The organism is Sulfoacidibacillus thermotolerans (genome assembly GCF_003144315.1).
In the GTDB taxonomy this organism is placed as follows: Bacteria; Bacillota; Bacilli; order Alicyclobacillales; family SLC66; genus Sulfoacidibacillus; species Sulfoacidibacillus thermotolerans.
On sequence record NZ_MPDK01000008.1, the window covers coordinates 1 to 115,343 of the forward strand.

97 protein-coding genes, 1 other RNA gene, 2 pseudogenes and 2 riboswitches (1 of these 102 running past the window's edge) are annotated in these 115,343 nt (G+C 45.4%); of the genes and pseudogenes, 30 read left to right on the forward strand and 70 right to left on the reverse strand.

All coding sequences use genetic code 11. The features are described 5' to 3' along the window. Positions 1-112: 112 nt before the first annotated feature. From BM613_RS06285 to BM613_RS06300, 4 genes are all read right to left on the reverse strand, one after another. The gene (locus BM613_RS06285) at positions 113-739 is read right to left on the reverse strand and encodes a SpoIID/LytB domain-containing protein (RefSeq protein ID WP_109430325.1); all 627 of its coding nucleotides are present in this window, start codon (positions 737-739) and stop codon (positions 113-115) included. 71 nt (positions 740-810) lie between these two features. After that, a complete protein-coding gene (locus BM613_RS06290; protein WP_109430326.1) occupies positions 811-1,371 on the reverse strand; it encodes a hypothetical protein in 561 nt (186 codons plus the stop codon). Positions 1,372-1,595: 224 nt separating this feature from the next. Next, a complete protein-coding gene (locus tag BM613_RS06295; protein WP_109430327.1) occupies positions 1,596-1,868 on the reverse strand; it encodes a metal-sensitive transcriptional regulator in 273 nt (90 codons plus the stop codon). A 98-nt stretch (positions 1,869-1,966) separates the two neighbouring features. Beyond that, on the reverse strand, positions 1,967-4,144 hold the full coding sequence (locus BM613_RS06300) for a sensor domain-containing protein (protein WP_109430328.1): 2,178 nt from the start codon (positions 4,142-4,144) through the stop codon (positions 1,967-1,969). Positions 4,145-4,487: 343 nt separating this feature from the next. Between BM613_RS06300 and BM613_RS06305 the strand changes: the two genes are divergently transcribed. The 3 genes from BM613_RS06305 (at position 4,488) to aceB (ending at position 8,049) form a co-directional block, all read left to right on the forward strand. After that, positions 4,488-4,925: a MarR family winged helix-turn-helix transcriptional regulator gene (locus BM613_RS06305; RefSeq protein ID WP_109430329.1), complete on the forward strand. Its 438-nt coding sequence runs from the start codon at positions 4,488-4,490 to the stop codon at positions 4,923-4,925. Continuing rightward, positions 4,922-6,232 carry an MFS transporter gene (locus tag BM613_RS06310; protein ID WP_109430330.1) on the forward strand — a complete coding sequence of 437 codons (1,311 nt, stop codon included), beginning with the start codon at positions 4,922-4,924 and terminating at the stop codon, positions 6,230-6,232. Before BM613_RS06305 ends, BM613_RS06310 begins: the two co-directional genes overlap by 4 nt. Before the next feature lie 215 nt (positions 6,233-6,447). Then, entirely contained in the window at positions 6,448-8,049 is a 1,602-nt protein-coding gene (gene aceB, locus BM613_RS06315) for a malate synthase A (RefSeq protein WP_109430331.1), read from the forward strand. A gap of 51 nt (positions 8,050-8,100) precedes the next feature. Here the strand turns inward: aceB and BM613_RS06320 are convergent, their stop codons facing one another. The 9 genes from BM613_RS06320 to BM613_RS06355 all read right to left on the reverse strand — a co-directional run bounded on the left by BM613_RS06320 (position 8,101) and on the right by BM613_RS06355 (position 19,212). Continuing rightward, positions 8,101-9,594: an FAD-linked oxidase C-terminal domain-containing protein gene (locus BM613_RS06320; protein WP_109430332.1), complete on the reverse strand. Its 1,494-nt coding sequence runs from the start codon at positions 9,592-9,594 to the stop codon at positions 8,101-8,103. Continuing rightward, positions 9,591-10,901: a (Fe-S)-binding protein gene (locus BM613_RS06325; protein ID WP_109430414.1), complete on the reverse strand. Its 1,311-nt coding sequence runs from the start codon at positions 10,899-10,901 to the stop codon at positions 9,591-9,593. Before BM613_RS06325 ends, BM613_RS06320 begins: the two co-directional genes overlap by 4 nt. A gap of 59 nt (positions 10,902-10,960) precedes the next feature. Then, entirely contained in the window at positions 10,961-12,259 is a 1,299-nt protein-coding gene (locus tag BM613_RS06330) for an FAD-binding oxidoreductase (RefSeq protein ID WP_109430333.1), read from the reverse strand. 30 nt (positions 12,260-12,289) lie between these two features. Next, positions 12,290-13,939, reverse strand: a complete 1,650-nt coding sequence (locus BM613_RS06335) for an L-lactate permease (RefSeq protein WP_245926281.1) — start codon at positions 13,937-13,939, stop codon at positions 12,290-12,292. A 253-nt stretch (positions 13,940-14,192) separates the two neighbouring features. Beyond that, a complete protein-coding gene (locus tag BM613_RS06340; protein WP_109430335.1) occupies positions 14,193-15,881 on the reverse strand; it encodes an ABC1 kinase family protein in 1,689 nt (562 codons plus the stop codon). 18 nt (positions 15,882-15,899) lie between these two features. Then, positions 15,900-16,100 carry a hypothetical protein gene (locus BM613_RS06345; RefSeq protein ID WP_109430336.1) on the reverse strand — a complete coding sequence of 67 codons (201 nt, stop codon included), beginning with the start codon at positions 16,098-16,100 and terminating at the stop codon, positions 15,900-15,902. A 150-nt stretch (positions 16,101-16,250) separates the two neighbouring features. Then, the gene (locus BM613_RS15515) at positions 16,251-17,408 is read right to left on the reverse strand and encodes a VIT1/CCC1 transporter family protein (protein WP_245926282.1); all 1,158 of its coding nucleotides are present in this window, start codon (positions 17,406-17,408) and stop codon (positions 16,251-16,253) included. Positions 17,409-17,660: 252 nt separating this feature from the next. Continuing rightward, complete coding sequence (locus tag BM613_RS14990) at positions 17,661-17,834, reverse strand: hypothetical protein (protein ID WP_181362923.1); 174 nt, start codon at positions 17,832-17,834, stop codon at positions 17,661-17,663. Between the two features lie 16 nt (positions 17,835-17,850). Then, positions 17,851-19,212 (reverse strand): NRAMP family divalent metal transporter, encoded by a 1,362-nt coding sequence (locus BM613_RS06355; RefSeq protein ID WP_245926283.1) that lies wholly within the window; start codon positions 19,210-19,212, stop codon positions 17,851-17,853. A gap of 224 nt (positions 19,213-19,436) precedes the next feature. Continuing rightward, positions 19,437-19,601, reverse strand: a riboswitch (M-box (ykoK) riboswitch). A gap of 346 nt (positions 19,602-19,947) precedes the next feature. On the opposite strand from BM613_RS06355, the gene BM613_RS06360 reads away from it, so the two are divergent. The 7 genes from BM613_RS06360 (at position 19,948) to BM613_RS06390 (ending at position 27,644) form a co-directional block, all read left to right on the forward strand. Next, complete coding sequence (locus tag BM613_RS06360; RefSeq protein WP_109430337.1) at positions 19,948-21,651, forward strand: sensor domain-containing diguanylate cyclase; 1,704 nt, start codon at positions 19,948-19,950, stop codon at positions 21,649-21,651. A 50-nt stretch (positions 21,652-21,701) separates the two neighbouring features. Beyond that, positions 21,702-21,783, forward strand: a riboswitch (ZMP/ZTP riboswitch). Between the two features lie 50 nt (positions 21,784-21,833). After that, positions 21,834-23,012: a formate-dependent phosphoribosylglycinamide formyltransferase gene (gene purT, locus BM613_RS06365; RefSeq protein ID WP_109430338.1), complete on the forward strand. Its 1,179-nt coding sequence runs from the start codon at positions 21,834-21,836 to the stop codon at positions 23,010-23,012. Between the two features lie 77 nt (positions 23,013-23,089). Beyond that, positions 23,090-24,334, forward strand: coding sequence for an ABC transporter substrate-binding protein (locus BM613_RS06370; protein WP_219930648.1), 1,245 nt, complete (start codon positions 23,090-23,092; stop codon positions 24,332-24,334). 91 nt (positions 24,335-24,425) lie between these two features. Continuing rightward, the gene (locus tag BM613_RS06375; protein ID WP_109430339.1) at positions 24,426-25,298 is read left to right on the forward strand and encodes a branched-chain amino acid ABC transporter permease; all 873 of its coding nucleotides are present in this window, start codon (positions 24,426-24,428) and stop codon (positions 25,296-25,298) included. Then, positions 25,291-26,211 carry a branched-chain amino acid ABC transporter permease gene (locus BM613_RS06380; protein WP_109430340.1) on the forward strand — a complete coding sequence of 307 codons (921 nt, stop codon included), beginning with the start codon at positions 25,291-25,293 and terminating at the stop codon, positions 26,209-26,211. Before BM613_RS06375 ends, BM613_RS06380 begins: the two co-directional genes overlap by 8 nt. Then, a complete protein-coding gene (locus BM613_RS06385; RefSeq protein ID WP_109430341.1) occupies positions 26,201-26,902 on the forward strand; it encodes an ABC transporter ATP-binding protein in 702 nt (233 codons plus the stop codon). Before BM613_RS06380 ends, BM613_RS06385 begins: the two co-directional genes overlap by 11 nt. Positions 26,903-26,924: 22 nt before the next feature. Further along, positions 26,925-27,644, forward strand: a complete 720-nt coding sequence (locus BM613_RS06390) for an ABC transporter ATP-binding protein (RefSeq protein WP_109430342.1) — start codon at positions 26,925-26,927, stop codon at positions 27,642-27,644. 73 nt (positions 27,645-27,717) lie between these two features. Here the strand turns inward: BM613_RS06390 and BM613_RS06395 are convergent, their stop codons facing one another. Continuing rightward, positions 27,718-28,341 (reverse strand): class I SAM-dependent methyltransferase, encoded by a 624-nt coding sequence (locus BM613_RS06395; protein WP_109430343.1) that lies wholly within the window; start codon positions 28,339-28,341, stop codon positions 27,718-27,720. A gap of 132 nt (positions 28,342-28,473) precedes the next feature. Here BM613_RS06395 and pcrA point away from each other — a divergent pair, with 132 nt between their 5' ends. Continuing rightward, positions 28,474-30,618: a DNA helicase PcrA gene (pcrA, locus tag BM613_RS06400; protein ID WP_109430344.1), complete on the forward strand. Its 2,145-nt coding sequence runs from the start codon at positions 28,474-28,476 to the stop codon at positions 30,616-30,618. A gap of 47 nt (positions 30,619-30,665) precedes the next feature. On the opposite strand, the gene BM613_RS06405 is transcribed toward pcrA, so the two are convergent. The 14 genes from BM613_RS06405 to BM613_RS06470 form a co-directional block, all read right to left on the reverse strand. Further along, positions 30,666-32,117, reverse strand: a complete 1,452-nt coding sequence (locus BM613_RS06405; RefSeq protein WP_109430345.1) for an amidase family protein — start codon at positions 32,115-32,117, stop codon at positions 30,666-30,668. Positions 32,118-32,155: 38 nt separating this feature from the next. Next, positions 32,156-33,754 carry an ABC-F family ATPase gene (locus BM613_RS06410; protein ID WP_109430346.1) on the reverse strand — a complete coding sequence of 533 codons (1,599 nt, stop codon included), beginning with the start codon at positions 33,752-33,754 and terminating at the stop codon, positions 32,156-32,158. 171 nt (positions 33,755-33,925) lie between these two features. Then, a complete protein-coding gene (locus tag BM613_RS06415) occupies positions 33,926-34,504 on the reverse strand; it encodes a YhcN/YlaJ family sporulation lipoprotein (RefSeq protein WP_109430347.1) in 579 nt (192 codons plus the stop codon). A gap of 67 nt (positions 34,505-34,571) precedes the next feature. Then, positions 34,572-34,757, reverse strand: a complete 186-nt coding sequence (locus BM613_RS06420; protein WP_109430348.1) for a hypothetical protein — start codon at positions 34,755-34,757, stop codon at positions 34,572-34,574. Positions 34,758-34,814: 57 nt separating this feature from the next. Beyond that, on the reverse strand, positions 34,815-35,399 hold the full coding sequence (locus BM613_RS06425) for a cytochrome c oxidase subunit 3 (protein WP_109430349.1): 585 nt from the start codon (positions 35,397-35,399) through the stop codon (positions 34,815-34,817). Between the two features lie 49 nt (positions 35,400-35,448). Beyond that, the gene (locus BM613_RS06430; RefSeq protein WP_219930649.1) at positions 35,449-37,326 is read right to left on the reverse strand and encodes a cytochrome c oxidase subunit I; all 1,878 of its coding nucleotides are present in this window, start codon (positions 37,324-37,326) and stop codon (positions 35,449-35,451) included. 27 nt (positions 37,327-37,353) lie between these two features. Continuing rightward, a complete protein-coding gene (locus BM613_RS06435) occupies positions 37,354-38,169 on the reverse strand; it encodes a cytochrome c oxidase subunit II (protein ID WP_109430350.1) in 816 nt (271 codons plus the stop codon). A gap of 29 nt (positions 38,170-38,198) precedes the next feature. Further along, positions 38,199-38,828, reverse strand: a complete 630-nt coding sequence (locus BM613_RS06440) for a cupredoxin domain-containing protein (RefSeq protein WP_109430351.1) — start codon at positions 38,826-38,828, stop codon at positions 38,199-38,201. 48 nt (positions 38,829-38,876) lie between these two features. Then, positions 38,877-39,407: a sulfocyanin-like copper-binding protein gene (locus tag BM613_RS06445; RefSeq protein ID WP_181362924.1), complete on the reverse strand. Its 531-nt coding sequence runs from the start codon at positions 39,405-39,407 to the stop codon at positions 38,877-38,879. A gap of 115 nt (positions 39,408-39,522) precedes the next feature. Further along, positions 39,523-40,317: a cytochrome c oxidase assembly protein gene (locus BM613_RS06450; protein ID WP_109430353.1), complete on the reverse strand. Its 795-nt coding sequence runs from the start codon at positions 40,315-40,317 to the stop codon at positions 39,523-39,525. 28 nt (positions 40,318-40,345) lie between these two features. Next, positions 40,346-42,811 (reverse strand): heavy metal translocating P-type ATPase, encoded by a 2,466-nt coding sequence (locus tag BM613_RS06455; RefSeq protein WP_109430354.1) that lies wholly within the window; start codon positions 42,809-42,811, stop codon positions 40,346-40,348. 57 nt (positions 42,812-42,868) lie between these two features. Then, positions 42,869-43,393, reverse strand: coding sequence for a hypothetical protein (locus BM613_RS06460; RefSeq protein ID WP_109430355.1), 525 nt, complete (start codon positions 43,391-43,393; stop codon positions 42,869-42,871). A 147-nt stretch (positions 43,394-43,540) separates the two neighbouring features. Further along, on the reverse strand, positions 43,541-45,337 hold the full coding sequence (gene recQ, locus BM613_RS06465; protein WP_245926285.1) for a DNA helicase RecQ: 1,797 nt from the start codon (positions 45,335-45,337) through the stop codon (positions 43,541-43,543). Positions 45,338-45,436: 99 nt separating this feature from the next. Beyond that, the gene (locus BM613_RS06470) at positions 45,437-46,852 is read right to left on the reverse strand and encodes an APC family permease (RefSeq protein WP_109430356.1); all 1,416 of its coding nucleotides are present in this window, start codon (positions 46,850-46,852) and stop codon (positions 45,437-45,439) included. A gap of 243 nt (positions 46,853-47,095) precedes the next feature. On the opposite strand from BM613_RS06470, the gene BM613_RS06475 reads away from it, so the two are divergent. Continuing rightward, positions 47,096-48,397: an MFS transporter gene (locus BM613_RS06475; RefSeq protein WP_109430357.1), complete on the forward strand. Its 1,302-nt coding sequence runs from the start codon at positions 47,096-47,098 to the stop codon at positions 48,395-48,397. On the opposite strand, the gene BM613_RS06480 is transcribed toward BM613_RS06475, so the two are convergent. Further along, entirely contained in the window at positions 48,388-48,831 is a 444-nt protein-coding gene (locus BM613_RS06480; RefSeq protein ID WP_109430358.1) for a Fur family transcriptional regulator, read from the reverse strand. The genes BM613_RS06475 and BM613_RS06480 overlap by 10 nt on opposite strands. Before the next feature lie 112 nt (positions 48,832-48,943). Between BM613_RS06480 and BM613_RS06485 the strand changes: the two genes are divergently transcribed. Together BM613_RS06485 and BM613_RS06490 are read left to right on the forward strand one after the other, a co-directional pair. Continuing rightward, positions 48,944-49,600 carry a peroxiredoxin gene (locus BM613_RS06485; RefSeq protein WP_109430359.1) on the forward strand — a complete coding sequence of 219 codons (657 nt, stop codon included), beginning with the start codon at positions 48,944-48,946 and terminating at the stop codon, positions 49,598-49,600. A gap of 252 nt (positions 49,601-49,852) precedes the next feature. Then, positions 49,853-51,007, forward strand: coding sequence for a TIGR04053 family radical SAM/SPASM domain-containing protein (locus BM613_RS06490; protein ID WP_109430360.1), 1,155 nt, complete (start codon positions 49,853-49,855; stop codon positions 51,005-51,007). Positions 51,008-51,018: 11 nt separating this feature from the next. Here BM613_RS06490 and codA read toward each other — a convergent pair whose 3' ends face one another. Next, entirely contained in the window at positions 51,019-52,314 is a 1,296-nt protein-coding gene (codA, locus tag BM613_RS06495) for a cytosine deaminase (protein WP_245926286.1), read from the reverse strand. A 33-nt stretch (positions 52,315-52,347) separates the two neighbouring features. Continuing rightward, positions 52,348-52,896: pseudogene (msrA, locus tag BM613_RS06500) on the reverse strand (peptide-methionine (S)-S-oxide reductase MsrA); the annotation flags it as partial. A 184-nt stretch (positions 52,897-53,080) separates the two neighbouring features. Between msrA and BM613_RS06505 the strand changes: the two are divergent. Continuing rightward, entirely contained in the window at positions 53,081-55,048 is a 1,968-nt protein-coding gene (locus BM613_RS06505) for a sigma-54-dependent Fis family transcriptional regulator (RefSeq protein ID WP_245926287.1), read from the forward strand. 60 nt (positions 55,049-55,108) lie between these two features. Here the strand turns inward: BM613_RS06505 and BM613_RS06510 are convergent, their stop codons facing one another. Genes BM613_RS06510 through BM613_RS06520 form a run of 3 tightly spaced genes read right to left on the reverse strand, consistent with a single transcriptional unit; the run spans position 55,109 to position 60,111 of the window. Next, the gene (locus BM613_RS06510) at positions 55,109-55,612 is read right to left on the reverse strand and encodes an acetone carboxylase subunit gamma (RefSeq protein WP_109430362.1); all 504 of its coding nucleotides are present in this window, start codon (positions 55,610-55,612) and stop codon (positions 55,109-55,111) included. A 10-nt stretch (positions 55,613-55,622) separates the two neighbouring features. Continuing rightward, positions 55,623-57,938, reverse strand: coding sequence for a hydantoinase B/oxoprolinase family protein (locus BM613_RS06515; RefSeq protein ID WP_109430363.1), 2,316 nt, complete (start codon positions 57,936-57,938; stop codon positions 55,623-55,625). 31 nt (positions 57,939-57,969) lie between these two features. Further along, entirely contained in the window at positions 57,970-60,111 is a 2,142-nt protein-coding gene (locus BM613_RS06520; RefSeq protein WP_109430364.1) for a hydantoinase/oxoprolinase family protein, read from the reverse strand. Between the two features lie 315 nt (positions 60,112-60,426). On the opposite strand from BM613_RS06520, the gene BM613_RS06525 reads away from it, so the two are divergent. From BM613_RS06525 to BM613_RS06540, 4 genes are read left to right on the forward strand one after another with little or no spacing between them, the layout of a single operon-like run. Then, positions 60,427-61,332: a carbohydrate ABC transporter permease gene (locus tag BM613_RS06525; protein ID WP_109430365.1), complete on the forward strand. Its 906-nt coding sequence runs from the start codon at positions 60,427-60,429 to the stop codon at positions 61,330-61,332. Continuing rightward, positions 61,311-62,135 carry a carbohydrate ABC transporter permease gene (locus tag BM613_RS06530; protein WP_109430366.1) on the forward strand — a complete coding sequence of 275 codons (825 nt, stop codon included), beginning with the start codon at positions 61,311-61,313 and terminating at the stop codon, positions 62,133-62,135. Before BM613_RS06525 ends, BM613_RS06530 begins: the two co-directional genes overlap by 22 nt. A gap of 29 nt (positions 62,136-62,164) precedes the next feature. Then, a complete protein-coding gene (locus BM613_RS06535) occupies positions 62,165-63,487 on the forward strand; it encodes an ABC transporter substrate-binding protein (protein ID WP_109430367.1) in 1,323 nt (440 codons plus the stop codon). A 15-nt stretch (positions 63,488-63,502) separates the two neighbouring features. After that, positions 63,503-64,270 carry a glycerophosphodiester phosphodiesterase gene (locus tag BM613_RS06540; RefSeq protein ID WP_109430368.1) on the forward strand — a complete coding sequence of 256 codons (768 nt, stop codon included), beginning with the start codon at positions 63,503-63,505 and terminating at the stop codon, positions 64,268-64,270. A gap of 75 nt (positions 64,271-64,345) precedes the next feature. Here the strand turns inward: BM613_RS06540 and BM613_RS06545 are convergent, their stop codons facing one another. The 6 genes from BM613_RS06545 to BM613_RS06570 form a co-directional block, all read right to left on the reverse strand. Continuing rightward, positions 64,346-65,863, reverse strand: coding sequence for an NCS1 family nucleobase:cation symporter-1 (locus tag BM613_RS06545; protein WP_109430369.1), 1,518 nt, complete (start codon positions 65,861-65,863; stop codon positions 64,346-64,348). Positions 65,864-65,998: 135 nt separating this feature from the next. Beyond that, complete coding sequence (locus tag BM613_RS06550; RefSeq protein ID WP_109430370.1) at positions 65,999-66,886, reverse strand: nitrilase-related carbon-nitrogen hydrolase; 888 nt, start codon at positions 66,884-66,886, stop codon at positions 65,999-66,001. 42 nt (positions 66,887-66,928) lie between these two features. Beyond that, the gene (gene hydA / locus BM613_RS06555) at positions 66,929-68,320 is read right to left on the reverse strand and encodes a dihydropyrimidinase (protein WP_109430371.1); all 1,392 of its coding nucleotides are present in this window, start codon (positions 68,318-68,320) and stop codon (positions 66,929-66,931) included. 65 nt (positions 68,321-68,385) lie between these two features. Continuing rightward, complete coding sequence (gene preA, locus BM613_RS06560) at positions 68,386-69,621, reverse strand: NAD-dependent dihydropyrimidine dehydrogenase subunit PreA (protein WP_109430372.1); 1,236 nt, start codon at positions 69,619-69,621, stop codon at positions 68,386-68,388. Positions 69,622-69,632: 11 nt separating this feature from the next. Then, a complete protein-coding gene (locus BM613_RS06565; RefSeq protein ID WP_109430373.1) occupies positions 69,633-70,991 on the reverse strand; it encodes an NAD(P)-dependent oxidoreductase in 1,359 nt (452 codons plus the stop codon). Between the two features lie 63 nt (positions 70,992-71,054). Next, positions 71,055-72,347 (reverse strand): aspartate aminotransferase family protein, encoded by a 1,293-nt coding sequence (locus BM613_RS06570; RefSeq protein ID WP_219930650.1) that lies wholly within the window; start codon positions 72,345-72,347, stop codon positions 71,055-71,057. Between the two features lie 356 nt (positions 72,348-72,703). On the opposite strand from BM613_RS06570, the gene BM613_RS06575 reads away from it, so the two are divergent. Together BM613_RS06575 and BM613_RS06580 are read left to right on the forward strand one after the other, a co-directional pair. Continuing rightward, positions 72,704-73,918 carry a PucR family transcriptional regulator gene (locus BM613_RS06575; RefSeq protein ID WP_109430374.1) on the forward strand — a complete coding sequence of 405 codons (1,215 nt, stop codon included), beginning with the start codon at positions 72,704-72,706 and terminating at the stop codon, positions 73,916-73,918. Between the two features lie 93 nt (positions 73,919-74,011). Continuing rightward, positions 74,012-74,986 carry an aldo/keto reductase gene (locus BM613_RS06580; RefSeq protein WP_245926288.1) on the forward strand — a complete coding sequence of 325 codons (975 nt, stop codon included), beginning with the start codon at positions 74,012-74,014 and terminating at the stop codon, positions 74,984-74,986. Positions 74,987-75,108: 122 nt separating this feature from the next. Here the strand turns inward: BM613_RS06580 and cbbX are convergent, their stop codons facing one another. The 9 genes from cbbX to BM613_RS06625 form a co-directional block, all read right to left on the reverse strand. Next, positions 75,109-76,026 (reverse strand): CbbX protein, encoded by a 918-nt coding sequence (cbbX, locus tag BM613_RS06585; protein WP_109430375.1) that lies wholly within the window; start codon positions 76,024-76,026, stop codon positions 75,109-75,111. A gap of 86 nt (positions 76,027-76,112) precedes the next feature. Next, positions 76,113-76,541, reverse strand: a complete 429-nt coding sequence (locus BM613_RS06590; RefSeq protein WP_109430376.1) for a ribulose bisphosphate carboxylase small subunit — start codon at positions 76,539-76,541, stop codon at positions 76,113-76,115. A gap of 30 nt (positions 76,542-76,571) precedes the next feature. Next, on the reverse strand, positions 76,572-78,017 hold the full coding sequence (locus BM613_RS06595; protein ID WP_109430377.1) for a form I ribulose bisphosphate carboxylase large subunit: 1,446 nt from the start codon (positions 78,015-78,017) through the stop codon (positions 76,572-76,574). A 119-nt stretch (positions 78,018-78,136) separates the two neighbouring features. Continuing rightward, positions 78,137-80,170: a transketolase gene (tkt, locus tag BM613_RS06600; RefSeq protein WP_109430424.1), complete on the reverse strand. Its 2,034-nt coding sequence runs from the start codon at positions 80,168-80,170 to the stop codon at positions 78,137-78,139. Between the two features lie 23 nt (positions 80,171-80,193). After that, complete coding sequence (locus BM613_RS06605) at positions 80,194-81,189, reverse strand: NAD(P)/FAD-dependent oxidoreductase (RefSeq protein ID WP_109430378.1); 996 nt, start codon at positions 81,187-81,189, stop codon at positions 80,194-80,196. A gap of 44 nt (positions 81,190-81,233) precedes the next feature. After that, a complete protein-coding gene (gene rpe, locus BM613_RS06610) occupies positions 81,234-81,905 on the reverse strand; it encodes a ribulose-phosphate 3-epimerase (RefSeq protein WP_245926290.1) in 672 nt (223 codons plus the stop codon). Between the two features lie 13 nt (positions 81,906-81,918). Next, a complete protein-coding gene (glpX, locus tag BM613_RS06615) occupies positions 81,919-82,887 on the reverse strand; it encodes a class II fructose-bisphosphatase (RefSeq protein WP_109430380.1) in 969 nt (322 codons plus the stop codon). Between the two features lie 34 nt (positions 82,888-82,921). Next, on the reverse strand, positions 82,922-83,974 hold the full coding sequence (gap, locus tag BM613_RS06620) for a type I glyceraldehyde-3-phosphate dehydrogenase (RefSeq protein WP_109430381.1): 1,053 nt from the start codon (positions 83,972-83,974) through the stop codon (positions 82,922-82,924). Between the two features lie 130 nt (positions 83,975-84,104). Beyond that, complete coding sequence (locus tag BM613_RS06625; protein ID WP_109430382.1) at positions 84,105-85,040, reverse strand: phosphoribulokinase; 936 nt, start codon at positions 85,038-85,040, stop codon at positions 84,105-84,107. Positions 85,041-85,097: 57 nt separating this feature from the next. Between BM613_RS06625 and BM613_RS06630 the strand changes: the two genes are divergently transcribed. Next, positions 85,098-86,018, forward strand: a complete 921-nt coding sequence (locus BM613_RS06630) for a LysR family transcriptional regulator (protein ID WP_219930651.1) — start codon at positions 85,098-85,100, stop codon at positions 86,016-86,018. A 28-nt stretch (positions 86,019-86,046) separates the two neighbouring features. Here the strand turns inward: BM613_RS06630 and fba are convergent, their stop codons facing one another. The 6 genes from fba to BM613_RS06655 all read right to left on the reverse strand — a co-directional run bounded on the left by fba (position 86,047) and on the right by BM613_RS06655 (position 91,950). After that, positions 86,047-86,910, reverse strand: coding sequence for a class II fructose-1,6-bisphosphate aldolase (gene fba, locus BM613_RS06635; RefSeq protein WP_109430384.1), 864 nt, complete (start codon positions 86,908-86,910; stop codon positions 86,047-86,049). A gap of 305 nt (positions 86,911-87,215) precedes the next feature. Further along, a complete protein-coding gene (locus tag BM613_RS06640) occupies positions 87,216-88,721 on the reverse strand; it encodes a sodium:solute symporter family transporter (protein ID WP_219930652.1) in 1,506 nt (501 codons plus the stop codon). 37 nt (positions 88,722-88,758) lie between these two features. Continuing rightward, on the reverse strand, positions 88,759-88,908 hold the full coding sequence (locus BM613_RS14995; RefSeq protein WP_181362925.1) for a hypothetical protein: 150 nt from the start codon (positions 88,906-88,908) through the stop codon (positions 88,759-88,761). Between the two features lie 122 nt (positions 88,909-89,030). After that, the gene (locus BM613_RS06645; RefSeq protein WP_109430385.1) at positions 89,031-90,179 is read right to left on the reverse strand and encodes a CaiB/BaiF CoA transferase family protein; all 1,149 of its coding nucleotides are present in this window, start codon (positions 90,177-90,179) and stop codon (positions 89,031-89,033) included. A gap of 108 nt (positions 90,180-90,287) precedes the next feature. Beyond that, complete coding sequence (locus BM613_RS06650) at positions 90,288-91,250, reverse strand: DMT family transporter (protein ID WP_109430386.1); 963 nt, start codon at positions 91,248-91,250, stop codon at positions 90,288-90,290. Beyond that, positions 91,165-91,950, reverse strand: a complete 786-nt coding sequence (locus BM613_RS06655; protein ID WP_109430387.1) for a GntR family transcriptional regulator — start codon at positions 91,948-91,950, stop codon at positions 91,165-91,167. The genes BM613_RS06650 and BM613_RS06655 overlap by 86 nt, the downstream gene beginning before the upstream one ends. Before the next feature lie 160 nt (positions 91,951-92,110). Between BM613_RS06655 and BM613_RS06660 the strand changes: the two genes are divergently transcribed. Next, positions 92,111-93,379 carry a glycosyltransferase family 2 protein gene (locus BM613_RS06660; protein WP_109430388.1) on the forward strand — a complete coding sequence of 423 codons (1,269 nt, stop codon included), beginning with the start codon at positions 92,111-92,113 and terminating at the stop codon, positions 93,377-93,379. 70 nt (positions 93,380-93,449) lie between these two features. Then, positions 93,450-93,995 (forward strand): hypothetical protein, encoded by a 546-nt coding sequence (locus BM613_RS06665; RefSeq protein WP_109430389.1) that lies wholly within the window; start codon positions 93,450-93,452, stop codon positions 93,993-93,995. A gap of 93 nt (positions 93,996-94,088) precedes the next feature. Here the strand turns inward: BM613_RS06665 and BM613_RS06670 are convergent, their stop codons facing one another. Continuing rightward, positions 94,089-95,873 (reverse strand): sigma-54-dependent Fis family transcriptional regulator, encoded by a 1,785-nt coding sequence (locus BM613_RS06670; RefSeq protein ID WP_109430390.1) that lies wholly within the window; start codon positions 95,871-95,873, stop codon positions 94,089-94,091. A gap of 262 nt (positions 95,874-96,135) precedes the next feature. Between BM613_RS06670 and exaC the strand changes: the two genes are divergently transcribed. Next, the gene (gene exaC, locus BM613_RS06675) at positions 96,136-97,656 is read left to right on the forward strand and encodes an acetaldehyde dehydrogenase ExaC (protein WP_109430391.1); all 1,521 of its coding nucleotides are present in this window, start codon (positions 96,136-96,138) and stop codon (positions 97,654-97,656) included. A 35-nt stretch (positions 97,657-97,691) separates the two neighbouring features. Continuing rightward, positions 97,692-98,108 (forward strand): DUF779 domain-containing protein, encoded by a 417-nt coding sequence (locus BM613_RS06680; RefSeq protein WP_109430392.1) that lies wholly within the window; start codon positions 97,692-97,694, stop codon positions 98,106-98,108. Here the strand turns inward: BM613_RS06680 and BM613_RS06685 are convergent. Genes BM613_RS06685 through BM613_RS06705 form a run of 5 tightly spaced genes read right to left on the reverse strand, consistent with a single transcriptional unit; the run spans position 98,105 to position 103,851 of the window. Next, entirely contained in the window at positions 98,105-99,511 is a 1,407-nt protein-coding gene (locus BM613_RS06685) for a bifunctional glycosyltransferase family 2 protein/class I SAM-dependent methyltransferase (protein WP_109430393.1), read from the reverse strand. The genes BM613_RS06680 and BM613_RS06685 overlap by 4 nt on opposite strands. A gap of 18 nt (positions 99,512-99,529) precedes the next feature. Next, positions 99,530-99,949 (reverse strand): hypothetical protein, encoded by a 420-nt coding sequence (locus BM613_RS06690; RefSeq protein ID WP_109430394.1) that lies wholly within the window; start codon positions 99,947-99,949, stop codon positions 99,530-99,532. A 7-nt stretch (positions 99,950-99,956) separates the two neighbouring features. Continuing rightward, positions 99,957-100,964: a glycosyltransferase family 2 protein gene (locus tag BM613_RS06695; RefSeq protein WP_181362926.1), complete on the reverse strand. Its 1,008-nt coding sequence runs from the start codon at positions 100,962-100,964 to the stop codon at positions 99,957-99,959. Beyond that, the gene (locus BM613_RS06700) at positions 100,961-102,382 is read right to left on the reverse strand and encodes a glycosyltransferase (protein WP_109430396.1); all 1,422 of its coding nucleotides are present in this window, start codon (positions 102,380-102,382) and stop codon (positions 100,961-100,963) included. The genes BM613_RS06695 and BM613_RS06700 overlap by 4 nt, the downstream gene beginning before the upstream one ends. After that, positions 102,379-103,851 (reverse strand): glycosyltransferase, encoded by a 1,473-nt coding sequence (locus BM613_RS06705; protein WP_109430397.1) that lies wholly within the window; start codon positions 103,849-103,851, stop codon positions 102,379-102,381. Before BM613_RS06705 ends, BM613_RS06700 begins: the two co-directional genes overlap by 4 nt. Positions 103,852-104,019: 168 nt before the next feature. Here BM613_RS06705 and BM613_RS06710 point away from each other — a divergent pair, with 168 nt between their 5' ends. Then, a complete protein-coding gene (locus tag BM613_RS06710; RefSeq protein WP_109430398.1) occupies positions 104,020-104,730 on the forward strand; it encodes a DUF6385 domain-containing protein in 711 nt (236 codons plus the stop codon). A gap of 271 nt (positions 104,731-105,001) precedes the next feature. Next, a complete protein-coding gene (locus BM613_RS06715) occupies positions 105,002-105,472 on the forward strand; it encodes a DUF6385 domain-containing protein (protein WP_181362928.1) in 471 nt (156 codons plus the stop codon). A 114-nt stretch (positions 105,473-105,586) separates the two neighbouring features. On the opposite strand, the gene BM613_RS06720 is transcribed toward BM613_RS06715, so the two are convergent. The 7 genes from BM613_RS06720 to BM613_RS15765 form a co-directional block, all read right to left on the reverse strand. After that, positions 105,587-106,111, reverse strand: coding sequence for a hypothetical protein (locus tag BM613_RS06720; RefSeq protein ID WP_219930653.1), 525 nt, complete (start codon positions 106,109-106,111; stop codon positions 105,587-105,589). A 126-nt stretch (positions 106,112-106,237) separates the two neighbouring features. Further along, positions 106,238-107,212: an SMP-30/gluconolactonase/LRE family protein gene (locus BM613_RS06725; protein ID WP_109430400.1), complete on the reverse strand. Its 975-nt coding sequence runs from the start codon at positions 107,210-107,212 to the stop codon at positions 106,238-106,240. A gap of 28 nt (positions 107,213-107,240) precedes the next feature. Then, positions 107,241-108,551, reverse strand: coding sequence for an MFS transporter (locus tag BM613_RS06730; protein ID WP_109430401.1), 1,311 nt, complete (start codon positions 108,549-108,551; stop codon positions 107,241-107,243). A 187-nt stretch (positions 108,552-108,738) separates the two neighbouring features. Beyond that, positions 108,739-110,010, reverse strand: a complete 1,272-nt coding sequence (locus tag BM613_RS06735; RefSeq protein ID WP_109430402.1) for a hydroxymethylglutaryl-CoA reductase, degradative — start codon at positions 110,008-110,010, stop codon at positions 108,739-108,741. Positions 110,011-110,040: 30 nt separating this feature from the next. Continuing rightward, positions 110,041-110,601: a helix-turn-helix domain-containing protein gene (locus tag BM613_RS06740; RefSeq protein WP_109430403.1), complete on the reverse strand. Its 561-nt coding sequence runs from the start codon at positions 110,599-110,601 to the stop codon at positions 110,041-110,043. A 488-nt stretch (positions 110,602-111,089) separates the two neighbouring features. Continuing rightward, positions 111,090-111,779 (reverse strand): class I SAM-dependent methyltransferase, encoded by a 690-nt coding sequence (locus tag BM613_RS06750; protein WP_219930654.1) that lies wholly within the window; start codon positions 111,777-111,779, stop codon positions 111,090-111,092. A 155-nt stretch (positions 111,780-111,934) separates the two neighbouring features. Then, positions 111,935-112,198, reverse strand: a complete 264-nt coding sequence (locus BM613_RS15765; RefSeq protein ID WP_109430406.1) for an ArsR/SmtB family transcription factor — start codon at positions 112,196-112,198, stop codon at positions 111,935-111,937. An 88-nt stretch (positions 112,199-112,286) separates the two neighbouring features. On the opposite strand from BM613_RS15765, the pseudogene BM613_RS06760 reads away from it, so the two are divergent. After that, positions 112,287-112,427 (forward strand): annotated as a pseudogene (locus tag BM613_RS06760) (IS3 family transposase); the annotation flags it as partial. A gap of 233 nt (positions 112,428-112,660) precedes the next feature. On the opposite strand, the gene ssrA reads toward BM613_RS06760, so the two are convergent. Beyond that, positions 112,661-113,021, reverse strand: a transfer-messenger RNA (tmRNA) gene (ssrA, locus tag BM613_RS06765). 110 nt (positions 113,022-113,131) lie between these two features. Further along, a complete protein-coding gene (smpB, locus tag BM613_RS06770) occupies positions 113,132-113,626 on the reverse strand; it encodes an SsrA-binding protein SmpB (RefSeq protein WP_109430408.1) in 495 nt (164 codons plus the stop codon). A gap of 297 nt (positions 113,627-113,923) precedes the next feature. On the opposite strand from smpB, the gene pckA reads away from it, so the two are divergent. Next, on the forward strand, positions 113,924-115,343 hold the 5' portion of the coding sequence (gene pckA / locus BM613_RS06775) for a phosphoenolpyruvate carboxykinase (ATP) (RefSeq protein ID WP_109430427.1). Its footprint extends 161 nt past the window's final position; the window shows 1,420 of its 1,581 coding nt (coding positions 1-1,420); the start codon lies at positions 113,924-113,926; its stop codon lies beyond the right edge, outside the window.

The window sequence follows — 115,343 nt, forward strand, 5'->3', positions numbered from 1 at the left end:
ACGGTAGGTTTGTCGCCAACCCCCGTTCGGGACTTACACCCTAAAGATTCCGCCCATGCCGGGCGTACAATAAACTTTGGCGCCCAGATACACTTGGCGCCAAAGTAATCTGTTAAGGTCCCTGCAACAACGTCCTGCCCGTATAATAAAATCCGAGGATCTGTATGTAATTCATCCCTGCATTAGCCAGATATTCCGATCCCCACTGTGCCATTTTTTGTGAGTGGTTGTACATCCAGTTCGCGTTATTAGGAATCCCTGCGCGGAAATCCAAAGGGCCAATTCCCCCGTTGGTATACACATACGCATAAGGCCAAATGTTTCGCACCGCTTGATCTGTTTCAAAACGACCACTCATATACTTATATTCCTGAAAATTGGTCGTATTATCCACATCAAACGTAAAACCATCAATCGTCACAGGGTGCAAAACATGATACCACCCAAACATTTTGACAGCCATCGCTCCAGCCTTCAACGCTTCTGGCTTCCAATTTGAGAACCATTCATTGGGTAACACGTCCGAGCAATACTCCTGAAAACCAACCGTTTGGACCCACAAAATTTGCCCGCGCGGATCATTATTCGCTCGAATGGCTACATGAATGACGCTTGGCAGGGGAGTATTGTAAATCGTATGATAGGCATACACTTGCCCATGAGCACTTGGTACAACCACAGCGCCACCCCAAAGTAGTACGGCGAATAAAGCCATCGCGGCAATCCATGGCCTTTTCATCTATCCGAGCCCTCCTTGAATAAGGCATAGCAAAAAGCGCAAGTCCCTGAACATACGGATCACAGATGACCTCACCGTGTCCGTGGACTCCATGGCGCATAATTTAACTCCCCAGGAATCGGTGGCTGTTTCTTCAATTTTTGCATCTCTGCGTAATGATTGATTAACCCTATGATCGTCAAGCGGTGAATTGCACCTAACTCTGCGTGCGGTTCATTGCGTTGATTCGGCACAATCGGATTTAGCGTAACCGGTTGAATTTGCCCTTGCTCAACGGGTACATCAAAGACGATTGTCTCGTTATAGCCGTCAGCAAATAACAAGGCCGTCACAGTGCCCATTTTTCGAACTGGAGCAAATCTGCGATCTGTTGGTGTCGCAATCCGCGCGTCCCAAACCCCTTCACGATTAGTCAAACCTGTTTCAATAATTTTGCCGCGGTTGTCGACGACCGTAACGCGAGCCCCTTCAATTTTTTTCATTTGTACATTTGCTACTCGAAACTCAACTGTCACGGCCCCTCCCGAAGAAATCTTTAACTCTTTTGCTTGAACCCTGGCATCCTTTGCAGAGGCAAGATTCATGCCCATCATCACGATGAGAACAGCGAATACAGATCCCCATTTTTTCATATGGCCATCCCTTCTTTCCTTTGATATCGCTTCCAACCACACACTCCCTATCATTCCAATGTACTTTCATCCCTATTCCACGCGTGTTTCTCCAACATTCGACACGCGCTACACGTGAAACAAAAATAGCGTTCAAGCGCAAAATCGCTGAACGCGTTGTCATTCATATAGAGGTGACATACCCTATAACTAATTTTCAAAATTACAGTAACTGGTTCGTACTGTTATTTCAAGTGTACCTTTAACACTTGCATCAGTTCTTCAATTTTTTCGTCCCCTTGATTTGTGCGGATGGCGTCCGCCACACAACCACGCGTATGACTTTCGATCAACGCTAACTCCACCTTCCCAAGCGCCGCTTTGATCGAAGAAATTTGTGCGAGGATATCTACACAATAGCGATCATCCTCCAGCATTTTTTGAATTCCGCGCACTTGCCCCTCAATGCGCCGCAAACGAACCAACAGGTCGTCACGGTTTTGCTGATACAAATGCATCTACCCACCCCCATCCTAATTTATAGTATACCCATGTACCGTATATGTCAAAACGGCGCAGATTATCTATCTACGTCGTAGTACTTGTGAAGGATCGATTATAACCCATAGTTTTTCCGCACAAAATCGCGAAATTCATTCAGTGGCATGGGTTTACTCAACAAATAACCTTGAATTTCATCACATCCGTGTTGCCGTAAAAAGTCGAGTTGCGCTTCAGTCTCTACTCCCTCCGCAATCACATGCATTTGCAATTGATGGCCAAGGGCAATCATCACTGTAACGATCGCTGCAGTACTCTCATCATGTACCTCACGAATAAATGATTGATCGATCTTTAAGGCATTAACAGGAAACCGCTTCAAATATCCTAGAGAAGAATACCCCATTCCAAAATCATCAATTGCGATCCGAACACCAATCTGCTTTAGGAGCAGCAATTTGTTCAACGTTTCTTCTGTATTATCCATCAGTGTCGTCTCAGTAATCTCAACTTCAACAAAACTAGGATCCACGCCAGTTTCTTCAAATATTTGTCTGAGTTTATAGATGAACTGTGGATGTTGAAATTGTTTTGGCGAAACATTGACTGCGATCGGCAAAAGAGGGAGCCCTAATTCAGTCGAACGGGTAAGATGCTCACACACTTTTTTTACTACCCACTCCCCAATAGCGACGATCTGACCGGTCTGTTCCGCAATCGGAATAAATTCACCTGGTGAAATTAACCCTCTCACTGGATGAAACCACCGCAAAAGTGCCTCGGCACTCGTGATATGCCCCGTTGCAATGTGCATTTTCGGTTGATAAAACACCCTAAATTGTTGTTCTTTTAATGCATAGTCAAGTTCTTCCTCAATCCACATTCTTTCTTGAATATTTGACTCCATAACTTGTGCATAAAAACGCACAGTGTTGCGACCGCTGTCTTTTGCAACATACATAGCCGTTTCCGCATTTTTTGTTAGGACATAAACGTCCTTCCCATGCTGTGGGTACATAGCTACCCCCATACTGACTGTAAGATGGATAACTTGTCCTTGCGCTAAGACAAACGGTTGTGCGAGAAGTTCATGAATCCTCTGCGCAAATTCTAAGACATCCTGTTCTAATAACGTGTCTTTCAGGATTACAACAAATTCATCGCCACCGATACGAGCAGCAAAGCGCTCTTCGCCAATTGATTGCTTGAGTCGTTCTGCAATCGTTTTAAGCAACAGATCCCCTGCTTCATGTCCAAGTCCTTCATTAACTGTTCGAAATCGATCGACATCAAAAAACAATATAGCAAATTGAGTGTTCTGCTTTTCAATTGCTTCTGTCAGTTCGCGCGTCGCCGTTTCCCAATATAACACGCGATTCGCAAGCCCAGTAATCGAATCAAAACATGCGAGTTCTTGAATCTTCTGCTGTCTATACTCACGTTCTACAGCAAGACCTGCCAAATGGACGAGCATCTCTAAAAGCCGTAAATCACTAGGAGCAGGTTCCCGATTTTGACCAAACACAAGCACGAAAATCCCCAGTATTTTATGGTCTCTTGTAGCAAGCGGGTACGTGCAATAAAAAGCTGGATCTTGGATCGAAGAGGGTACAGATGATGTAAAGACCGACCGCCACAGTGATTCCCCTGCCTGATAACCCCCTTCTCGCTCATAAACAGCTGCATGTTCTGCGATGGCTGTGTAAAAGTCCTTGGGCAGGTTGTTTCCTACATACTCTTGCAACCCTTGTTTTACAGCGTCATAGAGCAAAATTGAACTTTTTGCACCAGGAAATAACTGATCCACATATTCAGACAACTTCTCCATAATCGCGCGGAGATTTTCACCTTTTGCAATTCTTTCTAGTAGTTGATTTTGGAAAAATAAAATCGTATCTGCCCGTACGAATGTGTCTAATGGGCGACAAGACACCAGCAGACCGCTCACTAACCCGTCTTTTGTAACCCGCAAACTCGTGCAATCCACAATTACAGGAACGCCATGTTTCGTCCAAAATCGTTCATAGTGAACACGTTGCACACCTTCGTCATCTCGCAAGCGACAAAGAGCACATTCTGCTTCTGCAAGTACCTCACCCGCTGCTGTGCGATCGTGAAATAAGCGATGTGCGTGCTGACCTACCAATTCCTTTTTGGAATATCCGAGAATGCGAGTAAATTCATCATTGCAAAACTCGATGCAACCTTGTGCATCGACTCCATAAACCCCCAGGTCAATCGCCTGCAGAATAAATTCAGTATTGTATGTGAATGGTGTAGTCCGTCTCCCCATTTAAGATCCTCCTGGTGCCAATTCTCGCACTTTACTGCACCGCAAAGTGCATTCACATACAGCATCAAGCTGCCATGGCGATCTATTACAGTGGTATAAAAAATTTGCTCAAAGAAAACTCGACAGCATTCTTGCTAATTCGACAATTTTTACCCATTTGTTTTCGACATAAGAAAGAAAAAACCCTGCTGTCGAGATGAAAAATTTAACTCACTATGCAGAGATCACGGCCCCCTGTTAATCTTTATCTATTAAGTATCCCATTTTTTCTTTGCGAGTGGCATTTGCAGTTAGAATCTGCTTAATTATATAATTAAGTTACTTAAATAAATTGGGGGAGACTATGGACTCTGTTCATGCAATTGCACGCGCACTCTTCATCATTCACCATCGACTAGCTGGACGTTATGGTCCCCTTACACGACCGCAATTGAGAATCTTATCGCTTTTAGCGCAGAGTAGCAAAACGGTTTCCGAACTCGCAGATCAGCTGCAGATCTCATCCCCCGGGGTGACACAAGCACTGGATAAATTACAATTGCAAAATTACATCCGACGTGAACCTGTTCTTGAAGATCAACGAGCAGTGCGTATCTTTTGTACTCCTGCAGGCGCCGAGGCTTTACACGAAGCTCTGCGCCATTATGAGCAGCGCGTCGCGACACTTTTAACAAACTTGTCTAACACGCATCTGGAAACTCTATCGGGAATTTTGCAACTTGTTGTATCTGATGACAATGACACGTTAGAAAGATACGAAACAAAGGAGAGAGAACAATGAACCCAACCTCCATACCGTACACTTGGAGTGGTTTTAAATCTCTCCACAACAGCACGCGTCGACTCATATCTGCGCGCTTTTTACGCAGTATTGCGCAGGGGGCACTGGCCGTAGACTTCACCTTGTATCTGCGCGCTCGCGCTTGGACTGCGCCAGAGATTGGCCTCTTACTCATGGCAGCAGGACTCTCTGGGGCAGTCCTAAGCCTTTTTATCGGAATTGCCAGCGACCAAATTGGCAGACGTCTCTTTCTTTTAATTTACGAAGCCGGTCTCACACTGGGTACAGCACTCCTTTTAATCAATCACAGCGTTTGGTTATTGGTATTAATCGCCGTGTTATTTGGATTCGGCCGGGGAGCAAATGGTGCATCAGGTCCTTTCGCCCCTGCCGAACAAGCATGGCTTGCCCAGCATATTCCTAGTACAATTAGGGGATCTGTATTTAGTTTAAATGCAGCTCTTCAATTTTGGGGTATGGGGATTGGCGCTCTGCTTAGTGCCTATCTCGTACATCTTTTGCCTGGCGAAACAGGGCCTCACGCTTTTTACCCCGTGTTTTTCCTCAATCTCGTCATCGCACTCATTAATTACTTGCAAATTTTCACACTCAAAGAAACACCAATAAATCATGGTTCGAATCCACGGACTATACTCAAAACAGACGCAACGACAACAAAATCGACCGAACTCACGACAATTGTGGAAAATGAAGACTTACTGCGTAAAAAAGAAAACAGGGCATTATTTTTGCTCATCATCGTCAATAGTGTAAATTCCCTCGGAGTGGGCCTCATTGCACCGCTCTTGCCTTATTGGTTTTCAGTGCGCTATGGGGTTGGTCCAGAAGCGATTGGCCCCGTTTATGGTCTCACCTTCTTCTTAACTGGTGCCTCCTCTTTACTTGTAGGAAAATTATCTCAAAAAGTGGGACTCACAAAATCAATTATACTCCCGCGCTTACTAGGTGTTGCCACACTCATTGCATTGCCTTTTATGCCCACCTTCACTCTCGCTGCAATTTTGTATATTATTCGTTCAATTGTCAACCGGGGTTCGATGGGAGCTCGACAAGCTTTTAGTGTCGGCCTTGTTCGCGATCAAAGGCGTGGATTGGCGAGTAGTTTAAATTCAGTTTCATGGAATATCCCCTCTGCCATCGGCCCAGCTATCGGCGGTTGGCTACTTGGAATGGGAACCCTCTTCTGGCCGTTTCTCCTCGCTTCACTCCTACAGTTTGCTTACATCATCATGTTCAGTACGATGATGGGAAAATATGAGCCGCAAACACACACCTCACTCCCCTAATCCAATGAAGTCCTTATCTATTCTTTAAATTTACATATTTCTACACTCGGACGCTGCATCTGTATAGATGAGGGTTCGAGTTTTTATTTCAGAGAGAAAGATGCGGTTCTATATTGCAGATCTATGTTCCATAATCCATAATAATTTGCTATGATGAGCATAGAAAATTCGATCTACTCTATCATCCGTGCACACGCATAGGAGGTTATGTCCACATGTCAAAATATCAATGCCCCACAGGAGTTACGATAACTGGTACGTACACCCCTGAATATGCAGAAATTCTTACTTCTGACGCACTGCATTTTGTCGCTTCCCTCGTTCGAAAGTTTAATCCGACTCGCAAAAATCTCTTACAAAGGCGGATCGAACGTCAAAAGGAAATCGATAGCGGCATTCTCCCCGATTTTCTGCCTGAAACCGAAGAAGTTCGCAACAGTGATTGGACGATCTCCCCGTTGCCAGCTGATCTTTTGGATCGTCGCGTGGAAATTACTGGACCTTCAGGTGACCGTAAGATGGTAATTAACGCCCTTAACTCAGGGGCTAAACTGTTTATGGCTGACTTTGAAGATGCAAATTCGCCAACGTGGGAAAATTCCATTGGCGGACAGATTAACTTGCGCGACGCCATTGATCGCACGATTTCATTTACGAGCAACGAAGGAAAACGGTATCAGTTAAAGGATCAAGTTGCTGTTTTGATTGTGCGTCCACGTGGATGGCATTTACTTGAAAAACATATCCAAATCGACGGCGAAGCAGCTCCTGGAGCCCTTGTTGATTTTGGCCTCTATTTCTATCACAATGCAAAAAAACTTTTGGAAAAAGGGTCTGGACCGTATTTCTATTTACCAAAGTTAGAAAGTCACTTAGAAGCGCGACTGTGGAATGATGTCTTTGTGTATGCTCAAGAAATGCTGCAGATTCCACGTGGCAGTATTAAAGCCACTGTACTGATCGAGACGATCCTTGCCACATTTGAGATGGATGAAATCCTCTATGAACTGCGCGAACATTCTGCAGGGTTAAACTGTGGGCGCTGGGATTATATCTTTAGCTATATTAAAAAATTGCGCAACCAACCGGATGTCATCTTGCCTGATCGCGCATTAATCACAATGACTGTCCCATTCATGCGTGCCTATACGCAGTTTACTGTGCGTACCTGCCATCGCCGCAATGCCCCAGCCATCGGCGGAATGGCCGCCCAAATCCCCATTAAAAACAATCCAGCTGCTAATGAGGAAGCGCTAAATAAAGTGCGCCTAGATAAAGAGCGAGAAGCAAGAGATGGGCATGACGGAACTTGGGTTGCTCATCCCGCTTTAGTACCAGTCGCTCTCGCCGTCTTTGATGAACTGATGCCAACGCCAAATCAGATTGATCGCAAACGCGAAGATGTAACCGTTACCGCCGCAGAACTCCTTGAAGTACCAGAAGGACCGATTACAGAAGCGGGCCTGCGCACAAACATCAGCGTGGGCATCCAATACATCGAAGCGTGGTTGCGCGGTTTTGGTGCAGTACCAATCTTTAACCTTATGGAAGATGCAGCAACAGCAGAAATTTCTCGAGCTCAGGTCTGGCAATGGCTCCATCATCCGAAAGGAATTTTACAAGACGGTCGAAAAGTCACTGTCGAGTTATTTGACGCTTTAATGAATGAGGAACTCAATAAAATCAGGGAAACAATCGGAGAAACAGCATTTGCACAGGGAAAGTTTGAACAAGCAAAAGAGCTTTTCCGTTCTCTGAGCATAGCCAATGATTTTATCGACTTCCTCACCGTCCCTGGGTATGAACAACTCGCATAACCTCTAGATAAAAAGCGCCAGTAACATGTCGAAACTGGCGCTTTTTATCTGTTATCTTTCCCCTTTTACCAAAAGTGCTTGCGTTTGCTCTCCAAAACTCGAAAAAATTTTCTCATGTCGTTCAATCGTGGCTGGAATCTTTTTTATTTCGGCGCAACGTCCGGGTTTGGGAATTAACTTACCTGAATTACATAAATCCTCCGGGTTAAAAACGGTTCGAATCGCGATTTGCGCACATAATTCCGCCTCTGAAAACAAGTATTTCATTTCTTCAATCTTCTCAATTCCAACACCGTGCTCTCCTGTGATAGAGCCTCCGACATCAACACACACCTTCAGGATTTCTGAGCCAGCACGCATCGCCCGTTCCATCTCTCCCGGAACACTCGCATCGTAGCAAATGAGCGGATGTAAATTTCCGTCTCCCGCATGAAATACATTCGCAATCCTAAGCCCCGAAGCCTCACTGATCTCATGTATTCTCTGAAGCACCTCGGTAAGTTTGGTGCGCGGAATCACCCCATCTTGCACTAAATAATCTGGTGATATCCTCCCCATAGCGCCAAACGCCATTTTACGACTACTCCACCACAAGGCACGCTCTGCGTCTGAAGCGGCAACTTGCACTGTCCGCACGTGATGTTGCTCACAAATCGCCACAATCTGCTCTGACTGTGCAATGACACCTGCCGTCAACCCATCCACCTCAATAAGCAATACGGCTTCTATATCAGAAGGGTAGCCAACGTGATAATTGCTCTTATCGACAGCCTGCATCGCCAATTGATCCATCATTTCCATCGCCGCTGGAATGATTCCCGCTCCAATGATGGCTGTCACTGTGTCTGATGCATCGGCAACCCGATCAAACATCGCGAGTATCGTTTTCACAGCTTGTGGTTTTTTCAAAATACGAACAGTAATCTCAGTTGCAATACCCAGTGTGCCTTCAGATCCGATGAGCAAGCCAAGCAAATCATAGCCTACCGCCTCACCAAATGCTGCGCCTAACTCAACAACATCTCCAGTTGGCAACACCACTTTTGCCGCCACAATGTGATTCGTTGTCACTCCATATTTAAGGCAATGTGATCCTCCTGCATTTTCTGCTAGATTACCTCCAATTGTGCACGCTGATTGACTAGATGGATCTGGTGCATAATAGAAATTCTTCTGTGCGATCTGTTTTGTTAATTGCAAGTTAATATAGCCCGGTTGTACAACTGCACGCATATTTTCAAAATCAACATGCAGTAAATGATTCATGCGTACTAAACTGATCACGACCTCCCGATTCATAGCTGTCGCACCACCACTTAATCCCGTACCTGCTCCACGCGGTAAAAATGGAATTTTTGCGCCGTGCAATAGCCGTACAATTTGCGCCACTTCTTCCGTCGTCTCAGGAAAAACAACCGCTCGGGGACGTCCGCGCTCTGCGACATAGCCGTCGCATTCATATGCAATGAGCTCATATTCTTTATACAGGACTCTCTCGGGTCCAAGTATTGCAAGTAATTCATGAATGAGTTCTGATTGATTCATGCCTCCTCACGCTCCAACCGATAAGCTTCATCAAGTAATTCAATTGTATGAACTACCTCCATATCTAACTGTCCAGCTTGAATCCCTGCTTTTATTTGCAACATACATCCCGGATTCCCCATCGCCACAGCTTCTGCCTCGCGAGGTAAATCTGCAATCTTGCGCTCGCGCAATTGTAAAGCCATCTCCTTATGCGTGAGATTATAGATCCCAGCACTGCCACAACACCTGTCCGAATCTTTCATCTCAATGAGATGAATCCCCTCAATCGCTCGCAAAAGTTCCCGCGGCTGAGAACGAATCTGCTGGGCGTGAGCCAAATGACATGCATCGTGATAAGTCACTGTCCGCTTTAAGCGGGCTTTTGGCGGATCGAACCCCACTTCTATTAAAACTTCCGCTATATCACGTACTTTTTGTGCAAATTTCTGAGCTTTTGCAAAATATTCGGGATCATCGTTAAACAGTTCCGGGTACTCCTTCATTGCTGCGCCACACCCTGCAGCATTGATCACGATATAGTCAACTTCTGCCTCGAGAAAAACATCAATATTGCGGCGCGCCATTTTACGAGCCTGCTCACGATCTCCTGCATGTACCTGAAGCGCTCCACAACAAATTTGCTCTTTGGGCACTTTGACGCGCAGTTGGTTACGCTGCGCTACCCTTGCTGTAGCAAGGTTGATTTCACTGAACAATACGTCCATCACGCAGCCTGTGAAAAGCCCTACCGTCGCTTTCGCCTGTACAACAGGTTCTTGTACCTCAACTGAAAGTGCCGTCCGCGCGCTCTGTGCCGAGACCTTGGGTAACACTGCTTCCATCTCCCTCAAATGTTTGGGCAGCAACCGCAGTGCACCAGAATTACGCAACGCGCGCTGCAATCCCGATCGCTGATAAAAACGCAGAAGTTTGCGCGCGACACCTAGTTTACGAGGAGAAGGGAAAACACCATGCAAGAAGAATTCATGTGTCAATTTTGCCGCACCTGTTTTCGGTTGAGCATACAACGCTTGCCCCCGCGCTTCTTCGATGAGTGTTCCAACTTTTACTCCTGAGGGACAAACAGTTTCGCAGGCTCGGCAGTCTAAACAATTAAATACTGGGTCAATTACCGCTTGATCAAGCGGCATAATTCCTTGCCCCACGGCTTTAATCAAGTATACTCGGCCGCGCGGAGATTCATTTTCATTCCCTAGTTGTTGATAAGTTGGACAAACTTCTAGACAAAAGCCACAGTGGACACAAACCGAATATAAATCTTTTTCAGGGGCATCAGGCCAAACAAAAAAACCTTGATTTTGCATGTTCTCCGCTCCGTCAAATGACTCCACCGTCGCCGCATATGATGGCACTTTCTCCATGATTAGATCCCTCCAATAAAGCGTCCTGGACTTAAAATGCGACGAGTGTCAACTATTTCCTTTACCTGGTTACAGAGTCGCTGTACCTCCACTGCAACAGGCCCAAAAGTGTCAATCTCCGCATCATGCACTGTCGTTTTCAGTAACACAGCGGTTCCACCTACCGCGTGAACGAGATCACGACACTGTTGAATAATTTGCGCAATCTGCGTGGAAGTACGTAACTCTAAGTAAAGATGACCGACTCCTGCAGGCACTGTCATTGAGAGCGCGACAAGACCCTCTTGTGCAAAGCGCACCTTTAATTCATCAGCGAGTTTTGGCATTTGTTCAGGAGGACTCGAGATCCGAATCGCAGTCGAGATTTCCCCTAATTGTTGGCGATATTGGTGCCAAAATTCATCTGCAGCCGCATTTACTAAACGCATAAAAGTTAGTCCATAACTTTTGGCAAGCGACTCTAAAAATTCCGCCTGTACATCTGATGCAGCCATGGGCTCATCGCACCCAAGTGCAAGTAACCATTGCGCTCCTTCTGTAAACGAACCCCCGCTGATCCACTCACATCGACTAAAGACAGCTTCCGATTCCCTAAGTGTATTTAGCAATTCTTTCATCGCAAGAAAGGTTCCACTAAGTAAACTCAAATCACTTCGCGGCGGGAGAGGTTTTAGTTTAAATACGACTTGTGTAATTACGGCAAGCGTACCCAATGATCCAATAAATAACTTGGTCATGTCGTAACCAGCTACATTTTTCACGACATTTCCACCTGTTCTGATGACCTGACCATCTGGGTATACAACAGTGAGTCCAATCGTAAAATCGCGTAAGCTCCCATAGAGAGCTCGTAACGGTCCACTTGCATTTGTTGCGACAAGACCACCGATTGTTGCCTTAGGATCACATGCAGGATCAAGGGGCAGCATTTGTCTTTTGGCATTCACGATCTGTTGCAATTGTTCAAGTGTTACACCCGCCTGAACGCGGATCGTCAAATCTGCCGGAGAATATTCGATCACTTGATTCAGATGACTCAAAGAAAGAACAATATCAATTTTTTCACCCGCTTGCCCCATTTGAAACTGTGTCTTTGAGCCTAATGGCATCACGGTCCACTGACGGTCAAACGCGAGGTGTAAAAGCGCGGCAACTTGGGTTTCTACGACGGGTGAAACACAGACGACAGGGCTACTTTGCCCTGTCAATGTGTGCGCCAGCTGTTCGTCTATTTGTGCTTCTATGTGTAGTAAGCGTTTAATTTCATCGCGTATTTGAACAACTGCATCTTGCGCAAGCACTACTTACTCTCCCCTTTCCTTTCATTCACTTTACTTTGGCACCATAAACGACAATACGTGCGTCTGTAATACGACTAAAATTCCGAGTAATGCTGTTAGCACAAGACTATGGATGAAAGTCCTGCGAATAACTTTCCCTTCTTGGTTGCGTAAAGCTCCTGTCGATACGCCTGTCGACACGTTTTGCGGCGAAATCATCTTACTCATCACCGCACCACTTGAGTTCGTCGCAGCCATGAGGGTTGGACTAAGATGCAGCTGTTTTGCAGCGACAACCTGAAGATTCCCAAATAAAACATTTGAAGAAGTATCTGAACCCGTAAGAAAACATGCAATCCAACCAAGAAAACCGGAGAAAAAGGGGAATAAGGCGCCGAGTGTCGCTACTGCGAGACCAAGGGTGTAAGCCATGCCCGAGTAGTTATACAGATAGGCCAATGCAACAATCTCCATCACGGTGAGAATCGGGAATTTTAATTGCTCCCATGTATCTGCTGCCGCTAACCAAAATGTCTTCCATCCCGTTTTTAATACCAGTGCTGTAATGATTAAAGCAACAAGAATGGGTGTCCCAGATCCTAATGGTTGAAAAGACCAGACAGCCACATAGGATTTATGATAAAGAGTTAAATAAATGAGTTTATTCAACCCTGGCCATTTGACGTTCTGCACACCAATGCTCGCAATACCTAAAAATGTCCACACAATGACTGTAGCGGTGATGAGAATCCAGGGTGCCCAGGCACGCCATATCTGATTGCCACTTAATCCAGTTGCCGCTTGTTGCGATGAAAGTTCTGTTGCAGCTGCTGTCTCAAGGTTCGCTTGATGAATATAGGATTGGAACTGATCTGAATCTTTCGGCTTCCAAATACGCGTAAAAAGAACTAAAGAAACCAAAGCGACCATTGCAGCAAGTACATCAGGCAGCTGTGGGCCAATAAAATTAGATACGAGAAATTGGGTTGCAGCATAGGCAAAACCGCCTACGAGCGCTGCTGGCCAAGCTCCTTTGAGGGATTTCCAACCGCCCATGACAAGCAAAACATAAAAAGGAAGAAGGAACGCAAAAAGCGGCAATTGTCGCCCTACCATGGCAGACAAATTCGCAACAGGTAACCCTGTAACGGCACCAAGTGAGACAATTGGCACACCAAGTGCACCAAAAGCAACTGGAGCCGTATCAAAGATCAGCGTCAAAACGACCGCTTCAAGAACAGGGAAGCCTAAACCAACAAGTAGTGCTGATGCAATCGCTACTGGTGTCCCGAATCCGGCGATCCCTTCCATCAGGGCTCCAAATGCGTAAGCAATAATCAACACTTGCAACCGTCTATCATTCGTGGCATTTTTGTACATCCAACGACGAAACAGTTCAAACGATCCTGTTCGTTGACTAATGTTGTACAACCACATCGCTGCAAAAACAATCCACATGATTGGCCAAACGGCAAATACCGCTCCCAAGGCAACGGCAGAGAAGGCGAGGTGCGCTGGGATCTGCCACACAGTGAATGCCACAATCATTCCTACGACAAGTCCGCTAAGCGCTGCAATCCACGCAGGAGTACGAATGATGCCTAGTAAAACTAATACAACAGCGATCGGAATAAACCCAACCAGAAATGATCCAAACAGCGAATGCCCTACTGGCGTAAGCAGTTGATCGAACAAGCGCACCCCTTCTCCCTATACAAAGTTGCACAGCGCATACACGCCGGAAACAGCACTCGAACAATCCGTTCTATGATTTATAATGTTCTGATTTTTATTCCAAAAGTTTAGTATCAATGAATCCTTTTGGAAGTATGTACACTTCACCTCCAACAACTTTCGAATAAATGGAACCGCTTTCTATATAGTAGAACTAGAGTTATTATACTTAAACAAATCAAATATTTCAATCACAATTTTGTAACGAATGTGCCATATTTTATGATCGGAAAAGGTTGACTAGAAAAGAGAGCAAGGAAATACTCGAAGCAACAAGTGCGACCCCTTGCGCAATCGGCCAGTGACGCATGTGAAACCAAGCAAATGCACTACTTCCGAGAAGAAAAAACACAAACCACAGCAACCGCTCTGAACGGCGGTGCTGTCTATCCAAGCGTTTTAAAATCTCGCGCATTTCAATCTGTACGACAAATTCATCGCGTTCAATTTTTTGTAACACTCGGTCTAACTCAGGTGGGATTCGCACGAGGGAGAGACCGATCTCGCGCGCTTTGACCAGTGTGAATTCAGCCGCAGTCACTCCTTTTTCGCCGAAGGCATTGCGAATGACCTCAAATAACGGATCCTTCCAATTTGGCGCAGATTGCTCTGCCTCGTCGTGAAGTGTGCGATTCAATAACGGCAACGCTTTTTGCTCGATGATCTCAAGCCAATTTATTTGTGGCCATAAGGTGGTTACCACACCACTAGCCAAACCGAGCGCTCGCCCGATGAAAAGGTATTTTCCCTGCATAATCAAGGGCTCATCATGCAAAAATGATTGAAACTCTTCGAGAAACGCATCAAGCTCAGGGCCACGCGTTAAGCGCAGGCCACTCATGCGATCAAGCATGAATGCAATCGCCTTTTTAAGCACCTCACGATCAGCATACGGCTGTAAAAATCCAAGTTCATCGATTACTCGCACGACTCCATCTAAATCTCGAGCTAACGCAGCAGTGACTAAAGCAGCAAAGCGTTTTACATCTTGTCGCTCAAAATCAACCATCATCCCAAAGTCAATAAAAGCAACGCGACCATCAGCAAGTACAAGTAAGTTACCAGGATGCGGATCGACATGCACAAATCCAAACTCTAAGACTTGCTGCAGATAAGCGTCGATAAGTCGTTTAGCCACGTCAATCGGGCTGATTCCAAGGGGAAGATAATGATGGACATCTGTCACGCGCACACCATCTATAAACTCCATCACGAGCACGCGACGGCTAACTAACGTTTGAATTAAAGCCGGGATGACAAATCCTTTATCTTGAAAGTGCTTCCGAAAACGCTGTAAATTCTCTGCTTCGATTCGATAATCTAGTTCCCTCATTGTGATACGAGAGAATTCTACGTAGAGTTGCCATACTTGTAGGCGACGGCCAAACTTTGTAAAACGCTGCATAAAGCGAGCCAAACTGCGCAAAGCAGACAAATCAATTTCTGCCAACCGCTCAATACCCGGCCGCAAAACTTTGACTGCAACAATTTGACCGCCAGGCAACGTAGCCTTGTGTACTTGACCGAGAGAGGCAGCGGCTAACGCAGTGCGCTCAAAGGTCACAAAGAGCGTCGACAACTTAGCACCTAGTTCAGACTCAATCCGCGCTTCAATGGAGGAAAAGGAATTCGGGGGAACTGCATCTTGCAGTTGATTTAACTCACGTGTAAATGAAACTGGGAAGATGTCTGCACGCGCACTCAAATACTGTCCAACTTTGACAATTAGTCCTTTACGACGCAATGCAAAGCGGCGAAAACGCGTACCAGCCCGAGAAAAAACACGCGCTTGCGCACGTTCCCGCCGCTCTCCTTTTGAAAAACGACGAATTGCGCGCAAGCGCCAGTGGTCTAGCACAAAGGAAAGAGCCAACATAAAGATAGAGAACGAACGTACCCATTGTCTCAACACAAATACCCCTGCCGCTTACGACGTTAACGAAGAATCATCCGCAGCGCGATCGGTTGTTGCACCTTGTAACTCCTCATCGTCCCACACATCAAACGCCTCACGTAACTTGCGCCGAAAAGCTCTACGTTTTGCTCGAAATTCTGTGTGATCACACTCTTTATTCGAACGTCGGCTAAACCAGCGAAATCCACACAGTAACAAAAGGAATCTAAACATAGGGTCACCACCTGATCTATGATTGAAGAACAAGATCACTTCAACGCGGATGCTCTGATTCGACCATAGCGTGTATACAAATGAAAGTCAACAGTTGTCAGCTGATCTGATCAAACTGTAACAAAAGCAATGATAAACTACTGCAAACTCCTATACGTGAATGAGCGTCGTACCGAGTACCCCAATACCATACGATACAATCCCGACAATAATGCCAGCTGCCGTCATTTCAAGTCCACTTGCCCACCAACTGCGCGCAGTCACAATACTTTTCGCAGCACCAACCGCAAAATGCGCAAGTATACTCACAATAGCAGCCGCAACCATACCTGGAACACCACTTAAAAAGAGAAAAGGGATGAGTGGTAACACCCCGCCAATAAATGTCGACAAGCTGCCAACCGCCGCTGAAGTCCAGGGATTCCCTTTGGCATCCTCTTGGAAACCTAATTCCTCCTGAATCATAGCCTTCGTAAATTGGTCTTCGTCCACAGCTAATCGCTCCGTAATTTCCTCAGCCTCCGCTTGCGTAAACCCTTTTAATTGGTAGAGCAGTGACAACTCTTCACGCTCAAGCGCCGGATCTTCCTTGATTTCTCTTCGTTCATGCTCAATTTCACTATGGTGCAGTTCATTCTCTGACCGCGTTGCAAGCCAGGCGCCTGCCCCCATTGAAAGTGTACTTGCAACAGCACCAAAAAATCCACTTACAAGTACCGTATGGCTGTTGGCCGTATATCCTGCCACACCCGCAATAATGCCAAAAATAGCGCCAAGTCCATCATTTACCCCATAGATTGCATCGCCAAGCCAACCAGTCGATGCACGTTTGTGCCATGTTTCTCGACCAAGAATGCGTTGTAAAGACTCCGCCAGATGTTCTGTTGACATAGTGAAAAAACGGCGAATCGTCGCATCGTGGTTAGACTCGTCTTCATCAATTTGCTCAATTAACTCACGGATTTCCCCCTCCGGAACCAATTGGCGCAACGATTCATACCATTTGGCATTGCTTTGTTCAATTTCATCCAGCTTACGATAAATCTCTTCTGAACTCATCTCATTTGCAAGTTGACTTAGCCCCTCAAAACGCGGACTTCCAGCGCCCATTTCCTTTAACTTAGTCGCCCACACGCGCGCGTGCTCACGCTCAATCAACTCTAGTTTTTTCAAAATTTCTTTGCGCTTTGGATCTTGTTCTACACGCGCTGCGAGTTCATAAAAAGCAGCCGCTTCTTCCTCTTTTCTATAACTCTCAGCAAATGCCCGCCGCATCGTCTCATCGGCAGGCGACATTGGAACGGCCAAGCTTCCATCCTCCTCGCTTTTTTCTCTGAACCAAATTAATTAGATGTCTGACATTTTTTTAGCCAAAGGAAACACAAAACTGTTTTAAGTATATTACAAGTTACTTGCTTTGTGTATAGTCTTTATAGAATTCCTCCCCCAGTTCCTCCTCATTCGCCGCATTTACATATATAAGAAAATCCGCACCCATGACATCCCCTCATAGGTACGGATTTACACGTGCTCGCCAGTTCTTCGCTCTGGGTCCATTCCTCACACCTGCCCATGAGCAAATCCAATGATCACAAGCACGATCATAATGAGAATATATAAGCGCAATCCCCAAAAGACAGCACGCACCCATCCACGAACTTTCGCTCGCGTAAGCTCTACTGGCTGCATGTAGTCATCCGTACGCGAAACTAAATACACGCTGTCCTTCTTCATCGTATTTCCCCTCCTTTTAAAATAGGTGTGGCATGACGACAGATAAACCATAAATGCCATTAAGCACAACCAACAAACCAACGATTGAAAAGGCGGCGATATTTTGCCACTTGCCATTCGTATATTTTCCCATGATTCCTTCATCGTTCAGTAGCAGCAACAAGAACATCATCGCTGCAGGCATAAAAATCGATGCGACAACTTGTACTGTCAAATTTAAAAATCCAAGTGGTGCATTGGGAATCAGTACTACTCCTGCAGCAATAACCGCGCTTAACAACCCTGGCAGATAGAAACGCCATGCCTTACGCGCTGGCATATTGATACTCTTTGGCCAGTGAAACGCCTCTCCCATCGCCCAGGAAGTACTCGCCGTAAGTGCAATCGCCGCAATCGTCCCCGCTTCGACTAATCCCAGTGCAAAGAGGTCTTCTCCAACAGAACCCAGACGTTGTCCGAGAACCGTCAAGATTTGCTGAATATCAAAATTTCCAGCCCCTGGCATACCATGCACTAAACTTCCGGTCAAAATTACTAAAGCCAGTGCAACAGCCACCATCGCAGCTGTGCCAATCGCCGTATCGATGCGACCATGGCGAATATCGCGAACCGTCAATCCTTTGTCGACCACTGCAGATTGTTGGAAAAAGAGCATCCAAGGAGCAATCGTCGTACCAAAATTTGCAAGCACAACAAATAGAAATGAAGGAGTGAAGCCGCCAGGAATATTCCAATTAGAAAAAGCAGCAGTCACAGACGACCAATTTGGATGTGCCATGAGGGCAAGTGGAATAAAGATAAGATTACCTAAAGCAATCCAAAGCGACACTCGCTCCCATGTATAGTAGCGAAGCACTAGAAGAACAAGCGCATCCACCAGAATCGCAGCAATCGCACTGATCACATGAGGTACCCCAAAAACGCCAAGACCAAGCGTAATCCCAATAAATTCTGTAATCAGCGTCAAAACATTGGCCAGTACCAAATCAATCAGGGAAAACCAACCCCAAAATGCCCCATAGCGTCCCCAAATCATCTCCGCATGCCCGCGATGCGTCACAGCGCCTAATCGCACTGTCATTTCTTGTACGACGTACGCGATGACCCCAGACAACAATAAAGCGGGGATAAAAAAACCGATGCCGTAAGTGGCTCCCGTTTGTGCGTATGTGATCACGCCGCCCGCGTCATTGTCAGCAATCATCACTAACACTCCTGGGCCAATCAACACAAGCCCAAGCATCAGGCGAAAAAACCATCCCTTTTTTTGACGTAACGCCAAGACCCTCGCCTGATCTTTCGCGCGAATTTTTGCATCGTCATCAAATTCGATAAACTGGGCTTCCATCCCTTGGTTGTATGCAAGTTTTTTGTTCATCACACATTCCCTCCTTAAGGTGTAGTAGGCCGAATAACGGCAAAACAAATCCAATCCCCGTTCTCACAACGCAACGTTCTCGTCGACTGCCCGGGTCCGAATCCAAACCTACCACCACCTTTCGGAAGGAATTTTTTACTTTAGATTTGGACATAATAAAAACCCCTGAATATTACTCCAGAGGCATTGTAACAAACGCACCAAAAAATCAGCGCAGAAGTTTTCACAATCCCCCTGGTTGAGCTTTGGCACTATACGACTTAGAGCAATGCTCAGCCACATTAAGTAAAGCCTTAAGCCGGCAATACCTGTTCAACCCATTGGCGTCTTTCGACGTTTCCGGGCAGTGGCATATATTCGTATAGAAGCCTCGCCTAACGAGGACTGGTTATATGCAGTTCAATACAACTGAAAACGATCTTACGTGAGAACTATACCATCGGCATGAATCACTGTCAATGGACATTCGCCGTCATTTTGTAAAGAAACGATAAAGTTAACTCCTTACATCGAATAGTAGAATTGACCGAACTTAACAAACATTGCTATACTACTACTAAATTTCTGTTGTTGCAATCCATCATCTATTTACATTAGGCTATCACATCCTTTCTTTCATCATACGCGACACCCTCCTAAAGGTGACTGAACAGAGTAGCGATCGTGTGTCATCGTGACTTCCTGCTTTTCATTAAAATAGATGATCACTGCCTGCAGAGAGGGGTTTACTCGCACATGGACAAGGAAATCACTCCTGCGCTTCCTTATGACTGCGATCCTTTTTATGCTGCATTCACCTATGCCCAAACACCAAGCGCAATTGTAACAGCCAACGGAAAAATCACCCATGCAAACAAAGCCTTGCATACGTTACTCGGCTATGAGACACCTGCGTTACAAGATATAAACTTCTTTACAGAGCTTTTATATCCTGAGGATGATCAGGAGTTGACTGCTTTTTTCTCCGAGCAAATTACAGCAAAAACATCAACCGAACTGAAAACAGAGAAACGATGCTTACGCCAAGACGGAACCGCTCTTCTCTGTCAGCTCTCCATCTACCCATTCATGAGTAGAGATGGACAACTGCGCTATTTTTACTTGCAATTTGAAAAAGGTGCTTTTATCCCAACCCATCTGCGTGAAACGCAGAGTGTATCCCCTTCTCTAGATGAAACTTTCAATCGCATGACTGACGCCTTTTTTACACTAGATCACTCGTCAAAGTTTATCTATCTCAACCGCAAAGCTAGCGAACTATTCGATCTGTCTACAGCCACTTTGCTCGATCGCTGTATTTGGGATGTTTTCCCCACTTGTGCATTTCGCCCTTACTTTGAGTTTTGCTCAAAGAGTCAAACAGTAGTTACGTTTACAGAGTATAGCGATTTCCACCAAAAATGGTTTACCGCTCGGCTTTATCCACTATCTACTGGCATCTCCGTCTATTTTCGCGACGTTACAGAAGAAAAGAATCGCGAAGAACTCCTGCGGGAACAAGAACGTCGCTTTCGTTTTATCGTAGAACAATCGACCGATCTCATTACACAAATTTCACCTCATGGCGAGATGACGTTTGTATCACCTGCAAGCCTTGAACTGCTCGGCTATACACCAAACGAACTTGTGGGGAAAAACTTCCTATCTTTTGTCAGCGCAGAGGACATATCGAAACTTACTGCACGCCTCACTGAGTTCAATGGACACCGTTCAATGGGGCGATTTACCTACCGTGTACAAGCGAAATCTGGACAGTTGATCTGGTTAGAATCTACCGTCCGCGCTATCTATGATAAACAGTCTACACTCACTGGCTTTATGACAGTATCGCGCGATGTCACACAACGCAAACGCTCAGAACAGCAATTACTTACCGAAAGCGCTGCCTTGCGTCGCCTTGCTGAACTAGATGGGCTACTTGCGATTGGCAATCGCCGCAATTTCAATCGTCAACTTGAAACACAGTGGATGCTGCACGCGGCCGCCCAATCACCGCTGTCCTTGATTTTACTCGATATTGATTACTTTAAAAATTATAATGACACGTATGGTCACCTCGCTGGCGACGATTGCTTAAAGCAAATTGCTGCAGCAATTGCATCACTGTTTCCAGACGATCTAGCGCTCGTTGCTCGCTACGGCGGAGAAGAACTCGCCGTCCTGCTACCAAATACGGATCTTCATACAGCTAAGGCGGCAGCCGAGCAAATCCGTAACTATGTAGAAGAATTGCAAATCGTCCATCGCTCATCTCCCGTATTTCCTTATGTGACAATCAGTGCTGGTGTAGCATGCGTTTTTCCAAGCGACTATCAATCTTCGTCTACAATCGTTAGTTTTGCAGATCAAGCACTGTATTTAGCCAAACGGAAAGGGCGCAACCAAATAGCACATTTTCACGTGCAGGACTTCGCAAAACGCAACACTGCCCCGCAATGAAAAATCGTACAATAGATTAAAGATGATATGCTATAATTACAATCACTAAGTAACAGTCGCATAACTGGCGGAAGTAGTGGAAAACCACTAGGGAGTGCGACTGCAACAACGCCGACCGCCTGGGCATCCTATGATGTTCAGGCGGTATTTGTGTTATCTCGATAAGATAAAGGAGAATGAAAATGTACGGACCCCCATATCGCCCTCATGCAAAAAAATTAATGATTCTTGGTGCGGGAGAACTCGGCAAAGAAGTTTTGATCGAGGCGCAGCGCTTAGGTGTGGAAACTATTGCCGTCGATCGGTATGAGCACGCTCCTGCCATGCAAGTTGCACATCGCTCGTATGTGATCGATATGCTAGATGCATCGTTACTACGCGATGTCATTTTGCGCGAGCAACCTGATCTGATCGTGCCTGAAATTGAAGCGATCGCCACATCCGTTTTAATTGAGTTAGAAAATGATGGATTTCACGTCATCCCTACTGCAAATGCAACTCGTTTGACAATGGATCGCGAAGGAATACGCCGCCTTGCCGCAGAATCCCTTCACTTGCGCACCGCCCGTTTTGCATTTGCGAACTCTATGGAGGAATTACACAGCGTTAGCGAAAAAATTGGATTTCCTTGTGTTATCAAACCAATTATGAGCTCATCAGGTAAAGGGCAGAGTATTTGTCACTCTCGCGATGATTTATCTCATGCATGGCAGTACGCAATGACAAGTGGTAGAGCAAAAAATACGCGTGTGATTGTGGAAGAATTTATTCACTTCGATTCTGAAATTACACTCCTAACCGTTCGCTCAATTTCAGGCACAGCATTTTGTGAAGCCATTGGACATCGCCAAGCTGACGGAGATTATATTGAATCGTGGCAACCACATTTTTTAACGAAACAGCAACAAGATGAAGCAAAATCGATCGCCAAAAGTATCACTGATGCGCTTGGAGGATTTGGCGTTTTTGGTGTGGAACTTTTCATCGCAGGCGATCAGGTGTTTTTTAGTGAAGTTTCTCCTCGACCGCATGATACAGGACTTGTTACACTAATCACACAAAACTTATCCGAGTTTGCTCTTCATATTCGCGCAATTTTAGGATTCCCGATCCCCACAATCGAATTGTTAACTCCAGGTGCTAGTCATGCAATCAAAGCAGAGACTGCGAGCGATGTCTATGAAATCGCAGGAATTGAACAGGCGCTCGCAATTGAAAACTCACAGTTGCGCATTTTTGGAAAGCCCAATACAACCAAAGGACGACGCATTGCCGTCGCGCTCGCAAGCTCCACAGATCCTGTGACGGCACGTCAAAAAGCAGCGCAAATCGCGTCTAAACTTCGAATCATCAGTCACTGACATTGACTTTACTCTATGTAAAAACTAATCTAAGAATTGCTTGCAGTTAAAATAGAAAGATAAGAGGGGGCCATATCGTGTCAAATTGGAAACGTATTCTTGTAACCGCTGCCAGTGCAACGACTGCACTCGCAGTGCTCGCAGGGTGTGGCACAAACAGTGCCACTTCTACATCACAGAGCACTACAAGCACAACTGGAGCTTCATCAGGGAATGTCATTACAGTAGGAACACTCTACGCTTCTACGGGCGCCTTTGCCACATCGTCCATGCCAGAATATCAAGGCCTACAATTTTGGGCTCATGAGGTCAATGCAAAGGGAGGCGTGCTTGTCAAGGCTACAGGAAAAAAAGAAAAGATTCAGCTTGTCTCTTATAATGATCAAAGTAGCGCCTCGACAGCAATCAACCTTTATAACCAACTCATTACCCAAAATCACGTCAATGTTTTAGTTTCCGATTTTGGATCCGTGTTGACTTCGGTCGCTGTGCCGATTGCACAAGAAAATAAGATGGTCCTGTTCGACCAAACGGGAACAGGGGCCTCATTCTTTACCCCAAACAATCCTTACATTGTGCTTACTTCTTTACCAACGTCACAGATTTGGCCAAACAGTCTCGCAAACTACATCATTCAATCTGGAATTAAAAAAGTAGGAATTTTATATTGCGAGAATGACTTCGACCAATCGCAAGAAGCTACACTCGTTCAAAAATTGCAGGCTGCTGGCATCACCCCTGTTTATAATACGGGTGTACCTACATCTACGTCTAATTACAGTGTACTCGTTCACAATCTCGCCGCTACCAATCCGCAAATGGTCGTGGAACTCGGATATCCCAATAATGACATTGCTTTTTTACAGGCTGTACAATCAACAGGCGTGAAGTTTAACAAAACCTTTATGATCTTCCCGGGACAACTTCCTACGATGTTTGAAAAAGATTTTTCCAAACAGCAATTAAGCGGCCTCTATACTTATCCGACGCCGCCATACATCAACTACACAAACGTCAATTACGGACTCCCACTCCCGCAATTTGAACAGAAATTCGAACAATTCTCAGGAAAGAACCACATCAATTTTCTAAATGTAGCTGGGTACACAACCGGTTTAGTCATTCAAAAAGCACTTGAAACTTCACCAAGCCTCAGTCAAAGTGCATTGCGACAAGCTGTCTCAAGCTTCTCTGGACAAATGAATACACTTGATGGAACTTTCCAAATTAACAGCGAAGGTGCGCAAACAGGGGAAACACTTCCTGTCGGCCAGTTCACGCTCAATAGTTCTGGTAATTTAGCAATGAACATCTTGAAATAATCAGTACAAACACCGCCCGACACTTCATTGAGCGTGCGGGCGGTGTTTGTACTCATGCTGTCACCCCCTTTCGTTCGGAGGTTAAACCCTTATGTTGTTCACATTGATCTCAGGAATTCTCATTGGCATCTTTTATGGGTTAATGGGTCTTGGCTTAAATTTTATCTTTGGCGTTATGAAAATTGTGAATTTAGCTCACGGAGACTTTGTAATGCTCGGTGCATTTGGCGTATATCTCGCCTACTCTGTATGGAATTTAAATCCACTTATAGCTCTTGGGATTGAACTGGTTATCTTTTTAGCCATTGGCATTCCCCTTTACTATGGGTTTGTTCCACGACTTTTAAAATCGCGCGATCCAGAGATGTTATCGCTTATTTTGTTTTTTGGCCTCTCGCAAGTGATCGAATCACTGGCAAGTTTTGCTTTTGGAACGAATCCTGATACGGTCAATCCGACCGTATTCGGTTCACAACCTGTAAACATCTTCGGTCAATCCATTCAAATGTCCTGGATTGTAGCCGTCCTTATTAGCTTGCTCGCAATGGCATTTATGTACGGATATCTTTATCACACGAAAATCGGCATCGCCACACGAGCAATCATGGGACATCGCACAGAAGCGATGAGTAGCGGCATCAATGTTCATCGCGTCTCTGCGATCGCATTTGCCATCGGTATTGCACTTGCCATCACCGCGGGTTCTATGACACCTTTTGTCCTTGGGGGAATCTATCCGTCTATGGGAGTCGATCTGACAACAACTTCTTTCGCGGTCATCGTAATTGGATCACTAGGAAATCCACTAGGAACAATTCTTGGCGGATTAATTTACGGCATTTGTTTAATGCTCATGCAAACGTACCTTCCTAGCTGGTCGAGTCTAGTCCCCTACTTACTCCTAATTTTAATTTTATTGTTTCGCCCGAGTGGATTACTTGGCAGGAGGGAACGCAATGCGTAAACGAATGCTCGCCAATGTTTTGATTATCTTGCTATTATTCCTCCTTTTCGCCGTCGGGCCCTCCATCTATCAAAATCAGTCCTTGATTTTTCAAATGATGGTTTTCATGGCTTTGGCACAAGGAGTAAATATTTTATATGGCTTTACAGGATATCTCCCCTTTGGTTATGTAGGTTTTTTTGGAATAGGTGCCTATGGGGCCGCGATCGCTGTAAATTTACTGCATGTACCCGCTCTCGTGGCTGTCATTCTTGGAGGTTTCTCCGCACTGCTTGCGGGCCTCGTACTCTCCCCTTTATTGCGACTTTCAGGCGCCTATTTTTCCATTGGATCACTCGCGGCCTCTGAAATTCTCTATAATGTGGTATCTAATGACAGTTTACAACCCATAACGGGTGGACCTTATGGAGTGAACTTAGCGGGTATTTTTGACGAACAGACAAGCTACGTCGTGATGCTACTACTCTTAGTGTTAGCTACTGCGTTTGTAACCTATTTGCGTAGTTCGCGATTTGGCATGTCGCTGATTGCCATACGCGAAGACCCCGTAAGCGCAGAAATGGCAGGAATTCACGTCGTACGCACACGCGTATTTGTTTGGCTTGCCACGGCTGTGCTCGCTGGTCTGGTCGGCGCCACATACGCTTGGCATATCTCTGTATTTTATCCGAATACTGTATTTGACCTATCCGTCAGTATTTTCGCGATTGTCTTCACGCTATTTGGTGGAGGGACTACCGTTCTTGGCCCCGTAGTGGGGACGATCTTACTCTACGGGCTCTATAACGCGATTGGAATTTCTTCGCCTCAATACTTCCAATTAATCTATGGCGTACTTATCATGGCTCTCGTTCTCTTCCTGCCAAATGGCTTAATGTCGCTACTCACAAGGAGGGGGATTTATGTCCCGTGAACCACTATTAGAGGTAACAAACCTTGTAAAGACATTTGGCGGATTTCGCGCACTTGACGGGGTCACATTTACTTTACACAAAGGAGAAATTATGGGTTTAGTCGGACCTAATGGGTCTGGAAAAACTACTTGTATCAATGTGATTTCTGGATTGTATAAGCCTGACAGTGGAAACCTGCGCTTTCTTGGCAAAACCATCGCCGGACAAGCCCCTCACAAAATGGCTAGATTAGGAATCAATCGAACGTTTCAAGTCCCTAAGCCATTTCGTGAACTCACGGTCGCGGAAAATATTCTCGTGGTCCATGCCACGAACAAACACACAGAGATCGGAGATCCTTTAGAATTTGTCGGTCTAAAAAACGTAGCCCATCGCAAAGCAGGCAGCCTGACAAGTGGACAGCAAAAATTGCTTGATCTCGCGCGCGCACTTGCCAGTGGACCTTCCTTGTTATTAATTGACGAATTAGCAGCTGGATTAAGCCCCTCTGAGTTAGACGATGTAGCGGAAAAACTACTCACACTCGCTACCCGGGGCATCTCTTTATTAGTCGTCGAACACTTGCTAGGATTTGTTAATCAATTGACACAACGTGTCATTGTCATGAATGCCGGAAAAGAAATTTTCGAAGGTGACCTCGCCTCCGCAGCAAAAGACGAGCGTGTAGTAGAAGTATATCTAGGCAGATAAAACAGGGAATGGAGGTGTTAAGATGGCGAAGTTATTTCGTGCCACGCAACTTGATGTGGGATATGGGAAAATGCAAATATTATGGGATATTGAACTTGAAGTGAATCAAGGAGAGCGCGTGCTTGTACTAGGACCAAACGGTGCAGGAAAGAGCACTTTGCTCCAGTCGCTTGTTGGTCTTATGCAAATTTGGCGCGGGCAAATTTTCTATCATGAAGACCCCATTCAGAACTTACGCATTGATCATCGAATTCGTAAAGGGATTTCCTTTGTCTCGGAACTTGGCGTGGTTCCAAGCCTGACTGTAGAAGATAATTTACGACTTGGCGGCTACTATTCTTCAAAGCGCGAAGTGCTGCAGCGAATGGAGGAAATGTATGAGGAATTTCCTGCCATTAAGGAAAAACGAAAAGCACTTGCAGGCAGTTTGAGCGGTGGACAACGCAAGATGCTAAGCACTGCAAAAGCCTTAATGAGTCACCCACAACTATTAATTATGGATGAACCCTCATCGGGGCTTGCTCCTTTGCTGGTCACGGAAGTCATCCAAATTTTATCTCGATTCCAAAAACAAGGATTATCCTTTCTTATCGCGGAACAAAATGTAAAATTTCTTGACATTGCAGACAAAGTCTATGTGCTTGATGCAGGACACATCGCTTTTTCCGGTACAGTCGAGGAACTAAAAATGAACGACGCCTTAAACCGCGCTTATTTTGGTGTCTCTGGACACTCCTCATGATAACAGCAACAGCACAATCTATCAAAAGTGACGGTCTGATGCGGGGCACCTGCCCTTTTAGACCGTCCTTTTTCTAGCGTCTCTGTTTGCTGGAGCGAGATGCAACCGCCCTCCCTACAATCATCGGCGCAATCAGGTTGGGCTTAACCACGCGGTACTCCTCTAAAATCAAAGGCGACTCAAGAATTTCACTGCGAACGTCCCGATTCAACTGACACCCACCGGCTACCTTGCGCCATAGTGGATTCACTAGATTTTGTACACGCCTCGGCCATGTCGATTCATGTTGCACATGTTCAAAAAAGAGGTAATTTCCATTCCCCTTTAAAACGCGCCAAACTTCATGAAGAGTTTGCGCCACATCCTCTACAGAGCACAAAACGAGACTTGTAATTACAGTATCAAACTGGTCACTTGCAAGCTCCATACACTCTGCAGAAGATTGCACCACCATGAAATCTGGATAATGTTTACGCAAATAACGAGTCATCGCTGGATCAGGTTCGAGGAGTACAACCTCTGTCACTCCAGGATTTAGGGAATGTAGATCTAATCCGGTACCAGCCCCCACGATCAACGTTCGACCAATGGCGCGCTGATTTTGCAGTGCGCGTATGTCTCCCACATAAGCCTCCAATATGCCTTGTCCCCAAATATATAATTTAGTAAATTGTGGGTGATTCACTTTATTTTTCACACTTCCACGATCCTTTCACGATCCTTATAAACAAACCATTGTTTTCCGTCAAGATCAAGTCTTTTATTCCCCGTTTACTCATGCTACCCTACAAAAGGTTGAGAAAACAGAAAGCAAGACATGGAGGTTGAAATGGCAGTCCTTCACCCAACATCTCAGATTGATCCTTCATCTATCACATCTGGATTAAATCCAGAACAAAAACTTGCCGTTGAGACAACGGAAGGGCCGCTCTTGATCATCGCTGGCGCCGGCTCAGGGAAAACAAGTGTAATGACTCGCCGCATCGCATTTTTATTAGGCGTTCGGAAAGTGGAACCATGGAATATTCTAGCCATCACCTTTACAAATAAATCGGCCAAAGAAATGAATGAGCGCGTACGTAAGTTAGTCGGTGATCGCGCACAAGATATGTGGATGAGCACATTCCATGCCATGTGCGTAAAAATCCTGCGCCGTGAAGCAGAACAACTCGGCTATGAAAATAATTTTTCCATTCTCGATGCGCAAGATCAAAGTGCTGCTATCAAACAATGCATGCTTGATTTAAATTACGACATGAAAAAATTCGATCCTGCGATATTACAATGGAAGATTTCTTCCGCCAAAAATGAATTATTGTCTCCAAAACAAATGAAACAAACCGCGAGTAGTACGTTGCTTGACTCAATCGCAGCAAATGTCTATCAAGCATACCAAGAAAAACTCGCCAGCATCAACGCCTTTGACTTTGATGATCTGATCTTTCATACGGTTCATCTATTTTCAACACGTCAGGATGTTCTTGAACGCTACCAAGAGAAGTTTCTTTATCTTCATGTCGATGAATATCAAGATACCAACCGTGCACAGTATCAACTAGTGCGTCTACTGGCAGATAAGCACCGCAATCTATGCGTAGTTGGCGATTCTGATCAGGCGATCTACAGATGGCGCGGAGCGGACATCTCAAATATCTTGAACTTTGAACGCGATTATCCTGAAGCGACCATCATCAAATTAGAGCAAAATTACCGTTCGACAAGTACCATTCTCGAAGCTGCAAATGCTGTCATAGCGCACAATCAACAGCGTAAAGAAAAAAGGCTGTGGTCCGCCAATGGACAAGGAGAAAAAATCTCCGTCTATGCTGCACTCGATCAGACAGACGAAGCCGTTTATGTGATCGCAAAAGTACAAGAACATGTTGGGGCAGGGGGACAGTATCGTGATTGTACGGTCCTCTATCGCGCCAATGCTCAATCACGAGCCATTGAAGAAGCTTTTTTACAAGCAGCGATTCCCTATAAAATCTTGGGAGGCTTGACTTTTTACGATCGACGTGAAATTCGTGATGTCATGGCTTATCTAAAAACAATCGCCAACCCTCAAGATGAGATCTCACTTTTGCGCATCGTAAACGTCCCAAAGCGTAACATTGGCGAGGGAACCATTCGACGCATGTTAGATTTTGCACATGATCATGAGCTAAGTCTTCTCGAAGCCATGGGACGCGTAGAGGAAGCTGAGGTCGGCGCAAAAGCTACTGCAGCAATTAAGAAATTCTACTCACTCATTGTTGACCTTCATGATATGCAAGAAGGATTATCTGTCACCGAATTTGTGGAAGAAGTACTGCGCAAAACTGGGTATCGCGAAATGTATGAAACAAGTCATAAAGAGGAAGATCAAAATCGCCTAGAAAATTTAGCCGAATTATTGACGGTAACACGCGCCTTTGATCGTCGACGTCGCGGTACACTTGCCGATTTTTTAGCTGAAACCTCCCTGTTGTCCGATCTTGACAAGGAGTCAGGGAAAACGGAAAATGCTGTCCACATGATGACAATGCACGCTTCTAAAGGTCTTGAATTTCCTGTTGTTTTTCTCGTAGGCGCAGAAGAGACGATCTTTCCTCATGCGCGATCCATGGATACTCTGGAGGGGATTGAAGAAGAGCGCAATCTCTGCTATGTAGCGATTACGCGCGCGCGGGAAAAACTGCACATCAGTTATTGCACAGAACGATCCATCTTTGGCCAATTGCAAATGAATGATCCTTCCCGTTTTTTAGAAGAAATCCCTGCTGACTTCATAGAACGTTCTGGGCATGATGGTCATGTCACCCCACACTTTACGATCGGGCTTACAGTCCGTCATCCTCAGTATGGAACAGGTGTGATTACAGACCTAAACGGGGCTGAAGAAGACTTATCAATCGCTATCACCTTCCACTCGCGCCATGGCACAAAATGGGTAAAGCCGAGCCTCACAAAACTACGTGTGCTCGACTCGTGATATAAAAATTACGCTTATCGCAACATCTGTGTAGTATGAGTAGACGTTTAGAGCAATTGGGGTGAAATCCGATGCCTTGTCGCCTGTTCAAAAGCATAACCAAACTGCAATAGCTTATGTTCACTAAACGCTGGACCACAAAATGTAACGCCGATGGGGAACCCTTTGTCATCATATCCTGCCGGGACGGTCAGGGAAGGGTAACCAGCTTTTGCTGCTATATCCGCGCCAAAATGTGCGGGGAAAACGACCGCTTCAAAACCCTGCTCGAAAAATGCCACATCGAGACCACGCTCTCTAGACTGGCGCAAATCACGCAATCGACTATAAATATACTTAGGCTCTACAAGCGTTCCACTCGTCATTTCAGACTGCTTTAGGATTGTCTGGCCATATTTTAGTGCAATCGCAGCATGTTCTTCGTTAAAAGCAATCACGTCGGCCAATGAATGTACTGGAACTGTAGACGGAAGTCGTTGCAGATAAGCGTTTAAGGCTACTTTAAACTCATAGACCAAAACCTCATAATCTGTTTCTTCATTCGCACTAGGGAGTACGACCGGATCTTGTACGCGGGCTCCACAGTCTTTCATCACTTGGATCGCCGCATCAAGCAGTGCCACTTGGCTCTTCGTAAGTTCATGGAAATACGGTTCGCGCGCTACGCCAATGCGCGCACCGTTTAAGCCAGCCGTCGTTAACCCGAAAGAGTAATCTGCCAATCGCAGCCTCTCACCCGCATACGTCGCTGAATCTTGCTTATCCACACCTGTTAAAGCGCCTAGCACAAGAGCAACGTCTCGCACTGTGCGCGCCATAGGCCCAGCTGTATCCTGACTAAAAGCAATCGGAATCATTCCTCTGCGGCTAATCAATCCTATTGTAGGTTTCAATCCTACGATCGAATTTTGACTTGCAGGACTCAAAATCGACCCTGAAGTTTCCGTCCCTATTGCAAATGCGGTAAAATTAGCGGAGACAGCTGCTCCAGAACCTGAGCTAGAGCCACCCACATCATGCACACCTGGCCCGTACGGATTTAAGACCTGTCCACCGCGCGAACTATATCCATTTGGCATGTTTTCGGTCATAAAATTTGCCCATTCTGTCATATTCGTCTTGCCTAAAATGACTGCGCCTGCCTTTCGCAACTGTTCCACAACAAATGCGTCTGCTTGTGCATAAGAATTTGCCAGTGCCACAGAACCAGCACTCGTATGCATTTTATCCGCCGTGTCAATATTGTCTTTGAGTAAGACAGGAATCCCGTGTAAAGGACCGCGCAAAATCCCGCGAGCGCGTTCTTCATCGCAGGCGTTTGCAAGAAAGAGGGCATCAGGATTGACTTCGAGTACCGAGCCTATGTGTTTTCCCTGTTGATCAAATTCAGCAATTCGCTGCAAATAGAGCAAAGTGATATCAACTGCCGTCATTTCCCCTGCACCCATCGCCTGCTGTAGATCAGAAATCGTCCATTCTTCAAATTGTGATGCATCCATAAACAGCCTCTCCCTTCACAGTTACACCCGGCGACGCATCACGCCTGCAGCAGAACATCGCGCTTTGTAAGATACTCATCATACGGTCCTGTAAAATCAATCAATCCCTTAGGCGTGAGCTCGATGATCCGCGTTGCCACATCAGCAACAAGTTGTCTGGCATGTGACACAAAGATCACAGCGCCAGAAAATTCGGCAAGAGCTTTTGCAAGTGCATCAATGGATTCCAAATCTAGATGGTTTGTAGGTTCATCAAGAACAAGCACATTGCCTTCGAGCAATAACATTTTAGCGAGCATCAAACGTGCAGTTTCTCCTCCCGACAATACCTCTGTAGATTTGTGCACCTCATCTTTAGAAAATAACATGCGCCCGAGAATGCTGCGAATCGTCTGCTGATCCGCTTGTTCATCAAAGCTGCGCAGCCATTCATAAACTGTCGTATCTTTAGGAATTGTCTCATGGTGATCTTGGGTAAAGTAAGTCGGTTGAGCGGACTTTCCCCATGTCACAGTCCCCGCATCTGGAAGTAGTTCCCCCATCATGATATTTAGCAGAGTCGTTTTGCCAATCCCGTTCACCCCTAGGAGAGCAACTTTTTCACCATTTGCAATCTCCAGTTTCACACCTTTTAACACGTGTAAATTGCCAAATGACTTAGAGACTTGATCGAGCGCGACCACTTGTTTGCCAAGAGGTTGTTTGGAAGTAAACTTGATGTACGGAGACACGCGCGAGGAAGGGCGAATTTCTTGAATCTCAATTTTCTCGATCTGTTTTTGTCTGCTAGTAGCCTGCTTTGCCTTACTTTTATTGGCAGAGAAGCGCGCGACAAACTCCCGTAATTCTGCCACCTTTTCAAGATTGCGCGCATTTTCTGCGAGCAATTGTTCTCTTGCTAACGTACTAGCCGCCACAAAATAGTCATAATTTCCTGAGAACATGGAGATCTGCTTGTAATCCACATCTACCATATGAGTACATACAGTATTTAAGAAATGTCGGTCGTGTGAAATAATTACCATTGTTCCTTTATGTGCCAACAAAAAGTTTTCTAGCCAGCGAATCGTATCGAGGTCCAAATGGTTCGTCGGTTCATCAAGCAATAAGATATCTGGTCGCGAAAACAGTACTTGCGCTAGCAAGACGCGTAATTTAAATCCACCGATCATAGAACTCATGAGCACACTGTGTTTTTCAACAGGAATCCCCAATCCTTCGAGTAACTCAGCTGCAAAATACTCAGCAGAGTACCCATCCATATCAGCAAACGCACTCTCAAGTTCACCGATGCGCATTCCTTCTTCATCTGTCATCTCTGGTAATGCGTACATTCTCTCGCGCTCTTGCATGACACTCCACAATTCTTGATACCCCATTAAAACCGTATCTAATACCGTAAACTGATCGTACTGATAGTGATCTTGACGCAACACACCTACACGCAACCCTGGAGCAATCGTTACGGATCCTGTGCTGGGTTCAAAATCACCCACGAGAATTTTCATAAAAGTAGACTTTCCAGATCCATTCGCGCCGATTAATCCATAACGATTCCCAGCGTCAAAACTCAAATTTACATCTTCAAACAAAATCCGACTGCCAAACGACACCGAAACATTCGATACACGAATCATCTACAAACTGCTCCCTTAGCTCAGTAATCTATACGTGTTTACAACTATACCATGAAGACGTCCGATATATTGCAGCCATGAGCATATAACAAAACAATAAGCCACACCAACTCCTTTTGAACGAGTGGCATGGCTTATTTTTCATACAATTTCTTTTTACAAATCCCTTGCTTACGAATAACTAGGAAACACCCGATTAATATCATGTAGGACAAGATCGCTGCTCGTCGGACGCCCCGTAGCTTGATCGCCAGTGAACATGTGAAAATGATAAGTCAGCGTCTCATCATTGGTCACGTAGATTGCTTTTGCGTGGGGGATCATTTTGTGAACTACGGCTGCAACTTGTTGCTTGACACTATTCGTTAGCGGCTTGGGAGACGCTGTACGCTTAGGAACAAGCGGGCGATTGTCTTTCGCACCATTTTTTGGCCTTTGTGTCATACCCGCTGTGTGAGAATCATCTGGCGTCTGCAAAGTGACTCCGACAAAAATACGCCCTTCACGTTCAAGTACCTCCGCCGTCTCCACTTCAGGGACATCACGTATGATCAATTGCGAAAGATCAGTACGTGAAACAAACGATGTCGGCGTCACTTGTACATGATTTAATACTGCATTGTTCTGTGTCTTCGCATCTTTAAAATTTTGCGAATCAGCTTGCGGAAGGGTGGTACATCCTGCGCTTACAAAACAACAGAGGGCAAGCGCGATTCCAAAGGCTAAATGATGATAACGAATTCGATTCACCAACTCTCACCTCATCCATCTCTGTTTGCGCAACTGTGTCAGTTCATCTAAGTACAAAGAATTTGAACTAAGAAGGATCGCTTTTTGATTCATCGTTCCCCACTTGATCTTCACGTGTCGCGACGAGATGGAGTATGAGCAATAATGCTGACATGATCACTAACTGAAAAATCCACCAGACTAGATCCCACCAATTTGGCATCCCAGGGCTATAAGGAATATAAAACGGGATGCTTGGCCAAAATCCGTTCATTTGCCTTCCCCCTTGATCTTCCTTGTCCTATACGTCACTGCTGATAGGCTGACCATGTTAGATAAAGTACACGGCAATGTACAAAACTAACCAAGCAATTGCATTAAAAGTCCATACCCACGCAGACGCCTCGACAGAAAAATAATGTTGCGGCCCAATCACTCCTTTAGTAGCACGAAGCAACACACTACCAAGAACGAATAAAGCAGCGAGTGTAAAGAACCCTCCGAGGCCGAGCGAAACTAAGTGAATCTCACCAAAGGGAGAGATTGCGTCATAACGATGACTGAACATCGGCCACACCATGACAATGAGTGCGAGTACGCCTAAAAGTCCGGTCAATTGCAACTGACGTTGCATCTGTAAAAGCGCATTGCGCGCAATTGCGCGAACGGCAAGCCATGATGGAAGGACTCCTAAAAGCAGTAACAGCGTTGGCAAAAATCCCCCTAACAACGGGTCTACGCGCCGCGAGACATATGTGTCCGCTAATACAAACCGATCGTTGATTAACATGAAATAGGGAACCATCTGCGACGTTACAAATAAGATTAAGCCAAAGCGATTTTGACGCAGTTCCTTCGCTGTCGAAGCTTGCTTAAACGAGGGCGCCGAAGCCTTCTGATCCGTAACTTCTGACATAGCCGTACACTCCTTTCTCACTGTTACTTCTACTCAATTCTTTAATAGACTAAGAAGTCGGCTCTTTTTGCGGACTGTTTCTGATCGGCAAACGCTGATCACGATAATCGTAAAAACCACTTATCACTTTTGGAATGGGATCGAAGTTTTGCTCTCCTGGAGGTGACGCTGTTTGCCATTCAAGCGTTTTTGCCTGCCAAGGATTATCTTTGGCTACTGGTCCCTTATTCCACATCCAAGCGATATGCAGGAAATTGAATACAAATCCAAGCCCTAACAAAAATGCAAAGAGTGAAACCTCAAAATTCATCGGTTCAAGATACGACGGATAAACTGGTACCCAGCGATTCATCCCATGCAATCCGAGGAAAAAGAATTGTCCAAAAGTCATATTAAATGCAATAAAAACCCAAATTGCACCAACTTTCCCCCAAAATTCGTTGTACATCCGACCAGATAATTTAGGAAACCAATAGAAGAAAGCTGCAAACCAAGAGAAGACCATGGCACCAATTACTGTATAGTGAAAATGCGCGACAACAAAAAAGGAGTCATGCACCTGAAGGTTTACGACCGGGTCCGCCAATAAAACTCCAGTCACTCCTCCAATTAGAAAGTTAAACATGCTCATAAGCGTATACAAAGTCGGAGTATTGAGCTTCAAATTGGCTCGCCACATCGTACCTAACGATACGAGATAAGCAAAACCTGTCGGAATCGAAATCATCTCTGTAAAAAAAGAGAAAGGGAGCATTTGACTGTTGCGCATATTAGTAAACATATGGTGAGCCCAGACCAGTCCACTTAAAATCATGACGAAAACCAACCCGATGATTCCCCACTGGCGTGCAAATAGTGATTTCTGTCCCATTACAGGGAGAATTTCTTGCCATAACGCAAAGGCAGGTACAACAATGATATACACTTCAGGATGTCCAAATAGCCAAAACATCTCCATATAAGTAAGCGGACTCCCAATTTGCGCAAAGTACGGAAGGGGGATCACAGCATTTAAAAGTGCCATCACAAAGGTCATTTGAATTTCAGGCAGCCAAATTAAGTTCAGCAAACTAACCGCAAGAATTCCCCATGCATACATAGGAATACGATTCCAAGTAAGTCCTGGCGCCCGCTTAAAAAGAATGGTAGCTGTTAGATTGATGGCCACAAGCAAGGAAGACGTCGTTAAAGCAAAAACCCCGAGATAGTAAAACAAAATGCCTGCAGGGTCTTGTCCAGCAAGAGGTTCATACCCACGCCATCCTGTCGTCCATTGCCCAAGAACAGGACTAATGACAACCGTTGCGATCCCCGCGGGAACTAACCATTGGCTGACACCAGACATACGAGGAAAAGAAGTAGAATTAGCACCGATCATTAAAGGGATAAAATAGTTCCCAAATCCCCCCACGAGAGCCACCGTGCCAACAGAAAACATCATAACCGTCCCATGAACCCCAACGGTCGACAGGTATGCGCCAGGGTTGTTAAAAATCCACATTTGCCCTTTCATGAGTTCTAATCGCATGAGCATTGCAGCAAAGCCCGCGATTAAAAAGCCTCCTAACGAAGAAAAAATATACTGTAAACCAATCACTTTATGATCTGTGCTGTACATAAAATATTTTCGCCAATCTTGAGGCACTACCCATTCTTCTGGGTATCCTAAGTAGGGTTTAACAGCACCTTCCCATGCACCAACTCCTAATATCCATCCCCCTACAGCAGCAACCCACCCGAGTGTCACAGACGCCCTTGTTATAAACGGATGATAGGGCATTCGATCAAAAACTTCGCTTACAAGCGTGTTCATCACTAGAAATCCTATCAGCGCCCACAGCAACCCTCGTACCACGGGAGGCAGCATACGTTTTACGCGCGCATGTTCTGAGCGGGCACCGTGCATATCAGAAACGACTGAACTCACTTTGAATCCCTCCTTTAATTCGATGGTCTATGATTGTCCAGCTTGTAATTTTTGTTGCTGTTTGATCCAATTCATAAAGTCGACATTGGAAACCACATGAACAGGGGCTTCCATAAATGGATGTCCAGGACCACATACTTCAGCACATTGGACGCGAACCATCGGATCTACGTTGTAGGAAGTCACCTTGTTGGTGTGAACGTACATATATCGCGTTTCTCCAGGGATGATATCTTGTTTGACACCAAACGCTGGGATCCAAAAACTATGAATCACCCCGGCATACGGATCATACATATGCATCGGATCATAGGAGCGTAAAACAAATCGCACGGTCCGATCGACCGGTAAGTACAAAATACTGTTGCCATTCGCATCCTGAGCTTGCGTGATATTGTACTGTGGGTAGTCAAACAACCACTGCCATTGCCGCGCCGTCACATTGATGATCAGATCGTGGCGGTTGTACCGCTCTTTTTCACTGTTAAACATCTGTTCGACGGCAGAAGCTGTCGGATGAACGAAAAATAATAGATTTAACGCGATACTCACCAAAATCCAAATGCTCACAAACACCTTATTATTGTAAAATTGCCTAGGACTAGGCCGCATACCAGGTTCACGAGAACGAAAGCGAATCATGTCGTAACCGATCATCACAACAATAAAAGCAAAGACTGGAGTAAGCACCGTAATGATAAACGCAAAAGCAGCTTCGCCGTCGAGCGCTTGCGTAGTTGCTGTATAATAGTAAACTCCGTGATGAATCAAGGACTGTATGCCTATCTCGCCAAGTGCAGATACAAGAATCCACACGAGCGTAAAAGCTAGGATATCTCCCACTTACTATGTCCTCCTTTGCCTTATCCGCTCTATTTAGCTGGTAATATCGTAATCGTCCCATTCATTCCAGCCACATAGTGCATGTATTGTTGCACAAAGCATCCATACTGCCACTCACCTGGCTTATTGGGGACTGTAAAAGTCAAATTGATCGACCCACCAGGTTGTAGTGTTGGACTAAAATCTCCTCCAGTAGCCAAATTGGGCTTAGAACCGACAAAGGTTGCACGCGCCTTATTGAGCACTAAATTGTCCACGTGATGTGCATTGCTGATTCTCACAGGGACCCCATCCCAGAAATCTGTCTTAAATTGTGTCGCAATGGCGCCAAAAGCGCTCGGAACCGTATCATATCCCCTGCCGATTACCATCTCATGCCAATGTGTATCACTCATATTGCGCAGCGCAATCGTCACGCGATCCCCAACACGCCAAGTGATGTGACGCGGCTCATAGGCATAATCAAATTGAAAGACATGAACTGTGCCTTGCGTTGGCACGCGGTCAAATGCTTTTTGAAAGATCCCTGCAATCCAGAAACGGCCAAATAAAACAGCCACCCCAATCAACAGGACAAGTGCGAGTACACCGAAAAACACTCCTGGTTGCCAATCTGTATCCCTATGAAAGCGCCCCTCAGAATCTACAGTCTTACTCATCTACATCATTCGCGTCCTTATCTATTAAAATTTTCACTACTTTACTGCTTACATGACTGAGACATTTGGATTGCCACTCGGAACTATGCGCAGCGTATCCCACATACCTAACGCCACATTTGTAGGTTGATGGGAGGGAAACCGATATAAATAATTCGCAATGTAGAAAGTGCCAATCTGACTTGCAGTAAATGAGTACGTTGCTGAATCGCCTGGCACAATGCCAAGAGTCGGATTGAAATCATAGTCTGCAATTGAATTCCCCGCACCTTTAAATGCAACGCGCTGATTTGCATCATAAATGCCCACTGAGTAAGGAATTCCTCCATCATTGGTAAAGTGGAGACGAACACGATAGCCAAGTGGAACCGTGACGATCATCTTGCCGTGTGCATATCCGTCATAGTTATTCCACATATTGTTGCTGTTATATCCTGCCGTCAGATACAGATCGACTGTTCGTGTCACTGAATTTGCTGATAACACGCTTGCAGGATCCGCTGCTGGCGTGTAACTGCAAGCAGTGGCTACTAGTGAAAGAAGACCTGTGCCTACCAAGAGAAGCGATCGTGAGATCACGTCAGTTCGTTCCTCCGTTCTGAAGCGAGATATGGAAGTTCAACCCATATGATGCACAAAGAATTCGGAACTATACCTTTGATTTGTAATTTATTCGCTACACAAGAGAACTTTTTTAGACATACCAAATTGATTCATCTTGGTGGAAATATAAGCGCAGGGCAATTGTTCCATACACGACATACATCGTGACAAGCATCACTACACTGCCCAGTTGTTGATCTGCGAGCGCGTCAATCGCGTGATAGAAAGGAAACCAAGGGGAGGTGGAAAAGAAAAGAAAGAAAATGATCGGCATCATAAAATTTGCTGAATAAGTAATATAAAAAAGTTTTTGCCCAAGGGTAAGTGCAGACACTTTTGACAAAGGCGCCGCAAGGGGCCACCAGAAGCAAATGGCAGCAAGAAAAATGAAAAATTGCGCAATCATATGCACCCAATTCACAGTCAACATCAAGGGAAGAATAGGAGGCAACAATGTAACACTGACTAGTGCATTAAAAGTCACAAGTGCAAAAGCTGGTTGTACTAGAAATTGCAGCGTCCGAGCCACCCAGGAGATCGTAAGCCATGGAGAAAACGCACTTGGCGGCAAACTAAAGACGAGCAACCAGGGCAATGCCATCGTCATAATCAACATTTGAGCGATATACGCTGTGAAAAAGCGCGTCTGTGCATAGAAGGCAAGTGGACCATATGCGATATAGAGCAACACAATTCCAACAAAAAACGCGACATAGCGAGCAGGTGTAGACCAGCGTCTGCGCTTTTCTTGTTGTGGATCTGCAGCAACTTGACGCACAATACGCACTTCAAACAATACAAATGTCAATGCGAGTAGAAAAACCAAAAGTACAACGTCTGGGCGCCATAGCAACCATTGCTCATGCATGTTCTCTAGCCATGCCATGAAATTTCTCACTCCTGTAAGTCAACTTCTAAACGCGATAAAATGCCAGCAACCATAGCACCACTCCAAAACTTCCAATCAATGTGACACGCAAAAGATAATGCCGCACTGAAAAATCGGACACACGCAACGAATTTCCAAGCACAAAAACACTCGATAACATCATGGCCAGTGCAGCCAAAGCAGGAGAAGCGATTCCTGTTACGGCTAACAATTGCGCAAGCAAGTTATAGGAAATTGCCCAAAGTAAATTCTGCCGAATCACAGTAAAAGTGAGTCGTGCGGTCGTTAGAATGCGCGAAATAGCCTGGATGTCATTGTGAGCGAGCACGAGATGACCCGCTTCGAGTGCGATATCGGGGCTAGAACCTAAGGCGATCCCGAGATCTGCTTCCACTAAAGCTGGTGAGTCGTTAACCCCGTCCCCCACAAACGCAACGCGAATCCCCCTATTTTTAAAACTGCAAATCAAATCCGCTTTTTGTAAAGCAGTCTGCCGCGCATAGAAGTGCTGGACCTCCAGCCTTTGTGCGACAAGGGATGTTGCTGATTCTGAATCCCCGCTCGCAATCGCAAGTTCGATTCCCTTCCCTTTTAGTTCCCTGATGAGAGGTAACACGCCAGTCCGCAATTCATCGGACAAACTAATCGCCGCAAAAACTTCTCCATTCATAACCGCGTAGACTATAGTCAACCCCTGAGTACGCCAACGCGCTAGCACCGCGTCCCATTCACAGGGTACCACTCCACTCGTGACGGATGCCCCAACTTGCAGCGTACGCCCTTCTACAACCGCTTGAATTCCCCAACTTGTCAGTTCCTTAAAAGAGGTGACTGGGTAGAGAGTCAGTCCTAATTCTTTTGCTTTTCTCACGAAGGCATCTGCGATAGGATGTTCTGAAGGTAATTCAGCTGAGGCAATCCATTTGAAAATTTCTGATCGCTCTTTAGGCAAATAGTCAAACACACTGAGTCGACCAGTGGTGATTGTCCCAGTCTTATCAAAAACAACCGCTTGTATTTGTCCCGCACGTTCTAAGGCGTCAGGACTGCGCAGCAAAACGCCCAAAGAGGCCAATTTTTTTGCGCCATTTAAGATTGCAAGCGGCGTGGCAATGCTAAGTGCACATGGACAACCGATGACAAGCACTGCAATTGCTCGCAAAAGAGCAGTTGCAAAATCAATATGGCGTATCAAATCCCAGTAAAGAAACGTAAGCAATCCCATCGCGAAAACAAAAGGGACAAATACCTGCAAGATGCGGTCGGCCAACCTCTTCCAATGTGATTGTTTTGCCTGTGCCATGCGCACATACTGTGCAGTTTGCTCAAGCAAAGTCTGAGTGCTACGAACCACTTCTAGAACAGCCCTTTCGCCAAACAGCCTCGATCCAGCATAAACGAGATCGCGCACTCCTTTCTCTACGCGCTTTGCTTCCCCTGTAAGGATGGATTCGTCTGCCAACACTGCTCCTTCGATAAGACGCGCATCTACCGGTACTACTTCACCATGTCCACAGACAAAATGTTCTCCACTCAAGACATGCTCTACGCGTTTTGTGACTATTTCTCCATTTTGCAAGACTTGCATTTCTTCCGGGATCAAGCGTTTTGCTACGTGTAAAATTTGAAGGGCCCGCAACCGTGCGGCGTATTCAAGATTGCGACTGAGGAGTAAAAAGGTGATTAGTAACCCCACCGTGTCAAAGTAGAGGAAGCGTTGCGTAGTCAATAAACTCGCCACACTATATCCGTAAGCAGCAATACTCCCGATGGAAACAAGCAAATCCATCGTTGGAATGCGATTGTGTAGACTAGCAAGCGCACCACGTAAAAATGGCCATCCGCTATAAAATAGCACAATCGATGTTAATCCGAGTAAAAAACCCACTACTAGTGTTCGTAAGGCGTGTGGAAACTGTGGCAAGTACTCCGACCAGATCGGAACACTCAACATCATCATGATTGCAGTGAGGATTAACGCAAGCAAAAAGCGCCGCAAGAGTTTCGCTCCTGCAAAGTCCTCTTCCTCTGTCTCAATTACAGAGTGAGCAGTATATCCAAGTTTTTCAATTTCTGCTTGCACTCGTTCCTTAGAAATGCAACTTGCGTCTAAAGCAATCTCTGCAATGCTTTCAGTAAAATCTAACTTCGCGGAAATGACGCCATGTTGCCGTAATAACACCTGTTCGATCAGGATCGCACAAGATGGGCAAGTTATCCCCTCGATGCGAAATGCCGTACGCTGTGGATCGATCGCCTGTAATAAAGAGGGTGCTTGTGCGTTTGCTGATTCTTTCTTTATAGACTCTAATCGAAGACCCGGCTGTTGTTTTAAGATTGCTACTTGCTGTTCGCCAAGTACCTCGTACAGCTCTTTACATCCATGACAACAAAACACGTGATGCCCTGACGGAATTGGCAACCGCACCGTTTGCCCACACATATCACATAATCCCGTTGCAGACTCCTTCACTTTTAGCCACTCACTCACGTGGTCTCCTCCAAGCGAACCTCTTTTGACCTAAAGCAACCTCTGCACATTGCTTGATCACCACGCATTTTCACTTAAAACATTCGTAATGACCATCAACATCCCAATCGAACTTAAGAAAAAACCAAACCACGCATAGGATTGTAAGAGAATAACCCATGCCACCCCTGTGAACAATCCCATCCCATATAACAAAAGATCAGACTCAAATAACAACACAGGATGATGGTCAACAAAAAATTCAAGTGCTGGGAGACCCCAAAAAACACTCGCACTCATTGCAAGTACAATCACGAGCGCGGCAATTGAATGGAGGAGGGATTGCACGCGCTTTGGCGGCCACTGTGGCAAAAGTACCGCAAGCATTTGCTGTGCACCGTTTGCCGTGCTGACACCAATACCAAGTCCAAGTAAAAGTCCTGAACTCACGAGCAACCAATTGATTAATGCATGCAAAACGATGGCACCACGCGCGTCTAAATTCGTATAAAGTGACACAACCTTGCCGTTAACAGCAAGGACATAACTAGATATTGAAAAAATAAACAGTGCAAAACGACTGTGCAAGATCAACCGTTCCACTGCATTTTACCTCGCCTTTGTAGAATTCTTGAGGAACTCAATGCACAGCATAGACTTTTTTATGATGCCCAAATTTTGTATCTCTATGGCTCGCACTTTGCAGAATCTTTATGAACAGGGAAAAGTGTATCGCACAAGTGTGCCGAGTCACTCGAAGTGGGGATTCGCATCTTCACGAACGATCTGCAGTACCTCACTGCCATAACGCGCTAACTTTATTTCGCCAATGCCTTTTACTTTTTGCAGCGCCTTCGCAGTCACTGGTCGCAAAGCAGCGATCTCGCGCAGCGTATGATCCGAGAAAATCACATAAGGGGGAACGTTCTCTTTTTGCGCTAGGCTTTTTCGCCACGCACGTAACCGTTCAAACAATTCATCATCAAAAACCTCCGCATTTCTTTGCGCAAACACTTTAATATAGACTTTTTCTTCATTTTTCAATACAGCGAGCGCCTTTTGTTGCAATAATAAAATGGGATATTTTCCAGCAGTCACTTGAAGATATCCATCAGCAATTAACTTTTGAATATAACCTACAATCTCCTTTTCCGGCCTCCCCCGCATGAGTCCATACGTCGTCAAGCGATCTAACCCTAATTGAAGAATACGCTTGTCTTTCGAACCCTTCAGAATGGCCGCAATCATCTGGATTCCAAAACGTTCCTTGACACGAAAAATACAAGAAAATATTTGCTGCGCTAGCACCGTGATCTCTTCGCGCTCGCTGTCATCCGCACAGTTGGCACAATCATTGCAGCGATCTTTTGGCTGCTCTCCAAAATAACGCAAAATGTATGCGCGCAAGCATTGCGACGTATGACAATAGTCGACCATCGCCTGCAACTTTAGATATTCGTTCTGTTTGCGCTCTGGTATTAGTTCACTTTGTTCAATTAAAAATTTTTGTATCTGAATATCCTGCGGACTATAGAGAAGAATACATTCTCCAGGATCGCCGTCACGGCCCGCGCGACCTGCTTCTTGATAATACGCTTCAATATTCCTTGGCATGTTATAGTGAATCACAAACCGCACATTCGACTTATCGATCCCCATACCGAATGCGTTGGTTGCAACCATCACTCGCGTCTCATCGTACAAAAATTGCTCTTGATTCATACTGCGTTCTTCATCATTCATCCCTGCGTGATAACGCCCTACCGCATAACCTTGCTTGTGCAACCACGTGTAGATTACATCAACTTCTTTGCGCGTTGTCGCATAGATAATGCCTGAATCTGCACGGTGTTGTAAAAGATAATTTGCGACAAATGCGCGCTTATCTTGCCCGGTCAAAACAGAAAAACGCAAATTCGCGCGATCAAATCCTGTCACAACAAGATGAGGATCGCGCAACTGTAATTGTTGACAAATATCTTCCACGACTTCTGGCGTTGCCGTCGCTGTGAACGCAGCAACAACGGGACGTGGACTTAGTTTTTGCAAAAACGGTGCGATCGCAAGGTAGCTTTTACGAAAATCGTGCCCCCACTGTGAAAGACAATGTGCTTCATCAATCGCGAGTAACGCAGGCTGCAGTATTTGCAATAAAGCGCTAAATTCTTCCGACTCCAACCGTTCTGGTGCAATATAAAGAAGTCGATAGGCTCCTCTTGCAGCATTTCGCAAACGTTCACGCACTTCAGTAAAGGCAAGTGTGCTATTTATAAATGTGGCCGCGATGCCAAGGTGTTGCAATGCATCAACTTGATCTTTCATAAGCGAGATCAACGGAGAAATAACCACTGTCAAACGGTCATAGAGAAGCGCAGGTATCTGATAGCAGATGGATTTCCCTCCTCCAGTCGGCATAATGCCTACTGTGTCACGCCCTTCTAAAATCCCTTGAATGGTCTTCTCCTGACCTGCACGAAACGCATCATAACCATAGTACTCAAAAAGCTTAGCGCGCGCCTCTTGCATCCGCCCATCTATTTTCTGCATCCTCACACCTCGCCATTTTACCTCCTTGTAAGACTACCTCCAGAGGCAAAATCGCGCAACTTCTCATCTCCGATAAAACGCGCGAAATCTAAAAGATCACTAGACAATCTCAGTAGCAAGGCCATCCGCACCTGCCAATGCAGATCTGTGATGCCTTTGTAAATATAAAATATAACCTGCGATTGCCATCCCAAAGATCAAAAACAATACAGACGAAATCCACAAAGGATACACAATCGGCCAAACCGACTCATAAAGCACGACCCACAAAATGAGTGTAGAGAGAATAGGTAAGAGAAAATGTCGAACGACGTGCAGTTCCTTCATTTGCCAATACAAGCGAATCACCGCAAGATTAAGCAAAGTATGAGCCGCGACCAATCCAAACAGCACCGCCGTTGTAAGCATCGTAAAAGCGTTATTTGCGCCTAGTAGAAAGCCTGATATAAGCCCCACAGCCATCGCAAGCAGCGCAAGCAACACAATACTCGCACGTGGTGCCGCTTGACCGTTGACCTGGGCGAAAGACTCGTGTGCAAGTCCATCTCGACTAATCGCATACAAAATGCGCGATGAACTTGTAATCAGCGCAATTCCATCAGCTAACGCACTATTTAATGCAAGCACAATCAGCGCAATCGCACCAACAGGTCCTAAATAGTGTAAAAACACCACGACCCCCGGTGCACCATTTGCGGCAAAACTAGCCATGCGATTCACACCCCAGCCTACTGTCAATGCATACGCAGATAAAGTGAGTGCCGTGCCAACAAGCGTAAGTGAGATCATCGCAGCACGCCCGACAACTTTTCCGCGAGTTTGTGCGCGGCTACGAAGTTCTTCTCCCAGCGGTGCATGACTGCCCACTCCAATAAAACTCGTAATTGCAAAAATCATCCCGAGCGCCACACCTTTTATTCCTACTGGAAAAGGAGAGAATGGCATCCACGGACTTGCTGGGTGGACACGAGCAATAATTAGAAGCGAGGCAACAACTAAAAATGCGATTTCGATCAGACTTGTGAGCACAATAAAGCGAATCGTAGGTCGAATCCCCGAAATCCCTAGCAGCAAAGGCACCCCAATAAAGAAAAAGATCGAGACAATCCACATCCAATTAGGGACTGTCACATGGATCATCGCAAATAAGCCAGGTAAAAATACGCCACCGATATACACTGGAATCCCTGCAACACTTACAATTTGATAAAAAATCACCATAAAAGCAGTAAAAACTGCAGTTCGCGGGCCTAGTCCAGCGGCGACATATCCATAGTACCCGCCCGCTGTCGTCCTGTGCTTAGAAAGGTGATACAATGTATTGACTTCTATAAACATGACGAGAAATGCAAGCAAATAAGAGAGGGGGAGAGCAGCCATCGCAAACGCAGCACCGGCCGTCATAAAGGCTACCACGTCACAAGAAGGTGCCATTCCACTAATACTTTGACTGACTAAACCCCAAAAACCAACTGCATCTTTCGCCAATTCTTGGGTTGCATTGACTCTACTCATTCTTGCCCTCCACTAAATCGTATTAATTACTAAAAACATTATAGCTTCACACCCAATTTGTCAATCGTAACAATTACGTATTTTTTCATACAAGACAATAATTTTCACAATAGTTTTGATTCATTTTAATCGGAAAGAATACGGTTTACCCGCCGCGCTTGTTAGTATATACTAACATCATTCACGAGTTGTTCTACAAAATGTCATAGCTTCGACAGACGGCACCCATTGCGGAGGTTCTCTATGAAATTATCTATACGTTTTACTGATCGCCTCATGATTCTCCTCACCGCCTGGGGAATCTTAGTAGGAACATATGATCTGGGTTCGATCTCCATCTCATTGCCAAAATTGATCGTCCTTTGGCATCTTTCAGGTTGGCAGCAATCACTTTTGGGATCGTCCTCACTTTTAGGGATGATCATCGGTAGCCTTGGCGCGGGCATTTTGGCAGACCGTTTCGGGCGGCGCAGTGTTTTAGTTTTTGACTTTGCGACGTTTGTTGTAGCAGAAGCAATTAGTGCAGTCGCTCCGAATATCACCATTTTCATTGCTGCTCGATTCATTGTTGGTGTGGGAATTGGTGCAGACTTTGCAACGGCATTCCCCTACCTTTCTGAGATGCTGTCAGAAACTACGCGTGGCAGGATCATGGCCGCAGTCATGTGGGCTGCAAATTTTGGAATGCTAGGGGCTTATGGTGTAGGCGCTTTCTGTCTGTTGCTTGGTGCAAATGGATGGCGCTATACATTAGCACTTGGGGCTTTATTCGCATTGCCCCTCCTTTATTTCCGTTCTGCTCTCCCGGAATCGCCACTCTGGCTACGCGGTCATGTAGCCACTTTTACTGAATTAAAAACCACCTGGGGGCATCTCAGGATGCGCAGAATGATTGCGATAAATGGGGTTAACTGGTTTTTATATCAAATTAGCGATCAAGGGTTATCCCTCTTTTTACCGACCTTTCTCGTAGGTCAACTCGGTGCATCGGTTGCACGCGACGTAGCAGCGAGCCTCATGGTCAAAACCGTGACCATTCCGGCTGCACTTCTAACTATTTTCCTCATTGATCGCAAAGGGCGTCGCCCCTTGCAAATTTGGGGTTTTTTAGGTCGCGCGCTTGGGCTTTTTACATTAGCAGCTCTCACTTTCTCAACAGCGGAAGACAACAAATTCTGTGTAATCCTTGCACTCATAGCGACGTATGCATTTGGCGCCTTGGGTCCGGATAAGACAACGGTCATTGTTCCGGCAGAACAATTTCCAACGGAGATGCGCGCTTCAGGCCAAGGAATCACCGAGGCCATTGGACGCATTGGGGGGGTTGTCGGTGTAATGGGATACGCTTTGCTGTCGACAAGTCTTGGTGTAAGTGCAGGACTGCTCTTATTTGCAATGGCAGCATTCACAGGGTTTATCGTCACACTGTATACTACACGCGAAACGAATCAGCAACCGGTTGCCTTTCTACAAGATAGCGACTGCATCTCTACAAACCTCGGAGACGAAAACCACAGAATCAAGACTTATGACACCTATAAATGAGTATCCGCTTTGTGTAAAGTGTGTTCACGACAAGTTTTACATACCCCTCGGATCTCCACGTGGTATCCGCTCATTGCAAATTCATGTTCGCGTAAAACTTGTGCTACGTCTACCTCTGGTAGATAGATATCGATTAGATCGCCACATACTTCACAAAGTAAGTGATGATGCGCCTGCGTATTCAAATCATAGCGACTCGCCTTATCGCCAAAACGCAACTCATGGAGTAACCCTGCATCAAGAAAAGATTTTAGGGTATTGTACACTGTAGCAAAACTAATTGCAGGGAATTCCTGCTTGAGGGCGACATAAATTTCTTCTGCTGTCGGATGTGCCTGCCCCAACATTTTTAGCACATTGAGGACAGCAATTCGCTGCGGTGTCGCACGCAAATTCACATCCTTTAGAACTTCCATTGCGTCCCAGTGATCCATACAAATGTCCCCTTTCAGATGCAAAATTGCTGCTTGCTATTCCCTTAGAGGTTAGTTATAATGCCTCTAGTATAGATTATAATTATTCTAATTACAAAAGGAGGTCATTCTCATGACTACAGGAGAACAAACCGTAACACTTCCCCGTTTGAATGAACCAGCCCCCGACTTCGAAGCACTCACGACACAAGGCAGAATCAAACTCAGCGACTATAAAGGCAAGTGGATCGTGCTCTTCTCACATCCCGCTGATTTTACACCTGTATGCACCACAGAATTTCAAAGCTTTGCCGTTCGTGCTAATGAATTCGAAAAACGCAACGTACAATTAATCGGTCTCTCTATTGACAGCGTACACTCTCACCTTGCTTGGCTGCAAGAGATCGAGCGCGTATTTGGAATAAAAGTCCCTTTTCCCGTCATCGCTGATCTAGACATGAAAGTGGCCACACTGTATGGCATGATCCATCCCAAAGCAGCTACCACAGCAGCTGTTCGTGCCGTATTCGTGATTGACGACAAAGGCGTACTGCGTGCAATGTTATATTATCCCTTAAGCGCAGGAAGAAATATTTCGGAAATTTTACGCCTCATCGATTCTCTACAAACGACTGACAAATATGGAACTTCAACACCCGCAAACTGGAATCCCGGCGACCCCGTGGTCGTTCCTGCTCCAACTGAAGCTGATCAGCTTGAGAGTGAGCAACAATCAGAAGCTAAAGGATACGATTATAAAACCTGGTACCTACGGCTAAAAAAACTGTAGCAAATAAACGGTTGACAGACAGCACAACAAAAGCTACTTACGAAAACAGGCAAAGCGCGCGACTTATTAATGAGTTGCGCGCTTTGCCTGTTTTCACATAGAAACGAAAGACTAGTCTGAATGAACTCGTCTCGTACAGTCTAAATGGGGCATGAACTGAAGCGCGTTTGCCGCTACACTTGCGAGAGAAGACGATCAAGAGAATCTACCTAGGGCAAGCAAAGATCCGTTTTTACACTGGAGGAAAACGCGATGACAACGATAAATTTCAATGAACGTCCGATTCTCGTGTTTTGGGAGTCAACGCGCGCCTGCTTGTTGGCATGTAAACATTGCCGTGCCGAAGCGATTGCAACACCGATGAACGGAGAACTTTCCACCGAGGAAGGAATTCGTTTTATTGAAAGTCTGACAGCATTTGGCCGACCTTATCCGGTGTTGATCGTAACTGGCGGTGATGCCCTGATGCGCGATGACGTCTTTGAACTCGTGGCAAAAGCACGTGCTCTTGAAATTCCAGTCGGAATGGCGCCCAGTGTAACTCCGCGATTGACAGATGAAAACATTCAAAAGATGCGTGACCTCGGTGTGAAAGTCGTATCACTCAGTCTAGACGGAGCAACAGCAGAGACACACGAAACGGTTCGGGGAATCCCAGGACACTTCGAACAGACACTCACCGCATTACGCAAACTCGTTCAAGTTGGCTTTGAAGTACAAGTCAACACGGCGGTCATGCGCGACAATGTCACAGAACTCCCCCATCTACTCCAACGATTAAAAGAAATCGGCGTGCACATATGGGAAGTATTCTTTCTCATTCACGTAGGCCGTGGGAAGGACTCACAAGAAATTTCAGCAGTGGAGTGTGAAGATGTCTCCCACTTGCTTTACGAAGCTTCCACCTATGGAATCACTGTGCGTACTGTCGAAGCTCCTTTTTTCCGACGAGTAGCCTTAGAACGCCAATCGTTTGATCCCGAAAATACAGCGATCACAGCAGACATCGCGAAACACTTTCACCTCGGTCCACTATACCGACGACTATCTGCTGAGCTAAAACAGCGACTTGGCTCCCCAACATCTCTGCCAAAAGCCCAGACAAGGGGTACACGCGATGGTAAGGGCATTATTTTCGTCTCGCATGATGGGACTGTATATCCTGCAGGTTTTCTGCCCATTGCTCTAGGCAATGTACGTCAACAAGCGTTGGTCGACATCTATCGCGATCATCCCACGCTGCAGGCGATTCGTGCGGGACGCTTTCGCGGCAAATGCGGTCTGTGTGAATATCGCGACTCTTGTGGCGGTTCACGTTCACGAGCCTATAGTTATGAACGCGATCCACTAGGATCTGATCCAGCTTGCAACTATGATCCCCTGACAAAAAAACTGATTAGCATTTAACCTGTAAAGCATCAGAGAGAATTCGTCCATGCGCTTGGTTTGCGAAAATCGACTTGTTCCATCCGCTCCGTAAAGACAGTCGTCACTGCTGGCTCAGTCGTCGCAACCACCCGGCCGCGACTGATCACATAACGCGGCAACGGCTGCCGTCGAATAAGATCAAACGCGTTTTCACCCGGCACAAGGAGTAAGCTTGCTGGTTTGCCTACGTCAATTCCATAGGACGACTCAATATTCAGTGTGCGCGCTGCACGATTTGTAACCATCTGCAGTGTCTCAGCAATTTCTTGCATCCCGGTAAGATGAGACGTATGCACAGCCATATGGGCCACCTGCAACATACTCCCGGTCCCAAGCGGATACCAAGGATCCAAGATATCATCATGACCTAAACTTACATTGATTCCCGACTGCCACATTTCTTTGATCCGGGTAACGCCACGCCGCGTTGGATAACTGTCAAAACGCCCTTGCAATGTGATGTTAATCAGTGGATTGGCCACCATATTGATTCGCGATTTCTTGATTAAGCGCAACAGCTTATATGCATACGCACCATTATATGAATGCATGGCCGTCGTATGGCTAGCCGTAACCCGCTCGTGCAGTCCTGTTTGTAATGCAAGTGCCGCAACCGTCTCAACAAATCGCGATTGCTCATCGTCAATTTCATCGCAATGCACATCAATCAAACGCTCATATTTTTGTGCCAAATTAAAACAGGTGTGCAATGAGTCAATCCCCATCTCACGCGTGTACTCATAGTGTGGGATCGCTCCAACTACATCCGCTCCGAGGCGCAACGCCTCTTCCAATAGCTCTGTTCCACCTTCATAAGAAAGAATTCCTTCTTGAGGGAATGCGACAATTTGCAGTTGTAAATAAGGCGCCACACTCTCTCGAACTTTTAGCAGCGCTTTTAGCGCAGTGAGATTAGGATCACACACATCGACATGCGTCCGCACATGCAAGATCCCTTGAGCTACTTGCCACTTTAAAGCGACAAGCGCCCGTTTCATCACATCTTCAACACTGAGAGAAGACTTACGCTCTGTCCAAACCTGAATCCCTTCAAATAAGGTGCCACTTTCATTGTAACGTGGTTCCCCTGCAGTTAAGACAGAATCCAAGTGAATATGGGATTCTACAAACGGGGGTAAAAGTACATTTTCCTTCGCATCGATCTCTTCTTTTGCTTTTTCATGACTGTGAGGCGCGATCTCTACAATCACGCCATCGCGTATCCCGATGTCTACCAATTCATGTGAATCTAACATACGCGCCTTTCGGATCAGTAAATCGTACAATTCATCACCCTCTATGCTTTTTATATTTTTTTAGTCTTTAAACTCGCGTTGGTCTTGCCAATACAAAGCGAGAAATTCATCTCTCCTAGACGCTTCGCGATAACGCATATAGTGAAAAGGGTTTTTCTTATAGTAATCTTGGTGATACGCTTCTGCTGGATAAAATGAGCCCGCTGGCAAAATTGCCGTGACAATCGGTTTAGAGAAGCGTCCACTCTCAGCGATTTCGCGTTTTGTCGCTTCTGCTTCCAATCGTTGTGTCTCTGTGTGATAGTAGATCGCTGTTCGATAAGAAGAACCCCGGTCATAAAACTGCCCGTCTGCATCTGTCGGATCGATCTGACGCCAAAATATATCAAGCAGCTCGCGATACGAGATCAATGCAGGATCAAAGGTGATTTCAACCGCTTCGCAATGACCCGTCGTCTCCGTACATACTTCTTCATAGGAAGGATTTTCTGTATGGCCACCAGTATAGCCGGAGAGAACGCGGATAACGCCTGGCCATTGATCAAAAGGTTTAACCATGCACCAAAAACATCCACCCGCAAATGTCGCTTTTTCATAGCCACGCGTTTCCACGCACTTTTCACACCTCTCCTGATTGGCTAGCTGTCTTTATTGTACCATGGTACTACATTACATACGATCGATAGAAACGAAGTATTGTAGTTGTCACGATTCATCTGTATAATAAACTTGATTCTCTAACTATTCTGTAATCTCTAGTATTTTCATAGGATCACCGTGGGAGGAGGCAGCCAACTTGCATTCACAATTTCTTGATTTGACCCCAGAAAATTTGTATGCATACCGAAATCAATCTGATCAAAACTGGTCACGCTTTCTCTCCGATCCGAATAGTTCTGTCGTTCTACGCCCGTTGATCCGTGAGTCGTGGGCGCGTTGTTTACGCGAAGGAATCAACCCACTCTCTAAAGAAACGTATGTTTCACTCGCTTCTAGTGAGATCGAGTCCTTGATTCAACGATCTCAATTGTATGAACACGCACTCCCCACTCTCCAACAGCTAACCACTCATGCACAGCAAACAGGATATTTAGTCACACTATCCGATAAATTAGGGAGAATTATTTACTTAGACGGGGACCATCAAGTTTTGCGCCAAGCAGAGCTCATGAACTTCACGCTCGGGGCAGATTGGAGCGAGCAGGCCATAGGAACTAACGCCATTGGGACCAGTTTGGCTGCAGGAGAGCCTGTCCAAGTGTTTGCAGCTGAACATTTCTGCTCGGGTGTGCATGATTGGGTATGTTCATCTGCTCCTATTCGCGATCCGCTCACACGCGAAACACTTGGTGCTATTGATGTAACAGGTCCCTGGAAACGAGCACAGTCTCATACACTTGGCATGATCACTACCGCATCACGCGTAATCGAAGACAGCGTGTATTCAGAGTCATTGAAACACCGTCTCTCTTTACTCAATGAGTATTCAAATTTGTGTAAGCGTTTCCCTTCTGATGGCGTACTCTTGTTTGATAATAGTTTGCATCTTGTAGAGTGTAATTACGCAGCTCAACAACTCACCCTGAAAAAGTTTGGCCTCCCCCTTACAGAAATTTTAAAGGTGGACGCTTTACACAGTCAGTTACTTGAAAGCGCCCCCAGTTCAACCCGTGAGTCCTATGGAATCTACCTTGAGTCAATTGACGAGTTTGCACAGGTCTATCGTGTCGCCCAATCTGATCGGCGTCTAGGATTCATTTTAGTTTTATCCCGCAGACAGACACTCAGAACCCCACATCCTAAAAACTCCGGTCCATGGTCGAAAATCATCGGACGTTCACCTGTGATTAAAGCTGCCATCAATCAGTGCGATATCGCCTCACAAACTGACATTCCCATCTTACTTCAAGGCGAGAGTGGTACGGGCAAAGAACTGTTTGCTCACGCAATTCACGAAGCGAGTCCAAAACATGCTGGCCCTTTTGTGGCAATCAATTGTGGAGCAATCCCTAAAGACTTGCTAGCAAGTGAGCTTTTCGGGTACGAACCCGGTACATTTACGGGAGCTGCGCGTGAAGGAAGAAGGGGGAAATTTGAAGAAGCACAAAACGGAACGCTCTTTTTAGACGAGATTGGTGAAATGCCACTTGATGCCCAAGTCTATTTGTTGCGTGTCTTGCAAGAAAAAGAAGTTGTTCGCTTAGGAGGATCTCGTAAAATTCCTTTGCAAGTACGCATCGTAGCCGCGACCAATCGCAGCTTACAAGAACAAGTGTACGCACAAACTTTTCGCTCAGACTTGTATTATCGCTTAAACGTTATCAATATCGCGCTACCCCCGCTACGCGAGCGACGTGACGACATTCCTTTGCTCACCGAACATCTCTTGACACAGCTCGCACAAAAGCATAAGATCCCGATTCCGGTGATCGCAGACGACGTGCTGGAATACCTCGTTCAACGCTATACGTGGCGTGGCAATATCCGCGAATTACAAAACGTGCTCGAACATGCGACTGTTTTTTGTCAAAACAACTGCATTACTTGGGATGACTTGCCGCTTTATTTGCGTCTGCCTACGCAAACAACGGAATTAGCTCCCGAACTGATGCCCCTCGCCTCAGACACAAGCGAGGAGCGCGCACAACTCGCCCAACTATTAAAAGCTGCAAATGGGAATTTATCAGAACTCAGTCGTAAGTTGGGAGTGGCGCGATCTACAGTCTATCGACGACTACGAAAATATGGATTGATCGAATTTTAGTCAACTTAGAAAGCAAGAGGCCGAACTCCTCTTGAGAGCCGGCCACTTGCTTTATCTTTTTTAACCTGCTGGATCAGGTACAGGACGTCCCAACCATTCCTTATAAAATCCATCAATGTCCGGTTGAAAATCATGAATCACCGGATACCATGGCGTGACAGCCTCTACCTCAAGCTGCGTTGCACAAGTCGGACAGTAATATTCACGGATCACCTGCCATTTTGGATCCGGCGCCAAATATTCCGGATACAGTTCCTGTACTCTATCTTCTGTATCTCGCACATAGACCAGTGCGTGCAACTTCCAATTGTCGTTAGCATCACAGAATTCATGCCCACAGTCGCACTTAATCATCCGTTTCCCATCTGTCTTTTGCACAACGTACAGATGCAACCCATAGGGCAGTAAGATGCGATCCTGCCATTTTACACGATCCTGTAAAACTTCGATATAGGTATCGAAACGCCCAGGATCTTTAAAAGAGGACAGCATTTCTTTCAATTTAAAAAAGTCAATCGTTCCATCAATTAATTCTTCAATCGTCGCGCGATCATACTCTGCCATTGACGTCCCCTCATTTCTGTTTATTTACCATGCGATGGCTCGACCCAAACGTCGGCATTTCCAATTCTTGCTCTAGCAAATTCCAATCCACAGGCAAATCCCAAAATTCTTTAAATTCTTCGAGGAATTTGGGGGTGATTTCAAAACTCGTCGCATACATATGGCGAACTTGAACCGCCGCGTCTTTTGCCACGATGCGCTCGCGTTCTGTCTTCATCCATTCGCGCGTAGGCACCCCGCGCGCTAAACGCTCTTTGCGAATCTCCTGTTGACGTTTTTGTGTAGCCACTTCATCGACCTGATAATGCCCACGCTCATCTTTTGTAAAGACAGCGCCATAAACCTTTTGCGCGTATTCTGGCAACAAATACCCACCGTTTAGATCTTTTTCGACATCTTTGGGGTTGCGCTCCAAAGGATCGCCAAATCCCGGACCACCGCGCAGATAGTTAAGATACAGATCGTGATTTTCAAAAATCTGTTCTGTTGTGATCGCTTGTTTATCCCGCTTGACCACATCCGCCTGTAAGACTTGCTCATATCCTGCATCCGCCGGTCTTGCATCGCCGCCCTGTGGGAACGGCAAACGATTAGCAAACCGCTCTTTTAGATCCGTACCATGAGCTTCAAAACGATATCCAGAAGCGGCTGGGTAGCCACCCATCAAACCACAGTCACTTGAAATATACCCGTTACCCATGAAGAACATCGTCCAATCTTCTGCTCCCCACACCATACGTAACGATTCATAGCCACATCCGCCACGATACTTGCCATAACCACCAGTATTGGGCTTAATACTCCGGCCAAGGTACACGAGCGGTTCCGCTAGCTCCCAGATCTCCATATCGCCCATGTCACCTTCTGGATTCCAGATCGCACAAGCATGATCCAGACCATCCTTGACAGCACATGCGCCCATCCCTTCTGCAGCTGCTTCAAAACTATTCACAGCGTGAATGTCCCCATACTGATTGTAGCCGCCACCTTGCAACCAGTTGCTTGTATTTGCATTTCCAGCATTCACTTCTTCAATATATCCACGGGCAAAATAGGCACGACTTAATCCACGCCACAGAGGGCTCCATGCAGACACCAAGAAATGCCATGCATAACTGTGTGCTGTCCGAATGTCATCTGGGTTCATCCAGGCTCCATAGGGCAAATCAAACTTCGTCGCAAAATAAGCACCGTCATTAATTCGGTCATTGGGGATCAGTGTCTGCGTCAACATCACCCAAATTCCGCTCGTAAAGGAGACTGTAGTTGCATTGTAGCTATGCCATCCCCATCGACTTGAACCACTAAAATCAAGTTCCATCTGTCCGGAAGGATGTATGGTAATTTCAGACGGCGCATGCATAATCGTGTCCACTTTTGCATAGGGAGGAACTTCGACATCTTCATGCCGATAAGGAATGTCTACAAAAGACACTTGGCGATATTTACCTGGAATTGTCATCGCTTTGACGCGGTTGATCAACCCGCGGCGTCCCTCTTCAATCACCTCGCGCGTAAATTGCCTGTAGCTGTCAACCCCTTCTTCGCTGATAATCCCGAGCACGAGATCGCGAATCATATGACAACCTGCAATGCGCGTCCGTTCGTCGAGTAACCAGTACTTCGTTGTACGCACCGAACGCTGACTTTCGATGACCCAATCCTGAGACAAGATGTCATTTTTTCCGATTTTCCTACAGGCAATTTGGTATCCGTCGTCATAGCGTGTCACAGGGCCTACCGTCATACTTCCCGGTCCCGTAGCGCCAGTATCGATAACGTGCGTCACGCCCCCAACCCATCCGACCACTTCGCCAGCCCAGAAAATCGGGACGATCGTATGAACATCACAAGGATGGACATTACCAATTTGACAATCATTGTTACAAAATATATCGCCTGGTTCGATTCCGGGATTTTCCTCATAATTGTGGTTGACCATGTATTTAATGGCCGCTCCCATCGTTCCCACGTGAATGATAATCCCAGTCGATGTAACGATTGAATCTCCTTCTGGCGTGTACAATGTGAAGCACAGTTCGCCTTCTTGTTCGACGATTGGAGAGGCCGCCACACGTTTTGCAGTTTCACGCGCATGCACTAACCCACCGCGCAATTTTGAAAAAATCTTCTCAAAGCGAATCGGATCTGACTGCTTAAAGGGCAATTCTTTCAATCCTGCGTAGTAACCGCTTTCTTCTGTAAGACGATCCACTTCTTCACGCATTGCTTTTAATGTTTTTCCATTCCAGCCGATCGTTCGACGATACTGTTGGTGTAATAACCCTTCTGGCTTTACACTGAGATCATCTTGCCGCGTTGCCATAATAACCCCTCCTTAGACCTTCTATAGTAGATCAGTCAAGTTCCCGAAGATGGAAAATACGATGTTGATCGAGCACGGCTTCAAAGCCAAGTGGAACAATAAATGTGGTTGCAGGTGACTCAATAATCGAGAAAGCCTCGATCCGATTTCCTGCTTTTAAAGCTTCCATTTCCCAAATATCCGCTTGTATCCATTCACCATCCCAGTACACCTCGCGAATTCCACGGTGCGCTTCCTTCGGCGGTGTTTCCCCATAATAAGGTTCTTCTGGTATTTTTGGTTTCGGCACTTCGACCGACCCACGTACAATAGCACCTGTCACTGTATAACCAAGTTCTGGAGAACGAGCTGCACGCGCATATACCCGTGCATAAGTCTCTTCAAACGTCATTGTGAGTACTTTCCAATCATCCGCAGTAGTTGCAGTGGCCAAAGGAGCCTCGATCTCTAAATCGTTTAATTGCCCTTGATACTGCATCCGGAAATACATCCGCAATTGCACATCTTTACTTTGGAAGCCATTTTTCTCAAACTCTTGTTGCACTTTTTCAGTGAGTTCATTCCAAGCTTCTTGCAAAATTCCAGCCGCTTCAACCTGTTCTTTTTGCGTCGCATTTGCCCCAACATTAATGTCGAGTGTCCGATCATAGCGATACTCAAAATCTGCAGCGCCACATCCAAATGCTGAGAAACCTGCCGCCCACGCCGGGACGAGTACATCTTCAAACCCTAGACCGCGAACATAGCCAGCTGTGTGTAGCGGCCCACCTCCACCATATGAGAAGCAAGCAAACTGCGTTGGTGAATACCCTTTTCCCATAACTAGTGACTCCAAATAATTGCGCAACTGTGCTTCCAATAGCTCAATAACTCCATATGAAGCCGCTTCCACGGAAAGACCAAGCGGATCCGCTAACTGTTCCTTCACTGATTGATAAGCGCGTTCACGATCTAACTTGATCTGACCCCCTAAGAAATTGTCTGGATTGATCAATCCCAGAACGACATGACAGTCTGAGACCGTGATGGTGTCAAGACCGCCTTCTGGATAACACCCTCCCACACGATACCCCGCACTATCTGGACCAAGGACAATCGACTTTGTATAGGGATCAACACGTACAAAGCTACCTGTTCCTGCACCGACGGAGTCCATAGCCACAAGCGGAAGCGACAAGACTAAGCGAGCCATATCAGGACTCGTGTCAATCGTAAAGTCTCCTTGGGTAATGAGGGCGATATCAAAGCTAGTACCCCCGATATCTGAACATACGATGTTTTGAATACCTAGTGCTTCTCCTAGATATTTACCGCCCACCACGCCACCAATCGGGCCCGAAACCAGCGTGCGTGCGAGTTCATTTGCTCTGATACTGATCGTTCCACCATGCGTCGCCATCACGCGCACGTCAAATTTGGCACCTTGTTCTTTCATGCGCTCATCGACAAGCTCCAGCGTACGCCGAGATGGGTCTGCTGCATAAGCCTCGATGATGGTGGTATTTGTGCGATGTGACTCTTTGCGTACAGGATAATAATCGACCGAAGCAAAAACGGGCAGATCGCGTTTCAGCTTGCGCAGTGTCGCTTTTGCAATATCGCGAACACGTCGCTCATGTGTGGGATTTTTATACGAATGCAAAAGCGAAATCACAATCGCTTCTACACCCTCATCGACAAGTTCACGGACAGCAGGTTCTACTTCATGTTCATAAAGTGGAATCACAATATTGCCAAAAAGGTCGATGCGTTCTGTTACACCGCGTGTCCATTCCCTCGGTACAAGCGGCGGGTCATAACGGTGCGTATTGATATGCAGCCGATCAGAGTATGAATATCCCAGATAAGATTGGATTGCACGTCCCATGCGATGAAAATCTTCCATTCCTTTATTCACAATGAGACCAACTTTTCTCCCTTTACGTGATACGAGGCGATTGAGCATCGCGGTCCCAGAGTAAACTCCTGTCAACAATTGCGGAAATGCTTCTTCTACCGTCATCCCCCAAAAACTCAGAGCATCGACAGCAGAGTGCAGCAATCCAACGGATTCATCCCCCGGGGTTGTTTGCGCTTTACCGACGACAAATTCACCCATGTCATCGATAATAAACGTATCTGTCATCGTCCCCCCGGCATCAATGGCGAGGATTTGTGTTTTTCTACTTGCCACACAAGTCTCTCCTTCCCATGAGAAGTTTTATTTGAACCTTTGCAATCTTCATAAAGCAAGTTGTGTGCCACACCATAAAACGCTTCTATCCTCTACAAAAACCTTTCGTTACGCCTTCGTCTTTTCCCAAAATTACACATCATGCTGTAGCATGCTACAGGTGTAGCGCTACACCTGTAGCGCTACACCTACTACAAACTGTTTACATAGGGATTACAAAGTGCATACACAACACTTACGGAAAATTCAACGAGTGACAACTTGCTATTGCTATGCTGATCACGTTAGGAACTGTATCGAAAGGAGGAAGTCGTAGTGCAGCGATTGACGCCTCGTCAGCTTGGGTACGGACAATACAACACACTAATCGGCTGGCTCTTTGTCGCACCTGCTGTCGTTCTATTAGGCGTCTTTGGCATAGGTTCGATTGGGTATGTCATGTACTTAAGTCTTCTGCGGTGGAATTTAATCAACCCGCATCCAGTCTTTGTTGGACTTGCAAATTACGTCGAACTCTTGCACAGCCAGAGTTTTCTGCATGCAATTGTGCGCACATTCATCTATTTTGTCGCGACAACAGGAATTACATTGCCGCTAAGTTTGTTATTTGCCGTTTTACTAAATGGTCCATCTCGCCTCTTCAAGTTCTTACGCGCGATCTTTTTTATTCCTTATGTAGCACCAACTGTGGCAAGTTCGATTTCTTTTTCTTGGTTGTTTGAAGCGCACCACGGATTGATCAACTGGGGTTTGCGTCTGTTTGGGCTCACTCCGCAACCTTGGCTCAGTAATCCCAGCCAGGCGATGTTTGTCATCGTCCTACTCTATGTATGGCAATTCACTGGATATTTTATCATCCTCTTTTTAAATGGACTGCAAAACGTCCCACAGCCACTCTATGAAGCTGCAACAATCGATGGGGCAACGCCTTGGCAGCAGTTTTATCACATTACGTTCCCCCTCATCACACCAACATTGTTTTTTGTGATTACAATGTCGATTGTTTTTTCCTTTCTTTCGTTTGACCAGGTGTACGTACTCACCGGTGGCGGCCCCGCCAATAGTACGACGACACTGATCTACTATCTCTTTTTACAAGGCTTTCAATTCTTTCATATCGGCGTTGCTGCCGCAGTAGCGATTTTGTTGTTCCTGTTCCTTGGGATTGTCACATACGTGCAATTTAGGGGGGAAAGCAAATGGGTACACCACCAAATGTAATGAAATTTATAGTTCTCGCTGGAGGTGCTACGCTCTTTTGCATTCCTCTGTGGTGGATGATCAACACATCACTTTTAGCGAATCAACAAGTATTTATGAATCCGCCGCAATTCTTTCCACTGGATCCACAGTGGAAAAACTTCCTTATCGCATGGCGTCAACCTGATTTTGCGCGGTATTTAGCAAATTCTCTCTTTGTTGCCTTTGCGATTGTACTAGGCCAACTCATCACCTCATCACTTGCGGCTTATGCCATTGCACGCGTACCCTTTCGGGGTAAAAGAATCGCATATGCACTGATTCTTACGACGTTCATGATCCCTGTTCAAGTGACGTTTATCCCGATGTTTCTAATGATGAGACAATTGAACTGGATCGATACCTATCAAGCGTTAATCGTCCCCTTTTTGGGATCGGCATTTGCGACATTCTGGCTCGTCCAAGCGTTTCGTCAAGTCCCACAGCTCATTCTCGACGCGGCACAAATAGATGGCGCGAGTCACTGGTGGATTTTATGGCGCATTGTTCTCCCACTTTGTAAGCCATCCTTGCTCGCTGTCGCCTTTTTAAACTTTGTCTTCCACTTTAACGACCTTTTTTGGCCACTGATCAGCACACAGTCAAACACCATGCGCACAATTCCTGTGGGTTTGACCTACATGGTAGCAACAGACGGAAGTGGAACTGCGTGGACTATTCTCATGGCAAGTAGCCTACTGGCCACACTTCCCACCTTGCTCCTCTTTATCGCTGGCCAAAAGTATTTCATACAAAGCAACACCCATGCAGGCCTAAAAGAATAAGCTCATCTAAATTCCAGGAGGTTAAACGAATGAATAAAAAATCGCGTTGGATTACGATCGGATCTTTTTTCACACTCAGCACGGTCATCGCTCTCTCAGGTTGTGCGACACAACCTTCGGCAAACTCCCAAACTGTAAATGCAAAGGGGAGTAATACTCCTGTTCAAGTAACCTTTTGGGAAGGCATGTCCGGACAACTCGGACAAGTTTTACAACAAATGGTGCAGACTTTTAACGCGACACATCCGGGAATTCACGTTAACGCAATTTATGAAGGTAGCTATTCTGGAAATGGACCGCTCCAACAAAAACTGATGGCTGCGATCGCCTCTGGCAAAGTACCCGATCTTGTACAACTCGAAATTCATTCTACCCCGCTTTTTGCCTCAAGTGGAGCCTTACAACCACTTGATTCTTATATGGCAAGCAGTACACACGATCAAAAATCTGACTTTTTAACGGGGCTCTTAAACAATACTTCTTTTCATGACATCACCTACGGGATACCTTTTAATCGCAGTGTCCCTGTCCTTTACTACAATCCGCAGCTATTTGCCGCAGCGCATCTCACAAGTGCCCCAACCACCTGGACACAGTTAGCTCAGGACGCTACAAAACTGACGAAAAAAAGTAAGGAAGTGACTTCCGTATACGGTTTTGAGCCCGTCAACCAATGGTGGTTTTTTGAATCTCTTGTATGGTCAAACGGCGGTCATCTGATGAATCAAAGCCTCACACAAGCAACATTTGATACACCGCAAGCGGAAGCAGGAATGAAATTGTGGAGTGATATGGAGAAACAAGGAACCTTAGCTGTCGAATCAGGCCCCAATGAATGGACACAAACCATTGAGGATTTTGGTCATGGACGTACAGCCATGTACATCGGATCTGCTGGCGACATGGGACAAATCGCACAGACTGGAGTTCCTTATAGGGCTGCATTTATTCCAAAATTTACCCAATATGCGGTACCCACAGGTGGTGCGAACGCGGTGATCTTAGCGAAAGCACCCGCTGCACAGAAAGCTGCTGCATGGAAGTTTATCGAATGGTTTACTGCAAAACCGCAAACGATCTTTTGGAGTGAACACACTGGCTATTTGCCTGTATTAAAGTCAGCCGTACAATCTCCCGAGATGCAAGCTTATTATTCACAACATCCTAATCACGCAGTACCAGTAAAGGAACTGCAATATGCAAAACAGGCTCCCTTATCTCCAGACTATTTGCAAGTCTATCAATACATCCAAGATGCTATGGAGCAGATCCTTGACAATCACATCCCTGTTTCAACTGCGCTGCATACCGCCGTGGTAAAAGCGAATCAAGCGCTAAGTCAAGCACAATAACGAAAAGTCAAATGTGTGACAAAGAAAGGAATGATTACTGTGCCAACTGTCCGTGAACTCTTTCACAACACGTCACAAATAAAAATCGCGCATCGCGGCGCAAGCGCAAATTATCCAGAAAATACGCTGCCTTCTTTTCAAGGAGCCATTGAATTAGGAGCCCAAATGATTGAACTTGACGTACATCTCACGCTCGATGAGGAATTGGTAATCATTCACGATGCAACTCTCGATCGCACCACAGATCATACGGGTGAGGTCGCTATGTTACCCTGGCACACCATGGCAAAGGCAGACGCGGGAAGCTGGCGAGGTGAAAGTTTCCGTCACACACCGCTACCCAGGCTACAAGATGTGCTTGCTTGGCTTCCAAACGATATAATGTTAAATCTCGAACTAAAAGGTACCCCCCACACCGCTGCTCGCTTGGCCGCACACACACTCAATGCATTAAATCAGTTCCATTGTGAAGAGCGTGTGCTACTCTCTTCCTTTAATCACGAACTGCTGGCCACCCTGCGCAAACTCCATTCTAATATTGCTTTAGGAGCAATTTTTTATGGAAGACTTTGGCCACCGTTAGCTCTTGCCAAAGAATTAGACCTCTTTAGTTTACACGCACATGTTGCGAGTATTGACGATGCTTGGGTTCAATTTGTGCGCTCACAAAACTATGAAGTGATTGCTTGGACCTTAACCACACAAAAGCACGTGCAAGTTTGCAAAGAGAGCGGTGTAAAAGCGTTTGTCGTTGATGACCTATCTCTTCTTTCCGTCTCATAAGAAAAAACGGTGATCAAAAAGAAGCTAGCAGATACATCCCTGCTAGCTTCAAAACTTCTGGAATCGTTTTTTCTTTTAAACCTGCAATTCTGCATCTTCAACGCGAGTAAGTGGCTCCTTAGAAATCTGCGTAATCATCGTATACTCTTGATCCGTCAACACAGATGAGTCGTTTTTCATAAGAAGCCAGTATGCAATCATTCCTCCAAGGAGACCAAATAACCAACCTCCACTCCAAAGGAAGGAAAGACTTGGGACAAATAGACCAATTAACGCAATCACCCACCCAATCACGAGCGCATACACAGCACGCAGATTGATTCCATGAGAATAATCATAACGCCCATTTTCTGTATACAATTGTGCTAAATCGAGTTTGCGAGAACGCACTAACCAATAATCTGCGATCGCAATGCCATCAAAAGGACCGAGAAGCGTACCATACGTACCCAGCCAGTTAAAAATATAATTACTAAATGCGGATAGCACATACCAAGGTTGCATTCCTAAAGATAACAATCCAGTAATCAAAGCACCCAATGCAAAGGAAATTCGTCTTGGCCACAAGTTTTCAAATGCGCGCGCAGGCGCCATCACGTTTGCCCCCACGTTGATCGTGACAGAAGAAAGAATGACAATCAGCCCAGCAATCACAACAGCAAGTGTGGGGAATTTGACGATTAACATCACAGGATTCCAAAGCGCTTGTCCATATAAGACGACGGTAGCAGAAGTCACAGCAATTCCAATGAATGAAAATAGTGCCATAGTGACTGGCATGGATAAAAGTTGCCCTGTCGTCTGACCTTTTTGCGTCATTGCATAACGAGTATAGTCAGGGATATTTAACGCCATCGTCGCCCAAAACGCAATAACACCAATCACAGACGGATAAAAAGCCGCAAAAAAGTGAAAACCTTTCACTGTCGGTGCCAGAGTGAGCATATGTGAGATCCCACCCACTCGTACCATTGCCCATAAAAACAAGACGAGTGCGCCAATGACAAGTGTTGGTGCTGCCACGCTCGCAAGCTTTGCAATCGCTTGTGGTCCACGCATTGCAATCGCTACATTCAGAGCCCAAAAGAGCAAAAATGCAAACCCTAAGTGAAAGCCAATACTATCCCAACCAGCAATCAAGCGCCCCAAGATTGCATCTAACGCCTGACCGCCAAACCACGAATTAATGCCAAACCACCCGGCCGCTATGATCGCGCGCGCAAGTGCAGGAATATGTGCACCGCGGCTTCCAAACCACAATCGAGCGAACACGGGATATGGAATTCCGAATTTTGTTCCGGCGTGGGAAACAAGGAGAATGGGGATAAGGACAATGATACTGCCGACTAAAATCGTAAGTACGGCCTCCCACCAATTCATGCCCAGTGCGATCATCCCACTCGCGAGCGAATACGTCGGCAAACAAATCGACATCCCAACCCACAAAGCTGCAAATCGCTTGCCGGTCCATGTATGCTCCTCTCGTGTACAAGGACGCAAATCCTCATTCCACAAACTCTGGTTATGCTCTAGAGATCTGATCGCGCCATCCGTAAGAGTCACGATATCTCCATCGGCAATCTGAGTGGCCATTCCCATTCTCCTTCCATTTTCATTTTGATTGTGCGGGGGCGGCCCCCCGATCCTTACCTGGCGCCACATCCTTTTATTTATGTGATGCGACTAAAAAGCACACGTATACTAGATTACCGCAAAAGCTAGGTTCATTTAAAGTAACCGCGCAAGATCATCATACGTTTCAGGACGACGATCACGGTAAAATTGCCACGTATTACGCACTTCAGCAATCAGATCTCGATCCATCTCTCCTATGACCACTTCATCTTGATCGCGACTTCCCATTGCGACAAATTCCCCTCGCGGATTGACAAGATAAGCTTGACCATAAAACTCTCCCATATTCCAGGGTGCCTCTATCCCTACACGATTAATCGCCGCCACATAGTACCCATTTGCTACGGCATGAGCTGGCTGTTCTAACTTCCACAAATATTCCGATAATCCAGCTACTGTTGCGGAAGGATTAAAGACAATCTCTGCGCCATTTAACCCCAAGAGTCGCGCACCTTCTGGAAAATGGCGGTCATAACAAATGTAAACGCCAATTCGAGCATATGCTGTATCAAAAACTGGATATCCTGTATTACCTGGCTTAAAATAGTATTTTTCCCAAAATCCACACCCTGCAGGTCCTGCCTGTACTTGCGGTAAGTGATGTTTGCGGTATTTGCCAAGATAACTCCCATCCGCATCGATCACTGCAGCTGTATTATAATACACCCCTGGAATCTCCTCTTCATATAGGGGGACAATCAACACGACGCCTAACTCTTTGGCAAGTTCTCGCATAAATCGCGTAGTCGGCCCCTCAGGGACTCGCTCTGTCGCAGCATACCATTTAGGATCTTGCTCCGTACAGAAATAGGGGCCATAAAATAATTCTTGTAAACTTATGATTTGTGCGCCGCGCTTTGCTGCCTCGCGAATCATCGCTTCATGTTTTTCAATGGCCGCCTGCTTATGCACAGCCACCGGCTCCCGGCCATCAATTTCATGGCGCGCCTGAATTAATCCAATTTTCACTTTACTATTCACAGCTATTCCTCCTCATAGATCTTCATTTATTCGTTACATCATTTACAGCGGGAAAGGTGCAAACCGTTCACAACGCTGAAATTTCCCCATTCCCGGCTTACCCAAAAACTGATCTCCATCGACAATCTTATGCCCGCGCAAAAACACATACCGCGGTTTCCCCATAACGGTCATTCCCTCGAAAATATTATTATCCACATTCATATGGTGCGTCGTCGCAGAAATTGTGCGCTGTACTTGTGGATCCCAAACCACGAGATCTGCATCAGCCCCCACCGCTATCGTGCCTTTACGTGGATATAACCCAAACAATTTAGCTGGATTCGCCGACGTTAAGGCAACAAATTGATTTAAGCCAATCTTGCCACTATGCACCCCAAAGTGATATAAGATCGCCATACGATCTTCAATCGTCGGTGAGCCATTCGGAATTTTAGAAAAATCATGACGTCCTAATTCTTTTTGACCTTTTAAATTGAACGAGCATTGATCAGATCCAAAAGCTTGTAACTCCATGTTTTTTAACTTTCCCCATAACACTTCTTGATGGTACTTTGCGCGCAAGGGAGGTGACATGACATATTTGGCACCTTCAAAATCGGGACGCTCATAGTCTGTTTCATCGCAGACTAAATACTGTGGACATGTTTCCCCATAGATTGGCAATCCCCGTTTTCTCGCATCACTGATCGCATCTGCAGCCTCTGCACAAGTAACGTGTACGACATAAAGTGGTGCACCTGCGATTTCTGCAAGTCGAATTGCGCGCGCCGTCGCTTCCCCTTCTGCTTCTTTAGGTCGCGTCAGCGCATGGTATTTCGGTTCAAATTGTCCTTTTGCTAGCGCCTCGCGCACCAAAACTTCAATTACATCGCCGTTTTCTGCATGCACCTGCACAAGCGCCCCAACTTGTGACGCCATGCGTAACACACGAAACAGTGTTTCATCATCTACCTGTAGATTATTTTTATAGGCCATAAAAACCTTAAAGGAAGTGATTCCTTCTTCCTCAACAATAAGCGGGATCTCTTCCATAACTTCGGGACGCATATCTCCAACCATGACATGAAAGGCATAATCAATTACAGCCTTTCCGTCAGCTTTTGCATGCCATGTAGCAACGGCGTTACGCAATGTGTCTCCTTTACTGTGTAATGCAAAGTCAATCACCGTTGTGGTTCCCCCAAAAGCCGCCGCGATTGTGCCTGTACGAAAATCATCTGCAGTCACGGTTCCCCCAAATGGCATGTCAAGATGTGTATGCGGGTCAATCCCGCCTGGAAAAATATAGCATCCAGCAGCATTCACGATCTCGTGATCGTCAGGAGCAATCTGTTGTGCAATCGCTGTAACGATGCCTCCTTCAACAAGGACATCTGCCTTGACGATATCGCTCGCCGTAACGACCGTTCCCCCAGAAATAATAATTCTCATCGTCATCCTCCCCTCTTCTCTGAGCGCATACGTTTTTTACTCCGATTTTTTGTCAAAACAATTCCTCAGCCGACATGAGCCGTTTTTATGATGTGACTTTCAAGTGGAATCATAGAGATACAATCTTCCACTGGACAGACCATGGCGCATAGATTGCACCCCACACACTCTGTCTCGTCAACAACTAAACGTTCACTTCCGTCACCATCAACCATTCGCAAAATGCATTGATGCGCGGCATCCTCACAAGCGATATAACATTTGTTGCAGTGGATACATTGCTTCTCATCAATGTGCGCAACGACTTTGTAGTTTAGATCTAAGCGACCAAAATCAGTAAAGCGTGCCACGGACGTACCAACGAGATCCATCGCAGATGCCATCTGATGACGATCAAGATATTGATTGAGTCCATCAATCATATCCTCGACGATCCGAAATCCGTGATGCATCACCGCCGTACATACCTGTACTGTCGTTGCCCCCATTCGCATAAACTCTGCTGCATCTTGCCAAGTAGCAATTCCACCGATTCCCGAAATAGGGACTGAAACGCTGGCATCACGCGCGCATTCAGCTACCATATTCAGTGCAATCGGCTTAACAGCCGGACCACAGTATCCGCCGTGTGCCCCTTGCCCAGCAACGTTTGGAATCGGATACCCCGTCTCTAAATCCACTCCGATCAAACTATTGATCGTATTAATCATGCTGACCGCATGAGCGCCTCCTTTCACAGCAGCACGCGCCGTATAGCGGATATCTGTAATATTTGGCGTGAGTTTCACAATGACCGGAACCTCTGCAACTTCAACCACCCACTCTGTCGTCATAGTCACTAAATCCGGCACCTGTCCGACTGCAGAGCCCATCCCACGCTCGGACATCCCATGTGGACAGCCAAAATTCAATTCAAATCCATCGACTCCCACATCCTGCACACGTTTTACCAACTCATGCCATCGCTCACGGTTGCAATCCATCATTAATGAAGCAATCAATGCATGGTGAGGAAATTGACGTTTTACCTCTCGCATTTCTTTGAGATTCACCTCAAGTGGACGATCGGTGATCAACTCGATATTGTTTATGCCAATCATGCGTTGTCCATTGATATGCAACGCGCCAAAGCGAGACGAAACATTCACAATCGGATCGCCAAGTGTCTTCCAAACAGCCCCTCCCCATCCCGCCTCAAAGGCGTGCATCCCTTGATACCCACTGTTTGTCGGTGGCGCCGACGCCAGCCAAAACGGATTTGGACTGCGTATGCCTGCCAAATTCACCACCAGATCAGCCATCTTCTCCCCTCCTAAAAAATCTGTTCTTGCGTTTCCCAGTAAGTAGCAAGAAAGCGATCCACACTTTTTGCGGCAATCTTCCCTTGTTCCGCCGCCTCGACAACCATGGCCTCTCCTGCCACACCCTTATCAAACGTAACATCACCTGCTGCAAAAATCTTTGGGTGACTCGTGCGGCAACCGTTATCTACACGGATCGCTCCCTCATGCTCAGATACACCGAATAAATCCGCTAATTCAGACAACTTTGTTTGACCAATGGCCCGTATGACCGTGTCTACCTCAACCGAGAACATCGAATCGGGTTTTGGTACAGCCAGCAAACGCCCCTCTACTTCCTTGAGTTCTGTTTCAACCAGTTCCATTCGCTGTACGCGCTGTCCATCTCCAACAAAGCGCAGCGGTGTACATTGAAAACGAAACTGTACCCCTTCTTGCTTCGCAAATTCAACTTCAAATGGGTAAGCGGTCATTTCTCGAGCTGTCTTGCGATAAAAGAGGGTAACTTCTTTAGCTCCTAAGCGTTTTGCACTTGTCGCTGCGTCAATCGCCGTATTCCCAGCTCCGATAATCGCAACCTTGTCCCCTATTTGCCCTGCATCTTCACCTGTTTTCACTTTTTCGATAAATTCGATCGCGTCAAGCACACCTGCCAGATCTTCTCCTTCAAGTCCCAACCTTGGCACTTTACCAAGTCCATAAGCCAGAAGAATTGCGTGATAAGAATGAAGCAATTCATCAACCGATACATCTTTCCCAACTACTGTATTCCTGCGTACGTGAACACCCAGGCGAACCACTTGCTCCGCTTCCCACAACGCGACATCCATCGGTAAGCGAAATGGAACAATCCCGTACGTACAAAGTCCACCTAACTTTGCTTTTGCTTCATATATCGTCACGTCGTGCCCCATGACAGCAAGTTCGCGAGCTGCCGACAATCCGGCAGGCCCGCCGCCGACGACAGCTACTTTCATGCCTGTTAGCGCACCTGGCACAAATAGTTCGACATCTCTTGCGCGCACAAAATCAGTTGCATATCGCTGTAAATCTCCGATGTGAATCGGTTCATCTTGTTCCCCTAAGACACATGCCCCCTCACACAAATCTTCTGTTGGACAAACGCGAGCACAACTAGCTCCTACAGGGTTCTCTTGTAAAATGACGCGCGCACTGCCCAAAACGTTATCTGTTGCAATTTTTCGTATAAAAGACGGGATGTCAATGTGTGTTGGACATGCTTTGACACATGGCGCATCGTAACAGTACAGACAGCGATTCGCCTCGCGCATCACTTGCATCCGCGTAAGTTCCCCATAGATGGTTTCATGCAAAGCAGAATTCTCTTCTTGTGCTTGCGCTAATCGCATCCGTACACACCTCCACTCTCTATCCTGTCATTCGCTCGGTCTTTCCTTGCCCGCCAGCGTCTTTCATAGTTCTGGATGGCGCTCATACACTTTTGCAAGTGCGCGGTCCAAGCGTTCTAAAGCATCTTCCACTTGCTCTGCTTGCACGATAAGCGGTGGAGCAATGCGCACTGCATTGCTATATAACCCCCCCTTACCAATAAGCAGACGTTCCTCTTTGGTATATTCAAAGAACTCATTGACCAAATCTGCGGCCGGCTCTTTTTCGCCGCGAACAAATTCCATCGCTTGCATGAGTCCTTTCCCTCGCACATCCCCGATGATTGGATATTTTTTCTGCAGCACTTCTAGACCATTTCGCAGACGATTTCCTTGCACTAAGGCATTCCCTACAAGATTCTCGCTCTCAATGACATCGAGTGTGGCTAACGCCGCACGCATGGTGACTGGATTGCCGCCGAATGTGGAAATTGTCGCACCAGTATACTTTTCACCAACTTCTTTTGTCGCGATCGTCGCACCAATTGGAATCCCATTGGCCATTCCTTTCGCAAAGGTCATCAGGTCCGGTTTCACTCCGGAATGCTCTATGCCAAACCATTTTCCTGTGCGCCCAAAACCCGTTTGGACTTCATCTGCGATGAGCAACCCCCCATACTTATGGGCAATTTCCGCAATTTCCGCAAAATAGAGATCAGGCGGCGTTATAAATCCCCCCACGCCTTGAATAGGCTCGACAATAACAGCCGCAATGCGACCTGATGTAGCAGTTAAAATCGTCTCCTCTAGATCTTTCGCACATTCCTTTGCAAACTCTTCTTCTGAAAGGTGGGTTTGGCTGCGAAAGTAATACGGATTACGCGCATGCACGATCCCTGGTACCCCCGCCAGTCCCATACGCCAGTTAGACTGACCTGTAAGTGACATTGCAAGTGCTGAACGCCCGCTGTAACTATGCCGTAAAGCAACAATCTCATGATGACCCGTTGCAATGCGCGCCATGGCAATTGCTGTCTCGTTTGCCTCGGTCCCACTAGAAGTAAAAAAGCTCATCTGCAAATCACCAGGTGTCAGCTTTGCAAGACGTTCCGCGAGTTCTACCATTGGCTCATTCACGTAGAGCGTTGAGACATGTGACATTTTGCTTAGCTGATCACACACTGCAGCATTCACGGTCGCATTGGCATGCCCCACGGAAACGGTCAAGATACCTCCAAAAAAATCTAAATATTCAACCCCATCCACATCATATAAATAGCATCCTCGTCCATGATCCATGATCAAAGGTTGCTGATAATAAGTAGATACACTAGGCACGAGAAATTGCCGTTTACGTTCGATCAGTGAATCGGTCAATCGTCACCACCTCCATGGGTATCACCTTGCTGTCTTTGACCTCTTTCACACTCCTAAAATAGCACGACAGACTTTTTGAAACATCGTACGAAATGTATGATTACATTACCCTATCATGTTACATCTCAATTTGCCGGTTTCGCTGTTTTATGTTAGATATATTGACATAGCGAATATCTTCTATATAATTCTTATCAAATCTCCTTCAATCATATGAAAGATTACGTCATTCTCTGGCAGTTGCTAAAAGAGTGTTAATGAAACACTCTTTTTTCCTCATAGTCTAATCTTTATTTTCATACTATTCACTAATTCGTTGATCATGAGATCTTTCGGTTAGATAGGGGGCATCACTTTTGTCTCGTGCGCCTTATGTCGCGGAAATTTTGAAGCGCCCCGTCTTTAAAACAGCACAACTCATCAGCGGAGTAAAAGGGATAAATCGCCAAGTGCGCTGGGTTCATATCTTAGATATCGAGCATCCTAGTAAGATGATCTACGGGGAAGAACTCATTTTGACGACCGGAAGCGGTTTTAGACGGAAAAATGATGCTTTGCTCCAGTATGTAAGTGAATTGATCGAAGCCAACGCTTCTGGGTTATGCGTAGAAATTGGCGAATATATTCCGGAGATCCCCCCTGCCGTGACTGCGATGGCCGATCAACATCATTTTCCACTTATTGTTTTTCATACAGAAGTCCGTTTCGTGGATATTACTAAAGATCTGCATGAATGGATCATTCATGTAAAATACGCACAATCTGAACAAGAACAAGCCATGCTACAAGAACGGGTTTGGGTCGAACAACTGATCAGTGGAGACAACGCCGACATCATGCGCTCTTTCACAGCAGTAACACACCCTTTAGTCTTTGGCGTACTCGCTATTGGGCTTCCTAGTCACTGCCTGCTAAACTCTGCGACAACATGTTCGATCAAGCCTGCGGAGTGGTTTAAAGTTACAAAATCTGCTTTTAAAAAATTCTTCCGCGACGTAGTAGTTGCCGTCGAAGCAGAGCGCATCATCGTCGTACTAGATCGCAGCAACCATTTTCATGTATGGGAAAGCATGGTGCGAGATGCGTGGCAACAACTTCAAACACTCGCTGCGCAACATTTGTTTTATGGGGAGCAACTCGCTGTTGGTGCTGGAATCATCGCACAAGATTCATACTCCATTGCCAAGAGCTACCTAACAGCCGTTGAAGCACTAGCAATCCAAAAAAAGATGGGCAAAGAAAACATCTTATTTTATGAACGCGCCGGTATCTATCGATACATTTCGCTATTCACAGATAACCACACACTTTTACAAATGGCGACGATTGATTTAGAGGTCATCGAAAACCATGATCGTAAATACGGGACCGATCTCTTAAATACTTTGCAAGTATTCTTGGATTGTGACCGTTCAAAACAACAGACGGCAGATCTGCTCTATATTCACCGTCAAACCCTCTATCACCGGCTTGAACAGATACGACAACTGCTCGGTACTGATCTTAACGACCCAATCCAACGTCTCGCTTTACATGTCGCGATCTATACAAGAAAATTCCATCTTATGTAATGACGGGAGGTTTTCCTACAAGGGGATCGTCCAAAACGCATTTTCAACGTATACTAGAGTGACCAGCATAAACAACTTGGAGGGTTTACTACTTTGCCAACATTCCCCTTATATCAACGCGAGATTCCTGTGAGCAGACTTGTGCTCGGCTGCATGGGACTTGGTGGTGGTTTCAATAAAAATCCAATTACCGCTGAACATAGAAGACAGGCGCACGAAGTCATAGAAACTGCACGATCCATCGGGATTAACATGTTTGACCACGCCGATATTTACGGCATGGGAAAGGCAGAGCAAGTTTTTGGCGAAGTATTAAAGGAACGCAAAGATCTTCGCGAGCAGATTTTCATTCAGTCAAAATGCGGGATTCGTTTCGCAGACGATTCCGGAGCACCCTCACGATACGACTTTTCCGAAGCACACATCATACATAGTGTCGAAGGGATCTTACGTCGATTGCAAGTTGATTCCATCGATTTTCTCCTCTTACACCGGCCGGATCCCCTCATGGATCCCGAAGAAGTGGCAAGAGCAATCGAGAAATTAAAAACCAGCGGAAAAGTGAAGTATTTTGGGGTGTCTAATATGAGTGCAGGACAAATACGCTTACTTCAGGCGTATTCTCCTGAACCTCTCCTTGTTAACCAGCTAGAAATGAGTCTCGTGAAAATCGGATGGCTTGAGACCGGTGTACACGTCAACCAAGAAGCAGCCCGAGATGACGTGTTTCCTGAAGGAACATTGGAATACTGTCGCCTTGAAAATATTCAACTACAAGCTTGGAGTCCACTCGCGCAAGGTTTGTTAACAGGACGCGACGTCACAAAGCAAAGTGAGTCAATCCGCACACTCGCATCGCTCGTACATCAGATGGCGTCGCAAAGAAACACCACTCCTGAAGCAATTGTTCTCTCTTGGCTGATGACTCATCCAGCCGGGATCCAACCCGTAATCGGAACAATAAATCCCGCGCGCATTCGCGCTTGTGGCGAAGCAACCCACCTTACTCTGACACGTGAAGAATGGTATACCCTTTATATCGCTTCGCGCGGGAGAGCTCTCCCGTAATCAATGAGACTTGTACAGACGGTACATCATTTACAAAGACAAAAAGATTGCAACATCCTGTAAAACTTGGATGTTGCAATCTAACGTCAAGAGTCGTTGAGAAGATCCCGACAGGCAACACGCTATTTTTCCTGAAAGATACGGCTTGCCAAAATATCCTCCGTTTCAATTCGCTTTAAATCAGCAACAGAGATCTCTCCCCCGCGTTTCACCAATCGATTAGCTTGGCGCAAACGAGCTCGATCTAGTGCATTGCGAACACTGCGCGCATTTGCAAATAGCGGCATTTGCATGCGCCGTTCGACATATTCGCGGAAAAGTTCACGAGCCTCCTCTGTCAATTGATACTGCTGTTGATCCAACATTAAATCAGCGATTTGTACGAGTTCATCTACATGGTAATCAGGAAAATCAATATGATGTGCAATTCTCGAACTCATTCCTGGATTCATCTTGAAAAATTCATCCATTCGATCTTTATAACCCGCTAAAATGACAACCAAATCATCACGGTTATTCTCCATTACCTGCATGAGAATTTCCAGCGTTTCTTGCCCGTAATCCCGTTCGTTTTCCGCTTTATAAAGATAATAAGCTTCATCGATAAACAGTACGCCACCCATCGCTCGTTTCAGCACCTCTTTAGTTTTTGGAGCCGTATGACCAATATATTGCCCGACGAGATCATCACGTGTCACTGCAACCAAATGACCTTTTCGTACATATCCGAGCCGATGCAAAATTTCCGCCATTCGAAGTGCAACGGTAGTCTTTCCTGTTCCCGGATTCCCCGTAAAGCTCATGTGTAAAGAAGGAGGCATGGCACTAAGTCCAACGCTGCGCCGCATGCGATCGATTAACAACAGCGAAGCGATTTCTCGAATGCGTGTCTTAACTGGAACAAGTCCGATCAGTTCACGATCTAACCGTTCGAGTACTTCCTCATAGAAAGTCTCCGCCATCACAGACGAAAGGTCTAATTTTGCCTCTGCAGCCAAAACTGATTCATTTGGCTGCTGCTCAGTGTCAACTTGAGTCATAAAAGAAGTCACCTCACAACATGGAATAGCAAGCGCCCGCTTCCTATACACGGGCGCAATGCTTAAAGCGCTAAATACGAACTCAGTTACTCTTGAAATCGTTCGCCATGAGGTTGATCCGCCGCATAAGAGTGAATCGTATAACGAATTTGCCGATCAGCCACCTCTTGCCGAATCAATCCAAATCCAGGATCATAATGTGGGCGATTTACAATGAAGGAGATAGCTGTCGTTTGTCGCCCGTAACTGCGATCATACGCATTTACACGAATATAGTAGTTCGGATAAGCCCTGCGACATTCGTTTACTTCGTAGAGAATGGAGGCAGGATCTTTTTGATCAAACATCGGCATCCCCCACATCTCCCAGTAAACATTACGGGGATGTGGATCATCGGTAAATTCGACACTCACAGGCCAATCGTTATTCAAAGCGTACTCAACCTGTAACCGAATCTCCTCATCCGTCAGTGGCGGTAGATAAGAAAATGTTCCTTGTGTCAGATGAAATGACATTCTGCATAAACCCCTTTCTCAATCTGTTGATCAAATTGATGGCGTTGGAATCGCATCTGGTGTATCTGTAGATTCATAGTTGAATGTGACATCTTTCCATACTTCCAGCGCAGCTTTGAGTGCTGGCGAAAAACGCGCGGCCTTTTCAAGAATCTGTGGCCCCTCATTTAGATAATCGCGACCTTCATTGCGCGCTTTTACCATCGCCTCTACAGCAACCCGATTCGCCGTGGCCCCTTGCGCGACCCCTTGTGGATGACCGATCGTACCCCCACCAAACTGAAGAATTACATCATCACCAAACATGTGCAATAATTGATGCATTTGACCTGCGTGAATGCCGCCGGACGCCACAGGCATCGTCCCTGGCATGGCCCCCCAATCTTGCTCAAAGTAAAGCCCAATCTGTGGATCGGCATCATACTTCATCCCTCGCAGTGTCTGATAAAATCCTGCTGTAGTCAGAGGATCGCCCTCCAGTTTGCCAACAACAGTTCCCGCATGAATGTGATCCACCCCTGCGAGACGCATCCATTTAGCGATCACGCGAAAGGAGACACCATGCGTCTTTTGACGTGTATACGTACTGTGACCTGCGCGATGTAAATGCAAGATCACATTATTTTTACGTGCCCACTTTGCCATTGACTGAATCGCCGTATACCCAATCGTCAAGTCAATCATGACTACTACACTACCTAATTCTTTTGCAAACTCTGCTCGCTCGTACATATCTTCCATCGTAGCTGCCGTTACGTTCAGATAGTGGCCTTTTATCTCTCCCGTAGCCGCTACTGCCTTATTCACAGCCTCCATAACGAATAAGAAACGATCCCGCCAACGCATGAACGGTTGAGAGTTAATATTTTCGTCGTCCTTCACAAAGTCAAGACCACCACGCAAGGCTTCATATACTACGCGTCCGTAGTTGCGTGCTGAGAGACCGAGCTTTGGTTTCGTAGTTGCGCCGAGAAGTGGCCTCCCGTATTTATTTAAATGTTCGCGCTCATTCACAATGCCATTCGCTGGCCCCTGAAATGTTTTCACATAATGAAGCGGAATCCGCATGTCTTCGAGGCGTAAACTTTTCAGTGCCTTAAATCCAAACACATTACCAATGATCGACGAGGTTAGATTTGCGATCGATCCCTCTTCGAAAAGATCAATATCATACGCAATGTATGTCATATATTGCTCTGTACCGGGAATGTTGTAAACGTAATACGCTTTCGCTTGATAATTCTCATAAGATGTCAAACGATCCGTCCATACAACCGTCCAAGTAGCTGTTGAAGACTCTCCGGCGATCGCTGCAGCCGCTTCGATGGGCTCAACCCCTGTTTGTGGGATAAAGCGAAACGCACAAATGATATCTGTATCCTTTGGTACATAATCAGGTTGCCAATAGCCCAATTCTGCATAAGGTGATACCCCTGCCGACCACCGGTCTTTATTTGGACTTAAAATTCCAGACATTTCGACAACTCCTTCGCTATTTTTATTCGCAAGAATAAATGCAACTTTTCTTAATTTGAGTATAGCAACTCCATTGTATAAGTAAAATTACAATTCGAGTCGCAATGTATTAGTTAAAACTAATACATAGTTGCCTTAAGAATCTCGCGAACCGTCTGTATGACGTGTTCCACTGAGAACCCGAACTCCGGGAGAAGTTGACTGGCTGGCCCAGAAGCGCCAAAGCGATTCAATCCAATCACAACGCCGTGATCACCCACATAACGCTCCCATCCCATCGAAACTCCCATCTCCACTGCTACCCTCGCCTTAAGAGCTGGCGGTAGAACACTTTCACGATAAGCCACAGGTTGTTGCTCGAACAATTCCCAGGAAGGCATACTGACTACTCGCGTTCCAATGCCCTCTTTAGCGAGTGCCAAATGTGCTTCGTAAACAAGTGAAACCTCCGATCCCGTCGCTAGCAAAACAACACGCAATCCAAGTTCTAACGGGCTATCTGCGAGTACATAAGCGCCGCGGATCACCCCATTGCGAGCTAATGTATGCGTGTCAGGAAGAACCGATAGTTTTTGTCTAGTCAAAATCAACGAGACGGGTGCATCTTTTACAAGGAGAGCATAACGCCACGCTGCACTCGTCTCATTTGCATCCGCTGGTCGAATCACCACCATATTTGGCATAGCTCGTAAGGATGCAACATGCTCGACTGGCTGATGCGTAGGACCATCTTCCCCTACCCCGATACTATCATGTGTCAACACATAGACGACCGGAAGTTTCATCAGTGCCGCCATGCGCATCGCAGGCCGCAAATAGTCAGAGAAAACTAAAAATGTTCCTCCAAACACGCGTAGTCCACTGTGCAATGCCATGCCATTTAAAATGGCCCCCATGGCATGTTCACGCACGCCAAACCAAATATTTCGCCCCTCGTAATGACCGGCCTGAAAGGGTGAGGCACCTTTGATCGTCGTTTCATTAGAAGAAGCCAAGTCGGCCGATCCGCCAATCAGATAGGGAATATGTTTGGCGATCAATTGGATCGCATTTCCCGATGCCTGTCTTGTAGAGTATTCTTCTGGAGCTTTATAAAACGGGAGATCACTCATCCACTCCTGTGTAATCTCTCCAGCAAGCATTTGTTTGAATTCTGATGCAATTTCTGGATAAGCAGCCGAATACCGAATAAATTGTTGTTCCCATTCTTGCCATGCATGACGATTACGCGCTTGCACATCGGAAAAACGCTGCCGAACAGGTTGCGGAACATGAAACTGCTCTGCATCCCATCCATACGCTTTTTTCGTCAGAGCAACTTCCTCTTTGCCAAGTGGAGAACCGTGTGCAGACGATGTTCCGACCTTGTTGGGACTGCCAAAACCTATCTGTGTACGCACTTCAATCAAGGTAGGTTGTTCTTCGTTGCCCCGCGCTTGCTCCACAGCCTCTGCAATCGCCACGAGATCATTGCCGTCCTCTACACGTAATACTTGCCAACCATATGCACGAAACCGTGCAGATACATCTTCCGTAAAAGACATCTTCGTCTCTCCATCAAGGGAAATGTCGTTTGAATCGTACAAAACATTTAATTTCCCCAACTTCAAGTGTCCGGCCAAAGAAGCCGCTTCTGCCGTGACCCCCTCCATCAAGTCTCCATCTCCCACGATCGCATAAGTATTGTGGTGAATGATTTCGAAATCTTTGCGATTGTAACGAGCTGCCAAAAACCGCTCTGCCATCGCCATTCCCACAGCATTCGCCAACCCTTGACCAAGCGGCCCAGTTGTCGTTTCCACTCCCGGTACGTGACCATACTCGGGATGACCTGGCGTTTTACTGTTAAACTGGCGAAAGTTTTTTAAATCTTCAAGCGTCAAATCATAGCCAGACAAATGCAGTAAACTATACAGAAGCATTGAACCGTGCCCTGCAGATAAAACAAAGCGATCGCGATTTACCCAAGAGGGTTCCTCTGACGTAATTCGCATGATTTTCGTCCACAGCACGTACGCCATCGGCGCTGCCCCCATCGGCAACCCGGGATGCCCTGAGTTCGCCTTTTCAATCGCGTCAATACAGAGCGTGCGAATCGTAGTAATTGCCTGTAAATCAATTCTGTCAAATCGCAAAAGACTCCCTCCACTCATCAAGATCAACTTTTGATAAGAAATCACTTTGGTTCGGGCTGTTTGCGGTCACTACTGTGACCTGGGTACAGCTTCGCGTTTGGATGGATGTATGTTTTCGCATTATTCACAGCAATTGGCGCCTCGCCAAAGCCACAAGTAATCAGTTTTAACTTGCCTGGATAAGTCACAATATCACCTGCCGCATACACACCTGGAACACTCGTCTCCATACGTGTATTCACGACAATTTGATTGTTTTCGATCTCCAGTCCCCAATTGACAATCGAACCAAGCGCAGCAGTAAATCCAAGTGCACTAAAGATCAGATCTGCTGCGAGTTCTTCTGTGTGTTTATCACGGTTGTCTTTTAAGATCACACCTGTGACAACGTCGTCTCCTTGAACACGCTGCAATTCAAAAAACGTTTTTATATTCACTGTAGAGTCACGCATTTGTTTGACTGACTCTTCATGTGCTTTAAATTGATCGCGCCTATGAACAAGCGTTACACTCTTGGCTACAGGTTCGATCATCAGCGCAAAATCAACCGCCGAATCGCCTCCACCAACGACGATCACATCTTTTCCTTTGCACATATCTACATTGGTGAGTTGATAATAAATCCCCCGTCCAGAAAATTTCTCTTCTTCGGCGACTGGCAAGCGCCGTGGTGTAAATGCTCCAATACCCGCAGTAACAATAATGGTACGCGAAAAGTGCGCTTTTCTATCTGTAATAATCTTAAATGTTCCATCATCCAGACGAATGAGATCCTGAACGGTTTCATTCAAGTGCACCGTCGGATGAAATGGTTCTATTTGAGCTAATAAATTTTGTACCAGATCACCTGCCTTAATCTTTGGATGCCCTGCGATATCGTAAATGTATTTTTCTGGATATAATTCAGCCAATTGACCTCCTAACTGTGGTAAACTGTCGATCATGTTCGTAGAAAGGTCGCGCATCCCTGCATAAAACGCTGCAAATAACCCCGCTGGTCCCCCACCGATGATCGTCGTGTCAAATACGTTTTCCATCTATCCCATCTCCCTTCCCTATTTAAAGCAACTTCGCCAAGCCCCTAAATCTCCACTGGACACGCGACACGAAGCGCTTCCATTGCAGCTTTGCGATCTCTCTTACCAAAGATGGAAGACCCTGCAACGAGCAGATTTGCTCCCGCGTGAACAATCGCTCCAACTGTTTCCGGCGCGATCCCCCCATCCACCTCAATGTCAATGTGGTCTGCGTGTTTGCGTATGAGCAACTCTCGCAATGCGGCAGTCTTTTCGACCATTTGCGGAATAAACACTTGACCGCCAAAACCCGGGTTAACCGTCATTAGCAAGATCATGTCTACATCCGGTAAAATGTGTTCTACTGTCGACAGTGGCGTTGCTGGTGTGAGTGCAACAGCAGCGCGCACATTGGCGCTTTTAATCATGTGTAGGATCCGTTGCACATGAGGCGTCGCCTCTACGTGAAAGGAAATCATGTCAGCCCCCGCAGCAATAAATTCTGGGACATACTTTTCTGGATCAGCAATCATCAAATGAACATCGAGCGGCACTTTCGTAAGCGGGCGAATCGCTCGAACAACAAGTGAGCCAATTGTAATATTGGGGACAAAATGACCATCCATGACATCTACATGAATCCAGTCAGCCCCGTGAAAATCCACATCTTTGATTTCTTCTCCTAATTTGCTAAAGTCTGCAGACAAAATGGACGGAGCAATCTGTACTCGCTTCACCGCGAACAACCTCCTATACCATCACCAGATTCGGTTTACGCGACATGAAGTGACGACCTTCAATTCTGCGCACAGTTCCAGTCAAAGCTCGACTGACAAGCGTTTGCGTCGTGACGATATCGCCTCCAACATAGCGAACGCCTTGCAACAAATCGCCCCTCGTGATCCCTGTCGCAGCAAAAATGGCATCGTCACTGCGAACAAGATCGTCCATCAGCAAGACTTTCGAAGGGTTTGCGATGCCCATTTTATGGCATCGCATGACTTCCATATCTGACAAGGGCGCTAAACGACTAACAAAATCACCGCCGAGACATTTTAATGCGACAGCCGACAAAACTCCTTCAGGTGCACCACCCCGACCATATAACATATCGATCCCCGTCTCTTCATAACAAGTACTGAGCGCTGCGCCTACATCTCCATCGGAAATAAGATGTACACGTGCTCCTGCCGTGCGGATCTCCTCTATTGCTGAGTAATGTCTTTCGCGATCCAGTAAAACCACAACGACTTCATCTATCCGCTTTCCGGTCGCCTTTGCCACTTCTTGCAAATTTTCTTTCATAGAAGCCGCCAAATGAACACGCCCACGCGCTTTAGGACCAACAGCAATCTTATCCATATACATGTCTGGTGCATGCAGAAGTGCCCCCTGCGGTGCAACAGCTAGGACTGCCATGGCATTGGCAAGACCTTTGGCGACATTCGTGGTCCCCTCAAGCGGATCAACCGCCACATCCACTACAGTTCCGTTGCCTGTTCCCAGCTTTTCACCAATATACAACATCGGGGCTTCATCTAATTCTCCTTCGCCAATGACTACCGTTCCCCGGATGTCTATGTGGTTAAAAATGGATCGCATAGCAGATGTAGCGGCCTGGTCAGCACTTTGTTTGTCACCTTTTCCAATCCATCGTGCTGCAGCAATCGCAGCAGCCTCAGTCACACGTGCTAGTTCCATGGTCAGACCGCGCATCAGCAGCCTCTCCTTTCAGTCTCATTCATCTAATGTTTCATGTAGAGGCATCCGCAACAAGATCTCCGCCACGAATATGCGATGCATCCATTTGTTCGCCAATGTAGCGCATAATATCGATCATCCGCAGGGAATACGCCCACTCATTGTCGTACCAAGCCATAATCTTGTACAAGTTGTTCTCGATCACCATCGTGCTCAGACCGTCAACGATCGACGAATGTGAATTACCTAGATAATCAATTGAAATAAGCGGCTCAAACGAGATATCAAGAACACCTTTCAAACGAGTTTGACTGGCGTAAAGCAATGCTTGATTGATTTCTTCCGCAGTAGCTCGTTTGTCAAGAGTCACAACAAAATCGACAAGCGAAACATCTGGCGTCGGCACGCGAACAGCGTATCCATTTAAGCGTCCCTTTAGCTCAGGAAATACTTCTGCAACAGCTCTGGCAGCTCCAGTCGCAGTAGGAATCAGTGATTGAGCAGCCGATCGGGCACGTCGCAAGTCCTTATGCGGGTTATCTAAAAGACGCTGATCACTCGTGTAGGAATGAATCGTCGTCATTGCTCCTTCACGAATACCAAATTCTTTATGCAATACATCGACAATTGGCGTTAGACAATTCGTCGTACAGGAGGCACCCGAAACCACGTCGTGAACCGTTGGGTCAAACAAGGTATGGTTTACCCCGTATACAATTGTCAACATTTTGTCTTTCCCGGCTGTACTAATCACTACTTTTTTAGCCCCGCCTGTAAGGTGTTGTGACGCATCCTTACTCGTTGTAAACGCTCCTGTCGCCTCCAGCACAACGTCGACGCCAAGCTCTCCCCAAGGCAGTTGCTTTGGATCACGATGATTGAGAACAACGATGCGCTTGCCATGAATCCACAGTGCATCGTGTTCCGCTTGAATCTGTGTTTCAAGACGGCCATGTGCCGAGTCATAGCGCAAGAGATGGGCAAGCGTCAACGGATCTGTAGTCGAATTGACTGCAACGAGTTCCACACCTGGATCTCTCATGGCTGCCCGCAACGCTAATCTGCCAATGCGGCCCATTCCGGAAATTCCGATTTTAACCGCCATAAATTCGACTCCTTCACAAAAGGTTCAAACAACGTTCACTTTTGGTAGAAAATTCAGACTTCAATAACCAAATGATCTGTACCGTCAAACTCTTTCAATTTTCCGCAAAACAGTTGTTGAGTTTCCTCATCTAGCGACTTTCTGCAAATCGCTGCGCCTCCATATTGGTGCCATGTGCCAATTCATAAATCATGTTGGCAACCAATAACTGGGATACACTAATTGGATCATAGTGCATTTTATCCAACTGATCATCCACGTACCGATTATTGCTGACCATATCAAGCAACGAGTGCATAGCCGATAGTTCTGTGTTTCCTTCAATACAAGCAATTTCCATCTCTTCGCCAGCAATTTGATCATGATAATGATCAGCAGCGATAAGGCCAAGACGCGAAGCAAGTACAAGCCACTTGACGAGGCGCCGCTTATTTCCGCGCATCCGTTCTGCTACGCGCACGCGAATCGGTTCTGGGTTGGCTTCTGTTGGCTCTTTTTTCAAGTCAGGTAAATAGTGGATCACCATGTCCGCCCAAGCTTTTTGCGGCTCAATGAACTTTTCCACATCGGGTCTCCGCCGTTCGATTTCTTCGAGTACTTGTTCTTCTGTATATCCGCGAGCCTCCGCATCACGACGCACTTTCCATTTAATGCGCAGTGAAATATCGGTATCAAAATAAATTTTTAGATCGAAAACTTCCCGTAGCTTCTCAAGATACAAGAGATGTAGACCCTCAACAAGAATCACCGTACGAGGTTCTAGAAGCTCCGATTCCGCAAATGTCCCTGTCGAATGGTCGTAGACAGGTTTCAAAATCGGCCGCTTTTGTTTCAACTGCCAGAGATGATCGATTAATAGTCCCAAATTATTTGCTTTCCAGGGATCAAGTGCTGTTACCCCAATTTTATTGCGCTCTACACGGTCTAACGAATGGTAATCATCGGTTGACATGACAGACACATTTTCTTCACCAAGAAGCTGTTTTAAATGCTCTACATAAGTAGATTTTCCGGCGCCACTATCGCCAGCAATCCCAATCAAAGTCACTCCTTTTCGCTGCATCATCCTATTCTCCCCTTTCGCATGCTATAATTTCAGTAAGCATTTGTTCAAATCTCGATTTTGCAAAAACGGGTGAATATTTTGAAACAATTAAATCTCAGACAGTTGCGAATCTTCCAGGCAGTCGTGCGTCATCTCAGCTTTTCCCGTGCAGCTGAAGAGCTTTATCTGAGTCAATCTGCAGTCTCTCAGCACATTCGACAATTAGAGGAGCATCTCGGCGTTGAACTCTTTGTTCAGGTGGGAAAAAACGTTAACCTCACAGAAGCAGGAAGTTATTTAATGGAATATGCAGATAAAATCTTTTCCTTGTTGTCAGAAACACAACAAGTAATGGACGATATCCGCGAATTACGCCGGGGCAGTCTGAAAGTAGCTGCTGATACAGCTGCGGGTGTTCACCTCGTCCCAACCCTGCTCGGTCAGTTTCACCATACACATCCTCTAGTAAAAATTAAACTCGAGGTGGCCAATAGAAGAACCGTTTTGCAGCGACTCCTCTGGAATGAGACAGATCTCGCTTTTATGGGTTATCCAGAGAATACCCCAGGGTTAACAGCGGATGCCTTTGCAGACAACGACTTAGTCGTCATCGCTGCTCCAGATCATCCGTTTGCAATTCGAGATCACATCACACTCGCGGAACTCGCAGAGGAACCGTTCTTGATTCGCGAGCCAGGATCAGGAACACGCATGACTCTAGAACGACATCTACTCAATTATGGAATTACGTTAAACATTGCAATGGAACTTGGCAACAATTCCGCGATCAAACAAGCTGTGGCTGCCGGCCTGGGAATTTCCGTGGTGTCACAGACGACCATTTTGCTCGAACTAGAAACAAAAAGGCTGGTTGTTTTGCCGGTAGAACATTTTCCCATCAAACGCAAGTGGTATGTGGTCTATTCCACACAAAAAACGCTTTCGCCCATTGTCGAAAGTTTTCGCAATGCCCTGCTGAATCATGAGTATAAATTCTAACACGAGGGATTTCAGGGTATTAGGACCATTATGCACGTTGATGACTACCAAACAATCGTATCTTCGCCCGAATCGTCTCTTTAATCGCAGCCCTCGCTGGCCCCAGATACTTTCTAGGATCAAACATTTTAGGAGAAGTTAATAAGACTTCTCGCACTGTACGTGTAAAAACATCCTGATTCTCCGTATTTACATTGATTTTTGCAACACCCAAAGCAATTGCTCGCTGGATGTCACTATCAGGTATTCCCGTGCCCCCGTGCAACACAAGGGGAATTTTAACCAAATCACGAATCTCATTTAGACGATCAAAATGTAGTTTGGGTTCCCCTTTGTAATGTCCATGTGCTGAACCGATCGCTGGCGCCAGCGCGTCAATGCCTGTTTCGTCGACTAAACGTCGCGCTTCCTCAGGAATAACCAGCATCGCCTCACGCTCATCGACAGACAAATCATCTTCGGCGCCAGCAATTCTTCCGAGTTCTCCTTCCACATCAATGCCCACGGCATGACACGCTTCAACTACTCGCTTAGTTTCTTGAATATTTTGCTCCAGTGGATGATGTGAGCCATCGTACATAATCGAATCAAATCCACTACGAATACATTTCATCACTAATTCAAAATGGGGGCCGTGATCAAGATGCAAAATCACTGGAACTGTCGCCTTCATCTTAGCGGCATTCGCCATGCCGATCAGATAATCCATGCCCACATATTTCATCGCGCCTTCACTGATGCCAAGGATCACGGGAGAACGCTCTTCTTCCGCCACTTCCACAATGGCCTGAATATATTCCAACCCATTTACATTAAATTGACCTACGGCGTACCCTTTTTGAAAACCGTCTGTCAACACTTCTTTAAAAGATGCTCTTGCTGGTACATACATGGTTACAATCTCCCTCCTCGACCTAAATCTCTAAGATTCCCTCTGTATTATACAGCGTTTTCATAGAAGATCATGGATTTTAAACCAAAACATATCATTTTTAGCTGTAATCCACCCTCCACAGTCACGCTGTGATATACAGATCCCTGTAAAGCTACACGTATAGTAACACAGCTGTTTTTTATAAGTAAAATGCGAATTAATCAATTTATCTATTAGTAATTACTTATCGATCAGACAAAGTTTTGCCATGAAAAATGCATCGCCTATCTTCACGATAAGCGATGCATTTTTCATGCAGCTAGTTATCGCGGCATACCGATCACGCGCTCAATTTCTCGATCTAATGTCTCAGGTCGTGTCACAAGCGAAACAAGAACAAAGGCAATCACTGCAAGAACGATTGCTAAAGTCGATCCAAAAAAGCCGCCAGGATTATAATTAGCTACTGTAAACCAAATAGAGGTAACCACGCCAACTGTCGCTCCTGCGACAGCTCCCTTCCCCGTCGCTCGCTTCCAATTTAGTCCAATTGCAATGCAAGGCACAAAAACAGAAGCAAGTGTAGACCATGCAGCTGCACCAGCAATACCAATCAAACTATTCCAGAAATAGGTTACCACAAGTGCAAGCACGATAACGACAAAGGTCATAACACGCCCGAGCAACAATCCTTTACGCGGAGTGAGTTGCACGCCAAAGGTATTTTGAATCAAATCCCGTGAAATCGCTGCAGCGCCGATGTTAGAGAATCCGTTAACGGTCGCCATCGATGCAGCTGCAAGCGCTGCAAAGGCAAGGCCAGCAATGATACTTGGGGTATAATGCAACAAAAAATATGGTGCTGCATAATTTGAACTGGCTAACGGCTTGACCTTACCTTCTGCTACTAAAGCCGCTAGGGCAAGTCCAGAAAGACTCATCAAGCCAGCAATGCCGTAGGTAATTCCGTTTAACATTCCTTGCCATTTCATTTTACGAATGTCGCGATGCACATAATATTTCGCCAACAAATGCGGTTCCCCGGAATGTCCAATCGAAAACGCGATTAGCCAAGCTACAGCACCAGCAAGGCCAATCCCTCCCATTCCTTGCGGCCACCATAACATAGCGTGTGCTTGCATTTTAGGATCAGGAGCATGCGCAAGAACACTCAACATATGATACGGATTCCCGACCACAACAAATGTGGCAATCAGCACTGCGATTCCAGCCAACATCTCCATCGCAAATTGAATGAGATCCGTCCATATTCCTGAAGCAATGCCTCCAAGAATTGTGTAAACCGATACGATCGCCGCCCCAATGAGAGCGCCTGTCCAAAACGAAATTGCAAACAAGGAAGAAAGAACTACTCCTAGCGCCATAAATTCCACCGATAAATAACCAAGCATACCAGACATAATACCAATAATGCTCAGCACGCGAATTGTTTTTTTTACAGAAGGATAGCGTAGGGCAACTGCATCTGGGATACTCAATACTTCACGAATCTCAGCAAGTGTTCGCATTTTACGCCCGACTAAAAACGCCGCGATCGAAAAGCCAAGAATCGCAATCACCTGTATCCACATTGCCGCAATCCCAAATTGATAGGCAAGTCCAGGGATACCCACGAGTCCAAATCCGCTCATGATCGCCGCACTACCAGAAATAATAGCAACAAGATAAGGGGCTTTTTTCCCTGCAATAAAATAATCCTCCTGTGACTTTGCCCGCTTACTCATATAGACGCCAATGACAAGAATAGCAATTAGGTAAATAATAACAACTACACGAACCATGGTAGGCGCATGTTGTAAATTTCCCACACAGTTCCCCCCTCATCTTTCAATTAAAGTGCATCCTTTACTCTCGTTTTTCTGCATCTCGTATAATCTCTTCCATTTCTGCATTGCCTCGATCAAATCGGCGGCTGTGAAACCAACCGGGAACCCACGTAAACCCCAACCAGCCAATTACGAGAAAAAGAAACCCCGGAATAGGACTCGGACTCACAAAACGCACCTCCCTTCTGCGAAAGCCCTTTCAGTTGAGTTATATGAACCTATGGCCAAAAAGTATGCGAACTCTTGTCTCTCCTTAGAGACGAAATTTTCATACATTTGTGCGCATCCGTTTTACCCATTTTGTTCCCCTAACCATTCGGATAAAACAGTTTGTGTTGCATTGCCGAGCGTGGGAGGGGCAAGTACATTTCCCCCTTGTTGCCTCCACGGAGAAACTGGCCAAGCAAGTTGCCCGAATACGGGATGCTGAGCATACAATTTAGGGCCTTGGCGATCGCGCCATTCTTCTGCCGCTGCTTCTATAGATTTAACAATCCCAACTGGCAGTTTTGCGTGGGCAAAGCGCGTGTGCCAATATTCTGCTCCTTCAGAAATCAATTGAGATTCGATTGCTTGATGTAGCTTATCTCGATCACAAACGCGCTTTTCATTCGTTGTCCAGTCCGATTTTACTGCCCACTCCGGATGACCAAGTACAGTAGCAAGACGCAAAAATTGTGCATCATCCACAGCGCCGAGAAGTAGTAGTTGATCCTTAGTTTGAAACACTTCGTAAGGAGCAATATTCGGGTGCCGTGAACCCGATGCCTGATAGACCGTCTCTCCCTGAAGATACATTAACCAAGGATGCGTCATCATCAAAGCACTGATCTCTTCTAAACTGATTGTTAGGTACTCCCCTTTTCCCGTCTTAGCTCGCATGTAAAGTGCTTGATAAATGCGGGCCACTACAGCCATCCCTGTCATCATATCAATCACAGCGACTCCTTGCCTTGTCGGTTCTGCTTGATTCCCTGAGCCCGTGATCGACATCAACCCACTTTCAGCTTCTAGAACTACTTCTAATCCAGAGTCCAATGCGCGGCTCGAATAATTTGGATAACTTCGTATGGAAACGTAGATGAGTTCAGGATGTTCCTTCAACAATTCATCTGGCCCCAATCCATACCGTTCCATCACTCCCATACGCAAGTTCTCAATGACTACGTCAGCCTTCAAGGATAAACGTCGAGCCACATCGCTCATCTCCGAATTTGTTAAGTCTAAACATATACTTCGTTTTCCGCGATTAAATGCAGCGAAATACACACTCTCCCCGTGAATAAAAGGCGGACCCCATCCTCTTGTTATGTCCCCACGGTCTGGGCGTTCAACTTTTACCACATCCGCCCCTGCATCTGCAAGCAACATCGTTGCAAAAGGGCCCGAGAGAACTTGAGTAAAATCTAAAACGCGAATCCCAAGTAATGGATGATCCATCAATCACGCCTCCTAACAAACTCTACAAAACAACGACAACCTCATAAATAAATATGAGGCAGAGAGTTTTGTTTTGCTTGTAAGTACTTGTAAGACGTGACGCATCGCTTATGCATTTTCCTGAATTTCTATCGACAAAGCGGTTCGATCTTTTCGATTGATGATCCAAACACCAATCATCATAAAAATCGTTCCAATAAATTGTCCAATCGTCAGCGTCTCGCCAAGTACAATCGCCGCTAACAAAAGCGAGGAGACAGGGACAAAGTACATAAAAACGGAAGCTCGTGAGGGTCCAATTTGTTTAACACCAAGATAATAAAACCAATTCGCAAACACACTCGGAAAAACTGCGAGGTAGGCCTGATCCACCCAGAAAGGCAACCCGACTTTAGCCCAATGGATGGTCATTATTTGTGGAAACGCAAGAATACCCAAAGCAAATGACCCAAAAATCATCGCATACGTAGTCACGAGAAAAGGATCAATTCGACCCGTCGTTCGTTTGCTAAGCAGTGTGTTAATTCCCCATAAAACAGCAGCGAGTAAGTAAAGAACATCTCCAAACAGTCGATGAGGATCATGAGGCAGTCGTACGAAGGCAATCGCAGAAAAGAAGATGATTGATCCAAAAAGAGTAACGACTAATCCGACCGCTAAATTCTTCCGGAATCGTTCTTTAAGAAATCCTACTGCCATGAGTACTGTAATCGCTGGACTCAAGGTTGGTATAATCATACTTCCATCTGCCGCAGGTGACTGTGCTAATCCCCAAAAAAAGAAAAGATTATATCCAGTAACTCCAATCAATCCGAGCACAATTGTATCAAGCCAAGCCGTTTTAGGAACCATTTTATAATGGGGATCCCGAAATTTTTGACCTATGATCATGACCATCCCCACAATCGCTCCCAAAAAAAAGCGTAGGAATGCCGCCACAAGAGGTGGGACAGATTCCTCAGCAACTTTAGAAAACACAAAAGCGCTACCCCAAAACAGACTGGTCATCAGGAGTAACGCATACGTCCCGATCATTCGATTGCTCTTTGGCTGATCCGACTTGCGTAACATCGAAGGCACCCCAACTCTCTGAATTACATCTTTCTCCTATTAACGCATAAAGTTCCTTCATAGGGCGAATCCAATTCTGTTTTAACATTCGAGTAACAAGTTCCATATTTTTTCGTTCAAACCCTTCAATAATCGCCGCATGTTCTACTACAGACTCACGAGCTAACGCCTCCGGCTGACGCAAAAACACGTACTTAAGACGTCGAATATGCATCTCAAGTGTAGATATGTAGGAAGCGACATACGGATTATCAGCGACTTCGATAATCACATTATGGAATTGCTCATCTACCTCCATCGCTCGAAATGCTTGCTGTTGATCCACTGCCCGAGCGAACTCTGCATTAATCCCCCGCAACAATTCAATTTGTTCGGAACGAATCAATGGCAAAGCAATCTCCCCTGCCAACACCTGTAAAGCTGCTAATGGAGGGTAGACTTTTAAAATGTCTTCCTGTTCAATCCGCGTCACTCTCGTGTCCCGTCCACGATGCATTTCAACAAAACCTTGCACCTCAAGAAGTTGCAATGCCTCTCTTACAGGGGTACGACTGACTCCTAACGCCTCTGCCAATTCTCCATCATTTAATTTTTCCCCTGGCTCTAGCGTCCCATCAATCACCCATCTTTGTAATTGAGAATAAACTCGCTCCCGCGCGGTCACCTGGGAAGGAGACTGAAATCCTTTGGGGATCGGCATTGTTCACGCACCTCCTGTGCATTTGAATGCAATATATTACACTCGAATGCAAAAATCAATGAAAAAATTCCTACTTTCAAACCATCCACGATTTTGTACTTTGCCCTTGTTGTCTCGCATATGAGTGAGTATCAAAAGTGCAAAATTGGGGGTACATAGGTTGTTCCAAGGAATTGAGATCTTCCTTTACTTTGAAATCGCTTTTATTTTGATTTTATTTCAATCTATTACATTATTTTATACGTTATATCAGACGGGAATTAGCCTCCTTGGAATGTTCAAAAGGCCCCCAAAAAGTTTACTAAGCCCTTTAGAAATGCGATATGCCCTCTTCATATGTGCACATAACGAAGAAAAAGTTGTGGGATATGCTGTAGATAGTCTAAACGCATTAGATTATCCAAAAGAATGGTATGACATTTATGTTATTTGCGACAATTGTTCAGATCACACCGCAGATATTGTTCGGGCACATGGAGCAATAGCCATGGAACGCACTGATCCTACACGCCAGGGAAAAGGGTACGGGATCGCTTGGATGCTCCATCAACTCTGGAAATTAGAATTACTCAATGATAAAAGATATGACGCGATTGCCATTTTCGATGCGGATAACCTAGTAGAAACGAATCTTTTGAATGAAGTGTCAAGTAAATTAAATGAAGGACATGAGGTCATTCAAGTTTATTTGGATAGCAAAAATCCAAATGATAACTGGATTACGAAAGCTTATGCCGCCTCATATTGGACAACAAACCGCGTTTACCAACTAGCGCGTGAAAATATCGGATTAAGCGCTCAACTTGGAGGAACAGGAACCGTGATGAGCAGCCGCATATTAAAAAAATACGGATGGGAATCAACTTCACTTACTGAAGATTTGGAATTCACAACCCGCTATGTGCTTGAAGAAAACAAACGAGTCGCTTGGGTTCATACGGCCAAAATTTATGACGAAAAACCTTTAGAAATGAAGGTTTCCTATAGACAAAGACTCCGTTGGATGAAGGGACACTTTGATTGCGCAACGCGTTATTCTACACTCTTACTAAAAAAGCTACTTCGCAACCCAAACCTTCTTACATTTGATGTCTTAGTGTATTTATGGCAACCAAGCAAGATCTTATTAACTCTCGGGAGTTTAGGATTCTCTCTCCTGTCCCAATTCAATCCTTTACCCCTCTTGATTCAAAATTGGGTCTTAAATCCCTGGATATGGGACGCAACCCTTTCCCTTTACTATGCCGTCTATCTCGTCGCCTTCGTTTTGGAGAAAAAATCTTCAAAGATCTTATGGTTCTTTCATAGCTATCTGTTTTCGCTGACTTGGATACCCATCATTCCCATTGCCTTCATTCAACGAAAAGAAAAGACATGGACACATACAAAACACACACGAGCTTTGAAAAAGGAAGAGATCACACTCTAGTTCAAAGGAGGTGATGTGAGTTTAAAACTTTGCACATCGTAAAACCATTTTAAAAAAAGGAGAGGAAAGCGTGCAAAAAGGAATTGTCGCCTTGGCAACTATTGGATTCTTCATCTTAGGTGGGTTAGGTACTGCATTTGCCGCACATATCAATCCATTCGACCCATCCACTTATGATCAAATTACTTCAACAGAACCTTATTACGCGCAGAATTTAATGATAAGAGAAGCGTGGGATAATCCTTCAATTAGAAGTCAATACGAACGAGACATTACGAATCCAAATTTCAACTGGAAAGGAACTCCTTTTCCGTTTGGAATTGATCTTACTCCAAATGTAACTTCCGCAATTCACTATCATCACATCAAGATCGGGTCCCAGATCCCGAACCCATACTTAGAAGGTCCCATCGGTTATCCAACTTGTACACAAGCACCATTTAACGCTCCTTATCCATCTACAGCTCCGATCCATTGTAAAAAATGTACAACATTAGATAGCGACAACCCAGGGAAAGGGAACCAAGGAGAACCCGGACAAACGGATCACGGAAACGGCAACCATGGTGATGCTGGAAATGGGGTAGGCAATCAAGACCCCTCCACATTCGCATAACCATGATAGCCAATTCACAGATGGAAGAGAGTGACCTCTTTCATCTGTGAATTGGTATTTCCCTGATATTTCAATTTATGAAGATTCGTTTTCTTACCATGTTGTCTGTGATTTGGTTTTCATCTTTTTTAGTCTGCGATAGAGTGTATTTCTCCCAATGCCTAACAATCGAGAAGCTTCTGTGATATTTCCCCCTGTCTTGTTCAAGGTATCAAGTATCACTTCGTTTTCAATATTCTTCAAATTCAGCGACTGCTCTTGTTCTGATGTAACGCTTTGAGGTAAAAACATATGATGTCGCAATTGTTCAATCTCTATTACTCCACGATTTGCAAGAAAGGCACCTTGACGGAGCACTGCAATTAATTCTCTAATATTACCGGGCCAATCATGAGATAAAATAAATTGTTTCGTTTCGGTACTGAGTACAGGTAGATCTATCTTCAGTTCAGCAGCTATTTGGCAAAGAAGCTTTTCAGCAAGCTCAAGTCGATCTGTCCGTGATCGAAGAGGGGGAAGATGAATTTGAGCACCAAGCAGACGAAAATACAAATCAAGTCGAAAATGGTTCTTTTGTACTTCCTCCCATAAATTGCGATTGGAGGCCGCGATGATTCTAACATCAATTGCGATCTGTCGATGACCGCCAATCCGCGTGATCATTCGTTCCTGAAGCACGCGCAACATCGCTTTTTGCATATCCTCAGGCATGTCCGCAATCTCGTCTAGAAACAATGTCCCACCGTTAGCAGCCTCAAATTTGCCAATCTGACCTTGCGCTGAGGCACCCGTAAACGCTTTCCCTTCATAACCAAATAATTCGCTATGAAGTAAACTCGGAGAGACAGCACCGCAATTCATAGTGATCAGAGGACCTTTGGATCGCACACTTTGCTCGTGAATAAATTTAGCAATAAGTTCCTTTCCCGTTCCGCTTTCACCATAAATCAATACGTTAATCTCACTAGAAGCTGCTCGTTTTGCCAATTGCAAAGCTTGTTCCATCGTCTGATCACGACAAAAGAGGGGTGTTTCTCGTTTTGTTTCGTGCGATTGAGCAAATGAAACTACACGTGAACGACGATCAATTAGAATAGAGAATTTGTAATCATCTAGATTATTTGAAAAAGACTGTGATCGATCGTGAAACAATTTTCTCAAAAAGTCATTTTTCCCTGTTGTTCGTACTGTACTCTCAGTCAAAGGCAACGTTCTACCTTCTCGATTTCCTCCTACAAAGCGCCCATCTTGATCAAACGCGAGTAAATAACGTGTTTGATTTTGATAAGTAACCTCAATAACTAATTGGCTTTTTTCCGAACGAAACAATAATAAATCTTCGATTTGTCTTGCCATCGTGTCGACCAAATAGGGTAAAGAAGGATGAAAGTCCCCGTGATAACCACTTACATCTAAAATAGCAACAAGTTGTCCCTGTGGATCAAAAACAGGAGAGGCAACGCAATAAAGAGTGCGGTTTGGCTCACAATAGTGTTCATTCCCCAATACATAGACTGTGTTTTGCTCTTGAAGTGCCGTTCCAATCGCATTTGTTCCTCTCGCATGTTCTCCCCAGCCAGCACCCTCCATCAATTTAATTTTAACTGCGTGCTCAATAAAGTGAGGGTCTCCTTTGCTATGAAGAATATATCCTTGTGCATTTGAAACGATGAGCATACTTTGTTGACTATGTGCATACGGATACAACCGTTCTAGATTTGGCAAGATCTCTTGAAGTAAATGCGAATCTTTTTCTTTCAAGAATTTCAAATCGGATGGTTCAAGGAATTCCGTTACACTCTGCGTTGAAGGGATTCCATATTGCTTTGAGCGAATCCAAGATGCTTTGATCACGTTCTGATGATTGGGTAACGTCATCCGGGCATCACCTTCATCCTGTAATATCAAATAATTATGGCATATTCATCAGAAAAAAGTAATAACCCTAGAGAGCATCTGTTGATTAAAAATTTCGCGATCCATTCTGGAACAACCACTGCGCCAGAATGAAACACTAAGTATAACGAGTTTCTACTGATTCAAGAAGGAAGCAGAAAAAGAGTCCTGGCATGAATATTGCTTTACTAATCATCGAAACAACAAGAAGACATCCGCTGGATGAAAAGAAGGAGGTTATCGTATGATTTATGCACAGCCAAATCAACCCGGGAGTAAAGTTGCATTTAAAAGTCGTTTTCTAAATTACATTGGTGGAGAATGGGTGGCACCAACGAAAGGCATGTACTTTACGAACTTTACTCCCGTAACCGGACAACCGTTCTGTGAAGCAGCGAGATCGACAGCAGATGACATTGAACGAGCACTTGATGCAGCCCATAAAGCAAAAATAAGCTTTGGGCAAACATCCGCGGCCGACCGAGCACAAGTTTTAAATAAAATTGCCGACCGCATGGAAGCGAATTTAGAAATGTTAGCAGTAGCAGAGACTTGGGACAATGGAAAACCTATACGCGAAACACTGGCCGCAGATATTCCGTTAGCCATTGATCATTTCCGGTATTTTGCATCTGCGATTCGAGCACAGGAAGGTAGATTGAGTGAGCTAGATCATGATACAGTAGCTTATCATTTTCATGAACCACTTGGAGTAGTTGGTCAAATTATTCCATGGAATTTCCCTCTGTTAATGGCCGCATGGAAGCTTGCCCCGGCACTGGCGGCAGGAAATTGCGTAGTACTAAAACCGGCTGAACAAACACCGGCAAGCATTATGGTATTGATGGAACTGATAGGAGATCTACTCCCCCCTGGGGTTGTAAATGTTGTAAATGGATTTGGCGTTGAGGCAGGGAAACCGCTTGCAAGCAACCCTCGCATTCAAAAAGTCGCCTTTACTGGCGAAACGACCACAGGTCGTCTAATTATGCAATACGCTTCAAATAATCTGATCCCCGTCACCCTCGAACTGGGGGGGAAATCGCCCAATATATTCTTTAAGGATGTTCTTGACGAAGAGGATGACTTTAAGGAAAAAGCAATCGAAGGGTTTAACATGTTTGCTCTCAATCAAGGAGAGGTCTGTACCTGTCCATCACGTGCCTTGATAGAAAAAAGTATCTATCATGATTTTATTGAGCTTGCCATTGAACGCACAAAGAAAATCAAGCAAGGAAACCCACTGGATACAGAAACGATGATGGGAGCACAAGCATCGCTCGATCAAGTAGAAAAGATCATGTCATATGTTGAACTAGGCAAACAAGAGGGAGCAAGTGTTTTGGTCGGCGGAGAGAAAGTATGTCCATCGGATGATCTTGCAGAAGGATATTATATTGCCCCCACTGTCTTTGTAGGGCACAATCGGATGCGAATTTTCCAGGAGGAAATTTTTGGACCTGTGCTATCAGTCACAACTTTCGAGAATTTTGATGATGCCGTTCATATTGCCAATGATACACTTTATGGTCTTGGCGCAGGAGTGTGGACGCGCGATTTTCACCTAGCCTATCGAATGGGACGTGCGATTCAAGCGGGGCGTGTATGGGTAAATAACTATCACGCGTATCCTGCTCACGCCGCATTTGGAGGATATAAACAATCTGGAATCGGTAGAGAAAACCACCTAATGATGTTGGAGCATTATCAGCAAACAAAGAATTTATTAGTCAATTACTCGAAAAAACCACTTGGATTCTTCTAAATCGGATTGATAACCAATACTACACGGAGGAAAAAATGGACACGCGAAAGGTGACCGTAACTGATGCGGCGGCGGCATTGATTGAAAAACTGATTACCCTTCACGGTTCACTCATGTTTCATCAATCAGGTGGGTGTTGTGACGGAAGTGCTCCTATGTGCTATCCACAGGGAGAATTTCAGGTGGGAGAACAGGATGTCCTACTAGGAGAGATCGCAAACTGTCCATTTTACATCGGCAGAGCGCAATATAAATACTGGAAGAAAACACAGATTATTGTGGATGCGATTCCAGGAAGAGGAGCTGGTTTTTCTTTAGAGAGTCCTGAGGGAATGCGGTTTATTTCGCGATCAAGAAGCTTTACACCTGATGAATGGGAAGAATTAATCCGAATGGATTCCACACTAGCTGACTCGGATGAAGAAAGCATTTTCTATGGTAGAACTCCCTAGAGACTCGCTCCCTGTGAAAGCTTTCGAGCTCGTAAGTAATATTGAACTGTACGACAGCGTTCGATGAATGGCGGACCGAAAGACTTTAAACTAAGACGCACGGTAAGCGCTTCTAATTCACGGAGAAGAGCCTCGAGTTCAGGCGTGCTATCCTGCACCATCCCTATGAATTCGATGGCTACTCCCACTTGTTCAAATAGACGCGCAATTTCCTCAAGTGTATAAAAACGAAGATGTGTACGATCTAAAATCCCTGCGTTTTGATAAGTCCATGTCCCTTGCAACAACCCATGTAAAATTTCGAGATGCCCTACATTCGGAATGGAAACAATGAGATAGCCATTCTCTTTTAGGTAGGGAAGTAAGTTTTTCAGCATGTGCTGCGGTTGCGCTACATGCTCGATTACATCAGCAAAAACCATTGCATCGAACCATTGGTTAGGAAACGGAAGTTGAATCTTTCCTGCGTCGCCAATCCACACTTGATCTAGAACAGATTGCGCGTCTATGGCCGCATTTTTGTCTAGTTCTATCCCGGCGACGTAGGAAATTCCCTTGTTTTTCAGAGTGAGTCCCAGTCCCCCACAGGCACAACCTACATCTAATACGCGATCGACTTTAGGAACAAGTGCAGCTAAATCTTCACGAAGCCACAAACTGTAAAATGGATCGACACCCCATTTTTCGATAAATTTTTGTTGATTGGTTACGAGTACGTTTCTGTACTCGGGATCTATGCGATTAGTGACGCTCCCAAAATGATGGACATACGTATCCGCGGCAACAATCAGTTTGTACCCTGCGCGGCGGATTCGCAAAGAATAATCATCGTCTTCGTAAGTTCCTTTCCCAAATCGTTCATCAAATGAGCCAATTTCATTATAAATATCACGACGAATAAGGAGACAAAATCCAACAAGACGCAAGGTTGTGATCCATTGCTCGGGATTTGAATGATTGTGATCCTGTGTAAAGTTATGATACTCTTCAATCGTCTGGTAGGGTTGCGGCCTGAATTGGATTCCAGAAACTGCATTAGAAACGGGGCCTACAGCTCCATGCCGACAGTCGGCATACAGACAATGTAACAAATTATCCAACCATCTATAACTTACGATCACGTCATTATTTAAAATCAATAATTGATCGCCATGCGCAACTGCCATCCCCTGATTACATGCGGCCGGAAATCCCCTGTTCCCCTCATTTTCAACTAAAAGAACATCATTCATCGCTCTTAATGAAGCTACCGTTTCATCGTTCGAGCCATTGTCAACCACAATTATCTCATAGGGTGTATTGGTGAATTTTCGTATACTTTCTAAACACTGTTTCGTATACTCCCAGTGATTCAAGGTAGGGATGATGATACTCGTAAGCATTTGCTCGAATTGTCGTTGCACGTTTTCTCTCCTCCCTCTCTACATGAGAACGTGTAGTGGATCGATTTGCCGATAGAGAACACGTTCAGATTCTACTTCGATCAATGTCGTACGAATTTCATAAGTTCCTATTTTGGTGGGATAAAAATCTTTGACTTCCCAATAATTACGGATCAGATCCCAAAACCGCTCTCCTAATAAAAAAGGTGACATACGCAAAGTCGCCTCTATTTCACCGTCAGGATCGACAATTTGAATTTGCTCGAGGCAACAAATTGAAGATTCAAGTGAGCAACACCACTCGTGAACGATATAAAAAGGTGTTGAATCTCCTAAAACAATGCCATAAACCCAGTCGACAAGAGACGTTTTTCCCCCTTCATGGACAAGAGATTTGCATAAGATGCTTGTTTGTAACCGAATAAATAACACATCCGACAATTGCGATATGCTGCCCATCGCAGATTCACTCCGCTTCGTGCCCAATATATCCCAATTGCATTCGATAGACTAACTTTTGATAGGCGAGTACAAACGCATAGTAGTCTTCTGGTGAAAGCGAATTATGACTCGTAAACACTTGTAACAACTCAGCTAAGGAAGAATAGGTTTGCCAACTTGCTACTGATTTAAGTAGTGCAAACTCTGTATAGAATTCACCTTTTACATGCAAAACCCGTTCACTTACATCCATGCACTGTTGTAACATCCCCAATTGTAGATATGCATAAGCTAAGGTATACGCAGCCAATGTCCAAAATGGTGCACCCTTCGCTTGATCAACCACTCGTTTTAATGGTTGCAATGCTTTCTCCCACTGTTTACAACTAGACCATTCCACTCCTAAACAATAATTAATCCACGGTGATTCTCCATTTTCCTTGATTTCTAACTCCAGTAAACGAAGGTTACGTTGATGTTTTTGCCGATTCTCTACGACAGCATCTAAATATCCTAAATGTTCGATTCGCATGGGCAAGCAATCAATTTTTACGTCTCTTCCATAGCGTCGATATAAACTTTCTGAAAGATCCTCATGTACTCGATGCTGAAAACGAACTTCCGGATCATTGCGAAAGAGAATAATTCGTTCATCTAAAAATGTGGTTTCATTTCGAGGAGTGGACCCGATATAACTTGCAACGGGAACTTTAAAAGCCTTTGCCTCTGTTGTCGATAAAAAACTGTTAAATTCAGTTTGGGACATCAGCATATGGATGCGCTCATCAGCATCAATCGTTAGAATCCACTCCCCTGAAGCTTTCTCTAATGCGTAATTTCGAGCGGCCGAAAAATCGTCTTGCCACGGAACTTCGAACACCTTACATCCATAGTCCCTTGCAATCGCTAGCGTTTCATCCATAGAACCCGTGTCGATAAGAACCACGTCATTCGTAAGTTGCAAGATACTTTTTAGACAATCTGGCAAAAATGCGGCTTCATCGCGCGTAATAATACATACTGTCACACTCATCGCCTGATCTCCCTTAACGTAGTACACGACATCAAATGATATTTCCCATACAATGCATAGTACCATTCCTCTCGCATCGCTAAACGATGCCATTGAATCGGCAGTTGCAAAAGCAATTGGCCCAAACGCTGCACCTGCCCTTCACAAGATGTAAGTGTAGCTAAACATGTAAAAAAAGATGTTGTATGGGTTAAATTGTCTAGATCAATGTAAATTTTCTTTGTCATGAGAGACTGATTAATTGAATAAATCAATCCCCATAGAGAGTTTTTGTCCCCATTTTGTACTCTGAGAAATTGAATTCGTTCATTAACAAGTGAGTACCTTGCTTCACACCAATCACATAGACATAAATACGTTACCGCCGGGAGATAATCTGGATCATCATGTACACTTTGCTCGAAATAGATGCGCGCGTTTGTCCAGTTCCGATTTGTAAATTCAATCACACCTAGTAAAAATGCCGGTAGATAGGTCCCACACCCCGCCTGTGTTGGAAAAACAGGGGAAGGTTCACCTAAATGCAAACATCGATCAAATGCCTCCTTAGCTAACTCCCACTCCTGTTGTTCTAGATACATATTCCCTAATAAAAAGTAGAGGTCCGTATATTCCGGGAATTCCTTGATTGCTTTTAATACAACAAGTATCGCTCGCCCAATCTGACCCGTTTGCCATAACGCAAACGCATATTTCAATGGAAGATCGGGCAGCCAATCTTGTTCTTCACTCTCAGTCTTCGATCGCATCGCTTGCTCATAGTGTTCTATCGCTGCATTTGGCTGACCAGATCTCAACCATTCATTCCCAGAATAATAATGCAAAAACCGATCAAACGGTTTCGTTTGTAATTCTGCGTGCAAAATTGCGAGATTCCTCTCCACTTTATGATGTGCTTGCACAACAGAATCAAGGTAGCCATAATGCGTAATCATGACAGGAACTAATTGGTACGTGATATTTGGCAATTTGGGAATGCGTTCATGGATAGCGCCCGAATAGCGAAAAGATGGCTGATTTCTAAATAACCGCAATTGCGCATAGTTTAAAAAACTTGGGTTCTTGGGATCACCCACTAGATTTTTGGTAATGAAAAAGAAAGCGTCATATGATTTCTGATTAAGCAGATCACGGATAAAATCGTGAGTTGAAATCGAGAGTTCATCATCCGCATCGAGAACTAAAATCCATTCTCCATGAGCGTAAGAAAGTGCTGCATTACGTGCCTCGGAAAAATTGTCATTCCAAGAAAAAGAATAAATCTTTGCTCCAAATGACTTGCAAATTTCCAACGTTCGATCAGTCGACCCCGTATCAACAATAATGATCTCGTCAACGAGATCTACTGCACTCTGCAGACACTGGGCAATAAATTGCTCCTCATTTTGAACAATCATACATAAACTAATACGATTCATCTAAAACCCTTCTCATATTCTTCTTTTAGTTTAGATAAAAGTGAAGATTCGGGAAATTTTTCTATCCCCAAATGAATCATTTTCCTTCCTCGCTCAAATAAATAGCGTTGCACTCGTGCTTGCAATTCCCCTTCTGGATCATATTGTTCGAGAAGTTCACGCAACGATTCTCGTTCATCAAGACAAACATACGTCAAAATCAGATGCTCTACTACGTCACTTGTTCTTTCTGCCCGTTCAAGATATTCTTTTGCTTGTTCAAACTGGTCCGATAAAGCCAGTGAGATACCTAGAAGTGCAAATTGGTTGCCCCCTGACAAAGCAGCTATCGATCTTAGATAGTCTAAAGTGGCATTACTTGTGTCTTCACGCAATAAGAAATTAGAAAAACGCAAAAAAGCTTGTGTAAACGAAGGATTCTGTTCAAAAGCTTGACGATAGGCAACAGCCGCTTCGGCAATTTTCCCTATGGCACCAAAAGAATACCCCATTGCAAAATAGGCACGATAGGAGGATATGCCTTTCTCAATCGTGTATGGTGGAATTGGCGGATCACCCATTTCAATACATGTCGCATAATGCTGCAAAGCAAGTATCCATTCTCCTCGTTGTGAGTAATACACCCCCTTCAGATATACTAAGTCTGTATAATCAGGAAATAATTTTACCGCTTCTTCAAGAACCTGATCTGCCTCCTCCCACTTTCCTGCTTGCATTAACGTAGAAATGTATACTTTATAAAACCGCGAAACCCAGAGCGCACTAGGATTTACCTTCTCATGTACGGCATGAAAAACAGAAAGTGCTTGATCCAGTTGCCTGTCTCGCACGTATTCCACCCCAAGATTAAACATTCGAAATCCATCTTCAGGATGCAATTTAATTTCACGAAGAGCAATGTCTAAATTGCGTTTCTTTTTATGTTTCTTTAACACTACGTTCTTTAAATATCCACGATGAAGCAACTCAATGTCTGAATCAAAAATGACGCCTGGTGGATTTGCGTGTAAAATCGATTCAGCAATTTGTTCGTGGAGAGCTCCTTGATACCGATATTGTGGATTGTTTCGAAACAGACGCACATTGAGAGACTCTTCAACCTCAATCATACCTTCCCCGTCAGTCTGATTTAAAATGTGTACAAAAAACGCATCAGCATTCGGGAATTCCTCTAGACTCCGACGAATCGAGGCACATCCTTTTAAAGTTAAAACTTCATCCGCATCAAGTACCAAGATGTAATCTTTTGTAGCAAAATGCAAACTCAAATTTCTCATTTTCGAAAAATCAGGTGTCCAAGCAACCGAATAATAGCGCGCACCGAATTGTCGCGCGATGTCTAACGTACAATCAGTTGAACCCGTATCAACCAACACAATCTCATCCACAATCCCTTCGACACTGCGCAAACACTCAGCCAAAAAATCCTCCTCGTCACGCACAATCATACAAAGAGATATGGAGCACATTCTCAATCACCTCGCTTTGCGATTGCTTCATCATATTCACAAAATACATATATTTATGGATCTATACCTAATTTATCAAAATAACACAGCAAAATAGGTTCTCCCCCACAAACCGTCTTGCTGTATCGAATAGATTATCTTACGTCTACTTCAGAAAGGGGGACATAGATGGCGAACTTTAAAGTGTTTTCAGAGGTTCCCTCGCAACTTTTAACTCAAGTCTCACAGTCCAATGCAGCTTCTTTATTAACAACCGCCCAAAATTTAACTGCGGCGAGTCTGCTCTCACAAGTCTCTAACCTAACTGCGGCAAGCCTGCTCTCACAAGTCTCTAACCTAACTGCGGCAAGCCTGCTCTCGCAAGTCTCTAACCTAACCGCGGCAAGCCTGCTCTCGCAAGTCTCTAACCTAACTGCAGCAAGCCTGCTCTCGCAAGTCTCTAACCTAACCGCGGCAAGCCTGCTCTCGCAAGTCTCTAACCTAACCGCGGCGAGTCTGCTCTCGCAAGTCTCTAACCTAACCGCAGATAGCTTGCTCACAGAATTAGGAGATCGCGCAGTGGTCGATGCGTCAGAAGCCGTGACGAGCGCCGTAACAACTTTCACAGGAGGGAATATCCTGACAGCAATTTCCCTGAGTGAAGTAACCTTTACCGTCTATAATGCAAGCTCAACTGCGGGAGCCGAAGCCGCTTTGTATCTAAGTGCTGACGGGACAAACTTTTCTCAAGACCCCACTACCGCCACTCAAACAATTGCAGCTAGCGCTCAGTATTTCTTTGCACCTGGCCACTTTGTAAAGTACATGCGCATTATGTACGCTGCGCAAACGGCAGGAATTACAGCCTCACTTACGATTTATACACAAGCGCATGTGTAATCTAATCTGTCTCATGGAGGAGAAGGCAATGCTTCGATCGAAACATGTGGTACAGGGGATGCATTGCCCCTCTGTACATAGACATCGCCCAAAACATCAACCAGGAACTCACATGATGAAAAAATTACAAAGACATCCCGTTCATACGTCATGTTCGTGCTTTTCATACAACAAACAACCCCAGCAAATCAAAGTGAGATTAAACGTATATCCATTGATTATAAAAAAACGATCTAAACACCCAATTGCGATCTCTACGATCCATTCTCCCGTGAGAATCAAAGCAATTGAAGAACCCATTTCTATTCGTCCCTTACAACAAAATATAGATCGTATCACCATTTATGGGTCTAACAGCACTACCCCTATACAAACAAATGAAATAGGTCGTATTGTATTGTCAGGAGAAGTTACGGCATCGCCTATCGTATATACGGAAAAAACATTCATAGGACTTTACTCACAAAATCAAATTCAATCTTTACCCGCACAAGATATTTCAGTACAAACCAATCTTTCCTATGCCATTGTGAATCGATCAGAAAATCCAGTGACCATTTTTTTAGAAATTAGCCCTAACGATAAAGACTATGCCCCTGATTCGGAAGTCACCGTATCTGGCTTTACAACGCAAGCTCTTACCCCTATGCGATTTTTACGGTACGCAAAAATATCTTTTCAGTCCGCAAAAACTGATCAATCGGCTATATTTGACATTTATTATCAAGCTCAGTCTGGCTAATAAACAAAATGCGAAAACGCAATTTGACTTGTCAGTGTGACAATAAAGTTATAATAACGGAAAATAAAAATAACTACCGTCAGAAGGCGACTCGCTTCCAACGGTAGTACAACTTTACTCAACTGCTTCAGGCAGCTCTTTTTTGATCGTTTCCTCAGCATGTTGTAAAGTCTCTTCACTCTGAGGCACTGCATCAATTCCTTTTATTGATAATTTTTGAATGAGAAAGATAGGAAAAGTTAGCTCGTGTATCCCGATTCCACTCTCTTCATCCCGATGATCAATCCCGATATGATGCGGCTCACACAATACGAGTAAGTTTCTGATATCGTCAGGAGATTTCAGGGGAATGTTTCTTAATAAATGACCATATCCATAAGGATCCCATTCTTCGCAAAATGCTTTTACCTTATTCCAGTCAGCAAGATGCGCTAGACTCCACTCAATTCCATAATGGTGAACCTGTAGACGCTCTGTTGTCCCGCAAACCCAACATCTATAGTGGCCGTCTTCCTGTAAACGTTCTTTCGATTTGCGAAACTCTTCAGTCTCCGTTCGTTTTGCATGTTCTGGTATAATTACGAGTTCGCGCAAAGAGCGAAGCATCGTATGTTCTGGAACAGTCGACAAGGGTCCCACCCCATCTCTCCTTAAAATGTTACTCTTAATATATGAGAGAAAAGGCAGGACGGATTGGACCATAGACTCTTCATTAAACGCCTGATATCATACCCACTCATAGGATTTTTTGAAGTCACAAGCAATTTACTCTTGAAACTGGTAGCCAAGCTTTCCCTTGGCAAATCCTCTTGCAATATAGAGCCAAGATCCCCCACCACCTGCTCCATCATTTGAACAAATAATCAATTGATCCGTTCCTGGGATAAAAGCAGGATGAGTTGATCGAAGCATATGCCCCTGTTCGCGACCAGGCAATAAAATTTGTCCGATGGGAACGCCGCTCTTATTGAAGACAAGTACTCTCCCTTGTTCATACATTGCAACATAGAGATTATCATCACTGTCTATGCAACAAGAATCTGGTCCTAAATATCCCGTAAAATAATAAGGAATAGACGCTCCAAATGGGGGAATCGTAATTCCATCTTCCATTAATTCAACACGATGTAAGCGATTGGCGTTTGTTTCAGTAATCCAAAGTACTCTTTCATCCGTACTTAGAGCAATCCCGTTTGGGACCGCTAGATTGTTCAAAATAGGAGAGATTTCCTGAAAATCAGGTGATACATAATATACACCCCCAGTTGGATTCGTTGAATATCCCTTAAAATCTGTAAAGTAAAATCCACCCTTATGGTCAAATACCATGTCATCAATACAATAACCAAGCGAATCCGGGAGAATCACTTCTCGATTTGAGCCATCTGGTTGTATTGCAAATAGTCCACCCGTACTTTTAAAATCACCTAATGAACAGATGAACAATCTTCCATCTTTATGAATCTTAATCGCCGCTGGAGCAAGTGAGTTTGGCCCTACAATCGTTGTGATCACTTTTTCGGGGAGCATGACTTTAAAGATCTGCCCTCCAAAAACCTCCAACAAATAGAGATTACTTGCACGATCAAAACATAGTCCTTCTAATTGCAAACTTGCTTCAGAGATTTGGAGCCAAGGTTCCGCAGTAATTGTCTGAAGATTTTTTTCGCTCGCTAAAAGAGGTACTGGATTTCTGATATCCTCCGTATACACGAGCGCCGGAATGTCCGTTGCATCCATACTTATCTCTCCTTTGATTTATCCGCTCTCATATTACAATATCTTCTAATTGAGTGCCTGGATGTACGCGCTTGGTTCCCAAAGCCAGAATGCCAGGAATTACTGAGCAAACAACCGTCCAAACGAACACGGATTTTCCCAATCCCAGGTTATTAAATAACACAGGTCCCGTATACCCGGCTGCGATAAATCCAACCCACGTTGCAACAGATAAAAGTGTCCCGCCAGTGCCACGAGCTCTTGTTGGAAACGATTCAAGAGCAAATGCTACAGCAGCTCCCATTTGTCCAATTGCAAAAAAGTAATATAGTGAATAGAATGCCGTAATTGCTAACCAAGTATTTGATTGGGCGAGAAAAACCCCGCAAATAGCCCCTACAATCAGATACGTTGCACTGACCTCACGTCGACCCAATTTTTCCCCTAAATAAGCTGCACTAAGATATCCAAGAATTGCAATTCCTGTCGCCCATGCAGAAGTGGCATAGAGTGAAGAGATCGCAAGGTGATGTTGCATAAAGATCGAAGGTAACCAATCAATGATTGAGGCTGCCCCATAGTTATAGATGAGTTGCCAGAGAAAAATCAGGATCGACGTTCGAACTAAATCTTTTCCAAAAAGTTGTGCATAGGTTAATTTATCCACTTTCTTTGTATCGACTTTAAACGTCGCTTTTTCCCTATTTTGATCTGAACCCTCTCGTATGCGTTTCAAATCTTGAAATCGTTCTGTTTCTTTGACATTCCTTCTTACCCAAAGTACAAAGAGCGCGGGAACAACTCCGATGACAAATAGCCATCGCCACCCTAATGTTGGAACGACGAGAAGAGATATTAAAGAAGCGATAAACCATCCGACAGGCCATCCAATTTGTGCAAATCCGATCCACCATCCTCGATTGTGACTCGCTGCCTCTTCTGCAACCATTACCTGACCTGCCATCCACTCGGCACTCCCCCCAATCTGGGTGATTCCCCTAAAAAGAAAGAGAGAGGCAAAATTAAAGCTCAATCCGCTTAATAGACTCCCAAGTGCTGTTGCAAGTAGGGAGAATTGGAAAACAGGTTTCCTCCCCAATCGATCCAAAATGGGACCGAAAATAAATGTGGCAAATGCTCCAATAATAAAAATCCCAGTGTAAATATAGGAAATTTGTTGAGTCGACAAATGAAGATCTTTTTGTATTAAAGGATAGCTAAATGTGAAGAAACTTCCATCCATATTTACTAACGTCCAACCCGCTAATGAAGTAAATGTGATTAAAGCCGCATTACGAGTTAGCCCCCCACGCTGTTTTTCCATTGGCTTCCCTGAATCATTTTGAATGGATCGGCTCATGTGATTCACCTCTTATTATTTGAATTTTCGATCTAAATAACCGCTGCTTCGTTTTCGATCAGTTTGGGTGCACACGCAACACCAGGAAGCACAAAGTAAACTGAATTTTTAATATTTAAAAAGGGGCGCAAGCACTAACGTTTGCGGTAACCGCTTACATTCGCTGTAAAATCATGAACACTTCATTTTACAAAACTCGAGTAGATGTTCTCTTAACTAATTCAAGAATGTGATCATACGTTATATTTTTTTCAGCAATTGCTTGTTTCACAATTTCATCAACCTGTGTTATTTCTGCCCCCGCCATAATCGCGAGATTTCGTGCATGCAGTGCCATATGACCCTGTTGAATTCCTTCGCTCGCTAATGCCCGTAGAGCCCCTAGATTTTGCGCTAACCCTACTGAAGCAATAATTCCAGCGAGATCCTCCGCAGTATGAACCCCCATAATTTTAAGTGCCAGTTGAGCAAACGGGTGAGATTTTGTAGCACCTCCCACAATTCCAACTGCCATTGGGATTTCCAAGGTACCCACTAAATTTCCTTCTCCATCTTTTTCCCACCTCGTGAGTGACATATAGCGCCCTGATCGACACGCATATGCATGTGCACCCGCTTCCACAGCACGCGTATCATTTCCAGTCGCTAACACAACGGCAGAAATCCCATTCATAATTCCCTTATTGTGAGTTGCTGCACGATACGGGTCAAATTCTGCAAACTGTTGAGCAAGAAGAATATTTTCTACAACCTCATGCCCTCCAATCGCTTCAGGCGTCACAACCGTTCGAGCACGAACTAATCGCCGATCCGCTAGATTTGAAATAATTCTCAAAAGCACACGCCCTGCTGTAATTTGTTCAATAAACGGCGCTACAGCTTCCGCCATCGTATTTACTGTATTAGCGCCCATTGCATCTCTCGTGTCAACCAAGAGATGCAGGATCACCATTGGCTGCTTCTGTGTATGAAGAACAAAAACCTCAATGTCTCTTGCTCCCCCTCCAAATGAAACCAACGTAGGATCCTTGGAATTACAAAGTTCAAGAATAGAAGACCTGTGTTCGTAAATGCGTGCCATTGCTGCATAGGGATCTGCAACATCGACCACTTGTACTTGAGCCCGCATCATCGAGCCACTATAAGAAGTTGTAAAACCCCCTGATTCATAGGCAGCTCTAGCCATATTACTCGCTGCTGCAACAACTGAAGGTTCTTCAATGACCATTGGAACTAAGATCTCTTTCCCATTAATCTTGAAATTCACTGCAATTCCCAAGGGAAGAGGCATCATTCCCACTACGTTCTCAATCATGAAATCACCGCGATCAACTGAAAACGGAGTTACACCGAAAAGTAAATCTTTCTCTTCCTTTGTCAAATTCACTTCTTGCGCCACGAGATTTACTCTTTCTTCAACAGATAAACGATAAAACCCCGGAAATCGACTTTTGCTCATCTCGATCGCTCCTCTCAGCCAACAAATTATCTATCTCTGATTTCTCTGTATGAAAATGGTCAACACTTTTGCTTCTTGTTGATTCACAGGAAGAAAAATATGAGGTTTCCTTCCTTCAAAGTAAGCGCTATCACCTGATGACATGAGATTTAATGTGCCATCATATAATAAGGAAATTTGCCCTTCTAGCACGAAAATAAATTCATCCTCATCGTGAGTGAAAAGTTCGAAGTTTTCTAAAATAGCTGGTACCGTGATTACAGTTGGTTCTATCGTGCTAAAGCGCGAACGATTTGATAATGTTTCATAGGTATACCCTATTTCCTGGCTTCCACTTCGAATTCCACGTTTATCTGCGGGTACAATCACCAACGCATTTTCCTCTTCTTCCTCTTGAAGAAACCACGCCAAAGAAAGATCTAGATTTTTTGCAATTCGAGATAGTGTAGCAAGTGCAGCAGGAGAATGACCATTCTCAATTTTCGAAAGCATGCTCTTAGTAAATCCACATCGATCTGCCAATTCTTGTTGCGTAAACCCTTTATTCAATCTGGCTTCTCTCAAACGCCTACCTAATACCACAAGATCCATTTTACTTCCCCCTCTGCCAAACGCCTCCTTTCTATAATAAAGCAGACGAATTCTTTCTCGTCAAATCGAGAACCTGAGATGCTCTCAATCAACGTGTAATATAATTCAACAATGTTGAGTAATATTACACGTTGATTGTCGAACATTTTTGATATTTTGTCAATAGTCTATTTCACAATTTTTTCGATTTTTATCCACTCAGCTTCAAGATTCGCATATCTCAAGTAGGGGGTAAGTAAACGAGACTGACCCCCGTCTCCGTCGTCTACGTACCCACAACCGCAGCAATCGTTGCAAAGTTTATCTCTCTTGTACCAGCTATCAAATCGGGGATCATTCTCGTTACATACAGTATCTTATATCCGAAGGATTCTTTGACTTGTCCCATTTCGAACAGGAAGGAAATAGCTATTGCAGGGAATGTATAGAGGCATGTCCACAACCAGACGGGGAACGATTTGCGGTACAGTTGCAAATTCAGCGCTTCCTTAGCGATTCACCCTGACAGGAGGATCGATTTTCTCCATCGTCACTTGATACAGACGTCTCGGCAATCTACCTTCTTCAAACTCAAACACATCAAGAAGTTGGTACCCATCCGCTAGATCTTGAACCTTGTCGCGGTCAAAGAAATGTACGACAAATCCGCCTACCTCATATAAATCTTCGCCACGATGAATCCCCTGTCCATAGTGAGGATCTCCTTTGTGGCGAGTCGTATACACGTTGAGCCCGCGAGGACGTATAACCCGCCTAATCTGTGCGGACAACATATGAAGCTCTTCCGTGGACAAAGCCATGCAGTAAAGCATGTGCGAATAGCACGCATCAAATGTATCGTCCTTTAGCGGAAAAGATTCACGAATATCGTGCTGAATCACAGTAATTCGATCCGACAACCCAAGTGAACGTGCCTTCTCCTCTATCCATCGCGTCCCTTCTACTGTATAGTCGAGCACAGTGACAAAAAAACCACTTTGTGCAAAAAACATGGTGTCACGCCCTTGACCAGCCCCAAGTTCTAGTATTCGAGTCACACCAAGTGTTCGAAAGAGTTCAGCCGCTCGCACACCTGCTGCACTAGGCTCCTCTCCAAACATCTCCCTGTTGCGCGCAAAAGCATCTTCCCATTTTTGCTGTTGATCTCGTAACTCCTCTGGATTGACCGCTGACGTCACTGCAATTTCCCCTTTTCTCTCTTCAGATCCTCGACTGCGCGTACTTGATGTTCTACGTCTTGCGTATCGCAGCCAAGATTCGATTGTTGATACCCCATCTCCTGTGCTAACCGCGCACATAATCGTACGATCTCACGGACCGTCTCATCATTTAGTCAGTAATAACGGAAGGCCGCTCGCCCTTCCATACGCACTATACCTACTGACCGTAGTGTTTTCAGATGATGTGAGGTGAGGGGTTGGGACATATCGGCTTCTCGCGCCAACTCGCTAACACTGCGGCAGGTCGTTGTCAGGTACTCGACAATCTTTAACCGATTGCTGTCCGCTAGTGACTTAAAGATGGCAGCCATGAGATCACGATTCGTCATAGAATGACCCCTCTCACTAATTAAATATACCTTTATATTATCATGCATTTATACGATGTGGGTATACTCTCTTTCTTGCACTGTACGGCCAACTCACGAAAGTGATTGAATTCATTTGATAGACTTACAAACAGATAGCATGAGTCGCAAGGAGAATTGTTTTGATCATGCGTGCATCGAGTCGTTTCACAGTATGATCAAGCAAGAACTCGTCTATCTGGAAAAGTTCAAAACGAAAGAGCAGGAAATGAAGCGCATCTTCGAATACATCGAGGTCTAGTACAACCGGGAGCGAATTCACTCATGGCTAGGTTACCTAACCTCGGTTGAATTCGAAAGAAGATATTACAAATCCTTAGAAGGTGCAGCAAGCTGAGCAATAACAGGCATCATGTTAGAATATGAAAACTTACAATTTTTCTGTTCTGGGGTGTCCACTTTATAGACGTAATACCCAAATGGCTCTAGAACAGGCAAAAACCCATCTCCGGTAGGAGACAGGTTTTCTAATGGTGGAGGCGAGGGGAATCGAACCCCTGTCCGAAGACCTCGCTACACTCGCTTCTACGGGTGTATTCGCTGGTTTGAAGTTCGCCCAAGGAGCGCGCAACGACACGCTCTCGATCAGGCTAGTCCGCTTTTATTCGCCGGAGAGACGCGGACGCTGATCTCCGACTATCCCACTTAGGTGACGCCTCTCACTTCCCGTGGGAGAAGAAGAGAGAGACGACGTCAGCTGCGATTAAGCAGCGAGAGCGTAGTTTTCTTCGTTGTTTGCGTTTGTGTTTAGGTCTGCGTGATTAACGTGAAGCGCAGCCCCACGACCCGCTACTCATGCTCGAACGATCCCCGTCGAATCCAGAACGCCCCCCTAAGAGACGTCCATTCGGACGTATCGCTATCATAGCACACACAGTATGAAAATGGTAGCGGTGCATTTTGGCTCGTATGCTGTACAGTACCTCTATAAGCATATTTCCTTTAAGCGCGCTGACGCTCGCGAAAAGCGCGCTCGATTTCACGGGCAGCATCGCGTTTTGCAATCGTCTCTCTCTTATCGTAGTTTTTCTTGCCGCGCGCGAGCGCTAACTCTACTTTGCAAAATCCTCCGCGCAAATACAGACGCAGTGGCACAAGTGAAAACCCTTGTTCGCGTGAGGCACCAATGAGTTTGCGAATTTCCGGCCTTGTGAGAAGGAGCTTACGCGTTCGCAACGGATCATGATTGAAACGATTCCCCGCTTCATACGGACTAATATGCAGGTTATGCAAAAATACCTCCCCATGTTCAACGCGCGCATAACTATCTTTTAAATTGGCCTTTCCGGCACGAATTGATTTAATCTCCGTGCCCGTCAACACAATCCCCGCTTCAAACGTCTCTTCAATAAAATAATCATGTGTAGCTTTCTTATTTTGGGCAACAATTTTTACTCCCGTTTTCTCCCCTGGCTTTCCATTTCCCGTATGGGCCATTGCTATCGTGTGCCACCTTTCACTGAAAAATGACTTCATCTTTCCCGCTCCCAATTCAGCGCAAGCTTCCTACCCCTGTTCCTGCCATGCATACACTGTACACCAGACGGCCACATTAACCAATAAACGAGTCAAAACCGGTAATTAGTATGTCACATTTGCGAATTTAAGAAAAATGTGTTGCATTATTTCCGAATTACATATACCCTAATAGGTGACTAGGACATATATTATCGCATACTCAACTGGTTGCTTGAACAAATCGCGCCTATCACGGGACAGGAGGTCACACTTTTGATCAACTCACTGCTAAATGATCGCTTAGAATCGACGCTACGCAACGCTCACACCTATTATAACCTCTCTACTCCCGAATTGATCGAACTTGCCCTCGCGCGCAAAGAGGGAATTTTGACCGATACCGGAGCTCTGCGTGCTACGACAGGCAAATTTACTGGGCGCTCGCCAAAGGACAAATTTTTCGTCGTCGATGAAGAAACAAAAGATCGCATCCATTGGGGTAGTGTCAATCAAAAAATCGATGAATCCGCTTTCCTTCGCCTATATCATGAAATGCTCGAATATATCAGTCAACACGACGCATTTGTCTTTGATGGTTTTGCAGGTGCTTCCGCTGAAGCCAGACTACCGATTCGCGTCGTAACCGAATATGCATGGCACAGCTTATTCTCTCGACAACTGTTTATCCGACCGTCACAGGAAGAACTAGCTATGCACACGCCAGCTTTTACACTGATTGACCTTCCTTCAGTTAAAGCGAATCCTGCGATTGATCATACAAATTCTGACACATTCATCATCGTGTCATTTAAACATCGAACGGTACTGATTGGCGGCTCCGGATATGCTGGTGAAATCAAAAAATCGATATTCACAATCCTCAACTTCCTCTTGCCGCAAAAAGGGATTCTTCCCATGCACTGTTCCGCAAACAAAGCACAAGAGAGCGACCATGTCGCCTTGTTCTTTGGTCTTTCTGGTACAGGCAAAACAACGCTGTCAGCAGATCCACATCGCGAATTAATCGGCGATGACGAGCATGGATGGAGCGATGAGGGTGTTTTCAATTTTGAAGGTGGGTGTTACGCCAAATGCATAGGTTTGACAGAAGCAGCCGAACCGCAAATCTGGAACGCCATTCGCTTTGGTACTGTACTTGAAAACGTTGTCGTTCAAGAACAAACGCGCACCGCGGACTATGCATCTGCTGAACTCACGGAAAATACGCGCGCAGCCTATCCAGTAGAATTTATTCCCAACGCACGAATTCCAAGTATTGCTGGTCACCCCTCTGTCATCGTGTTTTTAACCGCCGATGCTTCTGGTGTATTGCCACCTATCTCCCGCTTGACTAAAGAGCAGGCGATGTATCATTTCCTCTCTGGGTACACAAGTAAGTTAGCAGGGACAGAACGCGGAGTCACGCAACCAGAAGCCACCTTTTCTTCCTGCTTTGGAGCTCCTTTCTTACCCTTGCACCCCATGGAGTACGCAAACATGCTTGGACAAAAAATCGATGAACATCAGACCTCCGTCTTTTTGGTTAACACCGGGTGGAGCGGTGGGCCATACGGAGTAGGCAAACGCATGAAACTCGAATATACTCGCAAAATGGTGCAAGCAGCTCTCTCTGGCCAATTAGATCAAGTGAACTGCGTGATTGAACCCTATTTCGGCCTTGCGATCCCGACTCAAA

Coding starts and splice junctions, on each gene's coding strand:
- BM613_RS06285 (WP_109430325.1), bottom strand. CDS start 739: ATGAAAAGGCCATGGATTGCCGCGATGGCTTTATTCGCCGTACTACTT.
- BM613_RS06290 (WP_109430326.1), bottom strand. CDS start 1,371: ATGAAAAAATGGGGATCTGTATTCGCTGTTCTCATCGTGATGATGGGC.
- BM613_RS06295 (WP_109430327.1), bottom strand. CDS start 1,868: ATGCATTTGTATCAGCAAAACCGTGACGACCTGTTGGTTCGTTTGCGG.
- BM613_RS06300 (WP_109430328.1), bottom strand. CDS start 4,144: ATGGGGAGACGGACTACACCATTCACATACAATACTGAATTTATTCTG.
- BM613_RS06305 (WP_109430329.1), top strand. CDS start 4,488: ATGGACTCTGTTCATGCAATTGCACGCGCACTCTTCATCATTCACCAT.
- BM613_RS06310 (WP_109430330.1), top strand. CDS start 4,922: ATGAACCCAACCTCCATACCGTACACTTGGAGTGGTTTTAAATCTCTC.
- aceB (WP_109430331.1), top strand. CDS start 6,448: ATGTCAAAATATCAATGCCCCACAGGAGTTACGATAACTGGTACGTAC.
- BM613_RS06320 (WP_109430332.1), bottom strand. CDS start 9,594: ATGAATCAATCAGAACTCATTCATGAATTACTTGCAATACTTGGACCC.
- BM613_RS06325 (WP_109430414.1), bottom strand. CDS start 10,901: ATGCAAAATCAAGGTTTTTTTGTTTGGCCTGATGCCCCTGAAAAAGAT.
- BM613_RS06345 (WP_109430336.1), bottom strand. CDS start 16,100: ATGTTTAGATTCCTTTTGTTACTGTGTGGATTTCGCTGGTTTAGCCGA.
- BM613_RS14990 (WP_181362923.1), bottom strand. CDS start 17,834: ATGAAGAAGGACAGCGTGTATTTAGTTTCGCGTACGGATGACTACATG.
- BM613_RS06355 (WP_245926283.1), bottom strand. CDS start 19,212: ATGAACAAAAAACTTGCATACAACCAAGGGATGGAAGCCCAGTTTATC.
- BM613_RS06360 (WP_109430337.1), top strand. CDS start 19,948: ATGGACAAGGAAATCACTCCTGCGCTTCCTTATGACTGCGATCCTTTT.
- purT (WP_109430338.1), top strand. CDS start 21,834: ATGTACGGACCCCCATATCGCCCTCATGCAAAAAAATTAATGATTCTT.
- BM613_RS06375 (WP_109430339.1), top strand. CDS start 24,426: ATGTTGTTCACATTGATCTCAGGAATTCTCATTGGCATCTTTTATGGG.
- BM613_RS06380 (WP_109430340.1), top strand. CDS start 25,291: ATGCGTAAACGAATGCTCGCCAATGTTTTGATTATCTTGCTATTATTC.
- BM613_RS06385 (WP_109430341.1), top strand. CDS start 26,201: ATGTCCCGTGAACCACTATTAGAGGTAACAAACCTTGTAAAGACATTT.
- BM613_RS06390 (WP_109430342.1), top strand. CDS start 26,925: ATGGCGAAGTTATTTCGTGCCACGCAACTTGATGTGGGATATGGGAAA.
- pcrA (WP_109430344.1), top strand. CDS start 28,474: ATGGCAGTCCTTCACCCAACATCTCAGATTGATCCTTCATCTATCACA.
- BM613_RS06405 (WP_109430345.1), bottom strand. CDS start 32,117: ATGGATGCATCACAATTTGAAGAATGGACGATTTCTGATCTACAGCAG.
- BM613_RS06410 (WP_109430346.1), bottom strand. CDS start 33,754: ATGATTCGTGTATCGAATGTTTCGGTGTCGTTTGGCAGTCGGATTTTG.
- BM613_RS06420 (WP_109430348.1), bottom strand. CDS start 34,757: ATGAACGGATTTTGGCCAAGCATCCCGTTTTATATTCCTTATAGCCCT.
- BM613_RS06425 (WP_109430349.1), bottom strand. CDS start 35,399: ATGTCAGAAGTTACGGATCAGAAGGCTTCGGCGCCCTCGTTTAAGCAA.
- BM613_RS06440 (WP_109430351.1), bottom strand. CDS start 38,828: ATGAGTAAGACTGTAGATTCTGAGGGGCGCTTTCATAGGGATACAGAT.
- BM613_RS06450 (WP_109430353.1), bottom strand. CDS start 40,317: ATGGCATGGCTAGAGAACATGCATGAGCAATGGTTGCTATGGCGCCCA.
- recQ (WP_245926285.1), bottom strand. CDS start 45,337: ATGCAGAAAATAGATGGGCGGATGCAAGAGGCGCGCGCTAAGCTTTTT.
- BM613_RS06470 (WP_109430356.1), bottom strand. CDS start 46,852: ATGAGTAGAGTCAATGCAACCCAAGAATTGGCGAAAGATGCAGTTGGT.
- BM613_RS06475 (WP_109430357.1), top strand. CDS start 47,096: ATGAAATTATCTATACGTTTTACTGATCGCCTCATGATTCTCCTCACC.
- BM613_RS06480 (WP_109430358.1), bottom strand. CDS start 48,831: ATGGATCACTGGGACGCAATGGAAGTTCTAAAGGATGTGAATTTGCGT.
- BM613_RS06485 (WP_109430359.1), top strand. CDS start 48,944: ATGACTACAGGAGAACAAACCGTAACACTTCCCCGTTTGAATGAACCA.
- BM613_RS06490 (WP_109430360.1), top strand. CDS start 49,853: ATGACAACGATAAATTTCAATGAACGTCCGATTCTCGTGTTTTGGGAG.
- BM613_RS06510 (WP_109430362.1), bottom strand. CDS start 55,612: ATGGCAGAGTATGATCGCGCGACGATTGAAGAATTAATTGATGGAACG.
- BM613_RS06515 (WP_109430363.1), bottom strand. CDS start 57,938: ATGGCAACGCGGCAAGATGATCTCAGTGTAAAGCCAGAAGGGTTATTA.
- BM613_RS06530 (WP_109430366.1), top strand. CDS start 61,311: ATGGGTACACCACCAAATGTAATGAAATTTATAGTTCTCGCTGGAGGT.
- BM613_RS06535 (WP_109430367.1), top strand. CDS start 62,165: ATGAATAAAAAATCGCGTTGGATTACGATCGGATCTTTTTTCACACTC.
- BM613_RS06545 (WP_109430369.1), bottom strand. CDS start 65,863: ATGGCCACTCAGATTGCCGATGGAGATATCGTGACTCTTACGGATGGC.
- hydA (WP_109430371.1), bottom strand. CDS start 68,320: ATGAGAATTATTATTTCTGGGGGAACGGTCGTTACGGCGAGCGATATC.
- preA (WP_109430372.1), bottom strand. CDS start 69,621: ATGGCTGATCTGGTGGTGAATTTGGCAGGCATACGCAGTCCAAATCCG.
- BM613_RS06565 (WP_109430373.1), bottom strand. CDS start 70,991: ATGCGATTAGCGCAAGCACAAGAAGAGAATTCTGCTTTGCATGAAACC.
- cbbX (WP_109430375.1), bottom strand. CDS start 76,026: ATGACTCAAGTTGACACTGAGCAGCAGCCAAATGAATCAGTTTTGGCT.
- BM613_RS06590 (WP_109430376.1), bottom strand. CDS start 76,541: ATGTCATTTCATCTGACACAAGGAACATTTTCTTATCTACCGCCACTG.
- BM613_RS06595 (WP_109430377.1), bottom strand. CDS start 78,017: ATGTCTGGAATTTTAAGTCCAAATAAAGACCGGTGGTCGGCAGGGGTA.
- tkt (WP_109430424.1), bottom strand. CDS start 80,170: ATGAGTGGAGGGAGTCTTTTGCGATTTGACAGAATTGATTTACAGGCA.
- BM613_RS06605 (WP_109430378.1), bottom strand. CDS start 81,189: ATGGAAAACGTATTTGACACGACGATCATCGGTGGGGGACCAGCGGGG.
- gap (WP_109430381.1), bottom strand. CDS start 83,974: ATGGCGGTTAAAATCGGAATTTCCGGAATGGGCCGCATTGGCAGATTA.
- BM613_RS06625 (WP_109430382.1), bottom strand. CDS start 85,040: ATGATGCAGCGAAAAGGAGTGACTTTGATTGGGATTGCTGGCGATAGT.
- fba (WP_109430384.1), bottom strand. CDS start 86,910: ATGTATGTACCAGCAAGAGCATCTTTTAAAGAAGTGTTGACAGACGGT.
- BM613_RS06645 (WP_109430385.1), bottom strand. CDS start 90,179: ATGGATCATCCATTACTTGGGATTCGCGTTTTAGATTTTACTCAAGTT.
- BM613_RS06650 (WP_109430386.1), bottom strand. CDS start 91,250: ATGTTACGCAAGTCGGATCAGCCAAAGAGCAATCGAATGATCGGGACG.
- BM613_RS06655 (WP_109430387.1), bottom strand. CDS start 91,950: ATGCCGATCCCCAAAGGATTTCAGTCTCCTTCCCAGGTGACCGCGCGG.
- BM613_RS06670 (WP_109430390.1), bottom strand. CDS start 95,873: ATGACGTTACCCAATCATCAGAACGTGATCAAAGCATCTTGGATTCGC.
- exaC (WP_109430391.1), top strand. CDS start 96,136: ATGATTTATGCACAGCCAAATCAACCCGGGAGTAAAGTTGCATTTAAA.
- BM613_RS06680 (WP_109430392.1), top strand. CDS start 97,692: ATGGACACGCGAAAGGTGACCGTAACTGATGCGGCGGCGGCATTGATT.
- BM613_RS06690 (WP_109430394.1), bottom strand. CDS start 99,949: ATGGGCAGCATATCGCAATTGTCGGATGTGTTATTTATTCGGTTACAA.
- BM613_RS06695 (WP_181362926.1), bottom strand. CDS start 100,964: ATGAGTGTGACAGTATGTATTATTACGCGCGATGAAGCCGCATTTTTG.
- BM613_RS06700 (WP_109430396.1), bottom strand. CDS start 102,382: ATGAATCGTATTAGTTTATGTATGATTGTTCAAAATGAGGAGCAATTT.
- BM613_RS06705 (WP_109430397.1), bottom strand. CDS start 103,851: ATGTGCTCCATATCTCTTTGTATGATTGTGCGTGACGAGGAGGATTTT.
- BM613_RS06710 (WP_109430398.1), top strand. CDS start 104,020: ATGGCGAACTTTAAAGTGTTTTCAGAGGTTCCCTCGCAACTTTTAACT.
- BM613_RS06725 (WP_109430400.1), bottom strand. CDS start 107,212: ATGGATGCAACGGACATTCCGGCGCTCGTGTATACGGAGGATATCAGA.
- BM613_RS06730 (WP_109430401.1), bottom strand. CDS start 108,551: ATGAGCCGATCCATTCAAAATGATTCAGGGAAGCCAATGGAAAAACAG.
- BM613_RS06735 (WP_109430402.1), bottom strand. CDS start 110,010: ATGAGCAAAAGTCGATTTCCGGGGTTTTATCGTTTATCTGTTGAAGAA.
- BM613_RS06740 (WP_109430403.1), bottom strand. CDS start 110,601: ATGGATCTTGTGGTATTAGGTAGGCGTTTGAGAGAAGCCAGATTGAAT.
- BM613_RS15765 (WP_109430406.1), bottom strand. CDS start 112,198: ATGCATGATAATATAAAGGTATATTTAATTAGTGAGAGGGGTCATTCT.
- smpB (WP_109430408.1), bottom strand. CDS start 113,626: ATGGCCCATACGGGAAATGGAAAGCCAGGGGAGAAAACGGGAGTAAAA.